This window comes from Calothrix sp. CCY 0018, from assembly GCF_963920925.1.
Taxonomy (GTDB): domain Bacteria; phylum Cyanobacteriota; class Cyanobacteriia; order Cyanobacteriales; family Nostocaceae; genus Rivularia.
On record NZ_CAWUDI010000015.1, the window covers coordinates 1 to 115,343 of the forward strand.

General features: G+C 38.3%; 80 protein-coding genes and 2 pseudogenes (1 of these 82 running past the window's edge). 41 read left to right on the forward strand and 41 right to left on the reverse strand.

The genetic code is table 11. The features are described 5' to 3' along the window. Window positions 1–29: 29 nt before the first annotated feature. The 3 genes from ACM03V_RS12810 to gatB form a co-directional block, all read right to left on the reverse strand. Window positions 30–287, reverse strand: a complete 258-nt coding sequence (locus ACM03V_RS12810) for a toxin-antitoxin system HicB family antitoxin (protein WP_414621169.1) — start codon at window positions 285–287, stop codon at window positions 30–32. 76 nt (window positions 288–363) lie between these two features. Beyond that, complete coding sequence (gene argJ / locus ACM03V_RS12815) at window positions 364–1,677, reverse strand: bifunctional ornithine acetyltransferase/N-acetylglutamate synthase (protein ID WP_414621170.1); 1,314 nt, start codon at window positions 1,675–1,677, stop codon at window positions 364–366. Between the two features lie 1,204 nt (window positions 1,678–2,881). After that, on the reverse strand, window positions 2,882–4,366 hold the full coding sequence (gene gatB, locus ACM03V_RS12820) for an Asp-tRNA(Asn)/Glu-tRNA(Gln) amidotransferase subunit GatB (protein ID WP_414621171.1): 1,485 nt from the start codon (window positions 4,364–4,366) through the stop codon (window positions 2,882–2,884). Window positions 4,367–5,080: 714 nt separating this feature from the next. Here gatB and ACM03V_RS12825 point away from each other — a divergent pair. From ACM03V_RS12825 to ACM03V_RS12840, 4 genes are all read left to right on the forward strand, one after another. Continuing rightward, the gene (locus ACM03V_RS12825) at window positions 5,081–6,148 is read left to right on the forward strand and encodes a two pore domain potassium channel family protein (RefSeq protein WP_414621172.1); all 1,068 of its coding nucleotides are present in this window, start codon (window positions 5,081–5,083) and stop codon (window positions 6,146–6,148) included. Window positions 6,149–6,166: 18 nt separating this feature from the next. After that, a complete protein-coding gene (locus ACM03V_RS12830) occupies window positions 6,167–6,739 on the forward strand; it encodes a DUF421 domain-containing protein (RefSeq protein WP_414621173.1) in 573 nt (190 codons plus the stop codon). 229 nt (window positions 6,740–6,968) lie between these two features. Continuing rightward, a complete protein-coding gene (locus tag ACM03V_RS12835) occupies window positions 6,969–7,925 on the forward strand; it encodes a GNAT family N-acetyltransferase (protein WP_414621174.1) in 957 nt (318 codons plus the stop codon). 446 nt (window positions 7,926–8,371) lie between these two features. Beyond that, window positions 8,372–9,703 (forward strand): tyrosinase family protein, encoded by a 1,332-nt coding sequence (locus ACM03V_RS12840; protein ID WP_414621175.1) that lies wholly within the window; start codon window positions 8,372–8,374, stop codon window positions 9,701–9,703. Between the two features lie 568 nt (window positions 9,704–10,271). Here ACM03V_RS12840 and murD read toward each other — a convergent pair. From murD to ACM03V_RS12865, 5 genes are all read right to left on the reverse strand, one after another. Continuing rightward, window positions 10,272–11,693, reverse strand: a complete 1,422-nt coding sequence (murD, locus tag ACM03V_RS12845; RefSeq protein ID WP_414621176.1) for a UDP-N-acetylmuramoyl-L-alanine--D-glutamate ligase — start codon at window positions 11,691–11,693, stop codon at window positions 10,272–10,274. 80 nt (window positions 11,694–11,773) lie between these two features. Beyond that, window positions 11,774–13,924, reverse strand: a complete 2,151-nt coding sequence (glyS, locus tag ACM03V_RS12850) for a glycine--tRNA ligase subunit beta (protein WP_414621177.1) — start codon at window positions 13,922–13,924, stop codon at window positions 11,774–11,776. Window positions 13,925–14,572: 648 nt separating this feature from the next. Next, entirely contained in the window at window positions 14,573–14,767 is a 195-nt protein-coding gene (locus ACM03V_RS12855) for a hypothetical protein (protein WP_414621178.1), read from the reverse strand. 368 nt (window positions 14,768–15,135) lie between these two features. After that, window positions 15,136–15,369 carry a hypothetical protein gene (locus ACM03V_RS12860; RefSeq protein ID WP_414621179.1) on the reverse strand — a complete coding sequence of 78 codons (234 nt, stop codon included), beginning with the start codon at window positions 15,367–15,369 and terminating at the stop codon, window positions 15,136–15,138. A 699-nt stretch (window positions 15,370–16,068) separates the two neighbouring features. After that, window positions 16,069–16,425 carry a hypothetical protein gene (locus ACM03V_RS12865; RefSeq protein ID WP_414621180.1) on the reverse strand — a complete coding sequence of 119 codons (357 nt, stop codon included), beginning with the start codon at window positions 16,423–16,425 and terminating at the stop codon, window positions 16,069–16,071. A gap of 464 nt (window positions 16,426–16,889) precedes the next feature. Here ACM03V_RS12865 and ACM03V_RS12870 point away from each other — a divergent pair, with 464 nt between their 5' ends. Both ACM03V_RS12870 and ACM03V_RS12875 read left to right on the forward strand, forming a co-directional pair. Further along, a complete protein-coding gene (locus tag ACM03V_RS12870) occupies window positions 16,890–19,415 on the forward strand; it encodes a hypothetical protein (protein WP_414621181.1) in 2,526 nt (841 codons plus the stop codon). Between the two features lie 301 nt (window positions 19,416–19,716). Continuing rightward, the gene (locus ACM03V_RS12875) at window positions 19,717–22,413 is read left to right on the forward strand and encodes a cation-transporting P-type ATPase (protein ID WP_414621182.1); all 2,697 of its coding nucleotides are present in this window, start codon (window positions 19,717–19,719) and stop codon (window positions 22,411–22,413) included. Window positions 22,414–22,444: 31 nt separating this feature from the next. Here ACM03V_RS12875 and ACM03V_RS12880 read toward each other — a convergent pair whose 3' ends face one another. Then, window positions 22,445–22,975 carry a universal stress protein gene (locus tag ACM03V_RS12880; protein WP_414621183.1) on the reverse strand — a complete coding sequence of 177 codons (531 nt, stop codon included), beginning with the start codon at window positions 22,973–22,975 and terminating at the stop codon, window positions 22,445–22,447. Window positions 22,976–23,597: 622 nt separating this feature from the next. Here ACM03V_RS12880 and ACM03V_RS12885 point away from each other — a divergent pair. From ACM03V_RS12885 to hemH, 8 genes are all read left to right on the forward strand, one after another. Next, complete coding sequence (locus ACM03V_RS12885) at window positions 23,598–25,544, forward strand: heavy metal translocating P-type ATPase (protein WP_414621184.1); 1,947 nt, start codon at window positions 23,598–23,600, stop codon at window positions 25,542–25,544. A 673-nt stretch (window positions 25,545–26,217) separates the two neighbouring features. Further along, window positions 26,218–29,736, forward strand: a complete 3,519-nt coding sequence (locus ACM03V_RS12890; protein ID WP_414621185.1) for a substrate-binding domain-containing protein — start codon at window positions 26,218–26,220, stop codon at window positions 29,734–29,736. Window positions 29,737–30,218: 482 nt separating this feature from the next. Then, complete coding sequence (locus ACM03V_RS12895) at window positions 30,219–30,626, forward strand: Hsp20/alpha crystallin family protein (RefSeq protein WP_414621186.1); 408 nt, start codon at window positions 30,219–30,221, stop codon at window positions 30,624–30,626. A gap of 190 nt (window positions 30,627–30,816) precedes the next feature. After that, window positions 30,817–30,990, forward strand: coding sequence for a hypothetical protein (locus ACM03V_RS12900; protein WP_414621187.1), 174 nt, complete (start codon window positions 30,817–30,819; stop codon window positions 30,988–30,990). A 2-nt stretch (window positions 30,991–30,992) separates the two neighbouring features. After that, window positions 30,993–31,463, forward strand: coding sequence for a TspO/MBR family protein (locus ACM03V_RS12905; protein ID WP_414621188.1), 471 nt, complete (start codon window positions 30,993–30,995; stop codon window positions 31,461–31,463). 89 nt (window positions 31,464–31,552) lie between these two features. Continuing rightward, a complete protein-coding gene (locus ACM03V_RS12910; RefSeq protein ID WP_414621189.1) occupies window positions 31,553–32,146 on the forward strand; it encodes a hypothetical protein in 594 nt (197 codons plus the stop codon). A 62-nt stretch (window positions 32,147–32,208) separates the two neighbouring features. Beyond that, a complete protein-coding gene (locus tag ACM03V_RS12915; protein ID WP_414621190.1) occupies window positions 32,209–32,526 on the forward strand; it encodes an alpha/beta hydrolase in 318 nt (105 codons plus the stop codon). Between the two features lie 353 nt (window positions 32,527–32,879). Continuing rightward, window positions 32,880–34,043 carry a ferrochelatase gene (gene hemH / locus ACM03V_RS12920; RefSeq protein WP_414621191.1) on the forward strand — a complete coding sequence of 388 codons (1,164 nt, stop codon included), beginning with the start codon at window positions 32,880–32,882 and terminating at the stop codon, window positions 34,041–34,043. A gap of 560 nt (window positions 34,044–34,603) precedes the next feature. Here hemH and ACM03V_RS12925 read toward each other — a convergent pair. From ACM03V_RS12925 to ACM03V_RS12945, 5 genes are all read right to left on the reverse strand, one after another. After that, a complete protein-coding gene (locus tag ACM03V_RS12925; RefSeq protein WP_414621192.1) occupies window positions 34,604–35,146 on the reverse strand; it encodes a DUF4126 domain-containing protein in 543 nt (180 codons plus the stop codon). Between the two features lie 172 nt (window positions 35,147–35,318). Continuing rightward, window positions 35,319–36,614, reverse strand: coding sequence for an adenylosuccinate lyase (gene purB / locus ACM03V_RS12930; RefSeq protein ID WP_414621282.1), 1,296 nt, complete (start codon window positions 36,612–36,614; stop codon window positions 35,319–35,321). 267 nt (window positions 36,615–36,881) lie between these two features. Beyond that, the gene (locus ACM03V_RS12935) at window positions 36,882–38,339 is read right to left on the reverse strand and encodes a hypothetical protein (protein WP_414621193.1); all 1,458 of its coding nucleotides are present in this window, start codon (window positions 38,337–38,339) and stop codon (window positions 36,882–36,884) included. Window position 38,340: 1 nt separating this feature from the next. After that, window positions 38,341–38,745 carry a hypothetical protein gene (locus ACM03V_RS12940; RefSeq protein WP_414621194.1) on the reverse strand — a complete coding sequence of 135 codons (405 nt, stop codon included), beginning with the start codon at window positions 38,743–38,745 and terminating at the stop codon, window positions 38,341–38,343. Window positions 38,746–39,076: 331 nt separating this feature from the next. Then, on the reverse strand, window positions 39,077–42,661 hold the full coding sequence (locus ACM03V_RS12945) for a tetratricopeptide repeat protein (protein WP_414621195.1): 3,585 nt from the start codon (window positions 42,659–42,661) through the stop codon (window positions 39,077–39,079). 860 nt (window positions 42,662–43,521) lie between these two features. Between ACM03V_RS12945 and ACM03V_RS12950 the strand changes: the two genes are divergently transcribed. Together ACM03V_RS12950 and ACM03V_RS12955 are read left to right on the forward strand one after the other, a co-directional pair. Further along, entirely contained in the window at window positions 43,522–45,030 is a 1,509-nt protein-coding gene (locus ACM03V_RS12950; RefSeq protein WP_414621196.1) for a flavin monoamine oxidase family protein, read from the forward strand. Between the two features lie 353 nt (window positions 45,031–45,383). Further along, window positions 45,384–46,736 (forward strand): cytochrome P450, encoded by a 1,353-nt coding sequence (locus ACM03V_RS12955; protein ID WP_414621197.1) that lies wholly within the window; start codon window positions 45,384–45,386, stop codon window positions 46,734–46,736. Window positions 46,737–46,809: 73 nt separating this feature from the next. Here ACM03V_RS12955 and ACM03V_RS12960 read toward each other — a convergent pair whose 3' ends face one another. The 3 genes from ACM03V_RS12960 to ACM03V_RS12970 all read right to left on the reverse strand — a co-directional run bounded on the left by ACM03V_RS12960 (window position 46,810) and on the right by ACM03V_RS12970 (window position 50,003). Next, window positions 46,810–47,583: a class I SAM-dependent methyltransferase gene (locus tag ACM03V_RS12960; protein ID WP_414621198.1), complete on the reverse strand. Its 774-nt coding sequence runs from the start codon at window positions 47,581–47,583 to the stop codon at window positions 46,810–46,812. Between the two features lie 593 nt (window positions 47,584–48,176). Next, window positions 48,177–48,809: a class I SAM-dependent methyltransferase gene (locus ACM03V_RS12965; RefSeq protein WP_414621199.1), complete on the reverse strand. Its 633-nt coding sequence runs from the start codon at window positions 48,807–48,809 to the stop codon at window positions 48,177–48,179. A gap of 162 nt (window positions 48,810–48,971) precedes the next feature. Continuing rightward, the gene (locus ACM03V_RS12970; protein ID WP_414621200.1) at window positions 48,972–50,003 is read right to left on the reverse strand and encodes a glutathione S-transferase N-terminal domain-containing protein; all 1,032 of its coding nucleotides are present in this window, start codon (window positions 50,001–50,003) and stop codon (window positions 48,972–48,974) included. An 82-nt stretch (window positions 50,004–50,085) separates the two neighbouring features. On the opposite strand from ACM03V_RS12970, the gene ACM03V_RS12975 reads away from it, so the two are divergent. The 4 genes and pseudogenes from ACM03V_RS12975 to ACM03V_RS12990 all read left to right on the forward strand — a co-directional run bounded on the left by ACM03V_RS12975 (window position 50,086) and on the right by ACM03V_RS12990 (window position 57,228). Continuing rightward, window positions 50,086–50,628, forward strand: coding sequence for a TetR/AcrR family transcriptional regulator (locus tag ACM03V_RS12975; protein WP_414621201.1), 543 nt, complete (start codon window positions 50,086–50,088; stop codon window positions 50,626–50,628). A 489-nt stretch (window positions 50,629–51,117) separates the two neighbouring features. After that, the gene (locus ACM03V_RS12980) at window positions 51,118–53,358 is read left to right on the forward strand and encodes an SUMF1/EgtB/PvdO family nonheme iron enzyme (protein ID WP_414621202.1); all 2,241 of its coding nucleotides are present in this window, start codon (window positions 51,118–51,120) and stop codon (window positions 53,356–53,358) included. A gap of 88 nt (window positions 53,359–53,446) precedes the next feature. Next, window positions 53,447–53,548: pseudogene (locus ACM03V_RS12985) on the forward strand (four helix bundle protein); the annotation flags it as partial. A 707-nt stretch (window positions 53,549–54,255) separates the two neighbouring features. Next, the gene (locus tag ACM03V_RS12990; RefSeq protein WP_414621203.1) at window positions 54,256–57,228 is read left to right on the forward strand and encodes a tetratricopeptide repeat protein; all 2,973 of its coding nucleotides are present in this window, start codon (window positions 54,256–54,258) and stop codon (window positions 57,226–57,228) included. Window positions 57,229–57,882: 654 nt separating this feature from the next. Here the strand turns inward: ACM03V_RS12990 and ACM03V_RS12995 are convergent. Further along, a complete protein-coding gene (locus ACM03V_RS12995; RefSeq protein ID WP_414621204.1) occupies window positions 57,883–59,433 on the reverse strand; it encodes an ATP-binding protein in 1,551 nt (516 codons plus the stop codon). Between the two features lie 128 nt (window positions 59,434–59,561). Here ACM03V_RS12995 and ACM03V_RS13000 point away from each other — a divergent pair, with 128 nt between their 5' ends. From ACM03V_RS13000 to ACM03V_RS13035, 8 genes are all read left to right on the forward strand, one after another. Continuing rightward, window positions 59,562–59,987, forward strand: coding sequence for a thermonuclease family protein (locus ACM03V_RS13000; RefSeq protein WP_414621205.1), 426 nt, complete (start codon window positions 59,562–59,564; stop codon window positions 59,985–59,987). Between the two features lie 470 nt (window positions 59,988–60,457). Continuing rightward, window positions 60,458–62,458 (forward strand): NAD-binding protein, encoded by a 2,001-nt coding sequence (locus ACM03V_RS13005; protein ID WP_414621206.1) that lies wholly within the window; start codon window positions 60,458–60,460, stop codon window positions 62,456–62,458. A gap of 274 nt (window positions 62,459–62,732) precedes the next feature. Then, window positions 62,733–63,293 (forward strand): leucine-rich repeat domain-containing protein, encoded by a 561-nt coding sequence (locus ACM03V_RS13010; RefSeq protein WP_414621207.1) that lies wholly within the window; start codon window positions 62,733–62,735, stop codon window positions 63,291–63,293. Window positions 63,294–64,161: 868 nt separating this feature from the next. Then, entirely contained in the window at window positions 64,162–66,336 is a 2,175-nt protein-coding gene (locus ACM03V_RS13015) for a glutamine synthetase III (RefSeq protein WP_414621208.1), read from the forward strand. A 697-nt stretch (window positions 66,337–67,033) separates the two neighbouring features. Then, window positions 67,034–67,288, forward strand: coding sequence for a type II toxin-antitoxin system Phd/YefM family antitoxin (locus ACM03V_RS13020; protein ID WP_414621209.1), 255 nt, complete (start codon window positions 67,034–67,036; stop codon window positions 67,286–67,288). Beyond that, window positions 67,281–67,544, forward strand: coding sequence for a Txe/YoeB family addiction module toxin (locus tag ACM03V_RS13025; RefSeq protein WP_414621210.1), 264 nt, complete (start codon window positions 67,281–67,283; stop codon window positions 67,542–67,544). The genes ACM03V_RS13020 and ACM03V_RS13025 overlap by 8 nt, the downstream gene beginning before the upstream one ends. Before the next feature lie 291 nt (window positions 67,545–67,835). After that, window positions 67,836–69,134 (forward strand): P-loop NTPase fold protein, encoded by a 1,299-nt coding sequence (locus ACM03V_RS13030; protein WP_414621211.1) that lies wholly within the window; start codon window positions 67,836–67,838, stop codon window positions 69,132–69,134. Between the two features lie 29 nt (window positions 69,135–69,163). Next, a complete protein-coding gene (locus ACM03V_RS13035) occupies window positions 69,164–73,744 on the forward strand; it encodes a tetratricopeptide repeat protein (protein ID WP_414621212.1) in 4,581 nt (1,526 codons plus the stop codon). Window positions 73,745–73,908: 164 nt separating this feature from the next. Here ACM03V_RS13035 and ACM03V_RS13040 read toward each other — a convergent pair whose 3' ends face one another. Together ACM03V_RS13040 and ACM03V_RS13045 are read right to left on the reverse strand one after the other, a co-directional pair. Continuing rightward, window positions 73,909–75,738: a glycoside hydrolase family 15 protein gene (locus ACM03V_RS13040; RefSeq protein ID WP_414621213.1), complete on the reverse strand. Its 1,830-nt coding sequence runs from the start codon at window positions 75,736–75,738 to the stop codon at window positions 73,909–73,911. Between the two features lie 281 nt (window positions 75,739–76,019). Then, window positions 76,020–76,592, reverse strand: a complete 573-nt coding sequence (locus ACM03V_RS13045) for a hypothetical protein (RefSeq protein WP_414621214.1) — start codon at window positions 76,590–76,592, stop codon at window positions 76,020–76,022. Window positions 76,593–76,683: 91 nt separating this feature from the next. Between ACM03V_RS13045 and ACM03V_RS13050 the strand changes: the two genes are divergently transcribed. Beyond that, the gene (locus ACM03V_RS13050; RefSeq protein WP_414621215.1) at window positions 76,684–77,004 is read left to right on the forward strand and encodes a winged helix-turn-helix transcriptional regulator; all 321 of its coding nucleotides are present in this window, start codon (window positions 76,684–76,686) and stop codon (window positions 77,002–77,004) included. Between the two features lie 329 nt (window positions 77,005–77,333). On the opposite strand, the gene gntT is transcribed toward ACM03V_RS13050, so the two are convergent. Both gntT and map read right to left on the reverse strand, forming a co-directional pair. Continuing rightward, a complete protein-coding gene (gene gntT, locus ACM03V_RS13055; protein ID WP_414621216.1) occupies window positions 77,334–78,671 on the reverse strand; it encodes a guanitoxin biosynthesis MATE family efflux transporter GntT in 1,338 nt (445 codons plus the stop codon). Window positions 78,672–78,935: 264 nt separating this feature from the next. Further along, entirely contained in the window at window positions 78,936–79,754 is an 819-nt protein-coding gene (gene map, locus ACM03V_RS13060) for a type I methionyl aminopeptidase (protein WP_414621217.1), read from the reverse strand. A 134-nt stretch (window positions 79,755–79,888) separates the two neighbouring features. Here map and ACM03V_RS13065 point away from each other — a divergent pair, with 134 nt between their 5' ends. Next, window positions 79,889–80,074, forward strand: coding sequence for a ribbon-helix-helix domain-containing protein (locus ACM03V_RS13065; RefSeq protein WP_414621218.1), 186 nt, complete (start codon window positions 79,889–79,891; stop codon window positions 80,072–80,074). Window positions 80,075–80,505: 431 nt separating this feature from the next. Here ACM03V_RS13065 and ACM03V_RS13070 read toward each other — a convergent pair whose 3' ends face one another. Continuing rightward, on the reverse strand, window positions 80,506–80,802 hold the full coding sequence (locus tag ACM03V_RS13070) for an isochorismate lyase (RefSeq protein ID WP_414621219.1): 297 nt from the start codon (window positions 80,800–80,802) through the stop codon (window positions 80,506–80,508). A 154-nt stretch (window positions 80,803–80,956) separates the two neighbouring features. Here ACM03V_RS13070 and ACM03V_RS13075 point away from each other — a divergent pair, with 154 nt between their 5' ends. Further along, the gene (locus tag ACM03V_RS13075) at window positions 80,957–82,015 is read left to right on the forward strand and encodes a hypothetical protein (protein WP_414621220.1); all 1,059 of its coding nucleotides are present in this window, start codon (window positions 80,957–80,959) and stop codon (window positions 82,013–82,015) included. A 60-nt stretch (window positions 82,016–82,075) separates the two neighbouring features. Here ACM03V_RS13075 and ACM03V_RS13080 read toward each other — a convergent pair whose 3' ends face one another. Together ACM03V_RS13080 and ACM03V_RS13085 are read right to left on the reverse strand one after the other, a co-directional pair. Next, complete coding sequence (locus tag ACM03V_RS13080; protein ID WP_414621221.1) at window positions 82,076–82,720, reverse strand: hypothetical protein; 645 nt, start codon at window positions 82,718–82,720, stop codon at window positions 82,076–82,078. Between the two features lie 107 nt (window positions 82,721–82,827). Then, window positions 82,828–86,352: a GAF domain-containing protein gene (locus ACM03V_RS13085; RefSeq protein ID WP_414621222.1), complete on the reverse strand. Its 3,525-nt coding sequence runs from the start codon at window positions 86,350–86,352 to the stop codon at window positions 82,828–82,830. 391 nt (window positions 86,353–86,743) lie between these two features. On the opposite strand from ACM03V_RS13085, the gene ACM03V_RS13090 reads away from it, so the two are divergent. Then, entirely contained in the window at window positions 86,744–89,113 is a 2,370-nt protein-coding gene (locus ACM03V_RS13090) for a prolyl oligopeptidase family serine peptidase (RefSeq protein WP_414621223.1), read from the forward strand. Between the two features lie 367 nt (window positions 89,114–89,480). Here ACM03V_RS13090 and ACM03V_RS13095 read toward each other — a convergent pair whose 3' ends face one another. Further along, a complete protein-coding gene (locus tag ACM03V_RS13095) occupies window positions 89,481–89,738 on the reverse strand; it encodes a hypothetical protein (protein ID WP_414621224.1) in 258 nt (85 codons plus the stop codon). 456 nt (window positions 89,739–90,194) lie between these two features. On the opposite strand from ACM03V_RS13095, the gene ACM03V_RS13100 reads away from it, so the two are divergent. Next, window positions 90,195–90,482, forward strand: coding sequence for an RNA recognition motif domain-containing protein (locus ACM03V_RS13100; RefSeq protein WP_414621225.1), 288 nt, complete (start codon window positions 90,195–90,197; stop codon window positions 90,480–90,482). 293 nt (window positions 90,483–90,775) lie between these two features. Here the strand turns inward: ACM03V_RS13100 and ACM03V_RS13105 are convergent, their stop codons facing one another. Further along, a complete protein-coding gene (locus tag ACM03V_RS13105) occupies window positions 90,776–91,144 on the reverse strand; it encodes a pentapeptide repeat-containing protein (RefSeq protein WP_414621226.1) in 369 nt (122 codons plus the stop codon). A 2-nt stretch (window positions 91,145–91,146) separates the two neighbouring features. Further along, complete coding sequence (locus ACM03V_RS13110; protein WP_414621227.1) at window positions 91,147–91,446, reverse strand: hypothetical protein; 300 nt, start codon at window positions 91,444–91,446, stop codon at window positions 91,147–91,149. Window positions 91,447–91,770: 324 nt separating this feature from the next. Between ACM03V_RS13110 and ACM03V_RS13115 the strand changes: the two genes are divergently transcribed. Beyond that, a complete protein-coding gene (locus tag ACM03V_RS13115; protein WP_414621228.1) occupies window positions 91,771–92,412 on the forward strand; it encodes a hypothetical protein in 642 nt (213 codons plus the stop codon). A gap of 102 nt (window positions 92,413–92,514) precedes the next feature. Here the strand turns inward: ACM03V_RS13115 and ACM03V_RS13120 are convergent, their stop codons facing one another. Beyond that, window positions 92,515–93,288 carry a class II glutamine amidotransferase gene (locus ACM03V_RS13120; protein ID WP_414621229.1) on the reverse strand — a complete coding sequence of 258 codons (774 nt, stop codon included), beginning with the start codon at window positions 93,286–93,288 and terminating at the stop codon, window positions 92,515–92,517. Window positions 93,289–93,517: 229 nt separating this feature from the next. On the opposite strand from ACM03V_RS13120, the gene ACM03V_RS13125 reads away from it, so the two are divergent. After that, window positions 93,518–93,676 (forward strand): hypothetical protein, encoded by a 159-nt coding sequence (locus ACM03V_RS13125; protein ID WP_414621230.1) that lies wholly within the window; start codon window positions 93,518–93,520, stop codon window positions 93,674–93,676. A gap of 10 nt (window positions 93,677–93,686) precedes the next feature. Here the strand turns inward: ACM03V_RS13125 and ACM03V_RS13130 are convergent, their stop codons facing one another. Beyond that, window positions 93,687–94,874, reverse strand: coding sequence for an RNA-guided endonuclease InsQ/TnpB family protein (locus ACM03V_RS13130; protein ID WP_414621231.1), 1,188 nt, complete (start codon window positions 94,872–94,874; stop codon window positions 93,687–93,689). 435 nt (window positions 94,875–95,309) lie between these two features. On the opposite strand from ACM03V_RS13130, the gene ACM03V_RS13135 reads away from it, so the two are divergent. Next, entirely contained in the window at window positions 95,310–96,086 is a 777-nt protein-coding gene (locus ACM03V_RS13135; protein WP_414621232.1) for a YdcF family protein, read from the forward strand. Window positions 96,087–96,330: 244 nt separating this feature from the next. Then, entirely contained in the window at window positions 96,331–97,779 is a 1,449-nt protein-coding gene (locus ACM03V_RS13140) for an FAD-binding domain-containing protein (protein WP_414621233.1), read from the forward strand. A gap of 96 nt (window positions 97,780–97,875) precedes the next feature. Here ACM03V_RS13140 and ACM03V_RS13145 read toward each other — a convergent pair whose 3' ends face one another. Next, complete coding sequence (locus tag ACM03V_RS13145; protein ID WP_414621234.1) at window positions 97,876–98,433, reverse strand: peptidoglycan-binding domain-containing protein; 558 nt, start codon at window positions 98,431–98,433, stop codon at window positions 97,876–97,878. Window positions 98,434–98,589: 156 nt separating this feature from the next. Between ACM03V_RS13145 and ACM03V_RS13150 the strand changes: the two are divergent. Continuing rightward, a pseudogene (locus ACM03V_RS13150) lies at window positions 98,590–98,817 on the forward strand (FAD-binding domain-containing protein); the annotation flags it as partial. A 57-nt stretch (window positions 98,818–98,874) separates the two neighbouring features. Here ACM03V_RS13150 and ACM03V_RS13155 read toward each other — a convergent pair. Continuing rightward, a complete protein-coding gene (locus tag ACM03V_RS13155; RefSeq protein WP_414621235.1) occupies window positions 98,875–99,321 on the reverse strand; it encodes a sterol desaturase family protein in 447 nt (148 codons plus the stop codon). A 290-nt stretch (window positions 99,322–99,611) separates the two neighbouring features. Here ACM03V_RS13155 and ACM03V_RS13160 point away from each other — a divergent pair, with 290 nt between their 5' ends. Continuing rightward, on the forward strand, window positions 99,612–103,646 hold the full coding sequence (locus ACM03V_RS13160) for a DUF2157 domain-containing protein (RefSeq protein ID WP_414621236.1): 4,035 nt from the start codon (window positions 99,612–99,614) through the stop codon (window positions 103,644–103,646). Between the two features lie 473 nt (window positions 103,647–104,119). On the opposite strand, the gene ACM03V_RS13165 is transcribed toward ACM03V_RS13160, so the two are convergent. The 4 genes from ACM03V_RS13165 to ACM03V_RS13180 all read right to left on the reverse strand — a co-directional run bounded on the left by ACM03V_RS13165 (window position 104,120) and on the right by ACM03V_RS13180 (window position 108,092). Continuing rightward, complete coding sequence (locus ACM03V_RS13165; protein ID WP_414621237.1) at window positions 104,120–105,244, reverse strand: Gfo/Idh/MocA family protein; 1,125 nt, start codon at window positions 105,242–105,244, stop codon at window positions 104,120–104,122. A 596-nt stretch (window positions 105,245–105,840) separates the two neighbouring features. After that, window positions 105,841–106,029, reverse strand: coding sequence for a 30S ribosomal protein S21 (gene rpsU, locus ACM03V_RS13170; RefSeq protein ID WP_015121075.1), 189 nt, complete (start codon window positions 106,027–106,029; stop codon window positions 105,841–105,843). Window positions 106,030–106,209: 180 nt separating this feature from the next. Next, window positions 106,210–106,488, reverse strand: a complete 279-nt coding sequence (locus ACM03V_RS13175; protein WP_414621238.1) for an RNA recognition motif domain-containing protein — start codon at window positions 106,486–106,488, stop codon at window positions 106,210–106,212. A 341-nt stretch (window positions 106,489–106,829) separates the two neighbouring features. Then, window positions 106,830–108,092 carry an aspartate aminotransferase family protein gene (locus tag ACM03V_RS13180; protein ID WP_414621239.1) on the reverse strand — a complete coding sequence of 421 codons (1,263 nt, stop codon included), beginning with the start codon at window positions 108,090–108,092 and terminating at the stop codon, window positions 106,830–106,832. A 453-nt stretch (window positions 108,093–108,545) separates the two neighbouring features. On the opposite strand from ACM03V_RS13180, the gene msrB (ACM03V_RS13185) reads away from it, so the two are divergent. Continuing rightward, a complete protein-coding gene (gene msrB / locus ACM03V_RS13185) occupies window positions 108,546–108,959 on the forward strand; it encodes a peptide-methionine (R)-S-oxide reductase MsrB (RefSeq protein ID WP_414621240.1) in 414 nt (137 codons plus the stop codon). 232 nt (window positions 108,960–109,191) lie between these two features. On the opposite strand, the gene ACM03V_RS13190 is transcribed toward msrB (ACM03V_RS13185), so the two are convergent. Continuing rightward, window positions 109,192–110,688: a peroxidase family protein gene (locus ACM03V_RS13190; protein ID WP_414621241.1), complete on the reverse strand. Its 1,497-nt coding sequence runs from the start codon at window positions 110,686–110,688 to the stop codon at window positions 109,192–109,194. A gap of 217 nt (window positions 110,689–110,905) precedes the next feature. Continuing rightward, window positions 110,906–111,481, reverse strand: a complete 576-nt coding sequence (locus tag ACM03V_RS13195; protein ID WP_414621242.1) for a Uma2 family endonuclease — start codon at window positions 111,479–111,481, stop codon at window positions 110,906–110,908. 253 nt (window positions 111,482–111,734) lie between these two features. Here ACM03V_RS13195 and msrB (ACM03V_RS13200) point away from each other — a divergent pair, with 253 nt between their 5' ends. After that, window positions 111,735–112,229, forward strand: a complete 495-nt coding sequence (gene msrB, locus ACM03V_RS13200) for a peptide-methionine (R)-S-oxide reductase MsrB (RefSeq protein ID WP_414621243.1) — start codon at window positions 111,735–111,737, stop codon at window positions 112,227–112,229. Between the two features lie 432 nt (window positions 112,230–112,661). On the opposite strand, the gene ACM03V_RS13205 is transcribed toward msrB (ACM03V_RS13200), so the two are convergent. The 3 genes from ACM03V_RS13205 to ACM03V_RS13215 all read right to left on the reverse strand — a co-directional run. Then, window positions 112,662–112,991: a hypothetical protein gene (locus tag ACM03V_RS13205; RefSeq protein WP_414621244.1), complete on the reverse strand. Its 330-nt coding sequence runs from the start codon at window positions 112,989–112,991 to the stop codon at window positions 112,662–112,664. A gap of 88 nt (window positions 112,992–113,079) precedes the next feature. Then, a complete protein-coding gene (locus ACM03V_RS13210) occupies window positions 113,080–115,038 on the reverse strand; it encodes a hypothetical protein (protein WP_414621245.1) in 1,959 nt (652 codons plus the stop codon). Between the two features lie 32 nt (window positions 115,039–115,070). Continuing rightward, window positions 115,071–115,343, reverse strand: partial view of a hypothetical protein gene (locus tag ACM03V_RS13215; protein ID WP_414621246.1) — the 3' portion only. 741 nt of this gene lie beyond the right edge of the window; only the last 273 of its 1,014 coding nucleotides appear in the window; its start codon lies off the right edge, out of view — the gene reads right to left on this strand; its stop codon occupies window positions 115,071–115,073.

The window sequence follows — 115,343 nt, forward strand, 5'->3', positions numbered from 1 at the left end:
GAGAGTTAGACTTTGGGTGCTACCTAAGTTTACTCTGGAAGCAGTTTCTCAGTGTCTTTAGACCTGAGAGTGTCAATCAAAGCATCAAGTTTAGCTAGTATTTTTAAACCTTCCTCTGGATTGCCAGTTGCAGCCATTGCTTTAAATCTTGTATTGGCATCAAATTCTGCTAAAGCTAATGTGGAAAGTTCTTCAATCAGCTTATTAACACTTATGCCTTTAGCTTGAGCAAGCTCTTTCAATCTACTATGCTTTTCGTCTGGTAAACGAATAGTTAAAGTTCCCATTTTTGTTTAACTCCTGATTATTTCTTCTGGTTTGAAATCACCAATTACCAATTACCAATTATCAATTACCAATTACCTAAGTCGTATACTCGGCATTAATTTTCACGTAATCGTAACTCAAGTCGCATCCCCAAGCTTTACCAACACCTGTACCATTCCCAACACAAACTTCAATAATTACCGGATTATCTACCCTTTGAGTTTTGACTGTATTCCTATCAACAGTTAAATCATTACTATTATTAGTAGCGACAAAATCTTTTGGTAAAGAAGATGCTTCCGCTGTTTGTTTCAAATATGCACTCGCAGCTTTTCGATCAAATTCAAGGGGTTGTCCTTTTTCCATTAACAAAAAATCCCCCATCTGAATTCTTAAATCGCTTTGCTCAAAAGGTACTCCCGCACGCCCAGCAGCAGCGGCAATTCTTCCCCAATTTGGATCTCTGCCAAAAATTGCAGATTTCACTAACGACGAGCCAGCAATGGTTTTGGCAATTTGCACGGCTGCTTTTTCATTAGCTGCGCCGCTGACTTGCACTTCTATTAAACAAGTTGCACCTTCACCATCGCGGGCGATCGCCTTTGCTAAATGCTGACATACTGCGGTTAACATTGCTTCCAATTTCTTTGCTTCGGCAGTCATTGCGGTAATCGCTGGGGTGCGGGATTGTCCGTTAGCTAAAGCGATTAAACTATCATTAGTACTGGTATCGCCATCAACGGTAATTGCATTGAAACTCTTGTCAGCAGCGCGACTGAGCATTTCTTGCCACAACCCAGGAGAAACCGCAGCATCGCAAGTGACGAAAGCTAACATAGTCGCCATATTCGGATGTATCATTCCCGAACCTTTGCTGATTCCGCCAATTCTTACAGGTCGATCGTGTATAGTTGTTTCTAGCGCAATCGATTTTGTCACCAAATCTGTAGTAACTATCGCCTTTGCTGCTGCGTCACTACCCGTTTCCGAAAGTGATTCTACCAACTTCGGAATACCTGCTTTAAAAGCATCCATCTTCATTCTTTGTCCGATTACCCCAGTTGAAGCCAGCAGCACCGACTTTGAAGAAATATTAAGCGCTTGCCCCAACATCATCGCAGTTTCAAGGGCATCCAACCAGCCTTGTTTACCCGTAGAAGCGTTAGCCTGTCCGGCATTGCAGAGAATAGCACGGGCACTCTGCGACGATAATAACTGCTGACGACAATAGTCAACACAAGCCGCCGTTACCTGCGACATCGTAAACACACCTGCGGCGATCGCCTCAACATCTGAAAGAATCAGCGCTAAGTCAGCAGCACCCGAAGGCTTTAGCCCAGCAGCGATTCCGGCTGCTTTATATCCTCTAGGTGCCGTAACTCCACCTGCTATTTCCTGCCATTCACTCATGATTTTTCCCCTGTATCCTCTTGGTGCTGCAATAGTAGGGGATTATATCAATTATTAGTTGACACAGGCATGGTAACTTATTAGTTATTAATGGGAATTGGGCATGGGAAGAGTTAAGAGTTAGGAGTTATGAATTTAATTAGCTTTAACCTTTAACCTTACATTCCGTATAAATACCAAAAAAAAAGAGAGCTACTTGGCAGCTCTCCGGATCATCAGGGTGCATCTACTTAACATAGTATATCACTATTAGCCCAGGGGGTTTCACCCCTCAGTTAATTTTAAATTAAGTTTTGATAAAGAAATTATCTGTCTTCTTCACGGTAATTTTATCTATAAGTAGAATAAGCATACAAAAAAGAGAGCCACTTGGGTAGCTCTCCGGATCATCAGGGTGCATCTACTTAACATAGTATATCACTATTTGCCCAGGGGGTGAGACCCCCTTGCGTAGATTTGGATAAAAATTTTATGAAAAAACTGCCGTTAAATATAAACAAACAAAAAAGAGAGCTATTTAAAGTAGCTCTCCGAACATCAGGGTGCATCTGATTATCATATTTTACCATTTATGGCATGAGGGATTATACCCCTTGGTAATTTTTTTTGTTAAATATTCTTTCAAAGTATTATATTCAGGAATAAGAGTAGAGCTAATTTATCCGTTAATAATATCATTACGCCATATGCACGGCGGGATTATACGGTTATTATCTAAATTTTCGCAAAAAAAACGGAGAGCTACTTGGCAGCTCTCCAGATCATCAGGGTGCATCTACTTAACATAATATAGCATCTTGAGGGTGGAGGGTGACACCCCCTATGTTAAATTCATGTAAAGTTTTTGTGAAATAAATTTGAACGATCTATAAGTAAATATCGGTTATTTGCTTCTGCTATATAAAGTATTTACGAATTTATAAGTAGAAATACTGTTTCCTTGAATTAAGTAGGCAGGTTTAATTAAATGTAAAACGTCATTGCGTTCACGTTCACGAAGTATGCCCGAAGGGCTTAGTGTTCCCTACACCGGGAATGGAACGAAGCAATCCCAGTTATTGCGATGAGCCGCACATAAAGGTGATTGCTTCGTCGTTCCTCCTCGCAATGACAGAGCGTGTCATAGTTATTTGTACCCACCTACTTACCAGTAAAAACTTAAATATAGGGAGACGTTGCACTGCAACGTCTCTACATCAGTTTTTTATTCAATCAAGGCTTTGAGTTTTTTGTCTACCAGTTGATTGGTTAATTTTGGATCGGCGCGTTTTCCAGTCTTTTTAAGAACTTGTCCGACGAAAAACCCTTTGACGTTGGTTTTACCGCTGCGATATTTTTCGACTTCTTTGGGATTTCCAGCTATAGCTTCATCGATCAGAGGTTCGAGTACTGCTGGATCTGTAATTAATTTTTCTCCTGCAAAAACATCTTTGGCAGATTTACCTTCAAGCAATTCTGGTAATTTTTCTTTGGCTTTGGCATTGCTAATCTCACCTTTATCAATCAGCTTGACGACATCAGCTAAATTGGTTGGGGTTAAATTAATTTCAGAAATATTCAGTTTTTCCTTGTTGAGATGAGCCGCAATATCTCCCATAATCCAGTTTGCGGCAGTTTTGGAATTTGCTCCTTTTTTTAGGGCAGCTTCAAAATATTCTGCTGTTGCCCGCTCCTCGGTTAAAACTCTGGCATCGTATGCAGAAAGTCCCAATTCGGTTTCATAATAATGACGTTTTTTCGCGGGTAAGTCTGGTAATTCGCTTTCCCAATTCTTTAATTGTGCTTCAGTTACCTCGATTGGAGCTAAATCGGGTTCGGGGAAATAGCGGTAATCTGAAGAACCTTCTTTAATTCGCATACTAATCGTGCGTTGAGAACCTTCTTCCCAAAGCCGAGTTTCTTGAATTATTGCTTCACCAGATTCATTCGCTTCTATTTGACGTTCAATTTCGTATTCAATCGCCTTTTGAATAGCGCTGAACGAGTTCATATTCTTAATTTCGACTTTTGTGCCAAATTCCTTTCGTCCGACGGGACGCACGGAAATATTTACATCGCATCGTAGCGAACCTTCCTGCATATTACCGTCGCTGACACCGAGATAGCGGACAATTCGACGTAATTCTTGAGCGTATTCGGCGGCTTCTTGCCCGGAGCGCAAATCTGGTTCCGAAACGATTTCGATTAACGGGATACCGGCTCGATTGTAGTCTACCAAAGAATAGCTCGATCCACTAAGGCGATCGCTACCGGCGTGAACCAATTTTCCTGCATCTTCTTCCATATGCAGACGAGTAATACCAATCTTTTTGCGAGTTGGATTACCATCATTATCAACTAACTCAATTTCAATATGCCCGTGTTCGGCGATCGGTAAATCGAATTGAGAAATTTGGTAATTCTTAGGTAAATCGGGATAAAAATACTGTTTGCGGTCAAATTTGCTATATTTAGCGATTTGACAATTAAGAGCCAAACCTGTTTTTACGGCATATTCTAATACTTTTTCATTGAGTACCGGCAATACCCCAGGTAAACCCATACAAATTGGATCGATGTTAGTATTAGGCTCAGCACCGAATTCTGTAGAGCTATCCGAGAAAATCTTAGTTTTAGTAGCAAGTTGACAATGGGTTTCTAAACCAATTATCGCCTCGTAATCAGTTTTTACAGTTGTAGCAGCAGTCATAAAATTTCAATATTCAAGCTTAAAATTGCAATCATAAGGTATTGTAGCTGTTTCGAGCCAATAACCGATGGATGTTTACGCTCGTTATTATGGCGAGAATTCCGTCCACTGAGAATTTTTATTTCAAATCTAAATTTCAAATCTAAATTTCAAATCTAAATTTCAAATCTAAATTTCAAATTGTGCGTAGTGGCTAATATTTTGTCATCTAACTTAAAATATCTTTACACTTCACGCACCCATCTTGCTTATTTGAATTGTGTTGATATTTTTACAGCTTCACAGTTATTAAATGAGAGTTATAACCTTTATTCAAACAGTAAACTTTAGGTAGATGCACGGCAGACTTGCTAGCTGTTATTAAATAGACATCTCCGAAAAAGAAAAAGAACTGCATCCAAACCTCTCCCCCACCCCTGAGAGGCTTTAAAACCCCACTTCCCTCATAGGGAAGGGGGGCAGGGGGGTTAGGTTTGCGTATAAAATTAAACTACCTAAATGTTTTCCGGAGATGTCTAATGTATAGTTGTTATTTACGTGCATATTTGATTAATAAATAGTCCATATATTATTGCACTTTAATTGTACTAGGATCGATTAATCTTTTATGCCATAAGAGTTTTATAGAAAGTAAGATGTTTTAATGATGGGTATTAAAATAATATTTTATTATACCTAATGTAAAATGTAAAAACAAATCATATAGTTATAATAATGTCAATTATATTAGTAATTATAGGCATACTAATACTAGGTTATACGACTTTTGATGTATTGGTAACAACCTTAACAGTGGGAGGAGGAGGGCCAATTACCAGTAGAATTTCTAGCGGGATATGGTGGTTAGTATTACAAATTCATCATAGAAAATCTAACCACAGATTGTTGTCAACTACAGGTTTAGTTCTACTAACTGGAATAGCCTTAGCTTGGTATTTCCTCACTTGGGTAGGTTGGACAATAATATTTTGTGCTGAGAATTCTGCCGTTGTGAATGCATCTTCTAAAATACCCGCAGATACTTGGGAAAGAATTTATTATGTAGGCTATACGATATCTACTTTAGGAATTGGAGATTTTCAAGCTCAAGGAAGAATTTGGGAAATAGCTACAGCAATATCATCGGCTAGTGGTTTTTTCTTAGTAACATTAAGTATTGCTTACCTATTACCAATTGTTTCAGCAGCTTCAGAAAAACGTGCTTTTGCTACCTATATTTCTTCATTAGGAGGAACAGCCGACGAGATATTGATTCGAGCTTGGAACGGTCAAGATTTTGGAGAATTATCTTCACATTTAAGTTCATTGACACCAACTTTAACCGAGCAAGGAGAAAAACATTTAGCATATCCAGTATTGCATTATTTCCACAGTGTAGAAAGAGCTAGGTCTTTACCTTTAAGTTTAATTGCCTTAGATGAAGCTCTTACCTTACTACAATATGGAATTCCAGAGAAATATCAACCGGAACCAGCAGTTTTAGGTTCTGCTAGAAGAGCTAGCGCGGCTTTTTTGAAAACTCTAAAATCAGCTTATTTAGAACCAGCGAACTATAACCCACAGCTTCCTTCTTTAGAATTGCTAAGAAATAAAGGTATTCCCACAGTTAGCGACGAAGAATTTTTTGAAAATATTAAGATTATCACTAAACGTAGAAGAATACTTTTAGCATTAGCAGAAAATGATGGTTGGACTTGGGATGCTATTTGTTCTAGTTTAACTACTAATAGAGCTAGTAGTTTAGATGATGAAACAATGATTGATGATGTGATGTTGCATTAAATAAATTGGTAATTGGTAATGTTTGAGGTAATTGGGGACGGGATTAATTATGCTTTAGGGTTGGATGTTAAAGAATTAAATTTGTGGCAGATGGGGTTGAGAGCAGCGGTAATTTATGTTGCTGGATGGATAATGGTAAGGGTAGCGGGGGACCGCCGTTTTATTGGCAAATATGCTGCATTTGACGTTATTTTAAGTATTATTTTTGGTTCTACTTTAAGCCGTACTATTAATGGTTCTGCACCTTTTTTTCCTACTATAGGCGCTGGGTTCGTATTAGTAGGAATGCACTGGTTATTTGCAGGAATATCTTTTCATTTCCCAAAAGTAGAACAATTAATAAAAGGTTCATCTCGCGTATTAATTCGAGATGGTGAAATTAATTATAAAAATATGCAAAAGAGTCATATTAGCGAAAAAGATTTAGAATCATCTTTACGTTCTCAAGCCAAACTTACAGAACCCTCTGAAGTAGAAATTGCGCGTTTAGAAAGTAGCGGGGAAATTAGTATTTTATCGAAAGAAAATCAGCCGCAAGTTATTGAAGTTTCTGTAGATGAAGGGGTAAAGATTGTGAGGATAGAATTGTAGATAGCTGTAGATTGGGTTAGATAGCTGTAGCTGTAGGTTGGGTTAGACGCACATACAATGACGGTTTTTGCGATACATTAAAATTGCGTCGTAACCCAACATCTTTATTCATCCAAAAGATTAATGTTGGGTTACGACACGATTACGATCGATTCTCGTTATTTTCCAAATTTGTTTTCGTGTTTAACCCAACTTACAATACTACTAACAGCACCCTAAAATAAATAGAATGAGGCGTTTAGCCGTGCAAATCAAAATTCGGACTTTGCAAGAAACTGAAATTCCCGAAGCCAATAGAATTTTTAAATTAGCATTTGGTACGTTCATTGGCTTGCCCAACCCATTGGAATTTTACGGTGATGCAGATTTGATTACCCATCGGTGGAAAATAGATCCAAGTGCAGTATTTGCAGCAGAAATTGATCGTAAATTAGTCGGTACTAATATTGCTTGTTGTTGGGGGAGCATAGGATATTTTGGTCCATTAAGCGTCCATCCCGAATATTGGAATCAAGGTGTTGCTCAAAAGTTGATTGCTGCTGTGATGTCAAAATTTGAGCAATGGGATATTAAACAAGCTGTTTTATTTACCTTTGCTGAGAGTTCTAAACATCACGTACTTTACCAAAAATTTGGCTTTTACCCTCGTTTTCTAACTTTTATTATGGCGAAGTCTATTCAAGAAACATCAGAAAAATTAGCATATTCGCAATATTCGCAAATCGAACCAGAATTACGTCGTCAATCTTTAATTGCTTGCTTGGAAATGACTCATGAAATTTATCCTGGTTTAGATGTTTCTTCAGAAATTATATCCGTTTACGAACAAAATTTAGGTGATACGGTTTTGCTCTGGGAAGATAATCAATTAGTTGGATTTGCGGTTTGTCATTGCGGTGCTAATACAGAAGCTGGTAGTAATGACTGTTATATAAAATTTGCTGCGGTAAAACCGGGAATCAAGGTTGCAGAGAATTTTGATAAATTACTAATGTGCTGCGAGAAATTTACTGCGAAACAAAAACTAACTCGCTTAGTTGCAGGAATTAACACCAGTCACGAGCAAGCTTACAAAATCATGTTTTCGCAACAATTTAGGACAGAATTGACAGGTGTCGCGATGCATAAACCAAACTTGGAAAATTACAATCGAGCAGATATTTTTGTTTTAGATAATTGGCGTTAGGATTTAACCTAATATAGGACTTCTAATTGATTGAAAAAAAATAAGTTCGTGAGTAGTTGTAGGTTGGGTTAGACGCACATACAATAACGCTTTTTGCGATACATTAAAATTGCGTCGTAACCCAACATTTTCATTTTTAGCATTCATAATATCTCGATTTGTCCATAAAGTTAATGTTGGGTTACAACACGATATTATCAATTCTACCTATTCTTAAAACTTCTTTTCGTGTCTAACCCATCCTACTATCGACTTTGCCCGTAGTGTTATTTTTTACGTCTGTTTTACCAGACACAAGGTTTAAGCTTCATCAAATCTTTATGCAAAAGTGGCATTACTTAAGTGAAAATACATAAAGCTATTATTTAAGTAATATCTAATTAGATAGATATTAATTAAATAAATAGACAAAAATTAGTCTCTATCTAATTATCAGATATCAGCAAATGAAGCATTTATCAAAAATCCTTACCAAAATAACTGTCGGTGTGGCTGTTGCCTTCAGCATCTCGCAAGCTCCAGCAATAGCTGCCACTTTAGTAAGAAAGAACGTCATTGACTTGACTCCACAGGAAAAATTAGATTTCGTGGATGCGATTAAAACATTAAAAACAATACCTGGCACTAACGATAATCAAGTAAGCATCTATGATGAGTTTGTTGCCATCCATACAGGTGCAATGGCATTTACACCAGAGCAATTGGGTGGTTTAGTTACACTGCCTCAAGATACGCCAGCCACAGGGCCGCAGGCTGGAGTTGATGCAGCTCATGGAAATTCGGCATTTCTACCTTGGCACCGTGAATATTTGAGCCGATTTGAAAAAGCCTTACAGTCAGTCAATCCTAATGTCACTATTCCCTACTGGGATTGGACAGATCCTAGATCGGTTGGTGTGATTTTCCAACCAGACTTTTTAGGCACCAACGGCTCGGGGCAACCAAGAGAGATTCTTGGTAGAGATGAACCATTAGAAGGTGGTCCTTTGCCGTTTGGTAATTTTTCTGCTGCTGATGGCTGGAATGTGATTCCAGATTTACACACTAACGTCGTAACTGGGGAAACTTTGGGAACCTCAATAATCCGCTATTTGCCACCTGACTCTAATCCCCCCGAGCAGCAATTGCCTCTAGATCAAGCACGAATAGATAGACTTCTTCAATCCGATGATTATAATATCTTCCGTCCTGCTTTAGAAGGACGGACTTTCATAGATGAAAACGGCAATGAGCAAATGTGTACATTACCTTGTACTCATAATCTTGTTCATGCATTGGTTGGTAGTGGATTCGTCGAACAACCACCCCAATCTACTGACTTAAATCCACCCCCATTGGTAACAGTGGGCACCATGAACAACGTTCCAGGCTCTCCCAATGACCCAGTTTTCTGGTTGCATCATAGTAACGTAGAACGTCTTTGGGCAGAATGGCAAAACAATGGTCGCCAAGGTAGCGAATTTTATCCTGAAGCAGGTACACAACCTCAAGGACACGATCTTAACGACCGGATGTGGCTTTGGGACGGAGGTGATTCGACACCAGGTTCAATTGCTGATATAGATATAACACCCTATTTACCATCGATTGCACCTGATGATATTGTCAAAGTTTCTGATACTTTGAATCTTAGTAACTATGACTACACTTATGACACCCTTGTAAACAAAGGTCAGGTAACAAAGGTTCCGGAAACTAATTCGACATTCGGTTTATTAGGTTTGGGTGTTTTGGGTGCTATTTATTTACGTCGGCGTAAAGGTTCTTTTAGTGCTTAGGAATCAACTCTAAGATATTGGTTAGTTGTAGGTTGGGTTAGACGCACGAACAATAACGGTTTTTACGATAGATTAAAATTGCATCGTAACCCAACATCTTGATTTTTAGCATTCATAATATCTCGATTTATCCATAAAGTTAATGTTGGGTTACAACACGATATTCAATATTCTCGTTATTTTTCAAATTTGTTTTCGTGTCTAACCCAACCTACAATACTAGGTTCGTAGTAGCGCTGTACTCGCCTCCGAGAAGATGCGCTGTAAACGAAGTTTTCTCGAAGAGTAGTTGTAGTAGTTGTAGGTTGGGTTAGACGCACGAACAATAACGGTTTTTACGATAGATTAAAATTGCATCGTAACCCAACATCTTGATTTTTAGCATTCATAATATCTCGATTTATCCATAAAGTTAATGTTGGGTTACAACACGATATTCAATATTCTCGTTATTTTCCAAATTTGTTTTCGTGTTTAACCCAACCTACAAATTATATACAAATAAAACAATACAAAAAACCCGGCTTTACCAGAAAAACCGGGATTATAAATTCTCAAAAAATAACCATTACTTCAATTCCAAACACCACTTGCGAAAATCATCGCCGCGTACTTCAAAATTGGCGTATTGGTCAAAACTCGCACAGGCTGGCGACAGTAAAACTACTAATGCATCATGCTTCTTCGCTAATTCAAACCCGCGAGCAACGGCTTTTTCCATCGTTCCCATGTCTTCGTAGTTGGAATATCCTTCTTCTTCAAAGCGTTTTGCAAATATCGGTGCTGCATCGCCAATTAATAATACAGAGAAGGCTTTTTCTTTGATTTTTTCTATCCAGGGTTGATCGTTACCAGCTTTGGCAGCACCTCCAGCAATTAATATTACCGGACTTTTTACCGATGCTAAACCAACTTCGGCAGCGTCGTAATTCGTCGCTTTACTATCATTAATAAAGTCAATTTTTTCATAAGTACGAATATGCTCTAAGCGGTGAGGTACCCCAGCAAATTCGCCGATCGCTTGGTGGATTGCTGATTTTTCAATTCCTGCTAACCTTGCTGCTGCAATTGACAACAACAGATTTTGCAAATTGTGTTCTCCTACCATTCGCAAAGCGGAAACTGGCATGATTTTTTGGTCTTCAAATACAGATGAAATATGTTGCGTCTCTACAACCCAACCATCTTCTATGTAAAAACCTTTACCGCCGATTAAATTATTTTTACCTTTAATGCTCGTCCAGTAAGCATCTTGCCAATCGGTTTCACCCACTTTTCTTAAGTATGAGTCATCACCGTTGAAAACCTGCATTTGAGAGCGTTGCAATAATTGCGCTTTGATATTGTAATAATTTTCTACAGTTTTGTGACGCGCTAAATGATCTGGTGTTAATGTAGTCCAGATGCCGATTTTTGGGGAAAGCGAGTTGGAAGATTCGATTTGGTAACTGCTGAGTTCGGCGATTATCCAATCTATGGGAGGATGGAAAGAAGTTTCTTTTTTATCCCCTTGTCTCCTTGTCCCCTTGTCCCCTTCCTCAAGTGCAATCTCAGTAGCGGCAATACCAATGTTACCGCAAATAGGTGCGTGTAAACCCGCAGTCTGAAATATTGCGCCGATTAATGATGTGACGGTAGTTTTACCGTTGGTGCCGGTAATTCCGATCCAGGGAGTAGAACGTAAATTGCGCCATGCAAGTTCCATTTCCCCCACGGTTTCAATTTGTTTTTCCCGCGCTTCTATTAATGCGGGAATATCCCAGGGAACACCGGGACTAACTACGATTAATTTCGGTAATTCGGTATCGTTTAGATTCAGGGAATACTCTAATTTAACAGTGATTCCCTCAGCAGCAAGTTCTTGTTGTTGTTTGAGGAGGTTAGGGGAGGTTTTTGTATCACCAATTTCCACCTCCCAACCCTCTCTATTCAACAATCTCGCCGCAGCAACACCGGATTTTCCCAATCCAATTACATGAGCTTTAGGCATAGACTGTAAGCAGGCCCTGGTTAAGCATGACTATAGTAACGTTTATTGGCATAATTTACACCATGTTTTGTTGATTTTCACTACAGATTTTTTACAATTGCGCCAAAATCAGCTAAAACGCGAGCATGGTTACGAAGTAATCCTAGTAAATACAGACGATTTCGCTTGATATCCGGATTGTCATCCATTACTAACACGCTTTCGGGGCCGTCGAAGAATTTACTAACTGTAGGTGCTATTTCTGTTAATCCTGCTATCAGTTGTTGGTAATTTCGCTGTTGTTGTGCGGCTTGCGTTTGCGGTACTAAGCCAACCACGGCGTTATAAAATGATTCTTCGGATGTTTTTTGGAATAAGTTCTTTTGTACTAAATTGCTGGGGTCGAGTTGTTGGGTATCTAGATCGCCTTGTGCTGCTAATCTTGTGGAACGATTTACCGTTTCGTAGATTTTATCTAAGGTGCCGTTATTGCGAATATCTTGTAAGAACAAAGCGCGATCGCGAACGTCTAGTAAATCCTGCAATGCCCTTTCTGTATACTCTGGGTCATTTTCTCCCAATACCGCATTAACTAAGTCGTAGTCGATCTGTTTCTCATCTTGTAATAAGGTGCGGATGCGCTGTAGGAAGAAATCTTCTAAATCAGCCACTAATTTAGCTTTATCTTTGTTATAAGTATTAGCGAATTTGAGGGCCGTTTCTTCGATTAGCTGCTGTAAATTAATTGCTAAATCGCCATCCCAAGTAATATTAACAATCGCAGTTGCGGCTCTGCGTAACGCGAAAGGATCGGAGGAACCAGTTGGTATCATTCCTAAGCCGAAAATACTTACCAAAGTATCGAGTCGATCGGCAATAGCAACAACTCTACCCGTAACGGTTTGCGGTAAAATATCATCGGCACCTCTGGGTAAATAATGTTCAAAAATCGCATCGGCTACAGCTTCGGGTTCGTTTGACTTAAAAGCGTATTTTTGACCCATAATTCCCTGCAATTCGGGAAATTCATACACCATCGAACTAACTAAATCTGCCTTACATAATAAAGCTGCTCTTTGAATATATTCTTGCTGCTGAGATGATAAATTTAACTGCTTGGAAATTCGTTCGGCAACAGTACAGATTCTATCAACCTTTTTGCGTAAAGAACCCAAATCTTCCTGAAAAGTTACCGATTCCAACTGTGGTAAAAAGCTTTCAAGTGATTGCTTAATATCATTATCGTAAAAATATCTACCGTCAGCCAAACGAGCGCGAATTACCCTTTCATTACCTTTAGCAATGATATCAGCTTTTTCTGGGTTGCCATTAGAAACCGTAATAAAATAAGGAAGTAATTCTTTGCTATTTTCAGCTTTAAATACCGGAAAATACTTTTGGTGAGAAACCATTACCGTAGTAATAACTTCCGGTGGTAACTCCAAAAATTCCGGTTCAAAATTACCGACAACTGCGGTCGGAAATTCGACTAAATTAACAACTTCCTCCAACAAATCGGGGTAAATTTGAGCATAACCATTATGTTTTTTGGCTGCTTCCTGCACCTGTTGAGTAATCGTATTAACTCGCGTTTCTACATCTGCAACCACAGAAGCGAAATTCAAGGTACTAAGATAATCGGTAGCTTGAGATATAGTTACGTTATCGGGATGTAAAACGCGATGTCCCCTGGAAGTATTACCGCTTTTCACCACTTCCGAATTATTCTCAATTTCAATCGGTAAAACTTTGTCATCCAGCAAAGCCACTAACCAGCGAATCGGACGAGAAAACTTTAAATCCCCATCGCTCCACCGCATCAACCGCTTACCTTCTAATTTAAAAATCCAGTTGGGAATAAGTTCGGTAATAATATCGGCAGTTGAACGTCCTTTGATACTTTTCTTAACAAAAACGAAATCACCTTTATCAGTAGGGCGAATTTCCAAAGCAGAAACATCCACACCTTGCTTCTTCGCAAAACCTTCCGCCGCTTTAGTGGGCTTGCCATCCTTGAAAGCAGCCTTCGCGGGTGGCCCCTTTATTTCCTCTTCTCTATCTGCTTGTTGTTGCGGTAAACCTTTGATTAACACCGCTAATCTGCGGGGAGTACCGTAAATTTCCACCGCTTCATTATCGAGAAAATTTTCCTGTAAAGATTCGGGAATTAGCTGCTTCCACTGAGTTATAGCACCGCTCAAAAAGCTTGCAGGTAACTCTTCCGTTCCGACTTCCAATAAAAAATTAGCCATAGTACACGTTGATTATTAAGGAATGTCCTTCACAATTTCAACAGTTTACCGTGGGTTTTGGTTTGGTTGTTGGGATTGGGGGAGAATATATTTTTTTAACGCAAAGGAACGCTAAGGTTAACGCGGAGGAACGCGGAGGAGAGAGATAAAGCAAACGCAAACCATGTCAGCAACTCAGGTCTCAAGACACTGAGCTTCAGGCATAGTTCTGAAACTCTTAGCTGACCAGATTAAGGATTAAATTCCTACGTTTAGAGCAAGTGCTAAAAATCATACCTTGAGATGCGTAGCCAGTTTCAAGCACTATAACTGGAAAATTAAACAGGTGTAACGCCAGTTTTGCCAGTGTTTTCCTTTTGAAGCCGACTCTAAACATTATCGAGGCTAACATTACTTAATTGCGGACTAACCATCCAAAAAAAAAGAAAAATGCCAACGGTGGTTAAAACCACTCGCGGCGTTTTTCCACGAGCGCTTTAAAAAGCGTGAGTTTGCAAACTACCGGGATTTTCTTATGAAGAATTGCGATCGCGGATTACACTCTTTTTCGATTATTGGAGACGCAGCATTCTCAACGAGCCTTTATAAACCCCGTTTCTTGCTGATTGCACAACGAAAAGAAACCGGGTTTCTGGTAGTGCCTCACTCCTAACTCTTAATTTCTAACTCTCCACCTCTTGCTTTATTGCCATTCCCGTTGTTATTACCGTTGTTATTACCGTTGCCGTTCAAGTTATCGCTGAAGTTGACGTTTATATAAAATCTAATATTAATTAAGCTACCTTTTTTGCCGCTAAATAAATAGCCTAAGATTAAGCCCAAAATAAAAGATAATAAAATCATATTATCTGGCTAAATGTATAAGTAAATAAGAAATCAAACTATTTTATTAATTAATTGCTTAACAAACTGTTCAATACAATATAAAAGTATATCTTGCTAATGATAAAAACATCACTTTTTAATAGGACTTATACGAAGCCCCCCTTAAAAAGGGGGGTTGGGGGGATCTTAGAATTGGGAATACCTACTTTTTCGTTGCGGTTGCGTAAGTCCTGTTTAATTCGCTTAGATTATTTTTCATCTGGGAAACTAATAGCTAATTCTACTTTAAATTCTTTTTAAGACAACCATAAAAAAGTGCGTTTAAACGCACTGAAAATTTACCGAGTTAGATTTTTAGACTTAAACTTAGAAACGAAACATTGAGATTAAATATCTTGGCGACTGGCATATATTTCACCCGACGGTAAATTTAGGTCGATAATACATTGGGAAGAAGGACTTTTGTCTGTCAAAAGATATCTTTCTACTATCACTTTTACGCTAAATGCTTTAACTTCCAATGAAACCTTTGCTGGATATCCTGATAAAATAGCCAGAAAAGCTGTACTGTACAGACAAGATAATATAACGAGAACTTTCAGATTCTTAATGATATTCATGTTGATTTCTCCTTATGTTCTAATTTGCCCGAAACTCAGATTATTGAAACAGTTTTTATAATTAGAGATTCGGGCTATTAACTCAACCTAATTTGGATTATCTAAACTCTAAACCTTATCGAAGAGACTCGATCAGTATCGCTGTTCCTCCTAAACAGAGTAGGATTATTCCTAAACGCCAAATACATCCAAACATTATTGGAAAGAACCAGTCTGCAATGTATTCGCTGCCGATAATATTCGATAAACTCGCGGCTAATATAAAGCCAAACACTATAAACGAAAAGTATTTGAACGCTTTTACCATGAGTCTAAACAAGGGGTTAAATTTGTTAGTAGTCATTAGCTTTTTCCTTTTAAGTAATTTTTGAATTGAAAGAATCGAAATACCATGAATAGGTAACAAAAAAGCCGGTAAGTGCAGGGTACACTTCACCGGCTTGTAAACTTCTAGTTTATCGAAGCCATATTTAGTTTTAGATTTTAGATTTTGGATTTATACTAATACTCTACTACATTATTTTTTTTGGGTTCGTAGTAGCGCTTTAGCGCATCCGAATTCCGGAATATGAGGCGAAGACGGCGCTACTACAAACAATGTCTTACCTATCAACATTTATGTGTCCAAGTACTAAAAATGAACGTGAAAATTCAAGAATAACGAAAATATTGAATCCAAAATTTAACATCCAAAATTAATTAATCAGACGAATACCATTGATTCCAAGTTTTAATAACTTGTCGATATGCATTGTCTATTGGTTCTAGTTGTTGGGAATTTAAAGAGTATCGGTAGCTGATATGGCTACCCAAATAAACCACGATTTCGTGATTTTTTTTCTCGCTACTTATGTGGAATTCACCATGTCCTGTTTCACACAATGATTGCATTAACTGTAAATTCAAATGAGAGAATAATGCTGGTAGCATCAGCCCGCTCTGATATCTGATTCGTCTAGTAGATGCTGATAATGCCTCGGAAGGTATTCCCCCAAGATGTAGATACATCTTCATAGGCTCTGCTTCCAAGAATTCCTGTATTTGCGGAAAGCTCATGTTCTAATTCTCCATGAGAATAATAGTTAGTCCCTCAGAGGTATCAATTTTATTGGTTCGTTGCAGGTATTGGTTGTAGTATTAGAGAATCATCTATTTACACCCATTATATATGTCAATCTATCTAATGTGTAAATTATATAAACATTTTTAACCATAAAACCGTAGTCAATGATACAAAATATATCAATAGGCGCATTTTAGTGTAAATTACGAATACAGTTAAAGCCAAAAATTACAAAAAAGATTATTATAGAAGCTTGGGTGTATTTAAAATTTAATTAAAGCTGCTAGTCTGCGTTTGCCGATTGAAAAGTATATTCAGTAAGCACTTCGGCTTAAATACAATACTTTCTTCATGGATTGAGCATCAAGTAGAATGTTTCAATTTATGTATTTGTGTAGAGATATACAAAAAAAAAGTAAATTTAATTTACATTTGAGTGGTGCTTATAAGGAGGAGTATGAGTAAGGAGAAAATCAACGATCAAGAAAAGCTGCGGGAAATGCTGAATTTCTTTTTAGATCAAATGGGAGCGACCCAGGTAGAATTATCTCAGGGGATGGGTGTTAGTCGTCCGTTAATTATAGATTTTCTTAGTAAAAAAAAGGAATCTTTACCCGTCAGCAGTGAGGGTTTGGTTAAACTGTGCGAAAATTTGAACAGACATCGCCCTTCCAAGAGAAAATTGAAGAAAGGCGCTAGCGATGATAAATCAATTCTGTTAAGAGAGAATTTGGGAGAAATCGGTGCTGACGAACTTTTAGAATCTGCTGGTTTTTTACCCGATAAAACAGAAAGTATCCGCGTTACTCCAGAAAGATTTTTTCAAGTTACTCAGATAGTTGCACTACTTGAGTTGTTGGAGTTTGAAGATTTACTTTCCACAACTCAGGAATTTTTATCAATTGCTAGCGATAAGTTAACTATTGCTAGTAAAAAGCTGTTTAATGATGGCGATAATAATGATGACGCTTTAGAAGCATTGATCAAAAAACTTCGCGAGCCTCAGCCTACATTGGGTTTAAAGTTAAAGTTACAGATTATTGAAAAGCTCGATACATCTCGAAAAAATTTTAGGAGTGGTGGTAAAACAAAATTTAGCCGTAAAGAAGCAATTTCTTTGTTTCTCAGTATCCTAATTAAGGAGAAAATAAAAAATGAAGATGATTTGCTGCACGCCAGAATTAAAAAGCTAGAATTTCAGACTTTATCTCGCTCGATTGAGTATGCAGACGAATATAGCGATATTTACTTGAATTTGGCAGAAATTGCTTATGAGGCAGAGCGCAAACTCAAAACTCCTGGAGTTCCCCCCGAAAAACCCGAAAAACCCGGAACAATACAATCTCTTCAACCCGTAATTATGGCGATCGCTACTTGTAATTTCGGCTCGGATAAGCAAGATAGCGAACCTTTGGAATGGATATACACTTCTAGCAACACTATGATAGAAAATGCTATCAGTGCCTGTACTTTAAATCTGGGTTTGAAGGAAGATACTTTATTGACGATTTCTACAAATACTCTTGATAGCAATGTCCATTCTTTAGTTGAAACAACAGTAATTTTAGGAGAAAAGCAGCAATATCAAGGTATTTGGGTTGATAGAGATTCTATGACTGTGATGTTACAAGCTATTGTTTGTGCTGTAAAACAATGGTTTGCGGATAAAAGTAGAATCGGCGAGCTTGATAGTACAACATATATATCAGTTTGTAGAAATCTTTCGGATTTAAGAAAGCGGTTAATTAAAGTTAGAAAAGCTTTTCACAATTTTCAATTCTTAGATAAAGGATGTCAACTATCGCAAATTAAGAAAATTGCTGATGAAGCTAAACAGCATTTAGAAAATATTCCAGATGATGATATTTACTTTACGTATCGCTTAAATTTTTACCGCTGTTACTGTTTGGCAAAGCGATTGGAATTAAGATTATCAAATTTTCAAGGAAATATTATTAATGCTAAATCTTTAATTGCAGAACTTAGTGAAGCACTCGATAATACCGAACAGTTTCAATTACACGTAGATAAAAATGAGCTTTCTCCGATATCCGTTTTAATTCGCTCTGAATTTTATTTGTACGAACTTTCTTGCGGACACAATCCCGACTTTTTTCAAGATAATGGTCGTAATAACTGGTTTGAATTAAACAAATATAAAAACAGCGTTATCAATGTTATCAATACTCGCTCTTGTTACAAAGATGCTGGTTTAGATGTGTATGAATCCTTATCCGAAATTCACGGTAATGCAGCTAGAGTATACTTTTATATTTCCGAAGATAAATCTACTTTAGAACAAGCTGCTCAAAACTTTCTCAAAGCTGCACACTATGCTTTACGTATCGGTTTAATTCAGCGCGTATCTAGATGGATAGCTTTAGCAGGAAGGGTTTGGGTAAGATTAAAAAATAGCGAGTTATCATTACAGGCTTTAAAATTATCGGAAAAACTTGCTAAAACTGACTTAACAACTGGTCACAGTGACAACTTTTGTCAAGCCGTTATCTCGGAAATTAATTTACTACGTGGCGAATATCTACTATTAATTGAAAATAATCAAGTTACAGCATTAGAATCTTTTATTCAAGCCCTCAAAGGTTCGGTATACTTAGGTTTAAATCGTCGCATTTGCGATTCATTATTTAATATATCAAGATGTTCCGAAAATCTAGGAAATATTAGCATCCAGGAAGGATTAAGCAAAGTATTTTCCGAAGAAGAAAAGCCGATCAAATCCAATATCAAGAAACTCAATCCCATGAGCAATCATAATTCCGAAAAAGTCTTAGAATTGCTCTGTAATTTATATGCTAGAAAAGATAGCCCCACTTGGTTCCAAGTACGCAAGGAATTTTCAACCCTCGCAGCCGAAATATGGCAAACCTGGCATCAAGATACATCCGAAAATAATCTAAATACAATACATCCCATCGCCGAGAAGATTAAAAAAGGAGCTTGGCTTTCTCAAGTTGAAGGGTGAGGGGGAGATGGGGGATGGGGAGATGGGGAGAATAAATAATCATTACCAATTACCAACTCCTAACTCCTAACTCCTAATTACTAACTCTTAACTTTCTTTTTGACTACTGTTGAATTAGCATCTGTGTGTACTTAATAATCATAAAGATGAGATACAAAACATTCCCTAAAAACCCCGAATCCTAAATCTAAAATTGCTAATATTTATGAACTCAATGCGTACATTCTATGAATGGAAGATGCGGTATGAGCTAAAATCAATTTATAGGAGTAGGTAAAACCTGGATGGTTTATTGGAAGATATGGTGCAAAATCAACTTAAATCTCCTTCTTACCATGAAATGTCTGTTCTGTCGGCAATTGAATCTTTTCATAGCAATTTAGAAAGGGGCTTAACGGCAGAAGAAGTTGCAATTGGTTACGAAACCTATGGTTGGAATCAACTACCCGTAAAGCCTGGAAAGCCTGCTTTTTTAAGATTTTTATTACAGTTTAATCAACCGCTCCTCTATATTTTATTAGTTGCAGGTGCTGTCAAAGCATTTTTGGGTTCTTGGACTAATGCAGCCGTCATCTGGGGAGTAACTTTCATCAATGCGACAATCGGCTACGTGCAAGAAGCAAAAGCAGAAGGTGCGATCGCCTCTCTTGCAAAAGCTGTTACCACTGAAACTACGGTTCTGCGAGAAGGGCAAACGCTGCGGATACCGTCACAAGATTTAGTACCCGGAGATATCGTACTCTTAGCATCAGGAGATAAAGTTCCAGCAGACTTAAGACTGTTAAAAACTCGCAATTTACAGATTGATGAATCTGCTTTGACGGGGGAATCGGTTCCAGTGGAGAAATCCGTCGAAGCTTTATCAAAGGATACCCCATTAGCGGAACGGATTAATATGTCCTACGCTGGGAGTTTTGTTACCTTTGGGCAGGGTAGGGGGATTGTTGTCGCTACCGCAGATGCAACGGAAGTCGGACAGATTTCTCGATCGATGGAGCAACGGGTTAGCCTCACTACCCCCCTAACCCGAAAGTTTGAAAAATTCAGTCGCACTCTGCTTTATGTAATCTTAACTCTGGCAACCCTAACTTTCGCTATCGGATTGGGACAGGGTGAATCTTGGATTTATATGTTTGAAGCTGCTGTTGCTCTAGCAGTCAGCGCAATTCCAGAAGGATTGCCAGCAGTAGTTACTATCACCTTGGCGATAGGTGTAAACCGCATGGCGCGTCGTCATGCCATTATTCGTAAACTTCCAGCCGTTGAAGCTCTTGGGAGCGCTACCGTTATTTGTTCTGACAAAACCGGAACGCTGACGGAAAATCAAATGACGGTACAGGCTATTTACGCTGGGGGAAAGCATTATTCGGTTAGCGGTAGTGGTTATAGTCCCAAAGGCGATATAGAAACTGAGTTTGAGGATGGCTTGCCGTCAGTCTTAGAGCAATGCCTAATAGCTGGAGTACTTTGCAACGACTCTCAACTAAAGCAAACAGGAGAAAATTGGTCGGTGGTGGGCGACCCTACCGAAGGGGCATTAATCGCGGCTGCGGCGAAAGCGGATTTGAGCCAGTCTGGACTTACAGCTTCAAAGCCACGGCTCGATTCTATACCATTTGAATCTCAGTATCAATACATGGCAACTTTGCATGATGTTCATCCCCGAACAATCTATGTTAAAGGGTCAGTTGAAGCGCTGTTGAGTCGCTGTTCTGTGATGATGAATCTAGAGGGGCAGCCTGTAGCTTTAGAAAAATCACAAATTGAGCAAGCAGTTCAACTAATCACAGAGCAAGGATTGCGAGTACTAGCTTTTGCTCAAAAAGTAGTGGGTTCCCATCAGCATTCCATCGATCATGATGACATTGCAACGGAGTTAGTATTTCTGGGATTGCAAGGCATGATCGATCCACCTCGTCCCGAGGCGATCGCCGCCGTCCACGCCTGTCAGTCAGCCGGAATTCATGTAAAAATGATTACCGGAGACCATGTTTTAACGGCTCGGTCAATTGCTCAACGCATGGGTATCCGAAAGACAGAGCAAGTACTGGCATTTGAGGGAAGGCAATTAGCAAACATGGGCGATCGCCAGCTTGCTCAAGCTGTTGAAGATGGAGACGTGTTTGCTAGAGTAGCTCCGGCTCAAAAGCTGCAATTAGTCGAAGCATTGCAGTCAAAAGGAGAAGTCGTTGCCATGACAGGAGATGGAGTAAATGATGCTCCAGCCTTAAAACAAGCTGATATTGGGATTGCGATGGGTAAAGGTGGAACTGAAGTAGCGCGAGAAGCTGCTGATATGCTTCTCACCGACGATAATTTTGCCTCTATTGAAGCCGCTGTAGAACAAGGACGTACCGTTTATGAAAACCTGAGAAAAGCAATTGCGTTTCTTTTACCAGTCAATGGTGGTGAATCCATGACTATTTTAATTAGCGCTTTGCTAGCAAGAGATTTACCGATTCTCTCAATACAAGTACTTTGGTTAAACATGATTAACTCCCTCACCATGACTGTTCCCCTAGCCTTTGAACCCAAATCAAACGGCTTAATGCAGCAGCCTCCACGCAATCCAAAAGAACCTTTAATTACAGGTAAATTATTACGCCGAATTTTGATAGTTTCGGTATTTAATTGGATTCTGATTTTTGGCATCTTTGAATGGGCAAAATCTACTACAGGAGATATTGCGGTTGCTCGCACGATGGCAATTCAAGCTCTTGTTGCTGCACGTATTATCTATCTCTTAAGCATCAGTCAATTGGGGATTAGCTTGTTCAACTATATAGGTCGAAAATCCACATCCATTACAAATGCACCAATTTTGATTGTGGGTATCGTTGCTGCTGTTGTTTTACAAATCATATTTAGCCAATGGAACGTTATGAACGTACTGTTTCAAACAGCACCGCTAACCTTGAATCAATGGCTAATTTGCTTGCTACCAATGCTACCGATGTTACCGCTGGCAATCTTCGTTAACTTTATCGACCGACCTTAAAACATCCTCTAAGACTAATTTAATTAGCACTTTAATTTTCTACTTCTTGATTTTGTGATACTTCCGTAGTTGAAAAATTCCGTCCTTGAACGGTTAAAACAGAACAAGATGCATGATGCATTACATAATTACTCACGCTACCCAAAAACATTTCACTAAAACCACGATGACCTCGACGACCAATTACAATTAAATCAGCATTCCAACTACGAGAAAAATCGCAAATCCTTTTACTTGCTTCGCCTATATTTAGAGTGAATTCAGCTTTCACACCACAAGAAGTTGCTGATTCACACAAAGAACGCAGCCAATTTTCTTTACCTTGCTTAAACTCTTCCCAGACGTTCAAAGCCTTCTGATGAGCTTCGTTGTGTAATTCTGCATCAAGAATAGTTCGTTGCATAAACAAAGGATCGAAATATGGCTCATTATCATATAGAGATATAACGTGTAGAAACATCAAACTTCCACCCGTTGCTTTTGCCAAAAATACAGCTTCATCTACAACCTGTTCGGTCATATCGGAATCGTCAATCGAAACTAAAATTTTAGTTAATAACATAAGAATTTGATTTATTGAGTTTGTCTTTTAAATGGTTGAAGTTAATTAACCATTAGGATTGTTCGCAAGAACGAAGATGTTCCGATTTTTGATTAACCTTTCATAACTCCCTCTTAGAGCAATACCGATGTTTCCGTACTTTTCCTTTCATAAGTAATTTAAATACGATAAACATTCTTCTCTATTTTGTTAACATGAATATTCATCAAATAGCAACAGCAAGTTTAACTTTAAGTTGCACAAAGGACGAATATATTGTTTGACAATAGCTTGAGAATGTTAATTAAAGCAAACAACAAACCCAGGTAAAACACCTGGGTTTTTCAGTCGAAATCTTTCTGACGTACTTATTATTTATGCAGCATTATATAGTCAGGAATGGTTGCAAGTTTCACAAAACTCGGGTGGTGCGTGACACTATAAGCCTTATTATACAGTTTAACTGCACATCAGCTTACTCGCTACTTGCTACTCCGCGCCTCCTAACTCCTAATTGTATGTCGCTTCGGGACACGCTATGTCCTATCGGACACGCTCCGCTAACACTGTTCACTGACAAATCTTGCATACGCTAGTTTATCAAGATAATATGTGAACATCTGTTCATCTATTAACAAGTAAAATGATGCAAACGAAATCATCGGAGCATGGTTGTTGCGGACACGAACACGGGCACAGTCATGGTAAAGAATTTGACCTGAAGCAGGAAGTTTTGGCTGTAGCGGTGCCTATGGTTTTATTTATTTTGGGTTTGATTTTTTATGATTTTCTGCACAATACAGCTTTTTCGATTGGTGAATATTTAGTGTTTGCTCCTGCTTATCTTCTTAGTGGGTGGACTGTACTCAAAACCGCAGGGCGTAATATATTACAGGGGAGAATCTTTGATGAAAACTTTTTGATGACTATCGCTACTTTAGGTGCGATCGCCATTCATGAAATTCCGGAAGCGGTTGCCGTGATGTTGTTTTTCCGGGTTGGGGAGTTGTTTCAAGATTTTTCGGTGAATCGTTCCCGTAAATCTATCAAGTCTTTGTTGGAAGTACGTCCAGATAAAGCTAATTTAAAGGTTAATGGGGATTTAAAACAAGTTGCTCCGGAAACTGTGGCGATTGGGGATGAGATTTTAGTTAAACCGGGTGAGAAGATTCCTTTAGATGGTGAAATAATTCAAGGAAGTTCGCAAGTTGATACTTCTGCTTTGACGGGGGAATCAGTACCGCGTGGTGTGGAAGTTGGGGAAACTGTACTTGCAGGTACGATTAATAAGTCGGGTGTTTTAACAATTATTGTTACCAAGTTATTTAATGATTCTTCAATTGCTAAGATTCTCGATTTGGTAGAAAATGCCAGCAGTAAGAAAGCCCCGACGGAAAAGTTTATTACTCGTTTTGCTAGATATTACACGCCAGTTGTTGTGTTCTTATCTTTAGCCGTTGCGATATTTCCACCTTTATTTATACCGGGTGAAACTGCGGCACAATGGGTATATCGGGCTTTGGTTTTACTAGTAATTTCTTGTCCTTGCGGTTTAGTTATTAGTATACCTTTGGGTTATTTTGGTGGTGTTGGTGGTGCCGCGAAGAAAGGAATTTTAGTCAAGGGTTCAACTTTTCTTGATGCGCTGACTCAGGTTGAAACCGTTGTATTTGATAAAACCGGGACTTTAACTAAGGGGGTGTTTCGGGTAAATAGAGTGATTCCGACAAGCGGTTTTGAAGAAAAAGAATTATTGAAAATTGCCGCAAAAATAGAATCTCAATCCAACCATCCGGTAGCGAAATCAATTTTATCAGCATACGGCAATGTTGATACATCCGATGTTAGTGAATATCAGGAAATAGCTGGATGTGGTGTTAAAGCAAAAATAGATAACAAAATAGTTATTGCTGGTAACGAGCGTTTGCTGCATCGAGAAAACATCAAACACGATGCCTTTACTTTAGAGGGAACTGTAGTTCATCTAGCTGTAGACGGTTTTTATGCAGGAAGAATTATTATTGCCGACGAAATTAAAGATGATGCCATACAAGCAATTCGGAATTTGAAAAAACTTGGTATCAAACAAATAGCAATGCTGACAGGGGATAATCAAGCCATTGCCAAAACTGTTGCCCAAAACTTAGGGATAAATTCTTATCAAGCAGAGCTACTACCAGAAGATAAAGTAGCAGCGATCGAAACCTTTTTAAGTAAAACTGCTAAAAACAAAAAAGTTGTATTTGTAGGTGATGGAATTAACGACACACCCGTAATTGCCAGAGCCGATATTGGTATAGCGATGGGGGCTTTCGGTTCCGATGCTGCAATTGAAACCGCCGATGTAGTATTAATGACAGATTCACCCGGCAAAGTTGCTGAAGCGATTCAGGTAGGCAAGAAGACTTATCAGATTGTTTGGCAGAACATTATTTTGGCAATGTTAATTAAAGGTTTATTTATTCTGTTGGGAATATTTGGTATCGCAACCCTCTGGGAAGCCGTATTCGCAGATGTTGGAGTTGCATTGTTAGCGATTATCAACGCCAGTCGAGTTTTAAGGAGTAAGGGAGTAGGCAGTAGGCAGTAGGCAGTAGTAATAGCACTTACGCAAAGCCCCCCAAATTAGCGGGGGGTTGGGGGGATCTTAGAGTTGGGAATGCCTACTTTTTGAGTAAGTAAAGAATGATAATAATGTAATGAATTTTTTATTCTCTCATCTCCCAATGCCCAATTACCAATTCCCAATTCAAATTGTTAAAAAACTCCTAATTTGTTATTATCTTCTCACTCAACCCTATTAATTGTTGCTGTAGCTCAGATACCTGGTATTATTTGTTTGCTAATGGTAATTTTACTTTAAGTAAATTTTCCCCATAATCGCTGTATAAACTTTGATTATGTCAAGAATTGCAAACAGTCCAAATCTGTAATCTTATTGAGAGTTTATTATCAAAAATAATTTTGAATTTGAGTATTGAAATATTTCTATAGATAGATTAAATAATGTTTTAATTTATGTGCAGCGAGTAATTTGGGATACTTGAAGAAAATATCAACACGAGTTCATTATTGTTGCTCGTCACGGTAGAGTTGATTCAATCAATGTCTACGAATATCAAATTAAGTATCTGTAAAGGCTTTTTAACAACATAACACGGATATGAAGAAGGCCGCGTCTCCTCCACATATATTCAAACAAGAAAGATGAATTTGATTGAAGCAACAAAAAGTTGTTTCCTCTAATAAATAAATGGGGCATTATGTGGCATAAACAAAAAAACAAAAATCCAATAATCCGCTTGGCTTTATTGTTGGCATTGGCATCAACTCCAATGATGACTAGCTTGTTCAAGTCGGATTATGTACTGGGGCAATCACCTGAAACTCCATCTTTTCCGCTGCCAACTGAGGTGGAGAAAGGAACTACAATCAAGGTAGATGGTTCCACTAGTATGACCAGAGCTAATCAAGCGTTGAAGCAGCGTTTCGAGAAGGAGTATTCCGGTACTAACGTTGAAGTTGCTACTAATGGAACGGATGACGCGCTCAAGGCTTTACAAGATGGCAACATAGATATTGCTGCAATTGGACGCGGTTTAACTCCTGAAGAAGAAGAGCTGGGTTTGGAACAGCAACCCTTGCGTCGGGAAAAAATTGCGATAATTGTAGGTAAGGATAATCCTTTTCAAGGCGATTTAAGCAATCAAAGGTTTACCCAAATTTATCGCGGACAGATCGACAACTGGTCGGAACTTGGCGGCCCTTCAAAGCCAATTCGAGTGATTGATCGCCCCGAATCGAGCGATACTCGCCAAGCTTTTAACAATTATCCGCTTTTCGATGGTAATTTAAACACTGGTTCTACTGCTACTAAATTGGATACCGACGATCCAGCCGAAGTTATCAAGCAGTTGGGTGAGGATGGTATCGGCTTTGTTTTAGCCAATCAGGTGGAGAAACTGGGTGACAACGTGCGCGTTTTGAGTATGCACAAAGTTCCACCAACCGATGCCAGATATCCTTATTCGCAACCGCTGGTTTACGTCTTCAAGAAAAACCCTTCCCAAGCAGTTAAGAATTTTGTTGGTTTCGCCACAGCAGAACCCGGACAGGAAGCTTTAAATGTAGCTAGAGAAGAAGAAGCTGTAGCAGTAGCTGCTGCTGTTGCTGCGGTTCCTGGCAATGCTTTGGATGCTGCGGCAACTCCCGCAAGTACTCAAGCTGCTACTGGAAATGCAACAGCTAATAATGGTGCGGCAACCGAAAATGTTAGTCCTGCGACAAATACTTCTGCTACCGATAGCAGCGGTACGGGAGATCCTACTATATCACGATTACCAAGCAGTACAAGTCTTTCTGAAGCTGGTGAAGGAACAATACCTTGGTGGTGGATTTTACTTCCAGTTGCGGCGATCGGAGCATTAGCGCTGTGGTGGTTGTTGGGAAGACGCAAATCTCAAGAGGATGACACTGTAGCTCGCGGTGTATTGCCGGAAAATTCCCCTCCTCCTTTTACTCCCACTTCTACTACAACTGGCCCGGTTAAAGAACCCGAACCCGTTGTAAATACTCCTATCGAACCAAATGCAGGAGTTAATACAGCACCCGTAGAACCCGCACCTAATACTACATCTGGGATCAATGCAGCCGGAATCGCGGCAGGTGCAGGTATTGCAGGATTGGGAGCAGCAGGTGCCGCAGCGTTATCTAGTGATAATCAAGATACACCTGAAGTTGGCGAAAATAATGTACGGCAACCGGATGTTCCCGATTCAGAATTAAACGCACAACCAACCTACATACAACAACCGGATTCTAACGAGGAATTAGATTCAATAGAAGCACCCGATTTAGAACAACCGGACATTCCCGATACGAGCTTGGATTTAGAAGCACCAGCGGCTGTTGTTAACAGTTCTTATCATTCGTTACCCCGAATTAACACCACAGTTAATTATGTAGAAGCACCGCCAATAACCGAAGATGTAGGCGATAGCACTCCCATTGACAATCGGGTGCAGTCCGATTCTCCTCAAGAAGAATTACCACCAGCTTCTACAAATAGTTGGTTGGGAAATTTTAGTGTTGGTGCTGGTGTAGCTGGTGCTGCTGCAACAGATTTACCAGGCAAGATTAAATCTGGTGCAGAAAAAATTAAATCGCAGTTTGCTGGTAAAGAGACTCCGCAATCCACTGAAGATGAATCTGTACAAATTAATGGAACTGCATATCCTCAGCTACCAGATGTTTGGGATAGCACGCAAGCAGATACGCCAGCAGAAGGCGATACATTAGAAGACAGTAATAATACTGTTGAAAACAACGATACAATTTCACCTTCCGATTTATGGGGACCTCTGGAAACAGCAGAACCCATTACCCAAGAAGAGGAAGAAACATCCTTTGATAATGTAGAACAACCGCAACAAACTTCACCTTCAAGTTTATGGGGAACTCCAGAAACAGAAGTAAGTACTGATGTTGAGGAAGAATCTTTACCATTAGATAGTGCGGTAATTAATCAAGATGTTGATGAATCCGTTTCTGCTAATAACATAGAAGAACAACCACTTCAAGAAACTTCAGCTTCAAGTTTGTGGGGAACACCAGAAACAGAAGAAGTAAGTACTCAAGAGGAACAAGAAGAATCATCATCTTTTCCTGTGGTAGGTGTCGCAGCAGCAGGATTAGCCGCAGGAGCCGCTGCAATTGGTTTGGGTTTGTTCAATCGCGATAATAACGATACGGACGAAAATAACACCGAAAACCAAGATGATACCCAAGCATCAGAAGTTGTAGAAACCAACGAAAACGAACAAGCAGATGCTCAAACAACACCACAAGAGCAACCAACAACTGATGGTTTACCTAATGCTTGGGTAAATCAATCGGATCGACAAACCACTATTCCAGAAGAAAAAGTGGACGAACAAGAGGTTACTCAATTTGGCGCGTCATCTACCTCCGGAGATACTGCATCTACTGGTGGTGCAGCATTAGCAGATGTTGGAGCTTTTACGCTTAGTCAGATGACAAGTGATGACGAAGAATCTCAACAAGCAGGCACTCAACCACAAAACGAAGCTTTAGATCAAATAGCAAACCAAGCCGAAATCGATACACAAATCCGCCTACCTGGACAACACTCAGATCCAGGAGACACCGATTGGGATAGAATTTACGGCATTCACCACAACGGAGCTACGGGAGTACCCGGTGAAAGCAACATACTATTAGCAAATCGCACTCCAAAATGGGCTTATGCTTCTTGGAATATTGCACCTGCCGATCGCGAAGCAATCCAAGAGCGCGGTGCAAATCAATTGGTATTGCGACTGTATGATGTAACTAACGTTGACTTAAGCTATCAAAACGCTAAAATAGTACAACAGTACGAATGCGAAGAATCAGTTAGTCATCGTTATGTAGCCATACCCAATGCCGATAGAGACTACATTACCGAAATTGGTTATCTAACTGTAGATAAAGAATGGTTGTTACTATCGCGATCGCCAATAATTCGGGTATTTAATCGTCCCCACAAAGACTTTTGGTTTGAAGCAGATGCGGAATTAATAATTCACGGTGCAACCGAACCTGGTTCGACAGTAACTATTGACGGACAAAACATTAAAGTCAAGCAAGATGGTACTTTTCATCTCAGGGTTCCCTTTACCGAAAGCTTGATTAACTACTTAATTACCGCAGTAGCACCCAATAGCGAACAAGCGAAAACCATTCATATGCAATTTTCGCAAACGGAAAGGAAAGACACTTAGCAGTTAACAGTTAACTGTTAACAGTTAGGAGTTATTAGTTGAGATTGAATTGCAGGAAATGCTCTGGTAGTTGAAATGCCAGGGCATTTTTGTATATCAGCTTTGAAGTTGATTGATATCATGTCCGGTTGGGTTGAACACTTATGATATCTGTAGGGTGGGGTAATAGGTAATAGGGAATTGATTCCAAAGGCGTTTATAAGGCTAACTAAAAATTATCTAAAAGATAAATCAAAACAAAGTTTTTACCAATTATAATTTCAACTACTTTCGGTTAACCGAAATCAATTTATTCCAACAAACCGAACTTTGTGAAAACTGATAAGTGATAACTGATAACTATTAACTGCACGCTGAAAATTGTTCGGTATTCATCCTCAAAACATTCATAAAAACCGAAATTACCCTGCATTACAATTTGATTACTATAAGAAACAACAAGGCAATAAATAAATTACTAACTCCCAAGAAAAGGTAGAACCATGTCAACATTATTCACCTGGAATCCCTGGCAAGAATTGAACGCTTTACAAAGTCAATTAGATAGAGATTTTGTTAAAGTACCCGCAGCAGAATTACGAGTAGATAAAGAAGCAGTTTATCTAAGATTAGAGCTTCCTGGAATTGAAGCAAAAGACTTAGATATCCAAGTTACAGAAAAAGCCGTTTCTATAATTGCGGAAAGAAAATCCGAATTTACAAACGAAGAAAACGGTATCAAAAGTGAATTCCACTACGGTAAATTCCATCGTGTAATTCCTCTTCCCGCAAGAGTTCAAAATACTAACGTTAGTGCAGACTACAAAGACGGTATTTTGAATTTGACTTTACCCAAAACTGAAGCTGAAAAGCACAAAGTTGTTAAAGTCAGCTTAGGAGATGCTGCTTAATTCTCTAGGTTTGTAGTTGGTGCTATGCCCTGGCGGGCACGCTAGGCTAACAGCGCTTCTTATCGGAGGTGCTGAAGCACAACTACGAACAATTATTTCTTACTAATGAAAGAGAATGATTCTTCCCTAAGATGTACGAAATCTTAGATATTAAATTGTTAAATATAGAATGTGATTACAAGGGGTAAATATGAATAAACCATTGATATCAGTTATAGTATTCGGATTTTTACTATTATTAGTCCTATCTCCTTTCAGCGCACTCGCGGGGTTAATGCTGATATTATTAGTTGCCGCGACTTATAATATAGTGATTAATTTATTCCGAGCATTTATCGGTAGCAGCGAAGCCGATGCGAAATAATTATGAAAGCAAGATGGATAATAATTATTATTTCTACAGCTATTCTGGTAGTTGGTAACTTACTTAGTTCGTTACAAAATACCTGGTTTCAAAATTTAATTCGTCCCGATTGGTTAACTTTTGAATTTTTAATTCCATTTATCTGGATTTTTATTTGGATTTGTACCACGATTTCCGCGATTATCGTTTGGGAAAAAGCTGTAAAACGTGATGCAAAGTTATTTATAATATTGTATGCACTAGTTGCTATTTTAACTGCTGCTTACAGTCCTATAGTTGTTGCATTTAGAAGTTTAATCGGTGGACTGATTGTTGGTGGCTTAGCAACTTTAATTGTTTATATTTTGGCATTTAGCGTCAGGAAAATCTCTACGAAAGCTTCCTTATTACTTTTACCCTATTTATTATGGGGTCCAATTGGTACTTTTATTACTTGGATTTTGATTGATTTGAATTCCGTTACTAAAGTTTAATTTTAGGGCATGGGGAATTGGGCATAGGGCATGGGAAAATATAAATTGCGATGCTTTAAAAAAGCGACTATAGGCGATCGCAATAACCCATGATAATTAAACTTTTTTATATTGCTTTGATAATCCCCCTAATTTTGCAACCCGCTTACGCACAGTTAAAAAACGGTTTCCCAGCACCTTCAAGCGTTCCCAATAGCGAATATCCATATATTCATTCTGATGGAAAGGTGACGTTTCGCATTAAAGCACCATCAGCTAAAAGAGTACAGGTGATGGGACGAGATAATAAGATTCCATTTGGCGAAAAACCGATTGATTTAATTCGCAACGAAGATGGAGTTTGGACGGTAACAATTCCCATAAATCCTGGCTTCCACTACTACCAGTTAATCATTGATGGTACCCCAGTCAACGACCCCGCGAGTAAAACTTATTTTGGCTGGGCACAAGCTACTAGCGGGTTGGAAATCCCCCATCCTCAAGTTGATTTTGACAAGGCTAAAAGAGTACCATCAGGAGAAGTAAGAGAACGTTGGTATCATTCTCAAGTTACCGGGGAATTACGGCGAGTTTTTGTTTACACTCCACCCGATTACAATAGACATCTCCACAAAAGAAAAAGACCCCTCTCCAAACCTCTCCCCCACTGGGGGAGAGGCTTAAAAACCCCCATTCCCTCGTAGGGAAGGGGGGTAGGGGGGTTAGGTATGCATATCATTTGAAACCATAAAAATGTTTTCCGGAGATGTCTAATAACAATATTAAACGCAGATATCCCGTACTTTATCTACAGCATGGTGCGGGAGAAAACGAACGGGCTTGGACGAAGCAAGGTAAAGCTAATTTCCTAATGGATAATATAATTAATTCCCGTCAAGCGGTACCGATGATTGTTGTCATGGATAACGGTTACGCACGCAAACCGGGGGTTAAACTTCCGCCGGATTCTTGGGGAAATGAAGCATTTGGAGAAGTTGTAATTAAAGATTTAATTCCCTTGATTGACAGTCAATATCGGACAATTGGCAACAGGAATAATAAAACACGTTTGGGTAGGAAGTGAAGGGGGACACGAATGGCTGGTTTGGCGGAGGTATTTACGGGATTTTGCTTCTAAGTTGTTTCGGTAATGACTGCTAATTTTTTCTTCCCCCTCTTCCCCCTCTCCCCCCATCTCCCCCTCCCTACCGCTTGGGAATCTGAGTGAATTGTTAAGCCTTGCAAAGTAAAAATAATAAAACCGCGATTCACCAGCAACGCTTAAAGCAGTCACTAGCTTAAATCTCTACGACTCCCCACTCCCTAAAGAAGTAATTGTCACCTCGATATATTCTCCTACTATTAACTTATGTATTTAATGAAGATATATTGTTAACATTAGTAAAAAAGCTGAAAAATTTGGGGACTAATACTGCTATGGGTCGTGTAGGCGTTTTATTACTTAATCTTGGTGGGCCGGATAAACTTGAGGATGTACAGCCGTTCCTTTACAATCTGTTTTCCGATCCGGAAATAATCCGTCTGCCTTTTAGCTGGCTGCAAAAACCTTTAGCCTGGTTTATCTCGACGCGACGAAGTAAAACGTCTGAAGAAAACTACCGTAAAATTGGTGGTGGTTCTCCGTTGCGGCAAATAACTGAAGCTCAGGGAGAAGCTTTAAAGGAACAACTGGCCGAAATTGGGGAAGATGCAGAAATCTACGTTGGAATGCGTTATTGGCATCCTTACACTGAGGAAGCTATTTCTGAAATTCTTGCCGATGGAATTGAGAAATTAGTCATTTTACCTCTTTACCCCCAGTTTTCTATTAGTACCAGCGGTTCTAGCTATCGGCTTCTTGCAAAACTTTGGCAAGAAAATCCCAAGCTTAAGCAGATTGAATATTCGGTAATTGCTTCTTGGTACAAGCAACCGGGTTATCTGCAAGCAATGAGCGAACTGATAGCGCAGGAATTAGATCAGTTGCCGAATCCCGATCAAGGGCACATCTTCTTCAGCGCACATGGAGTCCCCAAAAGCTACGTAGAAGAAGCTGGCGATCCATATCAGCAGGAAATTGAGGAATGCACTCATTTAATTATGCAAACTCTCAATCGTCCAAATCCCCATACTTTAGCTTATCAGAGTCGTGTAGGCCCAGTGGAGTGGCTGCAACCTTATACTGAAGATGCTATCGAAAATTTAGCAGATCAAGGCGTTAAAAATTTAGTAGTCGTACCGATCAGTTTTGTTTCCGAGCATATTGAAACATTAGAAGAAATCGATATTGAATATCGTGAAATAGCCGAAGAAGCAGGAATTAATAATTTCCGTAGGGTTCCAGCGCTCAACGTACATCCGGTATTTATCAAAGCTTTAGCAGATTTGACTATTGATGCATTGAAATCTTGCAGTATTTCATTTGCAGAAGTTAACCAGATGAAGAAAAAAGTAAAAATGTATCCTCAAGAAAGTTGGGAATGGGGTATTACCACTTCCGCAGAAATTTGGAATGGAAGAGTAGCCATGCTTGGTTTTCTGGCTTTGATGATTGAAATACTTACCGGACATGGTTTGTTCCATGCTGTGGGGCTGTTGTAGTCAGTTAGCAGTGAACAAGTTGCGGATTTGAACTTTTTTTAATCTAAAATCTAATGTGGAGCGGGTATTGCTGTTATTTACTCGCTCTGCTTTTTTTTGAAATTGTTCTAAAAAAAATCGGTAGGACTTTAACAAGTCTTACCGATAAGAATACAATATTAAGAGAAGGTTTTTTGTTTTTAAAAGAAAGGGATTAAAATATTTTAGTTTTTTGTTTCGTATAATTTATCTTTTTCTTTGGTTTGCTATATATCAGTGATAACCGATAATTTACTGACAGTGCAAGGGTTAAATGGATATCTCATTAAAGCTTTAATTAATAAGACCTTAATTACCGAACCGTAGTTTAAAAAAATACTTTAAATTAAGGTTTTTAGATATCGGTTGTAACTATTTAATTAACATATTCAGTATTTTCTATTAGTTATATAATTATTTGGATTAAAACTTGATGCATAATGCTCGTATATCTCCCATAGAATTGCAAATACTTTATATAAGCCGTCGATCGCACAGAAACAACTTCAAAAATGTTCAGTAAAATTACTAACTCCTAATTCCTAACTCCCATTTCCCCGATACCAGTCATACCAAAGCTTACCGCTATAAATTGCGAACCATAATAATCCTAAAGCAATCAAACCTCCGGGTGTTGGAGCTAAAAAAGCTAATATTATCAATGCAATGGATAAAGCATCTTGAATAAAGACAAACCATAATGGTAAACCCCGCAGACGAAAAAACCAACCGAGTTGAACTAGCTGGATTACTAAAGCGAATAAAGCTCCAGTTATACCAATCAACCAAGTTGGGGATTCGCTTGCTGAAGCTACAGCTAAACCCATAATTGCGCCGATGACGGGGGAAAATAATATTTCGACTATTTGTAATATTCGTTGTCCCATGAGCTTTTTTGAAGCAGTAAGCTCAATTACCGACCAACTTGTGAGTAAACCCAGTAAAAATGGTGAGGAAATATTAGATAAAACCGGCACTTCCGACCAAAGTTCCTGACCTTGCAAAAGTCCAAAAAGCAATACCGGAAGGGCTATTCGTATCCCAACCGCCGCTGAAGCCGACAGTACAGCTAAGAGTTCTATCATACACGCACCCAGAACAATGAATTACAGACAAAGGTAATCATTTAGACATTAAGTTACGTATTTAGTTTAACCGGAAGGAATGGGAGATGGGGGGATGGGGGGACAAGGGGACAAGGGGAATTATACCTTTAACCTTTAACCTATGCCCCATGCCCAATTCCCTATGCCCAATTTATATTCCTAACCGTTGATAAACTACATCTAGATGCTGTAAATGGTGTTTGGCATCAAAACAGGCTTCGATTTCTGGGGATGATAGTTTTTCTTTAACCCGAGTGTCTTTGGCTATTAAGTCATGAAAATTGCCGTCTTTTTTATTCCATGCTGTATGAGCGCTTTCTTGAACTATTTGATATGCTTCTTCGCGGTTCATTCCTTTGTCAATTAAGGTTAATAAAACTCTTTGACTGAATACTACTCCACCGTAACAGTTCATATTTTTCGCCATGTTTTCGGGGTATACCAACAAATTTTTAACTAAGTTGGTGGCTTCCCTTAGCATAAAATGGGTCAATATACAAGAGTCGGGGAGAATTACTCTTTCTACGGAACTGTGAGAAATATCTCTTTCGTGCCATAATGCGACGTTTTCCAAGGCTGCAACGGCGTTTCCGCGCACGATTCGCGCCATTCCGGTTAATCTTTCGGAACGGATGGGGTTGCGTTTATGGGGCATTGCCGAGGAACCTTTTTGTCCTTTTGAGAAAAATTCTTCTACTTCGAGGACATCTGTTCTTTGTAAGTTGCGGATTTCTACAGCGAAACGTTCTAGGGATGCGGTTGTTAAAGCTAGTTGTTGCAGAAAATCGGCATGGCGATCGCGCGAAATAACTTGGGTGGATGCGGTGTCTGGCTGAAGTCCGAGTTTTTCACAAGCGAGTGCTTCTACACGGGGTTCGATATTGGCGTAGGTTCCCACAGCACCGGAAATTTGACCAACTGCGATGGTTTTGCGTAAAGTATGTAAACGCTGTTGGTTGCGTAAGACTTCGGCTAACCATCCAGCTAATTTAAAACCAAAGGTGATGGGTTCTGCATGGATTCCGTGGGAGCGTCCAATCATTACAGTGTAGCGATGTTCCCTAGCTTGTTCGCGAATAGCTGCAATTAATTCTTCCTGCTTTTGGATAATTAAATCTAAGCTAGCGAGCATTTGTAGCGCTAAAGCGGTATCCAGCACGTCTGAGCTTGTCATTCCTAGATGAATGTAGCGTCCAGCATCACCAACATATTCGTTGACATTTGTCAAGAAAGCAATCACATCGTGGCGGACTTCGGCTTCAATTTCTTGCACTCTTTTAACATCAAAATTCGCCTTTGCTTTAATTTCCCTTACTGCTTCGGCAGGGATATAACCTAAATCGGCTTGTGCTTCACAAACTGCAATTTCTACTTGCAGCCAGGTTTGAAACCTGTAAGAGTCAGTCCAGATATTGCCCATTTCAGGCAGAGTATAGCGTTCAATCAAGGTTCGCGCCACCGAATACAACTAATTCATTGTACAGGTTGTTAATTGTTAATGGTTAGTTGTTAGTGGTTAGTTGTTGGGAGTTAGTTGTTGGGAGTTATAAGTTAAGAGTTAAGTTATACATGATATCAATGCTCACAAATTACTAACTAAATGGGTATGCCAAATTATTTGCGTCATTGCGAGCGACAGCGAAGCAATCCCAGAGTATTGCGATTGCTTCACTTCGTTCGCAATGACAATATACGATTAATTTTGCACCACTACTTATCGACGAAAGAAGCGATAAATTAAAGCTAGTAAGAAAGGTGCGAGAACTATAAAACTCACCATGAAAGCAGGTGATAGCATCACAGAGAAGTCATAACCTTCTGAATATATTTGCTTTGGTTTTGGTAAATATTGTGTAGCTACCGTAGCTGTTAAACCGCTAATTGCGAGTCCTACACCGACGAGAGCAATGGTATTATCAAGTTTGCGATCGCTTTTTGTTTGTTCTAGTTGAATTATTCCTTGCAAGGTATCGCTGAGGTTTTGAACTACGGTTAATCCAGGGGTTAAGTTAGCGTAGTCGGTTTCGGCCTGCTGTAGGTATTTTTTCGCGTATATTTCGCTTTGACTAAATTCTTTGAGACAGTTGAGATTACTTGATTGATGTTCGCGGGTAATTTTTTCTAAGCGGTATTGATAGTTATCTAGATTGATTTTGATGGTGCGGATTTGGTCATCGAGATAGTTCAATTGAATTGTATAATCTGATAAAGATACGAGGGTATTGGTTAAAGTCTTTTGTAATTGAGTTAAATTTAATTTACCTGTATTTAATTGAACTTGTAATTTTCGCGCTTTGTTTATGGAATCCTGGATTTCAATAAATTCTTGTTTGAGATTATTTTTTAAAAGCCTGCTTTGATAGTATGCCCAAACAATTTTATGGCGATAGTGAAATAAACGAATAAAATCTTGATATATAGGTTGAACCAGCTTTCTCATCTCCGAAGCCGAGATATTTTCTGGAAACAGCCAAATTAAAACATGATGGCTTTCAGTTCTAAATTTATCCCAGAAATCTTTACCTGTTAAATTTATTATTTCTGGGTGATACCACAACTCAAAGATTTTCCCTCCGAATAAATCACCTTTACCAATAAAATCTTTATTCCATTTATAGTTACTAGCAATTTGGGTGTATATATCTTCGGCTATATCTTGAATTTCTGTATCTGATTTATTTACTTCTAATTTTCCCCAAGCTAACCAAGTTTGACCAATTGTACCCGATTCGTAAGAATTGAATTGATTGCTTTTATCTTGTTTGTGAGAAATTTGCTTTTGAATTTCTTCCTTATATTTTTGAAAAATCTTGTTATTAATATCTTGCGGCTTATCGTCAGATTTACCATGAGCATCTTTTTTACCCGAATTATCAACTAAAAGAGCGTAGGTATCGCCGAGTTGTCGGGGATAATAAAAGCCATCATCAGGTGAATCAAATTCTCTAAATCTGGTTTCTAATAAATCAATTCCATCAGCTTCACTGTGACGGTGCTTTTTGATTTGAGCGCATTTTTCGTCAAAAGTTGTTTTATCTAAATCACCAAATATTTTCTCACAGAAAGCTTTACAATTAGCATCAATCTTTCCTTCATCATCCCCTAAACCATCCTTTAAATCGTAGAGGAATAAATCAAGTGTTGGAAAAATAAGATTAGTTTGATTTGACATTTCATTTATTGCCAGTAAATCGATTACGAATTCGTTGCAAAATATTCTGAGGTTGTTGAGATTTCTTTGCTGCTGCTACCGAATCTTGATCGTTAAATACATCTCTAGCTGAATTGATAATTTCAGGAGTATTTTGATTCGGGTTTTCCTCTAGGGGTAAATTTTCGATTCCTTTATTTTTCTCCGCTCCAGTTTTTACTAAGGATGTTAATTCTGTTTGGTAAACTACATTTAAAGGTTCATAAGATTTGGCAATAGTATCAAGTTCGGGAATATTTGTCGAGTTAGCAGTTAGTGATGAGCCAAATTGATTTAATTGGTTTTGTATTTCAACTGGTAAGGATTTATCCAGTTGACAAAGGGAATTAAGGAAGGCTTGTAAAACGATTGTGTCTGTTGATTTCATGGGAATTGTTGATTGTATATAGCGGGTTTTAATTGGATGTCATATTGACTGAACCTCACCACGCCACTTGCTACAACGCGGGGAACCCGCGCAAAGCAGTGGCTCCCCTTCCCCTCCCTTGTTAAGGAGAGGGGTGACTTTAGCCAGGGTGTTTGAAAAGTATAATGTTTCACTTCTAATCCCGGAAACCTAACCCCCCTACCCCCCTTCCCTACTAGGGAATGGGGGTTTGAAAGCCTCTCTCCTCGTAGGAGAGAGGTTTGGAGAGAGGTTCCAGCGCATCTTCTTAACTAGGTTGAAGTTATTATATAATTCATTCAAACCAAAATATCTAAATACCAGTAATGATAAAACCTGCCCAATAATAAGGATGCTCAAAAAGTTTGCCTTTGTGATTCTCAATTGATTGTAAATATGCCTTTAATACAATACGCGAACTATTATTTTCTCCTAATTGACTATAACTAAATCTATAAAATGTTTGCAGCTTTCTATAAGTAAGATTTTTTAACCATTTTGTTGCCATAACTAAAGCAATATTTGGTGTTTTACCTTTTCTAATTTGTCTGTAAAAGTAAATCATCAGTAAGCTGGTAGAAATTTCATTTACCGTCCACAGAGAACTGACTACATAAGATACAGCTTGATAAAGAAAAGCACTGACTAAGCCGACATATTCTGCTTCTACAGTTTCATTTCCAGTAATTGCGGTTTCGCAAGCTGAAAGAGAAACTAATTGATAGCCACTTAAGTTAAGGTTGCGGATTTCTGGTAGTGTTAAATCGGGGTTTATTTCGGCATCTGTTGAATTGCGGTTGAGGTAAATAGCTGAATTTTGGGGACGTTTGTTATCATAGCTGCCATGTCCGGAAAAGTGGAAAATATTGTATCCTGCTGCTAAAGCTTGTTGAACGGTGTTTTTGTTGGCTTCATCGTCGGATATATGTTTGGAATTGGTATTTTCAAAGATTCGGGCTATGGTTTCTGATTCAATTTGCGTGTAGGTTAACATCTGCAAACCTTCAGCTTCTCTACCGAAACCGGAGTATTCGACGATTAGTAAATTGGAATTGATAGAATGTTGATGTGAATTTTGGGGTTGAGAATTTAAAGTTAAGCCAATTTGAGCGCTGGGTAGATAATTGATGGTGAAATTATCGGGGAAAAGCGCATGAAGCGGGAAGCGGTGTAAATCGCGATGGGGAATTAAGATAAGATTTTGAATATTAAAGTTTGATTTTTGAATTGATTCAATAATTCGGGGAATATTAAGGATTTCGCTCAGTTGTGTCAGTAATTGTGGTAAATTATCTCGCCAAACTGGATTTGATGACTGTTGTTTCTTCCCTTTTCGATAACTCTCGTATTGCTTATCCCAATTTTTGATCCAAGCTTCTAAATTATCTAGGTTTTGTGTGGGAATAACAATGGGTTTATCTGCACCGGGCTTAATAATAAATGTGGTGAGAGCAAAGGGGCTGATATGCCAGTATATTATTGCTGTATTTGGTTGGGGATTGACTAATTTTTGAATTTCGCTGTAGCTGGGACTAAGGATATATTCTTTTTGATTATCGAGTATCCAGGTAAGGTAGAAATTTTTGTCTCTCTCGGCAGATTCTAAAGCGGGTATAAAGTCACCATTTTCGATTAAAACGTCAACTCGCATTTGTGAGAAACCATAAAATTCGGCTTGTAACTTGCGTTTTTGTAAAGATGATTTATTTGGGGAGTTTAATAAATTTCTGAATACTTCTAATGCTTGTCTTCGGTATTGTTTTGCTTCGTCGTGTTTATTTAAGCCGAATAGAACGCGAATTAAGTTTTTTAATACTTGTAAATGTAATTCGGGGAAGGCTTCTGGTGTTAGGGTGGTTAGAGCTTGTTTATATTCGGATTCTGCTTGCAGCCAGTATTGACGGTAATCTCTTTCTCCTATTCCTTGGTAATAGTGAGCATTACCTATTGCTTGATGTAACTTTCCCCACCCTAAAGATTGGGGGCAATATTTTAAGCCTTCTCGATAGCTGGCTAATCTTCCTTGATAACCGCGTTGGTTTAGGGCTGGGTTTTTTATGGTAAAGGAGTTAGAAGAAGCCAAAAATTGATTAAAACTTATGGATTCTCCTGCTGTAGCACCCCGGTTTCCCCAAGCATCGTGGAAGTCAGGTTTAATTTCAATTGCTTTGTCGTAGGATGCAATGGCTTGTTCAAATCTTCCTAATTCATCCAGCGCATTACCCCGGCTGTACCAAGCTTCGTGGAAGTCAGGTTTAATTTCAACTGCTTTGTCGTAGGATGCAATGGCTTGTTCAAACCTTTTTAATTCATACAACACAGTACCCCGGTTGTGCCAAGCATTGTAGTAGTCAGGTTTAATTTCAACTGCTTTTTCAAAAGATTCAATAGCTTGTTCAAACCTTCTTAATTCATACTGCACAACACCCCGGGTGTACCAAGCATTGTAGTAGTCAGGTTTAATTTCAATTGCTTTGTCGCAAGATTCAATGGCTTGTTCAAACATTCCTAATTCTCTCAGCATAATACTCCGGTTATACCAAGCTTCGTAGTAGTCAGGTTTAATTTCAACTGCTTTATCTAAGGATACTATCGCTTCTTCAAATCTTCCCAATTTATCCAGCAAATAACTCCGGTTATACCAAGCTTCGTAGTAGTCAGGTTTAATTTCAACTGCTTTGTCGTAGGATGCAATGGCTTGATCAAACCTTCCTAATTCATACAGCGCAACACCCCGGTTTCCCCAAGCTTGGTAGTAGTCAGCTTTAATTTCAATTGCTTTATCTAAGGATACTATCGCTTCTTCAAACCTAATTGCTTTTTCAAAAGATGCAATAGCTTGATCAAACCTTCCTAATTCAATCAGCGCAATACCCCGGTTGTACCAAGCTTCGTGGTAGTCAGGTTTAATTTCAACTGCTTTGTCGTAGGATGCAATGGCTTGATTAAATCTTCCTAAATCATACAGCGCAACACCCCGGTTTCCCCAAGCTTCGTGGTAGTCAGGTTTAATTTCAATTGCTTTGTCATAAGATGCGATGGCTTTTTCTAACCTTCCTAACTTACCCAGCGCATTACCCCGACTGTGCCAAGCTTGGTAGTAGTCAGGTTTAATTTCAATTGCTTTGTCAGAAGATGCAATAGCTTGATCAAACCTTCCTAATTCAATCAGCGCAATACCCCGGTTTCCCCAAGCTTCGTGGTAGTCAGGTTTAATTTCAATTGCTTTGTCGTAGGATGCAATGGCTTGTTCAACTCTTCCTAATTCATCCAGCGCAACACCCCGGTTTCCCCAAGCTTCGTGGAAGTCAGGTTTAATTTCAATTGCTTTGTCGTAGGATGCAATGGCTTGTTCAAATCTTCCCAATTCACCCAGTGCAACCCCCCGGTTTACCCAAGCTTCGTAGTAGTCAGGTTTAATTTCAATTGCTTTGTCGTAGGATGCAATGGCTTGTTCAAAATCCCCAGCCTCACACTGCTGAAAACCTCTATCAAACCAAACTTCCGCTTCCCCTACTTCCTCCTCTCCCCCCAACAATTCCCTCCCAATCTCCCCAGCAACCTGACTCAACTCCCCAAAACCAACTTCACTCAACCGCACCATCCGCTCTGCTAACTCACGATTCTTCCCGTCACCAGCCAGCAACCTCTCACCAAAACCCCGCAACCATTCCACCAAATTTGACTCAACAATATTATTTATATCTAAAGAAGCTTTTACGCTTCCACGACTCCAGTCTTCATCATTCAACAACTTGAGAAAAAACGATTCATACTCAGCATCCGACAATTCCTGTGGCTTTGCTTTATCATTAGGCTTTTGAAGCGAAACAACCTGCTTTTTACCAAATAAGCGCTGCCAAAGTTTCTTAAACCACCGCAAAAGTCGGTTAATCATGCTGCTGTAATCTATAACCGTGTTATTACTTAGATAATAGCAAAATTAGTTAAGCAACAATGGTTTTAGCCGATCATTCTTCACCAATTACCAATTACCAATTCCCTTCAAAAAACCGCCCCCCGTCGAATTAAATCATCTTTTATCTGCTGGGAAATTCCTGGATTATTACCGAAGCGGGTATTTTCAACTATCTTGATTTTAGATTGTAGATTTTTTCAAGGGGATTATGCTTTCCAGTCGATATCTGAGATTAATTTTCTTGACAATAACATTAATTTTTCACAACACATACTCTTATTATTGCTTATTTCATCTGGCATTCCGATGTTGGGTTACGACGCATACGCAAATTTATTCGTTAATCATTAACTATCTTTGTGCGTCTAACCCAACCTACGCACTGTTGACTTTAATCGAATTTCTCGGTTTTTCATTCATACAATTTTTCTGTCAGTAATAATCGCAACACAAATCCCTCACCCCGCCTCCGGCACCCCTCTCCCAAGCTTGGGAGAGGGGAAGGGGGAGAGGGCAATATCTTGAACACCAACACGTTTTTTGCATGAATTTTTATGCTTAAAAAATGTACAGAGTCAACAGCCTACCCCTAGCCCCCCTAAAAAAGGGGGGAATTGGAGTTAAAGTCCCCCTTTAAAAGGGGGATTTAGGGGGATCTTCCGAGATGTGTGTACACCTTAGCCTCTCCCCCCCCGATCTTTCTATTTGCTTCTACGAGAAATGCATAAACTCCTGCAACCTGCCTCTATCAAATAACAGAGCGGTTGAAACAAACACAAACTTCACCGCACACATCAAATATTTACTCACATTAATACACATCTAAGAGGAATCTTGTCATGGACACCAAATTTATGCTGCAAATGAGCGAATTAGCTAACACCACTACTAAAAAGCATATCACCGTCTTGGGTGCGGGAGTTGCTGGTTTAGTTGCTGCTTACGAATTAGAAAAAATGGGTCACACGGTTGATATTATAGAAGCTAGCAATCGTATCGGTGGAAGAATTTGGACTCATCGCTTCGGGGAAGAAAAAGACGCTCCTTATGCTGAGTTGGGTGCAATGAGAATTCCTAGCGAACACCAACATACTCTACACTATGTTGAAGAAATGGGATTATCTGACAGACTTTGTAAGTTCGTTACTGTATTTGAAGAACAAAATGCTTTCATCAACGTTGAAGGAAAAATCTTCAAGATGAAAGATGCTCCTAAAATTTTCCAACAGCGTTACCAAGGCATCTTCACTGACGAGCGTTACAGCGAACAAACTAGATTATTTGCAGCTTGGTTAAAAACCATCGTTGATACCATCTCCCCCGGTAATTTACGAGAAAGTTTGGATAACGATCTAAAATCCCATTTGATGGATGAGTTGGAAAGATTGGATTTGGAGCCTTATTTCTTAGAAAACGGTGAAAAAATCGATTTACAAGGTTTTGTAAAAGATAATCCCAGCTTCCGCGCTCGTTGTAGTAAAGCTTTAGATATGTTCCTTGGTGACATTGTAGTTGAAACCAGTCAGGATTTATTGCAAATTAAAGGTGGTACTCAACTTCTGATCGATCGCTTGGTTGAATCTGTAAAAGCAAAAATTACTTGTAATCAACCAGTTGTGGGAATCAAAGTTAAAGATGGCTATACTCAAATCGATTTTTTAGAAAACGGCGAACGTAAAAGTCGTAACTGTGAATATGTTTTGTGTACAATTCCCTTCACCGTCATGAGAAAGATGGAATTAGAAGGATTTGATTCTAGAAAAATTGATTCTATTCACAATACAGTTTACTGCCCAGCGACAAAAGTTGCTTTCCACACCAAAGAAAATTTCTGGGAAAAGCAAGGTATTAAAGGTGGTGCTTCTTTTAGTGGTGCTGGCGTGCGTCAAAGTTATTATCCTTCTGTTAAATTCAATCCAGAACTTGGTAGTGTGATGTTAGCTTCTTACACAATTGGCGATGATGCCGTGAGCTTGGGTAATATGAGTGAAGATCAACGTCATAATTATGTAAAAGATGTTGTGAGTAACGTACATCCGGAATTACAACAAGAAGGAATGATTAAAGATGTTGCTTCCATCGCTTGGGGTAATTACGAATGGAGTGCTGGCGGTTGTACAATACATTGGGATGATTCCAACCACACTGCTAATTATTTAGAAGCTGCAAGAGCGCAAAATAATTTATTCTTCGCTGGCGAACATTGTTCTAAATACCCCGCTTGGATACAAGGTTCGATTGAATCTACTTTAGAAGCTGTTTACGATATTGTTTCTCATGAAGCTCAAGTACCTGTTTCAACTTACTCTTCTACCCTTGTTGCTCAAAAGGAACTTGTTGCAGTGTAAATCAATTATCAATGAATAATTATCAATTATCAGTTATGAAGAATAAGTATTTATTTGAATTAAATTAAATTGAATTAAATTGAATTGAATTAAGAATAGCCGCAACTTGAACAATAAAACTAGTATTCCACCAATTTAGATCCCCCCAACCCCCCTTAAAAAAGGGGGGCTTTGCGTAAGTCCTAATTAAATTGAATTGAATATTGATGTGTATTTTAAAGGTGTCTCCGGTGTTAGGGACATCTTTTTTTATTCCCAATGCCCAATGCCCAATGCCCCATTCCCTATTCAAAATGCATAAATTCTTGCACTTCATTACCATAAAAGAATAATTTACCAGTAGGGGAAATTTGATGTCGAGTCAATTACCGAATTGCATTACCACTCCAGGTTGGTGGCAGTTAATGAATTGGATAGCCGATCCAATTGAATTTCAAAAGAAATATAGCCGGAAGTATGGAGATATTTTTACCATCCAGTTATCTGGAATCGGTTCTTCTGTAATTATCGCTCATCCCAACGCTATTCAAGAACTTTTTAGTCAAGATTCTAAATTTGATATCGGTAGAGCCAACGAACTTGCTGAACCTTTGATTGGTAAAAACTCTTTGATGATGATGGATGGATCTCGCCATCGTCGGGAACGAAAATTGTTAATGCCTGCATTTCATGGGGAGAAAATCCAAGTTTACGCTCAACAAATTATCGATATTACCGAAAATATAGCCGGTAAATGGCAAGTGGGTGATTCTTTTATTGTCCGCTCTACGATGCAGAAAGTAAGTTTGGAGATAATTTTACAGGTTGTTTTTGGTTTAAGTCAAGGGAAACGCTACGAACAACTCAAACCTTTACTTACCGATTGGCTCGATATGACTGATTCTCCCTTGCGATCGAGTATGCTGTTTCTCAAATTCTTACAAAAAGATTGGGGAAATTGGACTCCTTGGGGAAAGATGAGACACAGACAAAGGCAAGTTTACGATTTACTCCAAGCTGAAATTGAAGAGAGAAGAATAAATTTAGAAACAACAGATAATACAGGTAATGATGTTCTGAGTTTAATGATGGCAGTACGGGATGAAGATGGTCAAGCAATGACCGATGCGGAATTAACAGATGAACTTTTAACTATCTTATTTGCCGGTCATGAAACTACTGCTACAACTTTATCATGGGCTTTTTATCAAATTTATCAAAATCCAGATGTTCTTGAAAAATTGCAGTTAGAACTAAAAGGTTTAGGAGAAAATCCCAACCCCTTAGAAATTGCTAAACTTCCCTACCTATCAGCAGTCTGTCAAGAAACCCTGCGAATGTACCCGGTGCTTCCGGTGCTTTTCCCACGCATCGCACTTTCACCAATCAAAATTGGCGGAATTGAATTTGATGCCGAAACAACCTTTATGCCGAGTGTCTATTTAGTACATTACCGAGAAGATTTGTATCCCAATCCCCAACAGTTTCAACCACAACGTTTTCTGGAACGACAATATTCCTCCTGCGAATACTTTCCCTTTGGTGGTGGAAGTCGCAGATGTTTGGGATATACCTTAGCTCAATTAGAAATGAAACTAGTTATCGCAACAGTTATATCTAAATATCAACTTGCTTCTTTAGATGAGCAACCAGTGAAAATACAGCGTCGTGGTTTTACCCTTGCTCCCACTGGTGGAGTCAATATGGTGATGAAAGGGAAGAGGTAATTGGTAATTGGTAATTGGTTTTTGGTGATTATATCAAATGCTTTTTAATTACCTATGCCCAATGCCCAATGCCCTATTTACTTTGAATAAAACGATAGCCAACATCATATTGCTTCTGCTTTCTTAAATAACCATATTCGTTATCCCATTTTCCCGTTTGCAAATCTGCTTGCAAGCGCAATACTCCCTGCTCAACTTCATTAATATCAATAGAAGCAAAAGAAGAAATCCCATTGCGAATATTTATATCTAAATACAATTCCGGTCTTGCCCAACCTACAGCAAAGGAATCTGACAAATTATGCGGCACCCGAAAAGGAATTACATTGACGCTGTTTTCAGTTACCGATTGAATTTCATTACTTAACTTCGATATTGAGATAAAAGTAGATTCAACATCTTCAATTAACGAAGGAAAATATTTAGTTAACCAAAAGCCTGAAATCATTGCTGGGTCGTAAGTAAACACAATGATCTTACCGTTACCAACAACTCTACAAACTTCACGCAATGCTTGTTGATAATCTTGGAAATGGTGTAAAGCAAGCATGATTATCGCTGCTTCTGCTGCGCGATCGCACAATGGCAAATTCTCCGCATATCCATCAATCCATTTAATTGCTGGATGCGATAAAGCCTGATTTCTCATCGTCTCTGAAGGCTCAACCGCAATCACTTCATATCCATACTCCGCTAGAAAAAACGCATAAGAACCAGTTCCAGCACCAATATCCACAATTTTTGAAGCCTGCGTTGACTCCAAAAGGTCTAATAGTTTCCTCGCTATACGCGAATCACTTTTCCGAGTTTTACCGTAGTTTTTGCCAATCTTGTCGTAAAGTGCCATTCATCAATCCCAATTTTTGAACCTAAATGCAGCACTGCACTTAATAATTAGATCCAAGCTGCAAAAAATCGCTTTTTTCTATAGATTTTTAGTCAACCCCTAATTATCTCATAAAAAGCCACCATATTCTTAAATAAAAATCGAAAATCATCATCTGATAAATAAAACTTGTTTAAAACTAAAAATTCATTAAACTTCTGTATTCATATTCCGTTACAAACTCGTTACCTTCCTTCATATAAAAATTTTTATTGACCAAATTCTCAATTAGCTCACGAGATTACAAGACTTTGCGCCAAAATGTGATATTATTATGCTGAGGGAAGCACTTTAACCACTTTTCAATTTATCAAGTAAATAGCCCCTTAATAAGCAGCAGTTAACTTGATTTTTGTAGTACAAAACCTCATAATCGTATTACATAGTTCAAAAATACTATATAAAAACCTTGATGTTCGCATGAAGCAATATTAATTTTGCTGTAATCAAAAATACCAATTCAGGCTAAATGAAATACTGATATTGACAATAAACACCTTTTGTCTTATGTCTTTGTTTGTAGTAAGCGATTAATCGCTTTCTCATTGCAGATTTTATGTTGATGACTCAAAACGATATTCAATTCTTAAACGCTGAGGAAATCTATTGTTCTTCTCAGAATAACTATTGCGCTGAATCTCTTCTAATCCCAACTTGAGAAAATAATCGATTTCTTCCAAAGATAAAGGATATGGTGGCCCGCTTGGTTCTTCAGGAGTATCGCGAGTCACCGTGACAACTAATAACGTTCCTTCTTCGGCAACGAATTGAGCAATAGCTGCCATTACTTGCTCGCGAACTTGTAAAGGTAAAGATTGAATTGTTCTTGCTTCAAAAACAAAGTTAAAATTTCGCTGCCATTTTTTAGTTAAATTTGCATCGAATAAATCCGCAACAACGTAGTTAACAGAAGAATCGGGAAACCTTTGTTTGCACCAATCTATTGCAGTAGGAGAAATATCAAAAGCCGTCACGTCAAATCCTTTCTCTGCTAAGATTTCCGCATCGTCTCCTAATCCACATCCGACAACTAAAGCTTTTATTTTTGAACTTAAATTTTTGCCAAATTGTGGATGTTGATTTAACCAATCTTTGAGATAGGCATTCGCTGTCATATTTGCCCAAGGAACTTGCTTTGAATCTCCTTTGGCTTTTATATATATGTTGTCGAACCAGTTTTGAGTCATTTTAGATTTTAGATTTTAACTCTTTTGGATTTTGGGTTTTAATCTGGCGGTTGAAACCGCGTCTACACAGGCAAAGTCCACCTTCGTGGACTAAACTAATTAATTTATATAACCCGCGCAGGCGGGTTTTGCTTGTGTAGCAGTACCTGGTGCCAGATACTTTCAAAATTTGTTTATCCCAGGCATTTCAATAAAATTGGGCAGTTTTTTAACGCGATCGCACCATTGGTTTATGGCAGGATATTTATCTAACATCACACCACCTTCGGGAGCTAAAGCAATATAGGGAAAACAAGCGATATCGGCAATGGTAGGACGATTCAAAGCTAACCATTCATTTTTAGTTAAATGTTGTTCGATAAGATTTAGAATTGATTCTGCTTTTTTCTGTGCTGCATCAACGTTAATTCCACCAAACTTTGTACCTAACCTTGCATCAGCAGGGCCACGAGCAATTTCGTTTGCTGCTGTTAATAACCATTGAGTTACTTGTGCCATTCCCGCAGCATCGCTAGGAAACCAAGCTTCTCCACCATGTTTTTTAGCTTTTTTAGCTAAGTAAACTAAGATTGCTTGGGAATCTCTCAAAACTAAGTCGTCATCTTCTAATACCGGAACTTGTCCCAAAGGATTTAATTTGAGAAATTCTGGCGATTTGTGTTCTCCAGCCATTAAATCAACTGGGATAAGTTCGTAGTTGATATCCAGCAAGGATAAAAATAAACGTACTTTGTAGCAGTTTCCGGAAAGCTCTAAATCATATAGTTTCATATTCAAAATCTCTTGATTATCTTGTTTTACAGCAGAAGGATAAATTTGGTCGAATTCTAATACGTTGCCATCTGGATCTCGAATAAAACAAACTCGACGACGTTCTCCAAGATATTTTGGCCCTTCGGTAACTTTAATATTTTCTTGCTCTAATTTTTTTAACAATGCATCCAAATCATCTACAATAAAAGCTGGATGAGTAATTCCTGGATACTTGATAGCTTCATCCATGAGAATATTTTTATGACGTTTTACCCCATTGAATATCAGATTAAGATAAACACCACCATCTGTAACTAACTCGCTGGCTTGCTCTTTAGGAAAATACTTCTCTTCAATAAATCCCAGTTTTTCGTAAAATTCTAAAGCTTCAACGCGATCGCTGACACGAATCCCTATATGCTCGTAACCAATTATTTTCATTTACTGTACCGAACGTTCCGTACATAATTACTGTACCGAACAATCGGTACAATGTAAATATGGCGAATAAGTATACGTAAAAATGTCGAAAGAAGAAGCGATTATCAAATTAATTCCAGCATTTAGGAAGTATGGCTATGAAGGAGCAACGCTGACATTGCTTTCAAAAGCGAGTGGTTTAGGTAAAGCAAGCCTTTATCACTATTTCCCTGGTGGTAAATCAGAAATGGCTGCTGCTGTATTTGAATATATTGGGATTTATTTTGGTGAATTGGTGCTGAAGACTTTGCAGGGGGAAGAGAAACCTGCTGTGAAAATTCAAGCTGCTTGCGATAGTTTGCGAGAGTTTTACGATTCTGGGAGAAACTCTTGTTTTTTAGCGATTATGTCTTTTGGTGAAGCGGATAAATTGTTTCATGACAAAGTAAAAGCAAGATTGGAATTGATGGTTGAAAGTTTGGCTGAAGTGTTGGTGGATGCAGGGATTGAAAAGGAGATTGCCCAAATGAGGAGTCTTGATGCGATCGCGACTATTCAAGGTGCGTTGGTTTTGGTGAGAATTTTAGATGATACAGAGCCTTTTGAGAGAGTTATTGAGGGGTTGGTGGGGAGGTTGTTGGGTTGATTTGTGGTTGGTGAATCGTAGCAATTTCTCCAACCGATTTCTCTCCATCAGTTAAAAAGCTTGTAATTACTGTCAGTGCTGGTGTTTTGGAAGCGATCGCTATAATAAAATCAGTATCACGCTTGGAAAAATCAACAATAATGATGCTACCGCGTCAGGCTATGTTAAGCGCGGACACGCTTTCCTAAAGGAAAGGTAAGTCCTGTCTAAAAGGAGTTTTTATTTCTTGAGTATCTATGTACAATACTTAAATAAAACTCTCTACTGCATAAGTAGCAACTTGGGTCATCTATTATAAATATATAAGTAGGTTAGCGTAATTAAACATAACTATGTTTTGTCATTGCGTTCACGAAGTGTTCCCTTTTAGGGAATGGAGGCACGACGAAGCAATCACAACCGTTTCGAGCTTTTTACTTTTCGTTACATAGTTGGTTTTATTACTGCCGACTTACTTAGATATAGTACTAAATATAAAAACCTTCTACGATGAGCGCTGAAACTCCCGTTAAAACAATCTTGGTATTATCAGCGAATCCTAGAGGTACAAGACCTTTGCGCTTGGATGAAGAGATTCGTGAAATTGAGCAGGGGTTACAAAGGTCGAAAAAAAGGGAAAGTTTTGCGTTCAAGTCAGGACAAGCAGTGCGTGACTTTGATATTCATCGCTCTATTTTAGATCACGACCCCCAGATTATTCATTTTTCTGGGCATGGTACGGGGGAACAAGGTTTAGTATTTGAAGATAATATTGGACAACAGAAGTTAGTAGATGCAGAAGCATTAGCTGGATTGTTTGAACTATTTGCATTGCAGATAGAGTGTGTAGTACTTAATGCTTGCTATTCCAAGATTCAAGCCAAGGCGATCGCCCAACATATTGATTATGTTATCGGCATGAGCAAGGAAATTGGAGATGCAGCCGCGATTAAATTTGCGGTGGGATTCTATGATGCTCTGGGTGCGGGAAGAGATGTGGAATTTTCATATAAGCTTGGTTGTAGAGTCATCCGCATGGCAGGAATTCCAGAGCATTTGACACCTCAATTATTTAGAAAAAAAGATTATTCTGGAGAAAATATAGATACAACTCCTTTACCCACTTCACCCCCACAGGATGCTCGCAATACAACCGTTATTTCTCCACCTGCATCAGCAACTACTCCCCTTGTACCTAGACAAGAAGAACCCAATATTGCTCAATATCGTCAGAAAGTTGAAGAATTTGCTTCTGATGGGGTGATTTCTGATATTGAATCCCTTATATTAAATCATTTACAAAACCAGCTAAGATTAACGGATGAGCAAGCGCGTGGAGTTCGAGAGGAAGTATTAGAACCCTACGAAATTTACAAGCAACAATTTGAAAAGAAAGTAGCTGAACAAGGATACCCACTGAGGGAAAAAGCTCAAGCAGAATTAAAAAAGTTGCAAAACTACTACAAAATTAAAGACGAATATATAAATTTAGTAAACCAAGAAGCCGAAAAGCAAGAAGCTGAAAAATTACGAGGACAAGAAGAAAGTCGAAGAATACAAGCACAACAAGAACACGAAAATAACCTACGTCGTTATGAGCAGGAATTGTCTAAAGCATTAAAAGCTGGATATCCGCTAAATGAATTTGTTCGCAATGGATTAAAAAACTTCCAGCAATCTTTAGGACTTACTAATGAAGATGTTGCACCGATTGAACAACGATTGCTCGCACCAAAGCAAACCGAATACGAACGTCAGCAGCAGGAAGTAGAAAGATTAAGGCAACAAAAGCTAGAGCAGCAAAGATTAGAATATCAAAGACAACAAGCAGAATTACAAAGACAGCGAGAACCAAAATCCCCTTCAATTATTCAAACCCAACCATTTGAATTCGAGACAGCCACTTTAACGGTAAAAACCATAACCGAAAAACGTCCTCGGCTATTTGGATTTTTAGAAGACACCTCAACATCAACCTCCTGCGATATTACCCGCAGTCGGGGACGAGCCGAATCTTTCAAAGAAGATTTAGGTAATGGTGTATTCCTAGAAATGGTGGAAATCCCTGGTGGTAGTTTCCTTATGGGTTCCCCAGAAAATGAGTTAGAACGAAGTGACTATGAAAGTCCGCAGCACAAAGTTAATATTAAACCCTTTTTCATGGGTAAGTTTCCAGTTACGCAAGAACAGTATCAAGCAATCATGGGTGAAAATCCCTCACACTTCCAAGGAAAAAATAAACCTGTTGAACGTGTAAGGTGGGATAATGCAGTAGACTTTTGTGGTAGAATATCCAAGAGGACTGGAAAAACCTATCGCTTACCTAGTGAAGCTGAGTGGGAATATGCTTGTCGGGCTGGAACGAGAACTCCATTTCACTTCGGCGAAACTATTACTACTGACCTAGCGAACTATGATGGTAATTATACCTATGGTTCTGGACCCAAGGGTAAGTATTTAGAGCAAACCACAGATGTTGGTAGTTTCCCTGCTAATACCTTTGGGCTGTACGATATACATGGAAATGTCTGGGAATGGTGTCAAGATAGTTGGCATAAAAACTATCAAGGAGCGCCAAATAACGGTAGCGCTTGGAATGATAATGAGAATAATTATCGTCTGCTGCGTGGCGGTTCGTGGCGCCACCTTCCGAGGATCTGCCGTAGTGCGTTTCGCGCTTGGTACGAGCGCGGTAACTCCGACGTCAACTTCGGGTTTCGGGTTGTCGTTGCTTGCTCCAGGGCTTCTTAGCCCTTTGCACTTTAACCCTATTGCCCTTTACACTTCTTTCTTTTTCCCTTAGCCCCGCGCGAAGCGCGATTTTTTTTTGAGGTGCTGGATGGATGATTTATCTATTATACAAAAAACCTACGATTTAATCAAGTGGTATATACCAATATTAAATCGTCTTCCCAGAAAGCATAAATTTACTTTGGGAGAGTGAATGATAGTGAGACTGTATGATTTTTTAGATAACCTAATAATAGCACGATATGCCTTCATTATTTGTGTCATTGCGAGCGACAGCGAAGCAATCTCAACACTTTGGGATTGCGTCGTTTCACTCGCAATGACAAATAAGTAGATGAACAAAAATATTTACCGTCATTACGAGCGAAGCGAAGTAATCCTAGCCCTTGCGATTGCGTCGTTTCACTCCGTTCCACTCGCAATGACAAATATACAATTAATTTTGCCTGAATACTTATCAAACTCGTTTGCTTCTAGATTTTAAGTTAATCAATATCAAACGTTATGAATGCGTCACACACTAGTGACTCTGTAAATTTTTTAAGCATAAAAATTCATGCGAAAAACGTGTTGGTGTTCAAGATATTGCCCTCTCCCCCTTCCCCTCTCCCAAGTTTGGGAGAGGGGTGCCCTTCAGGGCGGGGTGAGGGAGAAAGATTATGGTTGCTACCGGCATAAAACTTGTACTCACGAAGCACGCGGAAATTTTATCAAAGTCAACAGCCTAGTCACACACCCTACAAGAATAAATCTCCCCCATCCCCCCAATGCCCATTGCCCAATCTTTCCCCAAAACCCGCTATCATATAGGCGTTAACTAATTACCAACAGACAAGGGATAGAGTTGTGAAAGTCAATAAGGTAAAGATATTTGCTCTGGTATCGTTTAGCAATATTATGCTTTCAACCCTTTTGATGTCTGTTGGGGTTGCTGGTGCGAAACCTGCTTCTAATTATATTGTTGCTGCTGACTCTTCACGTTATGCAGAAAAAGCAAAGAAAAACCTAACCCCCCAGCCCCCTTCCCTACTAGGGAATGGGGAGAATTTAAAGCCTCTCCCCGATGCCGAGAGAGGTTTGGAGAGAGGTGATTATATAATTGCTCAAGCTTCGACGGAACAGCAAATTGAACAGTTGGAAAGACAGCAGCAAACTACTAATCAATATATAAATCAAACTACTTTCTTATTTAATACGCTTCTCGCTACGTTAGTTGTATTAATGATTGGGGTGATTATTTCTATATTTTTGTTAAGACGTGCGGTGTTTCGGGAAGTTACGAATTTGGTAACTGCTCGTTTTAAGGAGTTGGGGGATTTAGAAGCTAAAATTGCAACTGCTAATAATAAGGTACAAAAACTAATTGAGTCAGCGGAAGATTCTGTTGATGAATTAAACCAAGAAGCCAAAATTCTCAGTGAAGATATTGGAAGTAAGCAACAAGGTTTATCGGTGTTGGTTTCCGATTTATCTGCGTCGAAGCAACAGGCTTTGTCGGAAATTGAATCGCAAATTGCTGTTTTTAAGCAGGCTTTAAATAAGTTAGATACGGAATTTACTGGAAAGCTCTCGGAAGTGCAAGGGAATGCTCAGCAGCAAGGTAATGCGATTATTCAAAATTTGGAAAGGTTAAGTGCTGAATTTTTACCGCAGATGCAGGGGTTGCAATCGGATGTTTTGCAGCAGAAGGATAATGTTGTGGAAACTCTCAAGCACTCGCAGGTTGATTTTGTTAGCGATTTAAAGCAACTTCAATCAGCGGCAGAGCAGCAACGGGATTTGATTTTGGTTTCTCTACAAAGTCTTTCTGCTGAATTTAAACCTAAATTAAATGTACTTGAAGCCGATTTACAACAACATAAGGATTTAGCGGTAGAAAATATCAAGCAGTCGCAAACCGATTTTAAAACTGAATTACAGCAGCTTCAATCGGCGACTCAAGCTCAGCAACAGCAGATTTTACAGAATTTACAGCAGCAAGAAGCGAATTTTGCTCCTCAACTGTCGGCGATTCTGACTCACGTACAATCTCAAAAAGATGCGATTATCGAGAATTTGAAACTTTCCGAAAATCAGTTTGCATCTCAGGTTTCTCAATTACATACCGATTTACAAACGCAAAAAGACGGTACTTTACAAAGATTTGCGGGTACGGAATCCGAATTCGTCACTCAACTTTCCCAACTCCAACAAGATGCTCAACTTTATAAAGATGCTATTTTACAGAATTTACAAAAATTAGAAGCCGATTTTGCACCGCAGCTTGAAGATATTGAAGCCGATGCTAGAGAAAAAGCTGGACATTATAAGGATGAAACGCTGCAAAATCTGGAAAAATTGCGCGACGAAATTAACGTTGAGCTAAAACAAGCTCAAGACTTGATTCAACAGCAAGTTAATTCCACTCAAAATAATGTAGTTAATTTAGAAACTTCCGTTGCTGCTAAATTGAAGGAATCGCAATCGGGTATTCAAGAGCAGAGACAGCAAACTCTGCAAAATTTATCCCAACTGGAAACCGATTTAACCGCGAAATTCGCTGTTTTACAATCTGAAGTACAAATTCGCAAGGATTCCGCTTATGAATTGTTGCAAAATCTGGAAAAAGAAGCCAACAACAAAATTTCAACTTCTACCACCGGAATTGAATCGCAGCAAAATCAAACTTTAGAAAGCTTACAGAAATTAGAAAAAACCGCTCAGGAGCAACTTGCGGCTTTACAATCGGAAATTACCGCTCGTAAAGATTCCAGTTTGGATAAGTTGGATAAATTGGAATCTACTTTAAGCGAGCAATTAAAGTTAGTGCAATCAGATGCGGAAGTTGAGAAGCAGCAGATATTACAAAAACTATCCGAAATTACACCCAGCGAAATCGCTTCCTCTGCCGTTGGCGAAATCTTGCAGAAGCTAGAGAAAGTAGTTGAACCGATAGAAAAACTAAAATCAAATCATCCTCAATTATTTATTAACCTTGACGAATTTGTTACTCAGGGTGATGAATTATTTGCAGCCGGGAATTACCAAGAAGCAATCGAAGCTTATAATAAAGCCTTAGAAGTGCAGCCAGAAAACGATAAAATCTGGTATCACAAGGGTTTAGCGCTGTGGGAATTGAAGCAGTATGAGGATGCGATCGCAACATTTGATAAAGTATTAGAAATCAATCCTTCCCACGCCGATAGCTGGTACCATCGCGGTTTAGCGTTGATGGAAATCAAGCGTTATGAAGCTGCAATTTCTGCTTTTGGTAAAGTTGTCAAAAAGCAGCCAGATAATGAAAAGCTGTGGTTTGTGTTGGGAATGTGTTTGGGAAGAATTAAGCGTTACGAAGATGCGATCGCAGGTTTCGATCGAGCGTTGAAAATTAAACCCGATTACTATCAAGCCTGGGTTGATAAAGGTGTAATTCTAGGTAAATTGCAGCGTCACGAAGATGCATTTCAAGCCTTTGATAAAGCCGTGGAAGTTGAGCCAAGTAACGCTACAGCTTGGATGAATCGCGGTATGGCTTTGGAAATGTTGGAGCGTTACGATGATGCGGTAACTTCCTTTGATAAAGCAATTGAATTTAATCCTACCCCCAAAGCTTATGATAAACGGGGTTATGTTTTAATTGAATTAGAAAGGGATGAAGAAGCATTGACTAGCTTTGATAAAGCTTTAGAAATTGATGAAAACTACGCCAGTGCCTTTTACAATAAAGCGATTTGTTATAGCTATCAAGGTAAAGTTGATCAAGCAGTTGAAACCTTGAAAAAAGCGATTGAATTAAACGAACAGTATAAAGAAAATGCTGTAAACGATCCAGATTTTGAAGCGATTGCCGAAGATGAGAAGTTTAAACAGTTAACAGTTAACAGATTGTAGGTTGGGTTAGGTGCTTTTATAAATATGATTTTCAACCAAGGAATTAGAAATTGCACCGTAACCCAACATTTCCTGTGGTTGTTTCAACAGAGTAAATGTTGGGTTACGACACGATTCAAAGTTATCGTTTTAAATTGAATTAGTTTTAGTGTCTAACCCAACCTACGAACTAACATTATTTGAATTGTTTTAAATTACTGATGTTGGGTTACGACACGATTCAAAGTTATCGTTTTAAATCAAATCAATTTCGTGTCTAACCCAACCTACGAACTTAAGCTTACAAGATAACAGCAATGTAGGTTGGGTTAGGTGCTTCGATCCATATGACTTTCAAACCAGGAATTAAAAATTGCACCGTAACCCAACATTATAATAGGTTGTTTCAAGTAAGTAAGTTGGGTTACGACACGATTCAAAGTTATCGTTTTAAATCAAATCAATTTCGTGTCTAACCCAACCTACGGACTGAGCAATTATCTGTGGTTGTTTTAATTACTGATGTTGGGTTACGACACGATTAAGAGTTATAGTTTTCAATCAAATTAATTTGCGTGTCTAACCCAACCTACGAACTGACTTTTCAATTCGCGTGAAGTTATACAATGAAAGAATAGCTTCTAAATGCTGCGTTCAGCTTAGCCTTTATCTTTTTCAAGCCCGAATCACAGTAATAGCTCGTTGATTTTCAGTATTAACAATTTCCGTTGATAAACGTTCCTCAATTGGCAAAGCATTTTTACGTCTATCAAATATAAATAACCAACCTTCATCTAATCCTAAACGAGCTAAATAGGATTCTAACTGCTCAATTCCATCATTTTGGGGGTCGCGTTTCTTTTCGCGCCATACTTTTAATTCTATTCCCAAAGTGACACTTCTGTAGCGCAAACATAAATCCATTCTGTCACTACCAATTGCATATTCCCTTTCCAAGGTTCCACCACCGTTGACAACGCGATGTAAGAAAGCCATTAATACGATATGGGGTGCAATTTCATGGTAGCTAGCACTTCTTAATAATGGTTCTCCGTGCTGTCGCCAAAATTTGATAAAAGCCTCTAATAAAGCATCTTTATTTAATTCACCTTCAGGAGTCAACCAACTAGGACTGATAAGAGGTAAACTATCTTGAGTTCCTAGAACTAAAACACGGGGGATTACTTCACGGTAAATCGGGTTAGCAATTACTAATCCTCCGGCTGGATCGCGTCGCAATAATCCCAAGTCGATTAAATATTGTCGATCATCGTTGGAAGTATCACCTAATGCCTGTCCGGATAATATTGGTTCGATAATGTTTTTAACTCGTTGTTCTCTGAGTTTTTCTGCAAGGGAATCGAGATGAGTATCTTGACGAGCAATTAATATTTCCTTTGCTTGTAAAATATGCTCTTTTGTAATAGGAATATTCCTATCCTTAACCATTTTTTCTACAACTTCTTTAGCTAATGCATTTACTAACCAAGGTTGTCCCTGAGTTAAATCAAATGCTGTTGCTGTCGCTTCCAGTGTAAAAATTTGTCCTGTTTCTTCTGTATGTTGCTGATATAGTTCTTCTACTTCTGCTGCGTTGAAATTTCTTAGAGTAATAGAACTAACTTTAATATTAAAAGGACTCGCTGTATTTAATCTATCGCTTCCACCAGAAGCAACTTTGTAATCCCTCACATCTCGTAAACCAATCAATCCTACAGAAGAAGGAAAATTTTCTGGACGGATAGGATAACCATCCCGTAATTGTCGCAATACAGAAATTAAAGTATCGTTTTGTAAGGAATCAATTTCATCAATAAATAATACTAAAGGTCGTGGTATATGCTCTGTCCAAGCCTTCAAACTAGCTTGGATTCTTTGTCCTGATTCTTCATAAACCCAAGCAGAAGGTTGTAAATCTTTGGGTAAGCGCACTGAAATTAAATTTCGCCAAGAACCTAAAATTGCTAATTCTGCTGCACTGGGGTCATTGTTAAAAGCACTTCCCACTTCTACCGATACCATAACAGCTGCATAGCGTCCGCTTTTGGTTAATTGTTTAGCTAGTGCTAGCATTGCGGTTGTTTTACCCGTTTGTCGCGGTGCGTGAACGACAAAATAACTTTCTTGTTTGATGAGGGTTTCTAAGTCAGGTAAGCGACTTGTAGCTGGGAGCATATAGTGCTTATCTGATTTACATGGGCCAGCAGTATTGAACCAGCGAGACATTTAATTTTCACCAGTTAGCGGACACTTTGAGTTTAGACGATTTTTGGGAACTATAAATTTAATTTCCCCAAATACGCAGTGATTAAAGTAACATAGAATTACTTATATTCTTTTTTAAAATAAAAACGATGGATTTAACTCAATTGATGTTAATACTGGCAACGGTAGTAGGTGTGGTAGATGGGGAAACGATTCGCGCGAAGAATAGTCAAGGAGAAGCCGCAACTATCAAACTTGCTTGCATTCATATACCGACTCGAAAATCCCGTAGAGAGCAAGCGAATCAAAGATTGCAGCAGCTTTTACCGAAAGGTAATCCCGTGGTTATTCGGTTTGCAGATACATACAAAGAATCGCAAATTGTTGGGGAAGTCTTTTCAAATAATCAATCGATAAATCTGCAAATGGTGAAAGAAGGTAAAGCTGTTGTAGATAAATTATCTGTAGAACAAAATTGTTATGAAAGTAGAGTTCAATTTTTGGTAGCAGAAGCCAATGCTAAACAACGAGGTTTGGGTTTGTGGGAGAAATCTAGATATGTGATGAATCAGTAATCAGTTACCAGTTAGCAGTTAGCTTAGTTAGTAGTAGACATCTCCGAAAAAGAAAAACACCCCTCTCCAAACCTCTCCCCCACAGGGAGAGAGGCTTTAAAACCCCACTTCCCTCCTAGGGAAGGGGGGTAGGGGGGTTAGGTTTGCGTATAAAATGAAACTACCTAAATGTTTTCCGGAGATGTCTAGTGGGACTAATTGTATAAAATAGCAAATGAAATATAGAACCTCACCCTCGCTTTACCTGTGGTAAATCTTTCCCTCTCCTTAGCAAGGAGAGGGTAGGGTGAGGTTTTAAAATAATTACATTAATATTTTCGGTAATTACTGACAAAGGAACTGTATATTTATTTCATACTACTAAATACATATTTAATTGTTCGTAGAAAACTGCAATAGATAACATATTTTTTATACTTTACATTCTTAATAATTAATCCCAAAATTAATTTAGTAACAGAGATTTCATTATGGGAGAACATAAATCGGCTACAAATGAGCGTTTTTTAGTTTGTGGCTTGGGAGGATTGGGGCAGCATTGTGTGGTTGCGCTAAAACAATTTGGAGTGGAGGTTGTCGGAATTGAGCTAGTAAAGCCGAAAAGTTGGAGAATTCCTGGTGTAGATAAGTTGCTCGATGATTTAATTATCGGTGATTGTCGTCAAAATAGCGTTTTTGAACGTGCGAAAATCGAACATTGTCGTGCCGTGCTGATTGTCACCAGCGACGAACTTATTAATGCAGAAACTGCCATCGCTGTAAGACAACTTAACAAAAACGCTCGTTTGGTGGTACGTTCTACAAAGGAAAATTTGAATCAACTTTTGGAAGAGCAGTTAACCAATTTTGTGGCTTTCGATCCGATTCATTTATCAGCAGCATCCTTTGCTCTGGCAGCTTTGGGGGGAGATTCGCTAGGATTTTTTAATTTAAACGGTAATTGGTTGGGAATATTTCAGCATACAGTTTGTCATGGAGATAAATTTTATCGCCGTCAGCTATTTGAGATCAATTCTGGCTCTCGGGAACTGCTTTGTTATTTACCCAGGAGCGATTATACTTTTTATTGCTTTTACGATTGGGATTCTGAAACAGTAATTAAAGAAGGTTCGACTCTTATATATGTCGAACAATTTGAAAGATTGCTGTCAAATCAGCAAAAAAATTCCGGTAATACTGTTCGTAAGAAAAAGCGTATATGGCAAAATCCCAGCGATATTATCAATAAAATTCAAATCAGAAAAAAGTTTTTAGAATACTGGGATTCGGCTTCGCAAATTCGCCGCGTGGTAATTGTTTCTGGTGTAGTTACTGTAGCTTTATCAATTATAGGAACTATACTATTTTACTTTTTAGTTGGAGATTCTACAACTGTAAATCCTTTTTATCTGACAATTAGTTTACTATTAGGTGGATATGCAGATTTCTTATATAGCGTACAGCCAAATGCTCTAATTTTGCAATTTTTAGCCTTAGCATTAGCAATAGCTGGAACTGCTTTTGTTGGTGTATTATACGCTTTAGCTACTGAAAAACTTTTATCAACGAAATTTCTATTTTATAAAAGACGCACTCAAGTTCCGGAAGAAAACCATATAGTAATTATTGGGATTAAAAGAGTTGGAAGTAAGGTTGCAAAATTATTACAGGAATTCAATCAATCTGTAGTAGCAGTTGCCTTAGAAGACGATTTTGATAACAATCATTTCCCGAATATACCTTTATTTACAGGTGATTTAAACGAGTCTTTAAGTAAAGTAAATCTTGCTACAGCCAAAAGCGTAATTGCTACAAGCGAAGACGAAATGTTAAATGTAGAAATGGGGTTAAAAGCTCGCAAAATTAATCCCGAAAGTAGCTTAATCATTCGTACCTTCGGACAGCGTTTAAGTGAAAATTTAGCACAAATTCTACCTAAAGCTCAAATAATATCAGCCTACGCAGTAGCAGCAGAAGCATTTGCAGGTGCCGCATTTGGTGAAAACATTCTTGATTTATTCCGTCTCCACAATCAAACAGTCTTAGTCACCGAATATCAATTTACTGAAGTTGACACTTTAAATGGTTTAATGCTTTCCGAAATTGCTTATGGTTACGGAGTCGTACCAATTCTATATCAAATTCACCCGCTTCCGGCGGAATTAATGCCCAAAGAATACAGAAAAATAGAACCAGGTATCTGCTTAACTGTACTAGCAACCATCGACGGATTGAAAAGAATGGAACAAGGGAGAATTGGTATTTATCCCAAGAATTGGCAAATAGTAATTGAAAGCGCAATCACAGAAGAAGCTAAATTTGAAGGTGCAAATCAAATTGCCAAGATTTCTAACTATCCCCTCGATAAATCTAGAGAATTAATCAATAATTTACCTCAAATTCTACCAGTACCTTTATATAAACTCCAAGCACAACGTTTAATCAGAGTTTTGCAACAGCATCAGGTGATGGCAAGCTTGAAAAAGATTTGAGTAGTTAGGAGATGAGAGTTAGGAGTAAAGTAGGTTAGCGTTGAAAATTGTAGTTATAATTAGAGACTAGGGACTAATAATTAGCCACTATAGCGATAAAGCTTTGAAGCTCATTGATATTTTATTATATAGCTATATTTTTTTCTAACCACTCAATTATATTCGCTTTAATGTTAAGTTCAGTTGACTTTAATAAAAAGTATTAAGTATAGCTTGATTATTACAAATGTGCTGAGTTTAATAATTTTATTGATAATTAAAGCAGCACAATTGAATGAAATTGATACATTTATCTTGTATTGCACTAATTGGGATAGCTATAGTAAATTTTATACCAACTACAGCAATTTCCACGCAGGAGCATAAACAATCTATTCAGAATTTTAGTAGCTTGTGTAAACAGAAACATATTTTAAGTAAAGAAACTAGATATACAGTTCAAGTTTTACTACAAAAAGCTGGTACACAAGATTGCGATCGCGCTCAGCAACAACTCAATAAACGGCAGATACTTGACTTATCTGCCCATAAAATCAGCGACTTGTCACCGCTTGCCAAGTTAACTAATTTGAAGGAACTTTATCTTTCTTATAATCAAATTAGCGACTTGTCACCGCTTGCCCACTTAACTAACTTAAATTTTCTTTTCCTTGAGTCAAATCAAATCGGTGATTTATCTGCGCTTTCGCAATTAACTAATTTGACTTGGCTTTTTGTTGGGGGAAATCCTATTAGGAACAAAATCTGTCCCGTGAAGCCGGAATCTATATGCGAATTTGAGAAAGATCGTGAGGAGGAAATATTAGAGCCTGAAGATTCGGAAATATTTGCGTAACTCTCATAATTGTGATAGAAACTTAAGAGAATTAATGGTCTCAAACCAAGAAAATACTTTATATAAGAGTTTTGTTTCTTCAGCAGGTGATGGCTAGTTTAACAGGACTTACGCAAACCCAAATTTCAATATTTGGGTTTGCGTAAGTTGCGTATTAAAACCATTTGCGATCGCATTTACCGTAGTTTTGATTTGTTGACACTCCCCATCAATAAATTGAAGGGGATTCTTGCTTCATCCGTCCGCCCTAGAAATCTAAATACAAGTATTTAAATCTCCCCGGAAAGGATACGTCCACAAGCTTACACGGACTGCCCGACCGCGTTTGGAATGGTTTATTGAATTTTTTGCTTTGACTCCCATATTTGTGAGCCACTGCGGTGGACGGGTTTCCCGGCATAAAGCAAGTGGCGTACAAGATTTTGGGCTTATTGCCCCCAGGGTTCCGGATCGGGGTCTGTCCGCGCTTACCTACTAGGCTTTTTAAATGTGCGCTTTACCGCTTTAATCAATATATCGTAAAGTCCAATGAGACTGGCGAATAAATTCCAAGGGCGCACTACACCCCCATAATTAAAAATTAGGGGCACTGTGCGCGGTTCCGGTAGAAAGAAACCGTGAGTAGCTAAATGTAAAATACGCCGGTGTTTTTAATTGTTTGATAGCGGTTTCTTTGATTTGGTAGCTTTTTTACCTACGATAATATTTGTCCGCCGGAAAATTTTTTTTTATTTGTCTACCATATAGCTGAAGTTGCTGCGTGCGAGCCAAATTTCAAATTAGCAATGTTATTAAGTTACATCTTCGAGAATTGTGACCAAGTACGATCAATTTAACTAGATACTGGCTCCTCATTAAAATAACTCTTATGACATACGAATCTCGCGCTCAAGCAATCAACCAAATCACCGAGCGCGAACCAATTTCCGTCGATCCTCCTAGTCGTCTTGAAGATATTTGGGCGGTAGATGTTTTTAGCCTCAGCAAAATGAAGCAATGTCTGCCCAAAGCTGTATTTAAGTCGCTGAAAATAACTATTGAAGCGGGCGAAGAGCTTGATGCTTCTATTGCCGATACGGTGGCATCGGCAATGAAAAACTGGGCTATTTCTAAAGGTGCGTCCTACTATGCCCACGTTTTTTATCCTATGACTAATGCCACCGCAGAAAAACACGATGGGTTTATCTCTACTCAAAGTGATGGTACGGCGATCGCCGAACTTGCTGGCAAGCTTTTAGTTCAGGGCGAACCCGATGGTTCATCTTTTCCTAATGGCGGCATTCGCTCTACTTTTAAAGCAAGGGGCTATACGGCTTGGGATGTGACCAGTCCTGCCTACCTGATGGAAACCGACAACGGGGTAACTCTTTGCATCCCCACCGTTTTTGTTTCTTGGACGGGTGAAGCCTTAGATAAAAAGACTCCTTTGTTGCGCTCGCTCGCGGCAATGAACAAATCGGCTAATCGGGTATTAAAGCTGTTGGGGAACAGCAATATTGGGACCGTCAACTCTAGCTGTGGTGCGGAACAAGAATACTTTCTAGTTGACGCGCATTTTGTGTGGAGTCGTCCCGATTTATTATTAGCGGGCAGAACTTTGTTTGGCAAACCTCCTGCTAAGGGTCAGCAGTTTGACGACCACTACTTTGGGGCAATTCCCGAACGAGTTCAGGTCTTTATGCAGGATGTGGAACAGAAAATGTACCGCTTGGGCATTCCTGCCAAGACCAGACATAACGAAGTAGCCCCCGGTCAGTTTGAAATTGCGCCTATTTTTGAAGCGGCAAACGTAGCCTCCGACCACCAGCAGTTGACTATGACTTTGCTACGTCAGACTGCTAAAAAGCACGGCTTTGTCTGTTTGTTGCACGAAAAACCCTTTGCTGGCATTAACGGTTCCGGTAAGCACGTTAACTGGTCTGTCGGTAACTCAACTCAGGGAAATCTACTCGATCCTGGTGACTCTCCCCACCAAAACATCCAGTTTTTGATTTTCTGTGCGGCCGTAATTCGCGGCGTACATCAGCATGGAACTTTGCTGCGGGCGGTAATTGCTAGTGCCGGTAACGACCATCGCTTGGGTGCGAACGAAGCGCCTCCCGCGATTATGTCGGTTTATTTGGGTTCTCAGCTAGAGGAACTATTTAATAATATTGCTAAGGGAGAACTGAACGACCAATATAGTCGCAGCGGCATAATGAACCTTGGGGTAGATACTCTGCCAACGTTGGCAAAAGATGCGAACGATCGAAACCGTACATCTCCCTTTGCTTTTACTGGCAACCGTTTCGAGTTTCGGGCAGTCGGTTCGAGTCAGTCGGTTTCAGGCCCCCTAATTGCGCTCAACACCATGCTAGCCGATTCTTTAAGCGCGATCGGCGATTTGCTAGAAGCAGAATTGGGCAAAGGAATAGAAATTGAAGATGCAGTAGTTACTGTTATTCAAAAAATAATGGGCAAACACGGTGCGGTTATCTTTGGTGGCGATGGCTACTCGGAAGAATGGCACAAAATGGCTGTGGAAGAAAGAGGTTTGGCTAATTTACCCACCACTGCTGATGCTTTACCCGTACTAAAAGAGGAAAATACCAAAGAACTGTTTGAGAGAACTGGAGTTCTTTCATCCGCCGATTTGGAAAGCCGCTTTGAAGTCTATGCCGAGCAGTATATTCTCTCGATTGAAATGGAAGTTAAGTTAGTCACCGATATGGCTAAGACAGTAGTGTATCCTGCGGCAATGCGCCACTTAGATAATATTGCTACTACCGTCACAAATCTAGAACAAATGGGCATTCATCTCAATCGAGACCATATTAACGGCGTTGCCTATTTGACTAACTCTTTGACCGACAAGATAGATAAGCTACAATCGGCGACCGCCAAGTCGGATTTTGGCACTACTGAAGAACATATGCAGTATTACGCTACTACTCTATGTCCTTTGATGAAAGATGTTCGGGCTGACGTTGATGCTCTAGAAGCGGAAGTTGCCCTGGATCTGTGGCCCCTACCAACTTATCAAGAAATGCTGTTTATCAAGTAGTCTGATCTCGCAATATATGCTTGTTTTTTTGCAATTTTAAATCTATTCTAAGGTCGCCGCCAAACGCGACCTTTTTTTTGCGTTTGCTGATAAACAAGAGAAAAATTGTATAAAAAAGTACTTGCTTACCTATGATTGAGTATATTTTTGTTCGAGATATAGATTGCTGATATTAGCTACTTTGTGATGAATAAAGCGATGCCAAATTATTAGACATCTCCGAAAAAGAAAAAAGACCTCTCTCCCCGTGGGAGAGAGGCTTTAAAACCCCACTTCCCTGATAGGGCAGGGGGGTTAGGTATGCGTATAAAATTAAACTATCTAAATGTTTTTCGGAGATGTCTATTTTAGGTTAGTAAAGTTTGATTGACGTGAAATCTTGCACCATTGTTGTTAAGCCCATATGCCCACCTTGAAATCAATTTCAAGGCTAATATACTAAGTACGTTAAAACGCACTAAAAGCCTTACCCAGTCGTCTTTAGACGACTTTATATATGAGCCTGGGAATTTATTCCAAGGCGGTTGTTGCAAATGGTGCAAGATGTGAAATTGACTGGACAATACTCCCATGCCCAATCCCCCATTCCCAATCCCGCAATAGTTAGCCACTTTATCAAAGAGAGCGATCAATCCGGATTGCTAAATATATTTTGGATTGCTATACTTGTACAACAAACAGTACAAGTGTGAACTAGATGAAAGTAGTGTCTTTTAGCGAAGCAAGAAGTAATCTCAAGACTGTTTTAGATCGAGTTGTGCAAGATGCCGACTATACTATCATCACTAGACGGGATGCGGAAGATACCGTAGTGATGTCGCTAGAGTCATTTAATAGCTTGATAGAGACGGTTCATTTACTTAAATCTCCCGCCAATGCCGCTCATTTAGAGCGCTCTATTGCTCAGTTTAAGCAGGGTAAAGTAGTAGAGCGAAATTTGTTGGATGACTAGATTAGCATGGACGGATGAAGCTTGGAACGATTATCTATATTGGCAAGGGCAAGACAAGAAAACATTAAAACGAATTAACAAATTAATTAAGGCAACAATGCGATTACCGTTTGAGGGAATCGGAAAACCAGAACCACTCAGAGAGAACCTAGCTGGTTTTTGGTCGCGCCGAATAGATGATGCGAATCGGTTAGTATATGTAGTGGATGACGAGCATTTAACGATTATTTCTTGTCGATACCACTATAACGAGTAACCTATTTATTTTGTTAAATTACCAATGCCCTATCCCCCCCTTCGGGTATCTCCTCCGGAGACGCAATACCTACGGTACGCTCCGCTAGGCGCTAACACCACTTCTCTCGTACTGCGGGAAGACGACCCACGAGAGTGGCTCCGGAAACCGACACCCCCAACTAGACTCACCGCCGTGAGGTGAGCTAAATTTTGGGTTTTACGTAAGTATTATTACAATATGTTAAGCTTTTTTTGGCAATAAATTGGTAATATTACTGAAAATAAACTGTTAATCCAATTTATTGTCAGTATGAGTGATACCAAATTTTGGAAAACTGCTTATCAGCTATTCAAGCCAGAAAAAGCTCTTGCGACACCTGAAGACCTGACAAATTTCTACGTACAAAGAGATAACAGTCCAGTAGATAATTTAGTCAGTTTGCTGGCAATGGAGGATGATCCAGCAAAATTTTTACTCGCTGGTCATCGTGGTGGTGGCAAAACTACTGAGTTACGGCGATTACAACAAAATTTAGCTGATGATTACACTGTTATTTGGATTGATACGCAAACTGCTTTAGATAGATATAATATTGGCTATGCGGAAGTTATAGTTCTTATTGGTTTAGAAATTGCTAGTCAAGCAATTCAATCCAATTGGTTATCTAATAATAAAGATGAATTATTAGAGGCTTTGCAAGATAGCCTTAAAACTGTAGTCTATCAAAATAAAGCAAGTGATGCTGATGGTGTACAACTACCAGAATTTCTTACAAAATTAGGGTTGGTTCTTAAGCGCGGTTTAACAAGAGAAGTTACTAAAACAGTTAATGTTCGTCCTTTATTAAGCGAAATTATTGTTAAAGTTAACGATATTATTGAGGCTGCGGAAAAAGAACGAAAACAAAAGTTACTGATAATTGTTGATGGTTTGGATAGACATGACCAAGTAACTGCCTTAGAGATGTTTTCTAGCCCGCTATTAATAGAGTTAAACTCTCATATTATCTATTCTATTCCTATATCTTTACGATATTCTCCCAGTTTTCGTCAGCCGATGGAAAGCTTTCAAAAATGTTTGGATTTAAATAATCCTCCCGTATTTGAATGCGATGATAATTTATGCCCTACTAATAATCCTAATAAGGAGGGCAGAGAAATTTTAATTCATCTTATTAAAAAACGTCTTGTCAGCTTAGGTGATAGCCATAAGGGTTTATTTAATCCCGATGCTTTAGAATTAATTTGTGAAAAAAGTGGTGGTGTAATGCGAGATTTAGTTAGACTTGCACGTACTACCTGTGAAATTGGATTACGAAAAAAAACGAATTTTGTCGATTTAGAAACTGCACGTGAAGCAGTACAAGAAGTACGTAGAGAATATAATTTAAGTGACTACCACTATTCCGAACTGGATGAAATACATAAAACAGGGAAATTAACTACTAAAACTCATAAGTTACCTAATAAAGGTGAGTTTATTATTTGTGACGAACTTTTACAAAATAAGTTAGTCTTAGGTTATTACAACTCAATGCAGCAATCTTGGTTTGATATTAATCCTATCTTGCTCAAAGATTTACAGCGTTGGCAAGTCAAAAGTTTTTAGACAATATTAGTTAGAAATAAATATAAATTATGTTATCTCAGGAATCTAATTATTCTCTAACTGAAAATGATAAAAATGAATTAGATAAGTTACGTAATCTATTAGAGCTTTCTAGCGGTACAACAATAGTATTTGCGGTAACACCAGAGGTTAGTCCACAGCATACAGTAGCCAAAACTCTGCATGAATATTTAGAAACTGCTGATGAAAGTTTTGATGTTTATAACTTTTTTTATAGCGAAGACTCCTTTCATAATTTTCTATATAGCTTAGACGATAACAAGCAGGTAAATAGCGAAACTAAACGCAAACTGGTTATGGCATTTGGAATTGACCAATTACCTACACCGCGCTTAGTTAAAGAAATGAAGCAATTGAATTTGGGTAGGGAAGAACTATTTGGGAGAAACTTAGTATTAATTTTATGGCTGAATAAAAATAAGTTTTTAGATGAATTTCGTCAGCGTGCGCCAGATTTTTGGGATTGGCGAGAAAAGGTAGTTGAATTTGAAACACGTAATCCTTTACTTTATCCCTATTTAGAATGGCTAATTGCTGAGAATTCGTATCTTAAAATGAGCGGCATAATGCAGGTGAATCGTCAAGTTGATATCTTTCTTGACCAAGTTTATGTTTCCCTGCAAGCACAATGGCGAAAACATATTACGGAAACCTCTGAAGATAGTCTACGAACTATTCAGACAGTTAGTATTTCGCAATCTCAAACTGATAATTTTGATGAGATGGGTATGGTTCAAGATGACTTGGATGAAACCTACGGTTACGAAACACTTCTGGAAGATTCAATACCTGTTGCTAGCACCAAAACTGTTACGCAAAAAATTACATTATCCCAAGCAGTACGAGAAAATTCTTATAGTGTAATTTTAGGCGCTCCAGGTGCGGGGAAGACTACTCTTCTACGTTATTTAGCATTACATTTTGCAAAAGCCAAAAGAGATAATCGGGAAATAGTAGTTGTTGGGGAAGAGAAAGAAGAACTAGGTAAAAATTTGTTACCAGTTTTCTTTCGTATTGCAGACTTTTCAGAGCAACTCAAACAACAGCCAGATTTAACCTTGCTTGAATATCTGCGGCAATTCTACCGTCAATGGGAGGCTCATTTTCAGCCAGACGAAGAAATAGGAACTCACGAAGAAGTCGCGGAGTTTCTTTTACTTAGAATGCGTCAAGGGCAATGCTTGATGTTGCTCGATGGCTTAGATGAGGTATTTGACCAGCAAAATCGCAAGCAGATTGTAAAATGTATTAATCAGTTTGTAGATGAATTTCCTAACAATAAATTTGTAATTACCAGCCGTATCGCAGGCTATAGCGATGTGCAATTAAGCAGTCGATTTGCAGAATTTACCATTGAAGACATGGATAGCGAGCAGGTAGAACGATTCCTGTATCGCTGGTGTCATACAGTTGAAAAAGCGCAACAGCCAGATGCTAGTGAAGAGCAATGGCAAAGGAAAGCAGATAAGCAAGTACAAGATATTTTACAGTCTACTGAAGACAACGAGGGCGTAAAGCGTTTAACAACAAACCCCCTACTATTAACAATTTTGGCGCTCATTCACCGAAATGGCGATCGCCTTCCCAACCGTCGAGTTAAACTCTATGAGTTAGCGGTGCAAACTTTGACAGAAGATTGGCAACTCAGCAAGAAATTGCCAGATGCACCAAAAGTAATGTTAAAGGAAACGGAAGTAGTAGAACTTTTAGCACCCTTAGCATACTGGATGCATGAAGAAAAACCTTCTGGTGTAGTTAGTCAGGAAGAAGTAGAGCAAAATTTAGCTTTAAAACTCGCAGAAATAAATGATGACGATCCAGAATCCGAATCCGTGCGTCAAGCTGTAGGAGAATTTCTGCGAAAAGTGCGGGAAACCACGGGTTTATTTGTGGAAAAAACACCTGGGTTTTATGGTTTTATGCACCTGACGTTTGAAGAATATTTTGTAGCTCGTTATATTGCGGATAATGACCAAAGTGATATTTTACAACTAATCAATAATCATCTACATGAGCCGCGCTGGGATGAACCAATTTTATTAGCTTTGGGATATTACGGAGTTCATTTTCCCAGACAGGTTAAGAAATTAGTAGAAAAGCTGTTTAATAATTTGGAAGATTACCAACCAGCTTTACAAAATGGTGAGATACGAATTAAAAATTCCTCATCTGACAATCCAGTTATTTCTTACTTCAAAGAGCAAGATGAGTCAGAAAATAATTCTCAAGAAGTAGATTTTCAATTGAAGGATTTGCTGTTTGGAGGACAGGTGATTGCAGAAATTGAAGTTAATAGTGTTTTTCGTAAAAAACTTATTCGTAAATTAGTCATTACTTGTCTTGGTATAGATGCTGATAACTTTGGAGATGATACGACTAAGCAATTATTAAGATTATTGCGTAAAATAGAACAGTTTTATCAAAAAAATGAAGTCTTAGATTTATTAAAAGAATCTGCTAATGACTCAACATTATCTGAAGAAATTCGTATTGCAGCAAAAATAGCGATTCTTTATGTTGCTTGTAGCAACTCAGCAGGATTGGTTGATTATGTGAAAGAATTTGTTAATGAATTAGAACCCTTCTTATTTTTTTGTACTATTTTTTATGTTCAAACTTTAGGTCAAGACATAACAGATGCTCTCGAAGCTAGCCGACAGTACAATTTAGCTGAAAAAGGATGTCAAACAGCATTAACTTTTCTTAGAGGAGTATCTTATATTCGTAAAGATAAATATGATTTAGCTATATCTATTTTAGAAGAAACTAATAAGCAGTCTAATAAGAGTCTTAGACCATTTATTGATTGGGGATTAGCATTTTGCTATCAAAAAAACAAAGAATATGAAAAAGCTAATGAGTATTATAATAATGCAAAAATATCTAATGACTTTATAAATAGCGCTTATTTCTGGTTTTCCTGGGGTAAATGTCAATTAGATTACAGAAAATATGAAGAATCACTAAAATATTATCAAAAATCACTATTTATTATAAAAGAATTGGGTAACTTAAACTATGAAGCACCTGTTATAAATATTATTGGTCATTTATATCAAGATTGGGGTAAATACGAGCAAGCTATTGATTACTATCAACAAAGCCGTGAACTTTATCAGCAATTAAGTAAAAATAGTAATGTCGCTAGTCTGTGGTATAGTCTAGCTAATTGTTATCGCTTATGGAGCAAATATGAGCAAGCTGTTGAATGTCAAATTGAGTGTTTAACAATTCGTCAACAGTTAAATGATCAAGTTAATATTGCTGATGCATACTATCAGCTAGGAAGGATTTATAAAGACTGGGAGCAATACCAACAAGCTATTAATTACTATCAAGAAAGTAAAGATATTTATCAACAATTGGGTCGAAATAAAAGTGTTATTAACCACTGGTCTCGTCTGAGTGAATGCTATCTTTCATGGGGTAAATATGAGCAAGCTGTTGAATGTCAAAATCAGTGCTTAACAATTAGCCAACAGATAAACGACCAAGCCGGTATTGCATTCGCATACTTTCAACTTGCAAGAATTTATCAAGATTGGGATAAATACGAACAAGCTATTGAATGTCAAAATAAAGATTTAGAAATTAGTCAAAAATTAGATAACCAAACTAGTATTGCTAGTGCCTACTACCAACTGGGAACAATTTATCAAGATTGGAATAAATACGAAAAAGCTGTTAATTGCTATCAAAAAAGTAAAGATATTTATCAACAATTAGGTAAGGATATAAATGTTGCTAGCCAGTTTAACAACATAGCATATTGCTATCGCTTATGGGACAAATACGAACAAGCTATTGATTACTATCAACAAAGCAAAGATATTTATCAACAATTAAGTCGTGATAAAGATATAGCTAGCCAATGGTGTTTGCTAGCCAACTGCTATCGAGATTCAAAAGACTATAAAAAAGCAATTGAGTATTACCAACAAAGTCTCGTTTTGTACCAAAAGTTAGATCAATATCAAAGCATAGCTAAGCGTTATCAGCAAATTGCTGACTCTCAAATATCATTAGCAAAAAATATTTCAAATCAAACAGAAATATCTGAATTACTAACACAAGCTGAAGAAAACATAAATCAAGCCATAAAAATAGATATTAAACGTGAATATAAGAAAAACCTCGCTTACGACTATGTAGTTGTCAGCTTGCTCTGTTCGGAGTATTTGCGCTTAACACCTAATGACTCGTTAAGACAAGAAAAAATTACCTTATTTGAAGAATATTATCGTAAGAGTTTTACCCATTTTGATGAACTAGGGCAAGCAATTAAAAAATCAGGACAAGCTCTCGATATTGCTCGCGCTTATTTAGAAGTGGAAGCTCTAGAAAATCTTGAAAAAAGCGAAGAAATAGCCAAGGAATCTTTGCAAATCTTTCAAGAGTATAATCGCCGAAAACTAGAAGCTAAAGCACGTAAATTACTGGGTGAAATTTATCAGAAACGCGCTCACAAAAATCAGCCAGATGCGGAGTCTATTGCTACCCAATTTTTATCACAGAGTCTGCAAATTTATCAAGATTTGGACTTGCAAGAAAAAGCGTTAGAGGTAGAGCAAATTCTGTATTCTAATTAATTTTAAGGAAACATAATCATTACCTAAATTAAAATTACCTCTATTTCTATCTTGCCGCGATTTTTTTTAATTGACTTGAGAATTGGGAATTAAAATTTCTACCCCCTCTCCCCCCTCTCCCCCCTCTACCCCCTCTCTCTTCTTTCCATTACCAATTCCCAATCCTAAATCGAACGATCCAAATTATAAGCAGCACTAATTAATGCTAAATGCGTAAAAGCTTGGGGAAAGTTTCCTAGTGCTTCGCCGCTTGTACCAGTTTCTTCTGCATACAATCCTAAATGGTTGGCGTAACTCAACATTTCTTCAAATATCAATCTTGCTTTATTTAACTTTTCGGAATCTCTGCCTCTTCCGGCACGAGTTAAGGCTTCTACTAACCAAAACGTACACAAGTTAAAACTTCCTTCTTCACCATCTAAGCCGTCGCTGTAATCAAGAGTATTGTAACGATATACCAAACTGTTGGATAAAAGCCCGCCTTCTTGTGGCGATCGCATGATTGCATCGAGTGTTTTGAGCATTCTGGGGTCGGTTGGTGACATAAAAAATACCAGGGGCATGATGAGATTGCTGGCATCTAAGGTATCGCTGCCATAATACTGCACAAAGGCTTGTTTATCTTCGCACCATCCGTTTTCCATGATATCAAGGTATATTCGATCGCGAACTTCAAGCCATTTTTCGCGATTTGCGGGGAAGGAGCGTTTTTCTGCTAAACGTAAACCTCTATCTACTGCTACCCAACACATTAATTTTGAATATACAAAGTCTTCTTTTTGATCTCTGGTTTCCCAAATACCGTGGTCTTGTTTTTGCCAGTTGTCGCAAACCCATTCAATATATTTACTCAAATTAACCCAAGTATCGTAAGATACCGGCGTTCCATACTTATTAAATAGATACACCGCATCCATCAACTCGCCATAAATATCAAGTTGGATTTGATCGTAAGCACCGTTACCAATACGAACGGGAGAAGAACCCTTGTATCCTTCTAAATGGTCTAAAGTTTCTTCTTTAAGATTTTTTCTCCCATCAATACCGTACACTATTTGCAATTGTGAATCTTCTTCCAAATGCGACGGACAAAGCGATATAATCCAATCGATAAAATTACCCGCTTCCTCCGTAAATCCAAGCCGCATCAAACCATAAAGGGTAAAAGCAGAATCGCGAATCCAGCTATAGCGATAATCCCAGTTACGCTCGCCACCCAAAGCTTCGGGTAAACCGCAAGTTGGTGCTGCTATAATTGCTCCGGTAGGTTCGTAGGTAAGCAACTTTAGCATTAACGCCGAACGCTCTACCATTCCTCGCCATCTACCTTTATAGGTACATTTAGAAATCCAGCGCCGCCAGTATTCTATAGTATGTTCAAACATCTGCGTAGTTTCTTCTGGGTTCAACGGTAAACCGCAACCTTGCTCGCATTCAACTTCTCGCAATATAAATACCGCAGATTCTCCCTCTTTTAAACTGAATTCAGTAAAAACTCCGTTGTCATCCTGCTTTAGAGGGATATCAGTCACTAATCCTAAATTTAACTCGGCAGATTTGAAAATAACCCCACCTTCAGTAAGCTTTGTTTCATGCTTATCGCGAGCGTAATTAAAAGCAGGCTGACACTCCATGCGAAACTTCATACTATTCCGCACGCAAGTTACTTTCCTCACTAACCAGTGATAACCTTTTTCATCAGCAGATAAACCTACAGGCATAAAATCAATAACTTCCCCAACACCGCAATCTGCAAGGAAGCGCGTGACTAAAACATTAGTTTCGGGCCAGTAAAATTGTTTATGATTATCTTTACAAAGTGTAGGGGAAATGCTGAAATGTCCGCCCTTTTTTTCGTCGAGGATACCACAGAAAACGCTTGGTGAATCATGTCTGGGGTAGCAAAACCAATCGATTGAACCATTCTTCCCCACCAAAGCAGTGGTATACATATTGCCGATAATGCCGTAATCTTCGATTGGTTGATAACCCATAAAATAATTGCTAATTTGTAATTTGTAATTTGTAATTGATTAAGTAGTTCGACGTGAATAAATATAGTTGTAATTTGTCATTGCGACGAGGTAAGAGGAAGCAATCTCAACCGTTTCGTACTTTTTACATTTTGTTACATGGTTGGTTTTATTTGTGCCAACTTACTTATTAAATTTGAAAAACAACAGCCAGAATTGATTTTAAGTAGTTAACGATAAAAACACTTCTTCCTATTGATTTTATTTAACTTAACCAAAGATAGATTATAACTGCTAACTGCTCACTGTTCGCTGTTTTCACCCGAAATTTTCATCGCTTCATCAAGTGTTGCTTCGGGATCTTTTTGTTTAGCACCTTTGATATAATTAAGCTTTAATTCTTCTAATAAATCAGAAATCAACGGTTGTAATTCTTGTTGAAGCTGCTTGTCTTGAAGTTGTTTGCGTAAAGCGACTCGAAAATTCTGAGTTAAATTCTCGAATAGTAAACGCCCTTCGGTATCGGCATAGGAAGAAGCTAAAATTTCATAAGTAGCTTCAGCGATATAATCGGCTAATTGTTCGCTTAATTCTGCGGGAATCATATTCATCCCCGGTATATTTTGCAATACTTGATAAAAATCCGATTCTTTCAAAGCACCTTTGAGACTGTGTTGTAAAAACACTTCTACATCTGGCTGAATTTCCGGTAAAACTCTGTAGATAACTAATTTTAGTACGCGATCGGTAATTGCATCAAAATTATCAACTTCACCAACTTTTAGATAATCTTTTGGTTGGAATAAAGAACTTACTGCATTTCCAGTTTCGATTGCTTCTTGAGTTTGATTAATTAACCGTACCATTAAAAACATTGATACGCGATTAGCTAAATAAGCAATGGGTTCGTAAGTAACTTGTTCTAAAATCCGTTCGGTATTAATATAGCTCGATCTATGTAATCCATTGGCAACACTACTTAATCAGCTATCAGGGCAATGGACGCTTTATATTTTATGTGTCCTGTATGCAAGTGGTTCTCTGCGCTTTGGGAAATTGAGAACCAAAGTTGATGGAATTTCAACTAAGGTTTTAACAGAACGATTGAGGATGTTAGAAGCAATCGGAATGATTCACCGGCACTATGAGCCAACAATTCCCCCAAAAGTTACCTATAGCTTGACTAATCGCGGAAAGGAATTATCCGGAACGCTTGAAGATTTGTGCGAACTTGCTTCCCGGTGGTATGGAACTGAAGAAACAGGTAGTAGTACTTCGTCACATTAATTATGAGGGGTACTAATTCAGTCCTATTCATAGGACTTTTGCTATTAGACAGGGACTTACAGTCCCTGGCGGGTTAGATACACACCCAGCAAAATTAATGTGGTGGAGTACAGTGGTGCGTTTGATTAAATCTGATGGGTTTTTACCGTAACCCGACTGGGGTTGCAAACCCCACTCTAATAGCTAAAGTCATATAAATATGACTAGGGAATAAGCTATCAAAATTAATGTGGTTGAGTACTAGTAGCGATCTGTCCCATTAATTACGATCGTGCGTTGCAATTTATTTCCAATGCCCAATCCCCCATCCCTAATTCTCAACTAAATCACTACTCACTCTGCATCCGGGGAATCTGTACCCCTAGAGCCACCATTAACACTGCCATATAAGATGTCAGCGACAACCACAGCAAATGATTATTCTGAAAATACCAAGCTATTCCAGCTACGGGAGTAAACCCCAATCCCAAAGCAATCAATGCAGAATTACGCAGTCTTTTTCCTTCTTTTAATCCAACTGCATAGCCTTCAAACATGAAAGCAACAGCACCACAAGTTAACAGCGGTAACAGCCAATCCCTATAATTAACAACCGATTGACTGATATCTGTATGACTGGTTAGTAAACCAAAAATCGTTTGTGGAAATAAAATTGTTACCAAAGCGAATATAGATGCAATTAACACGCCGGTGAATATAGATACTTGCAATAACGGTATCATCTGTTCGGTTTCTTTTTTACCTTTGAAATTACTAATCAAAGATTGAGTAGTTAAACCGATACCGTTAACCGTAAACTGACTTAACAGCACAATTTGCAGCAGCAATCCGTTTTCTGCAATCACCTCATTTCCCATCGCTGCGCTGAGATTGGTAAAAATAGAATAAGCGGTAATCATAGCTAGATAGCGAATGAGAATATTGCTTTTAAGTACTACACTCGCTTTGAGAGCTTGCCAATCAAAAATATCTTTAAATACGGGTAGTGCTTTCTTTTGTAAACTAAAACCGACTCCAATCAGCGCCACAAACAATGCTAAATAATGACTCAAAGCCGTAGCCAATCCCGCTCCCGTGCTTGCCCAGCCCCATTTAATAATCGTGAAATAATCTAAAACCACATTAGAAGCATTGCCTACAAAAGAAATCAGCAATACTAAAAAGTTCATCTCCCTTCCCAGAAACCAACCAATCAGCACAAAATTAAGTAAAACCGCAGGTGCAGCCCAAATGCGAGCATTAAAATAATCTATACCGAAAACTTCAACATCGGGAGAGCCAGCTAAAATCGTAAAACCAAACTTTTGGATAGGGTATTGCAGAATTAGGATAAAAAGGGCGATCGCCAAAGCAATTAAACTACTCCGCAATAAAGCCAAAACTATCCCCTGCTCATCATTTTCTCCCACAGCTTGAGCGGTAATAGCATTAGTACCGTTTCTAAAAAACTTCAAAATTCTGTAGAGATAATCAAACAAAATGCTCGCTAAAATTACCCCTGCCAAATGACGAATATCAGCCAAATGCCCAAGGAAAGCAGTATCAACTATTCCAGATAAAGGCACCATCATATTCGAGATAATACTTACAGATGCCAATCGGTAGAAACGAGGTAAAAAGCTGCTGTAGCGAGATGGAAGCCTGAAGGATAAATTTGATGAACCCATAAAAAAGGTGTTTTTTGTTGATAGCTTTGAACGGTGATGGGATGCATTTTTTGCAGAAGCTCAAAGCAATAAACGTCTACTTCAATTAATCTATGCTGAATTGAAATAGATAAAAGTTACAAATTGGCCATAAAAAGAAATAGAAATAAAAACCTAACCCCCAACCCCTTCCCTACCAGGGAAGGGGAGCAATAATTAAAGCCTCTCTCCTATTAGGAGAGAGGTTTGGAGAGAGGTTAACAAAATGTAGTGCATCCTCAAAATTCAAGGCAAAGTCAAAATTTCCACACCATCATCGGTAACTGCAACAGTATGCTCAAACTGGGCCGATAATTTCCCATCTTTGGTAATTACAGTCCAACCATCTTTGAGAAACTTGAGATCGTAACTTCCTTCATTTAACATCGGCTCAATGGTAAAAACCATTCCCTTGCGTAACTTCAAACCCGTACCTCGTTTACCATAATGAGGAACTTGAGGTTCTGTATGAAACTGCCTACCAACACCATGTCCAACCATATCTCTTACTACTGAGTAGCCATTACCTTCAGCATATTCCTGAATCGCAGCACCAATATCGCCAATTTTTCCACCGGGCTTAACTTCAGCAATTCCCCGCATCATTGACTCTCTAGTAACTTCCACTAGCTTCTTTGCCTTATCCGATACCTCACCAACAAAAAATGTTCTAGAAGTATCGCCATGATAGCCATCTAAAATTGGAGTCACATCAATATTTATAATGTCTCCTTCCTTAAGAACTTGCTTTAAGCTAGGGATTCCGTGACAAACAACTTCATTAACGCTAGTACAAACGTGACCTGGATAAGGGCGATGATTGGGAGGAGCATAACCTATAGTCGCGCTTATTGCACCATTTGCTTTCATAAAACGCGCCGCTTCATCATCTAAATCCTTCGTGCTGACTCCCGGTTGCACCATCGGTTCGAGATGATCGAGGAGACTTGCAGCCAGCTTCCCGACAACGCGCATTTTATCTAACTCCCTAGATGAAAGCAAGACAAGGGCATTCCTATTTTGTTTCTTATTTCCACCTATTGAAAGTAAGTTTTGATTGTTCATATTTAATATCTAAAATTTACGTTTTACGTTTTTACGTTTAGAGATGCTATGCTATGCTAGCACAGCAAGGACTAGCATATTGCTTGTATGCTGGGTGTAATAAATATTAAACATAAACATAAAACTAATTTAATATGGGCGGTAAAACAAATTTAGATAGAGTAGTTACTTATATTCCTCCCGAATGGAAGAAAGAACTAGAAGAATGGGGAGAAGCAGACGAGCGTTCTGTTTCCTGGTTAGTTGCGAAATTGATTGATAAAGCTTTGCAAGAACGTCGAGAGCAGCAAGATTCAGCAAAAGTGGTAAATATGCGCTGAGGGGATTTTGGATTTTGGATTTTAAACAGGATTTATGCAAATAATATCAGGACTTACGCAAAGCCCCCCAATAAATCGGGGGGTTGGGGGGATTTTAAATGTCTGGAACACTGTATCTTCCGTTATTGCTGCGTAAGTCCTAAATATATTTCTTCTGATTGTAGAGTGTGTTAGGGGATTGAAAATCATGGAAAAACGTGTTTGCCCCCAATCATAAATCCCTCTCCCCCAACCCCTCTCCCAAGCTTGGGAGAGGGGAGCCGGAGGCGGGGTGAGGGCTACGCTTGTGTGGCATAGAAGTTGTATGAACAAAAACTGTGAAAATCCTATCAAAGTCAACAGCCTAGTCACGCATTATCTGTAATTTGCGATCGCATCGTATCTCGAAGTTGCTCAAAAATGCTTTTTTGCTCGCGACGGGGGTTTAACACCTATTTAGATTTTTTCCAATACTTCATTTCTTCTTCTATAAAATGATTGACTAAATCTCGGTACATTTTTTCAATTGCATTACCGTTTAATCCTTCTTCCTCTGCCCAAACCCGACGTTGCTTTAACATTGCTTGAAAACGTTCGGGTGCTTTAACGGAAGTTTCGCTAGTTTTAAATTTAGAAGCAGCTTTGACATAAGCAAAACGCTTGCCAATTAATTCAATAAGTTGACGATCTAGCTTGTCTATTTCGGCTCGAATGTCCGACATATTTTTACAATCATCGGGTGTGTTCATAAGCTTGGAAATTATAATTACAAACCGTTAATTGTAAGGTATTTTACGAAACAAATAGAGTTTAAAACCTCGCCCTTAACAAAAGGTTAATTGAAACTTTTACACCCTCAGAAGCATCGATGCAAACAGTTGATCGTTTGAGGAAACAAGAGCCATGCGTCGATCGCCATTATTTCTATCAAGATTTATACTTAGTCTCTGGATTGTACTTGTTAGTGCTTTTTTATTCCTGTTGCTGTCTAATGCACCTGGTGCAGTGGATACGCCTTTTGCTAGCATATCAATTAAGGCTGAGTCTAGCATTATTCACTTACCTAATCGAATCTTTGCCTGTACAGAAGCAAAGCAGCAGTTTCAGTGTCAGGCAAAAATTCAAGCTCGCTCGTTAGATTTGATTTGGGAAAAAGGACGCGATTACAAATATAACCTCAGCAATTGTCGTGCTTCGTACAATGGGCAATCTGTTGGCTGCCAAGAAAAGGGGATAAATTTAGCACCAAAACTTTCACCGATATACGAAATTACAAATTTGGGATTGAGTTCTCAACAGTACCAAGCAATTAGACAAAAATACTGGGGTATAAATGCCTTGATGAAATTAGGTGAAAGTCAGCTAGTATTGATTGGTGCTAGGCTATCTTTAGCGGCAGGTGTTAGCGCAGCCTTCTTTACATGGCTGCATCCGGGTGCATTAAGTAAAGGTTTTGCTAGCATTGCCTGTGGATTCGGAATATATCACTTAGTTTGGGGTTTTCTTGGTGGTGTAAGGTTTGACGTTGTTACGCCCTATGGATTTACTCCCGATACTTGGATTCAAGTAGTAAATGGAACTGCGATCTTCGCGGCTATTTTAACTATTATTACTACTGCTCTACTGCTTTGGCAAAGAGTGAATCGCTTAAGCAAAATTTTATTCATCATCATCAGTAGTGTGGGAGTGTTCAATCTCTGCTTGCTATCTGTGAGTATTAATTTTGGCACTTTATCTGACTTCTTTGGTTTAGCTGAAACCTTTTCACAACAGAGGTATGCGTTGATGTGGCTTGTAAAAGCTATTTCGGTTATTCTTGCAATTGCTGCTGCAATCTTGCTTTGGTTGCACACTAGTCAATCTATCAAAAAATTTCTTTGCTTAGTTAGTGGTTTTGGTACGGTGGCTTTTGCTTATCATTTCTCCTTGTTTATTCTTTTATTGTTGGGGTATGCAGATTAAGGAAAGTGTCGCGTTTTTCAAGGTATCCATAAATTAATAGTAAGGTTTAAAGCCTCGCCCTTAAGGAATTGTTATGCTGTCATTAGTTGAAACATTTCGTTCAACAATTCCGACTAAAGTAAGCATTAATGGTTCTAAATCATCAGGTAGGGAATAAATTTTTATATCTTCCGTAATACGTTTAGCTTCAACATCTAGTAAACCAAAACGCCAAACATCTCCAATGGTTACGGCTCCATACTGAAATGGCTGTTCTTCTATTAGAGATAAAGCGATTAATTCTACAGCCATTTGCGTAAATCCTCTAGTTAGATCATCTTTTTTTGCTTCTACTACTAAAAGACTTTGACTAGCACGCAATAAATAATCGAAATTCCCTTTCAACCATTTAGTTACTGTTAGCGGGTACTCAATACGTAACTGACAATCGCAATAATAAGTAGCAACTTCTAATAATATTGGTGCCACAAGGGTTTCTCGACGAGCAGTTTCACTGGTTAAACTAACACGGGGTAGGGTTCGTTCGATACGGTCTTTTAAATCTGCAATTCTATCGAGGGGTTTTTGAGTCTTGGGTAAGGATAATTTAGCCCTAACCAAGTTATATCCAAACTCAGCTAAAATTTCTTCTGGCTCATAAGTCATCTCAAAATACGAGCGGAATGTGTATTCTTTATCTTCCTGGAGAATTTTTGATTTTGACATGGTTTTATCGTGCTTTTAAATCGCAATTTACTACTTTAGCGTACAGCACTTGGTCTATTATTCTTATAGAATTGACATCCCTCTCGTCCAAACCTATTTAATTTTTTTCAAATACCAGACTTTATCGGCAACTCAATCGCAAATTCCGTACCTTGCCCTACCTGAGAAGAACATTGGATTTGACCGTGATGTTTTTCAACTATAATTTGATAGCAAATAGATAATCCTAATCCAGTACCTTTACCTACTTCTTTTGTAGTAAAAAATGGATCAAAAATATTTTCTTTTACTTTTTCGGGTATTCCAGAGCCGTTATCAGCGATTTTAATTACGACTTTACCATCAATTACTTCGGTACTAATTTCAATATTAAGAGCTACTTTGGGGAATTTTGATGATGCCGTAAATTTTTGTTCTAATGCATCAATGCTGTTACTGATAATATTCATAAAAACTTGATTTAGCTGAGCCGGAAAGCATTCTATTGATGGTAATTCATGATACTTTTTGATAACCGTAATTCCTGGATATTCGCCATTTGGTTTTAATCGATTTCCTAAGATAAGTAAAGTGCTATCTAATCCTTCGTGAATATTTACTGCTTTTAAATCAGCTTCATCTTTACGAGAGAAATTACGCAGCGACAGCACAATTTCACGAATACGCTCTGCTCCTATTTTCATTGAGTTAAGCGTTTTTGGTAAGTCGGAAATAATAAAATCTAAATCGATTTCCTCAATTTGCTTTTGAATATCTGCTGGTAATTCAGAAAGATGTTGGTGACAAAGAACTACTGTTTTGAGCAAATCTTCAGCGTACTGGGTTACATAAGTTAAATTACCAAAAATAAAGCTGACAGGATTATTTATCTCATGGGCAACTCCAGCTATTAACTGTCCCAAACCTGCCATTTTTTCACCTTGAATCAATTGGGCTTGAGTTTGCTTTAATTCTTGTAAGGCTTGAGCAAGTTTTGTGGCTTGAGTTTTGGTTTTTTCTAGTAATTCTGCTTGCTGAATCGCGATTCCTAATTGCGTACCAACTTGTGCGAGTAAGTTGACTTCTTCATCTTTCCAGTAGCGGGGTTGTGAGTTTTGATAAGCTACTAATAGTCCCCATAATTTATCACCTTGGGAAATAGGAACAAAAGTTTCATTGCGGGGTAAATGATCGTCATCATCGTCATCATCTGAAAATGTTGGCTGCACAAGTGGCTGTGTATTAATAACAGGTTTCCAATCGTCTTTAAATGAATCTGCGACAAATTTACCTCTCCAATTGGAATTAAAGCGGTAAATTGCGACTCGTTCGACTTCTAATAATTCTCGTACTGCTTGAGTAGTAGTTTTAAAAATAGTTTTAATATCAAGTGACTGGCGAATTTTATCAACCGTTGTAGCCAGAAGTTTTTGTCTTTCCATCGCTTTTTCTCTTTCGGTGGCTTCTGCTAACTGTACCGCTTGCATCTGAACTTGTTTTAAATACAAATCCTGTTTTAAAGCAATACTAAGCTGTTCGGCAATTTGGCTGATAAATTCAACTTCTGAGGATTGCCAGTTACGAGGATTATCACATTGATGAATACATAATAAACCCCATAATTCACCTTCTTTTAACAAGGGAGCAACGACATTAGCCCGCACTTGGAACTGTTCTAAAATTTTGAGATAGCAATGCTTAAATTCCTCTTGATGAATATCGGCGATCGCGTTGACTCTACCTTGTTGATAAAGTGGGGCAAATTTTTCGCTAAAGCAATGATCGTAAACCTTATTTGCAACGGCTGAAGTCCAACCTTCAGCTACATCTTCGTAAATAAATTCTCCTTCCCATTCAGTTCCAGGATCGAAATGAAACACCCCGACTCGATCGACTTTGAGCAGTTGACGTACTTGAGTAATGGTAGTTTTGAAGATTGTTTCTAAATCTAGTGATTCGCGAATTCGGGTAATTATACCAGTTAATGCTTTTTGCTGTTCTGCTTGATACTGAGCTTCTAATAAAGTTTGATTGTGCTGTAGAGCAACTCCTAAATTATCAGCAATCTGCCGGATAAATTCAATTTCTTCTTGTAGCCAATTACGAGGATTAGCGCATTGATGCACGCACAATAAACCCCATAAATCCTCTCCCTTAAGTAAAGGAACAACCAAATTAGCACGAACTTGAAATTGACTTAAAATTGAGGAATGACAATCGCTTAACCCTTCTGCATAAATATCTGCAACTGCTTGTACCCTACCTTGTTGATAGTGAACTGCAAATTTGTCGCCAAAAGTATGATCGTAAACTTTAGCTGAAACAGCAGAATCCCAATTAGAAGCAACACTTTCCCAAACAAATTCTCCTTGCCAATTTTGTTCGGGGTTGAATTTAAACACTGCTACTCTGTCCGCTTTGAGCATTTGCTGAACTTCAGTAACAGTTGTTTGAAAGATAGTATCTAAATCCAAAGATTGCCGAATCCGGGTAATTACCCCAGTTAATGTTTTTTGCTGCTTTGCTTGATTTCTAGCTTTAAATAATAATTCCTGCTGTCTTAAGGCTATACCAATTTGCGCTCCAGTCTGGGTAATTATTTCCAGTTCATTTTCAACCCAGATTCTAGGTGCGGAATTTTGATAAGCAGCAATTATCCCCCAAAGTTTTTCTCCTTGAAAAATCGGAGCAGTTACAAAACTTTTCGCTTCAATTTGTTCTAATAAATTTATCTGAGACTGTGTTAACTCAGCTTGATCAATATCATTAATGGTAAATGTCTCATTGCGAGCGTAACCTCCACCTTGAGTTTCTTGTAAATGGGTATCATTAATTGTATGAAAGTCAACTAAGGGAGTCCATCCTTCCGCAAAAGATTCAGCGACAAAATTACCGCTCCAATCTGAATTAAAACGAAAAATAGCAACGCGCTCGGCTTGGATTAATTCTCGTAGTTCTTGAGTTGTTGTTTGAAAGATAGATTCAATATCTAATGTTCTACGAATTTTATTAACAATTTGAGTAATTATCTTGTCACGTTGAGCCGCTTGAGTTAGTTTTATCCTTTTTAATTCTAATCTTTTAAGATAATCAGCTTGTTGAATAGCAACAGTGAAATGTTCGCCAATTAACCGTATAAATTCAATTTCCGATTCTTTCCAATTACGAGTATCACTGCATTGATGCACGCAAAGTAAACCCCAGAAAACATTTTCTTGTAACAATGGAACAACGAGATTAGCACGAACTTGAAATTGACCTAATATATCAGCATGACAATCGCTCAAACCTGCATTATATATATCCGCAACTGCTTGCACCCTACCTTGTTGGTAATGAGCCGCAAATTCATCCCCAAAACAATAATCGTGAACTTTCTTTTTAATTACGGAATCCCAACCAGATGCAACATCTTCTGAAACAAACTCCCCTTCCCTATCATTTTCAAGATCAAATTGAAATACAGCTACTCTGTCAGCTTTTAGTAATTCACGCACTTGAGTTGCAGTAGTTTGAAAAATAGTTTGCAAATCTAACGGTTGTCGAATTAGCTTAATTAGATTAAAGAGTACTTTTTGCTGTTCTAATTGCTCTTGAATTTGAGCATTTAAAATATTTGACTGCTTCTCTGGTCTTTTTGATTTAGATGTCATAATCTTTGATATTAATAAATTTATATATAGATAGATTTATTGATAAGCAAATTTCATAAAATAGACAAACATCTATTGTGTGCTATATGTAACATATCAAATTTTAGTATACAGTAATTTTCGCAAATTTTTATTGTTATATTATCCGTTTTTTTACTTAAATTAGTCAGCTATCAATATTTTTTTTACTCGAAAATAGTTAATTAATTGTTGCTTCCAACAAGAAGATATAAAAGTATTCTTAAATATTTTTTCGATGGCAGTAGAAAAAACTTGATGATTGTAAGGTAATCCCAGCCATTTCTAAATTGCGTACCATCACTCAAATAACTACCATTTGTGCAACTTTTGCTAATGTTCTACGATTACATAAGTACTCACGCACAACTAAATGAACAATTCTACCGAGCAAATTTGGCAAACTCCCCCTCAACCCATCAATCAAATCCTGGAAGCAGCACCTCCACCGCAAATCCGTATTTCTCCTGACAGACAGTGGATGGTGGAGCTTATTCAGTCGCAGTTAGTTCCCATTGCTTTACTTGCCGAAGTTGAAGTTGCTGTAGCAGGCTTCCGTTTGAATCCGCAAACCAACGGCCCCGCTCGTCACAATACTTACTACAGTATGAGGATTAAAGCGGTAGATTCTCCCGAACATACCAGAACAATAGAACTACCAGAAAATCCTCGCATTGGCTTTGTTAAATGGTCAGACGACAGTCAAAAGCTCGCGTTTACTCTTACTCAAGAAACAGGTTTAGAACTGTGGATTTTGCACGTTGCAGATGGAACTATTCAACGTTTAACCGAACCCGTACTTAATGCTGCTTATGGAACTCCCTACCACTGGCTTGATGATGAAACGTTAATTTGTAAATTTGTTTCTCAAGCTCGCGGTGAAGTACCTACTAAATCTAACGTTCCCAACGGCCCCTTAATTCAAGAAAACTTGGGTAGTAAAAAGCCTACTCGTACCTATACAAATTTGCTCCAAAATGCTCACGACGAAGCATTATTTGCATATTATTTAACTTCAACTTTAGAAAAAATTACTCTTGAAGGAAACCGCACTCAATTAATTTCACCTTGTTTAATTAGCCAAGCAATACCTTCTCCTGACAGCAAATTTATTTTAATTTCTACCATACAGAAACCGTTTTCTTATCAAGTTCCTGCCGCACGTTTTCCCAAACAAATATATATAATTGATAACAATGGCAACCAAATTTATCAAGTTGCAAATTTACCCCTTGATGAAGAACGTTCGATCAAATTTGATGCAGTACGAAAAGGCAGAAGACGGACATCGTGGCGCAGTGATGCAAAAGCTACACTAACTTGGGTAGAAGCACTAGATGAAGGCGACCCCAGTATAGAAGTTTCCCATCGCGATGCTTTATTTATCCTGGAAGCACCTTTCACCGTCACACCAACCCAATTATGGAAGTCGGAATATCGCTTTAACTCGATAGTTTGGGGAAAAGCAGATACGGCGCTAGTATATGAAAAATGGTACGATACTCGTCATTCGAGAACTTGGCGAATTTATCCTAATAATCCAGAAATACCGCCACAATTACTATTCGATCGCAGCTTTGAAGATAAATACAATGCACCAGGAACACCCATAACAAAACTGGGAGACTTCAGTTACAAAGTTCTACGCTTCGCACCTGACGGTCAAAGTATATACCTCAGCGGACGCGGTGCATCTCCCGATGGTGTATATCCGTTTTTAGATAGTTTGAATTTAGAAACTCAAGAAACTCAAAGGTTGTGGCAATGTGAAGATCCTTATTACGAGCAAATATTTGCCGTACTCGATGATGAAGCGCAAAACTTAATTACTGTGCGTCAGTCTCAGACAGAACCACCCAACCTGATGCGAGTTTCTCGGAATGATAATCAAGAAAAGATACTTACAGATTATCAAGATCCGGCACCACAACTAGCAGGAATTCATAAAGAATTAGTCCAGTATCAAAGAGCGGATGGAGTACAGCTATCGGCAAAACTATATCTACCTCCCGATTATAACGTTGAACGAGATGGTCCCTTACCGACGATATTGTGGGTGTATCCCGAAGAATTCAAAGACAAAGAATTTGCCGGACAAATAACTACAGCCGAAAACACTTTCAGCCGTCCCATTCGCGCTTCTATATTATTTTTGTTAACCCAAGGATATGCCGTACTTTCTGGAGCCACTTTACCAATAATCGGTGAAGGCGATCGCGAACCCAACGATACTTATGTAGAACAATTAATTGCCGGAGCGCAAGCCGCAGTAGATTATCTAGTAGAGCGTGGAATTGCTGACAGAAAACATATTGGTATCGGCGGTCACTCCTACGGAGCATTTACCACCGCAAATTTACTAGCACATACCGACTTATTTTGTATGGGAATTGCCAGAAGTGGAGCTTATAACCGCACCCTGACACCATTTGGTTTTCAAGGAGAACAGCGTAACTTTTGGGAAGCGCAAGAAACTTACATAAATATGTCACCCTTTACCCATGCATCTAAAATAAAAGCTCCATTATTACTGATTCATGGTGAAAACGATAGCAACGCAGGAACATATCCCTTACAAACCAAACGTTTATACGAAGCACTCAAAGGATTGGGTGCAACCGTGCGCTGGGTTGAATTACCAACAGAAGCACACGGTTATCGTTCCCAAGAAGCAGTCGCTCACGTACTTTGGGAAATGGTTAATTGGTGCGATAAGTATTTACAGTTAGGAGTTAGGAGTTAGGCTTTTTAGATAAGTAATTTGCTAGAACTAAGCGCAACTATGCAACGGAGTAGTAGCTCACGTGCTTTGGGAAATGGTTAATTGGTGCGATAAGTATTTGAAAAATATATCTGTTTAAAACAATATTCAGACAATTAGATTTTTCCAAAATCTAAAATCCGTCGATACTTGGTTTGGGGCAACGCCACTTCTCTGCTACTGCGAGAACCTGGGCAATGCAGTGGCTCCGGAAACCTACACCCACAACGCCAGTTCCTCTACTTGGGGAGACCCAAAGACCGGACTGGCTCAACTTAAAGCAAAACAAAAGCATCCGTTGTTAAAATCTAAAATCTAAAATCCAAAATCTAAAATCCGAGCAGGAATTTTAAGTTTCGTTGACAGTTTCCACCGCCATACTAGGCTCTTGTTCCTTATATTTCTCGGTCAATTCGAGTAAAGCTTCCGGTTTAAATGTAATTGTTCCAGAGCTTGAATGGCGATAACGATCGCCAACGAATACCGATAGCACGATGTTAGTTAGCTCGGGATTAGAGACGTACTTCACTGTACAAACCTGCATCTTATTATTGAAATAGGCAATAATGCGATCGCCAGGTCGAATATCTAAGGCTTGAATTTTCATACATACTATGGTAACACTTTAACGGATAGAAACAGAAATTATTATTTACGATTTAATTGTTCGTCTTGGTCTAAAATATCTTTCAAATATCTTCAAGTTCCTCTGCTGGCTTATATTGTGGCAGTTTTCTTTCTTCAAATTATTGCAGCCAAAGGCTAAAGTAACAACGGTTCCTTGTTTACCTCAGCGCCAACTTTTATAAGACTTACAGCCCTACTTTTTAAGGGAAACCGAGTATTTCCAGATATAGTATTTATTTTGCGACTAAAGAATTTTGCAAGTTTGATCGGATTCGCGATCGTGCAGAAAGAATGTTATAATTAAACCTGAGAACCAAAAGATTAACGATTAAGTTGATATTCAGTATCAAAGGTTTTTCCATAAAGTATTGAGCTATTTCTTTTCCAATAATCTTGTCTCTCTAAACACAACAATCATTGAGAAGACAATCAAAATATGTCAATTTACGTCGGTAATTTATCTTACGAAGTTAGTCAAGAAGGCTTAAGTGAAGTCTTTGCCGAGTATGGAGCTGTTAAACGGGTTCACATTCCTACCGATCGCGAAACAGGTCGCGTCCGAGGCTTTGCTTTTGTCGAAATGGAATCCGAAGCCGATGAAGACAAAGCTATTGAAGCTTTAGATGGAGCAGAATGGATGGAGCGCAGTCTAAAGGTCAACAAAGCTATACCTCGTGAAGACAGAAGCTCATCCGGTGGTGGTCGTCGAAACAACCGCTTCTAAAACTTCAAAGTTAAATAAGTTAAATAAATAAAAAATAACGCTTCTGGGAATCAAGCAGATTAATTCTACATCGTCTTCCTAGAGGCGTTTTTTTGTATAAACATAGGAGAAAGATACAACTCTTATTAAATTTTTTTAATTTTGGATTACAAATCTGAAATAGGAGTTAAAAGTTAGAAGTTAGAAGTTAGAAGTTAGAAGTTAGAAGTTAGAACTTAGAAATTAGAAGTTATTGATAACTGTATGACGCTACCGCGTCACGCTGAGCCGCACTACGTGAACGCTAATATTGATTAAAACTTCTGCATTTTATTACTAATTGGGTCAAAATCCGGAGTGAAGCGAGTGCTGTCATCGTAGCAAGCTCTGTCAAGATTAGCTCCATAAATTTTAGTGTACTTAAGCTTGGCTCCCCGGAGATTGGCATCTTTGAGATTTGCACCGCTCAAGTTAGCTCGGATCAAATTAGCATTCGCGAAGTTAGCACCTCCTAAATTAGCACCCCATAATTTGGCTTTTGCTAAATTAGCATCTGTTAAATCGGCTGCAAACAAATTGATACCAACTAAGTTAGCTTCAATTAACTTAGCTTTAACTAAATTTACTCCTGAAAAATCTCTTTCCCCCGCATCGTAACGTCGCTGTAATTCTTGAGCATCCATATTTATTTAACCTTTGCGAGTAATTTTGAAGCTATTTGCTCCCATTCTTCATCTAAACTTACTTTAGATTCTGGTTTACCGCTGCGATTGTACCAGTAGCGAGCATTAATCAAATCGCCTTCCCTACGATGCAAGTATGCGTGAACCCAAGCGCTATCAGTATCGCTAGCATCTCCCAAAAAATCATGAGCTTCATCCCAGCCAATTTTTCTATCGATCCATAAACCTTGTAGCGACAAAGGTAAGGAAGCAGGACATTTATCCAATGTTTCTATTAATTCTTTAAATTCTTCTAAAGTCATTTTGCCAGAAAAATTATTAATTATCTAAATTTAAGATATAAGTTAATTATTTCTCTTCTTTTATCAAAAGGCTTGTATCTTAGGGTATAAATTAGCGATTCGATGAAATATATAAGTAATCATCTTAACTTGATATAGCTGCGGGGGTAACTATAATTACTCTACTAAGTTTACATATATTAACTTTATTTTTGTTAGTTGATAAACTATAGATAGATTGACAGGGGGAACAGGTAAAAATATATTTGTTTCATTCGTAGCTAGTTAAAGTAAATTTTTTACAAATTTTGTTGTTAAAAAGCCGATAAATTTGGAGATAATTAAATGATTGTAAATAAAATTAAAGGCTTATGGATGATTTTTACTGCTTTTATCCCGATTGTTTGGATAATGATTTTTCTGAATATACTTTTTGACGTAAACCATTTAGCACACAGTTCTGTAAATACAATCAACAGCACTTTTTCAGGAATGACGGCTACATTTGGTAATTCTGCCAATTCCCTAAATAATTCTATGGAGCCAATTCGCAATTTAGAAAAGTCTTTATCAGAAGTTTCCCAGAGAGTTAATAATATTCCGGTAAATATTCAAACACCCGATATTAAATTTCCGGATGCAAGATTACCTTTTGAATTACCTACTATTCCTAGTTTTGATATTTTAATACCCGGACTAACAGATGTAAAAAATATATTAGTTAATAACTTTGATATACTGGGCAAATTTAATGAAGCAATTGGCAGCATTTCCAACTTTGAGCAAAATCAAGCATATTATCAAGAAATTATTTTAGGAATACAAAACTCAATCCAAGAACTGCAAACTATCGCCATCAAAGTAATAATTTTAGCTGTTGTCGGAGCAATAGTTATTATTCCCTTCTTGATTCGACTATTTATTACTCCTTATATAAAATGGACGCATCATAGAATTACAACAGGATGGAAGTTAATTCGTAATTAAAGGTTAAAGCTCAAAGATTAAAGGTTAGATTTTTGTAATTTTTAAATCCTAACTTCTAACTCCCAACTCATCACTCCCAATCCAAAATCCAAAATCCACAATCTAAAATTCCTTAACGGGTTCCCCATCGAGAAATGTGAGTAACTCTCCCGGCTGAATTTGCGTCCAAACTTCATTATCTGTGAGGGGTGTAGTCGCGATGACAGCAACTCGATCGCCTTGTTGAGTTAATTCGTTAAAATCCACCGTCACATCTTCATCGATTAAATGAGCTTTCTCGAAGGGTGCTTTGCGGACAATGTAACAAAGTTTGGTTGAACTATAAGCAAAAAAGTGTTCGCCATCAGTTAATAGATAATTAAATATTCCATGTTTGCCTATTCTGTTAGTGATTCTTTTGATAACTGTGAGTAATGACTCTAAAGGTGGTTTCACCATTGGAAACTGCTGTCTCAAACTTTCTAAAATCAAGCAGAAAGCCTTCTCACTGTCAGTATTACCTACTGGTTGGTAAAAATCCATAAATGGTAATTCAAAATCTTTCAAATCGCCATTATGAGCAAAAACCCAATGCCTACCCCATAATTCCCTACGGAAAGGATGACAGTTTTCTAAAACAATTTCACCTTGAGTTGCTTTACGAATATGCGCGATCGCATGAGTCGAATGAATCGGATAGCGTCTGACAAAATCCGCAATTTGAGAATTAACGGAAGATTTAGCATCCATAAAAATCCGACAACCCTTCCCCTCAAAGAAAGCGATACCCCAACCATCTTTATGATCGTCAGTTTTACCCCCCCTAGCCGAAAAGCCTTCAAAGGAAAAGCAAATATCAGTGGGAGTGTTGCAGTTCATTCCTAGAAGTTGACACATTTATCGGTTATTCAGTTAACAATTATCAATTATCAATTATCACTCAATAGTTAACAGTTAGCAGTTAACAGTTAGTAGTTACGAGCGAGGAATGATGGGAATACTGCTCGGTTTAGGAATGACACAAAATTTTAGATTCCCGAAACCCTCGCTAATTTGGGCGCTTTAGATTGTAATCTTATAACTGTTCCCCATCCGCCATTAGCAATTACCAATTACCAAATAAAAAATGATTGACGAAGGTTATATAAAATATCAGTGTAACTGGCTAAATTCAGAACCAGTAAGTTTCGATGAGATAGCAGAACTCAACCAATGGCGTTTAAAGCTTTATGAATTGGGTTTAATTGGTGAATTTGACATCCTCACCGGACTAAAGCCACGGTGATTCCTAAGACTCACGACTTAGGTTTCTGTTTCCTTCCCTTACGGGTTTTTTGCAACTGCCTTTTAACCTTAAGGTTATAAGGTCTTATGTTCGCTCCACAGACTGAAACTGCGAGTCCCGCAGCCAAAATATTCTTACTTGCGTTGATGTCCCGGTCGTGGTGCGCTCCGCATTTGGGGCAATCCCACTCTCGTACATTTAATGGCAATTTATCAACGATATGTCCACAACTACTACATCGCTTAGAACTCGGAAACCATCGGTCAATTACAATCAATGTGCGACCATACCAGTCGCACTTATATTTAAGTTGCCTGACCAATTCCCCCCAGCTAGCATCACTGATGGCAAGGGAGAGTTTTCGGTTCTTCATCATGTTCTTCACAGCCAAGTCTTCTACGGCGATGGTTTGGTTTTCTCCCACCAACCGAGTTGTCAACTTATGGAGGAAATCATATCTAGCGTCACTAATTTGAGCATGGACTTTAGCAACTTTAAGTCGGGATTTATGGCGATTATTAGATCCTTTCTGCTTGCGACTCAAAGATTTTTGGGCAATACGCAGTTTGTTCCGTTTTGCCTTAAAACTTTTAGAGCTTGCAACTTTCTGCCCCGTACTTAAAGCTACCAGGCTAGTGATGCCCAAATCCACCCCAATGCTATTAGGAGATTCTGGCAATGGTTCAATTTCAATATCCACTAACAACGAAACACTCCATCGTCCAGAAGACGAGAGTTTTACGTTAACAGTGGAGGGTATGGCATTGTCGGGAATAGCTCGACTCCATCGGATATCCAAAGCTTCAGAACTTTTAGCCAAGAACAATTTACCATCACGCCATTTAAAAGCCGATTTGGTAAATTCCGCACTACCTCCGTTTCGCTTCTTTCTAAAATTTGGGTATCTCGCCCTGCCTGCAAAGAAGTTGCTGAAAGCGGTTTGCAAGTGTCTCAGTCCTTGCTGCAACGGCACACAGCTAACATCATTAAGAAAGCTAAATTCGTCCTGCTTTTTCCAATCTGTCAACAGACTAGAAGTTTGAGCGTAACCTACGCGCTCTTGTCGTTCATACCATGCTTCAGTCCTTGCTGCGAGAGCGCGGTTATAGACCAATCGAGTACATCCCATCGTTTTCCGAAGCAAGGTTTCTTGCTCAGGAGTCGGATAAAAACGGTACTTGAAAGATTTTTGTGTCATTCTCACATTCTACCATTTTCTTTGTGAGATGTTAATCTTTAATATAAATCCGTTCTATAAGAACAGGGTTTCAGACCCCCAGGAGATTTGATGAAGAAGGTATTATTTCGTTTGGGAAAAACTTACAAGAAGCAGGAAATATACTTTTAGATAGATATAAGCAGTTGATTGTTGCAAAACTAATGTAAATGTATCTCAAGTTACATAATTCCGGACATAATTAAACAAGATTTTCCGGGCAAAATAAGCTTTATTTAATTAATTTTGATCCAGAATTAGTAGTTTAAATTATCAACCATTAAATCAATTCCCTGTATAAACTGTATCTCCCTGAAAATAGTTGTAGGAAGGCTTTGAAACAAACGAGCATCTCCGCAGAAAAGTGGTTTAATATGGCAGAAAAGAGCATTCATATTTCTTAACAAAAAAAATCCAATGCTTGATCCTTCTTTATGTCATCGTCCTATTAGCCAGTGGCTTGAAATTAAATCCGCGATCGCCACTTGGCTAATGACTCCAATTCTCGTAGTATTGCCACTGTTATTTTTGATTTTCCTACCTTGGATTGTTCCCAGATTTCGTTGGAAACGCTTGTGGAGTGGATTCGGAACGTTATTATTAGTAACTTATTTTAGCGCTCAATTTCCTTTAACTACCGCTGTAGCAAATAAAGGTTTAGTTGCATTTATACCTCCAGATAGAGGTCAAACCGCAGATGCTATTGTTATTTTAGGACGCGGAGAAGCTTTTAGAAATTCCAGAGTTAAGGTTGCTGCAAATCTTTGGGAATCGCAAAGAGCGCCTTTGATTTTCGCTAGTGGCTCTGGTGATGGAACCGAAATAGTAAATAAATTAGAACGTATTGGTATTCCTTCAGAAGCACTCAACGAAGAACACTGTTCTCAAACTACTAAAGAAAATGCTTTATTTACAGCTTCCGTGCTACAGCCTCAAGGAATTAACCGCATTATTTTAGTCACAGATCCTCCTCATATGTTGCGATCGCTCTTAACATTTCGCAACGTCGGTTTTGAAGTGATTCCGCACAAAAGCCCCGTTCCCCATTTAACTCAAAGCAGAAAAGCAATGATGATGATTTATGAGTATATGGGCTTAGTTAAATACGGCTTGAATGGAGAATTAGCTCCTCAAAACATGGCTCAACAACAGCAGCCGCAAATTGTAGGGCAAAGGTTAGAGGTTAAAGGTTAAAGGTAATTTTGGATTTTGGATTTTGGATTTTGGATTGATGAATAAATTAATCCTAAAGTTTAACTAGTCAATTAATATTTATTTTCGGGGTTGCTGTAACAAACAGCGGCCTTATTTTATTTTCTGTATTAAAACTTGATGCTCCCAATGCCCAATCCCCAATGCCCTATTCCCAAATTCCAAAAGATGCTATTGTATTTGATTGTCTACACTTTAGTACAATAGAACTATTTAATTCAGATATATGTCCGATTTAATTTTGTTTTGGCATCGTCGCGATTTACGGATTGCTGATAATACTGGAATAGCGGCTGCATTAGAAAAAACTCGTAAGGTGGTGGGTGTTTTCTGTCTCGATCCTAATATTCTCAAGGGGGATGATGTTGCAGCAGTTAGGGTAACTTATATGATTGGCTGTTTGCAGAAACTTCAAGAAAGATACGCCCAATTGGGTAGTCAATTATTGATACTTTGGGATGATCCACTGCAAGCAATTCCTAAATTAGCTGGTGCTTTAAATTGTAAAGCCGTATTTTGGAATTGGGATGTGGAACCATATTCTCAACAGCGAGATGCAGGCGTTATCGATGCGCTTAGGGAACAAGGAATTGAATATTTAGAAAAGAATTGGGATCAATTATTAAAAGCACCAGAAGAAATACGTACTGGTTCCGATACTCCTTACACCGTTTATACTCCTTTTTGGAAAAATTGGATTAGTAAACCAAAAGGTTCTCCGGTGGAAATTGCCGATAAATTTGAGGGTTTGACAGCGGAAGAAGAAGAAACGGCAATCAAAGCGGGAGCAGTTGAATTACCGACGGCCTCATATTTAGGATTTAACTGGGATGGAGAATTAATTATTGAACCTGGGGAAGAAGCAGCGCTGCTGAGGTTGGAAGAATTTTGTTATAGCAATATTAATGAGTATCAGGAACAAAGAAACTTTCCGGCAATAGATGGTACATCAAGATTAAGTGCAGCTTTGAAATTTGGTGCGATCGGCATTCGTACCGTATGGAAAGCCACCGAAGACGCTCTAGAAAATAGCCGCAGCGACGAGTTAGAAAATAATATTCGTACTTGGCAAAAAGAAATAGCATGGAGGGAATTTTATCAACACGCAATGTATAATTTTCCGGAATTAGCATCTGGTGCATATCGGGATGCTTTCAAAAACTTTCCTTGGGAAAATAACGATGAACATTTTCAAGCTTGGTGTGAAGGAAAAACCGGATATCCGATTGTTGATGCTGCAATGCGACAACTAAATGAAATGGGCTGGATGCATAACCGCTGTCGGATGATTGTTGCCAGTTTCCTTACCAAAGACTTATTAATTAATCCTCAATTAGGCGAAAAATACTTTATGCAAAGATTAATTGATGGGGATTTATCATCTAATAATGGTGGTTGGCAGTGGAGTGCTTCCAGTGGAATGGACCCCAAACCAGTAAGGATTTTTAACCCTGCATCTCAAGCCCAAAAATTTGACTTTGAAGGCGAATATATTCGGCAATGGGTACCAGAATTAAGTTCGATGGATGCTGAGTATTTAGTAACAGGAAAAATTACACCTTTAGAACGTCAAGCTGTTGGTTATCCCGAACCAATTGTGGAGCATAAAAAACAGCAGAAACTGTTTAAGGAAATGTATAAAAATGAGAAACAGAAAATTGAAACGTTAGGTTAATCATAATTAAGGCATCTGGACAAAATTGTGTCAGATGTCGAAAAATCTTTATCTCCCTCTGCCTTCCTTTGCGCTTCCCTCCGCGCCCCTTTGCGTTTAATCTTCAGGTAATTGGATTATAGGAGAACCACTTTCTTCAGAAAAACGTTCTATATCAAAACCTTCAAGATGACCTTCAAATCGATTGAATCTTACTCGAACTTCATGATAACCAACCGCCGCAGAAATACCTCCTGATGGATCGCATTCCACGCGCATTAGAGTTTGCTCCCTGCCATATAGTTTATTAACATAAAAACTGCGGGTACAACCAAAACCACTAATAAACCTTTCTAAAGCTAGCTGATTTAGTGCAGCTACACCAATGGGACTATCAATCAAGGATTTAATTTCCTCGATTTCTTCTGACTCATTCATCCGTCGCCATTGATTTCGCACTAAGATATTTATCTGAGACCATGTACTTGGACCAACGATTCCGTCAGCAGTTAATCCACGAGCCTGTTGAAAATCAATTACAGCTTGCTTTGTTATTGGTCCAAAATTACCATCACTTGCGCCAGAATAATAATTAAGCTGTTTTAATGCGTCTTGTAATCTAAACACATCTGGACCTGTTGAGCCTTGTTGTAGTGTTACGAAAGTATTTGGCATCAGATTTTTCCCAAGTAGTATGATGTTATTTGCTACAAATACAATAGCCGGATTCCCGAAAACTTCAGTAGTTCTACTACCTAATTTTTGATGAATAAAAAAATTTTCCCCATATTTATTGCATTTAGCTTGTTCGGCTTTTTACCTCAAAAAGCTAATGCTGCATCTCAAGCCCAAAAATTTGACTTTGAAGGTGAATATATTCGGCAATGGGTACCAGAATTGAGTTCAATGGATACCGAATATTTAGTAACAGGAAAAATTACACCTTTAGAACGTCAAGCTGTTGGTTATCCCGAACCAATTGTGGAGCATAAAAAACAGCAGAAACTGTTTAAGGAAATGTATAAAAATGAGAAACAGAAAATTGAAACGTTAGGTTAAATAGAATTTAAATATAATTAAGGCATCTGGACAAATTATGCCAGATGCCAAAAAAGATTAATCTCTTTCCGATTTCTCTTTAAAATACTTTGGATGAATTAAAAGCAAACCGAAAGAAACCGCATCTTCTTTTTGATTGTGCTTATGGTGAGCTTGATGAGCTTCCCGCAAGGCAACAAATAATTTATTCTTTAATTTGTATTTATGTCTAATACGTCTGTGAATCAATACATCATGCAATATAAAAAATACGAATCCATATAACCCTATACCAACACCAATCCAAAAGCCCGGTTGAAAATTATCTATATAAGTATCAATTAAAACCATCGCGATTGAACCAAAGATAACTGAAAAGCAATCATTCAGTTCAAGAAATGTTTCATTTTTATGATGGTGGGTTTTATGTATGCTCCACAACACTCCATGCATCACATATTTATGGAAAATCCAGCCAAATAATTCAAACCCTACAAAACCTATAATTATAAACGGTAGCACCATTAAATTTAATAAATATTTTACAACTGTTCAATACTAAATATCGGTAAGTTCAACAGTTATTAAAAAGATAGCATCAATTTGAACAAACGATTAACTGCTTTTGAAACCATTTATAGAATTGGAAGCGGATACATTATCCCGCTGGGTGCCTCCAAAAAAATGCAAATTGTGTGACAATTATGGATCTGCATAAATATTTGATTCAACCCGCGAAGTGTCATAAACAACTTACACGAAGGTATACATCTACGGAATGATGTATATATTGTTTTACGAGGGTGAGTTACATTATGTCATCCAACTTTAATCGCCCGCTTAGTTTTGAAGTCAGGCTTCCTTCCGATCATCCGCATTTATTACAAGGGCTTGATGAATGGTTGCGTTTGAATTTGATATCCGACGCTCAAGTTAAACAGGTTTGCTGGGAATATCTTACTTGTAGCGTAATTCTACAGCCTCAATTTGCACCCCAAAGGCAAACCCAGACGGTTGCTGCCGAACCTCGTAAACCTGCGGAGAAACCGAAAGTAGCTGCTACACCAAGCTTAGTCAGTACCATGTGGCGATCGCTTATTGCAGAATTCAGCGTTCGTTGGCTGCTCTTTTTGGGAATGTTCACAGTAGTAGTTTCCTCTGGTGCGCTGGCTGCAAGTCAGTGGGAAAGATTTACGCCTCTGTTACAATATGGGGTTTTATTCGCTTATACCTTAAGTTTCTTTGGGCTAAGTTTCTGGACTGCTATACAAGCAAATTTACAGTTGACGAGTGGCGCTTTGCATATTGTCACAATGCTACTGATTCCCATCAACTTTTGGGCAATGGATGGCTTAGGTTTGTGGCGGAATCCCATAAGCTTGGTTTTAGTTGGTATTGCTGCAATTATCTTAACGGGAATAACTGCATTACTCTCCAAGCAGTCAATATTTGCCGGAAATGTTCCAGTTAGTAAGTTAAATTTTAAATTAACTCTGATAAATATTCTCGGATTAAGTTACCTGCATTGTGGTTGGAAGTTTTCCGGATTCCCCTTAATTGCAGTTTATTTAGCTTTTATTGGAACAGCTATAATTACCGTTTTTCAAAATCTTCAAGCTTCTAAGAAAGAGGGGGTAGAAAAAAATAAACTAGATCAATTCTCTTGGGGTAAAAATGTACCTGCTGCCGTAATTATTTACTCCTCAATAATATTGTTATTACGAGCAATTATTGGTGCTGGAATAAATGTTGCTCAACTAGGTTTAGCTATTGGTATTTGCGGCTGGTTGATAGCTTGGCTAGCTCAACGGGAAGCCAAGGAGACAAAGAAACAAAAAGAAATTTCTCCCCCCATCTCCCCATCCCCATCTCTCCCCCTTCGGGTTCGCCACTTCGCTCAACCGAGGGAGACGACCCACGCGAGTGGACTCACCACCTTCCCAGGGCAAACTATTGGCGGCATCTTACTATTCCTCGGTTGGTTTGTAACAGTTTGGAGTAATCCTTTACAAGCCATTGCTGTTAGCGGTTTGGGTTTGTGGTTTTTCCACAGTCGCTTAAATTTATATAGTTTAAGAAGAGATTTAACAGCTTTCTTTGCGATTGGCTTGCAATCAACTTGGTTAGGTTGGCGATTATTACCCGATGAATTTCAATCTTCAATTATTACAACTGCTACTCAATTTACTAATTCTCAAAATAATCCTTGGGCATTATTGAGTATAGGGCTTTTCCCCTATATCATTTTTATGTTGGCGTTTACAGATAATTTGAGAAGCAGAGAGAACACTATAAATAAACTCGATTTAGCAAGCTTTGGCGAAATATTAACCCTTATTTTAGGACTTGCTTTAACCGTAATCGCATTAGAAAATCCTGCATTACGCTCCCTCAACTTACTGTTATCTACAATTACCCTCTTCATCGTCACCCACCAACACTTTCACAAAATACCTTCTCCCTCCTCCCTACTTCCCCTCATTTACCTAACTCACATCACCGCAATACTTACCCTTTTTTCCTGGATAAATTTATTTTTCCCCAGTCTTTCACAACAAATTTGGGCAGTTGTTTGTTTGGTTGTAATGGTAGCGGAGTGGTTATTTAGCGTTGGTGATGGAATATGGAAAGAGACTGCATCGTATATAGGTTTGGCGCTTGCGGGTTTGAGTTACTTGCTGTTGTTGACGAATTTAGAATCGCCTGGGAATGGTATTTATATAAATCAATATATAAATCAATCAAGTTGGGGATTGACTTGGTTAGTCACGCCCGTAACCCTTACAGCTATTGCTAGTCGTAGTAGGGAAGGAAAAGAAAATAAGCAAAAAATTAGTGTTTTGGCGATTATATTTGCTCAATTCTTAACTTTAACGCTACCGGGAACTAGATTAATAAGTTTAGCTGTTGGTACAGCAGTGATGTTTGTTAATGCAAGATACTTAAAACATCAAAAATTTGCGGTAATTACGGTAGGTTTATGTTTAAGTTTCATTGCTGCTGCGGTATGGGAAAGTTTTTCTTTAACCTACGCAGGTTGGTTTGTATTGACTGCGGTTATTACTCTGTGTTTGTGGCTAATTCGCAAATTGTTGCAGCGAGGAAATGAATTAGCAATTATATATGCAGTCGCTACAGATTTTTGGGCAAGTACGCTTTGCGGTTGCGAGTTGTTATTTTTAAGCTTCCATGCAATTTCGATTTACTGGTTTGCTGAATCTAATATCTTATTATGTGCAATTTCCGGCGTTATTCTTTTAGCAGCTTTATCTTTTCGCCATTTCTACGAATTCACAAACTGGACATTTTACGGTATCGGGTGGGCTGTGGAATTGTTGCAATTGTACCTGATTGAGATATTAGAGTTTGGGGTATATCAAGTTACCAATGATGGCTCACCCCAACTCATTTATCTTGCTGTTGGGAATATTGGTTTAGGTTTGATTACGCAAATTTTAGGAAAATTGTTGCAAAGTAAGCACTATTCTGGAAAACTTCCCAACCGCTGGCGCATTCTACCATTGTTATATGCGGGTTTCGGGGTGTTGCTGCGCTATAACACTTTTGATAACTGGACTGGTTTATTGACGCTGGCTGTTGCTTGGATTGTAATTAGTATTGGAAGACGCAATAAAGAATTAAAGCCGCTGCTGTATTTAGGACTTATCGGGGTATCAATAGCTGCATACGAACTGTTATTCTATCAACTTAAGCAAGCTAGTGGTGGTGCAGTTGGTGATGGTTGGATTATTTTAGCTACCCTAGCTACAGGTATTGCCTATGCTTATCGTTCATTATCGAGCTGGTTAACAAGTTATTTAAAGCTAAGTTACCAAGAATTAAAGATGTTTGCCCATTTTCACTGGGCTTTGGGTAGCGTGTTATTAATAGCGACAATGGGTAATCCTGTAGAAGCCTATAAATTGGCATTAGCAACGGGATTATTATTAAGTCGCTACGCAATATTTGAAGGAAGACAAGGAAGAAATAGCGAGGAATTACCATCGCAACCAAATTCGAGAAAGATTGTAGAAGCAGATATTTGGGTTTATATCGGTTTAATCCAAATTGCTTGTTTCAGATACTTTATACCACCAGCTTCGATAGTCAGCGTTTTCTTACAGCAAATACGTCCTTGGATAGCAGGAGTTTCCTGCATAATCGGTTATTTCGTCTACATTTTACCGTGGGAGCGTTGGGGCTGGCGTAAAAAACCTTGGCAAATAACAGCATATATTCTGCCGTTATTTTATTTATGGGAAACCAGAATACAAATTTATTCTATTTCCTTATTACTTGTAGCCGGATACTATATTTTCATCGCTAAGATTACAACAAAATTCCGCTTTACCTATATCAGTTTAGGATTAGTAAATTGGGTTTTGTATCGTTGGTTTATCGATTTAAATTTAACCGATGCTTTGTGGTATATTTCCTCAATCGGCTTATCGTTACTATATATTGCTCAATTTGATTCGCAACTCAAACTACCGCAAAACAAAGCATATCGTCACGGGTTAAGAATATTAGCTAGCTCCATGATTTGTGGATATGCGACTCTATTCCATCAAAATACATTTTTAATCCCAGGAATCTTTAGTTTGATTGCGATATTCGCGGGATTAGCATTAAGAATACGTGCCTTTTTGTATATTGGCACGGCATCATTTTTAATTACAGCTTTCTATCATTTAGTAATCTTTACCCTGGATTATCCTTTCCTCAAATGGGTAGTAGGTTTACTAGTGGGAATTACATTGATTTTCATTGCAGCCAACTTTGAAAGTCGCCGTCAACAGTTAAATGTCCTGATTCGCAATATTAATAGTGAATTTAAAGAATGGGAGTGAATCAATTATCAATTATGTCAACGATCAATTATCGCTTTGGAATTAATTTAACAGCGGTTTTTGGTTGACTACAATACAAATTTTACTTACGCAAAGCTCCCCTTAAAAAGGGGGGTTGGGGGGATTTTAATGTCTAGAAGATTACACTTTCCCTTGTCACTGCCTAAGTCTTGTCCTTAAGCAGATGAGTGTATTATAAGAGCGCTAAATTACTATAGCAATCCTAAATGAATTGTAAGAAATTTTAAATATAATCTGGCGCTTTACCTTTTTGATTAATTTTCCATAGTTTGGAATCGTTATTTATATAAGTAGATTTATCGGTTTTTACTTAAATAATTACTATTTAAATCCCCTAAGTTATAAATACGCAAATTACAGCCAAACTAAGTATTATTACGCATAAAAAATAAAGACGCTGTATTACAACGTCTCTACATCAAGACTTATATTCAGTTGTTCACTGTTCCCTATTACCCATTCCCCTGCATATCTTTAGCATTTACAAAATTGTCTGGTGTATCAATACCGGGAAGCTGAATTACTTGCTCAATAGTTGGTCTTTTTTCTACTTTAAATTCACCTAGTTTTACCGGCTTTCCTGATTGTGCTGATTCAAGAATCGCACGCATAATACGAACATCTGCTAAACCTTCTTTTCCGCAAGGTTCGGGTTGTTTATTATTTAATACGCAATCGGAAAAATATTGAATTTCTGCACCAAATTGATCTCCTGCTGAAAATGACTGCTCTTGTTTTTCGCCGTCTACAGTAATTTCTTGTTTTAAATCGCCTGCATAGGTATAAGCGCTATCCATCCGCAAGTCCCCTTTTGTTCCTACTAATCGTAAAGTTGCAGTAGAAGATGCACCAAAGCTACTTGTAAAATTAGCTAGTCTTTCTTTGGGAAAACGCATGACAACGCTTGTCATTTCATCGACTTTTTCAAAGCGTTTTTCACCGTTATTAGCAATGAAAGCAAATACTTCTGTAGGTTCATCTTGGAATAAATAACGCGCTGCATTAATACAGTAAATGCCCATATCATAAAACGAACCACCACCGTTTTCAAGCGGCTCCGTCAATCTGATATTTCCTTCCTCAACCTGTTGAGAAAATACAGAATCAAAAAAGCGGGGTTCGCCGATTTGTCCCGATTGAGCTATTTTTACTGCTTCCATGTTTGCTTTATCAAAATGCAAACGATAAGCAATCATTAATTTGACATTGTTTTCTTTTGCAGCATTAATCATCTGCTCGCATTCATCCTCTGTTACCGCCATCGGTTTTTCGCAGAGAATGTGTACTCCCGCTTTAGCCGCTCTGACTGTATGTTCGAGATGCAGATGATTTGGGGAGCCGATATATACTGCATCAATATTTTCTTTTTTCAAACATTCTTCGTATTGTTCGTAGGTGTAAGCAGGAACGTCATACTTTTTACCTAGTTCTTCCTGTTTAGTTTCATCACCAGAAATTAATGCTGCTAATTCAGAATTGTTAGTATTAGGAAATGCTGGTAAAACGTCTTCTTGAACAATCCAACCTAAGCTTACAACTGCATAGCGTAATTTATTTTTACCATTTTGTGATGCCATAGTGTTTACCTATTTTTAGAAACTATTTATATCAATCGTTTCAATCTAAACACTTGAGCTTGTTACATCCATCTTCCCATTGATTGAAAACAGTTCGAGCATAGTTTCTGTCTACAGAGGAAGCGTAAAAACACAGTTAATGATATAAGTAAAGTTTTTTATAACTAATTAGAGCTTGCTGTAAAAAGTTTGTAGCTTGAATCAAGAATAGGGAACTCTTAACAGGCAATATGTGAAATCTCAAGATAAATCAAAATTTTCTGCTGCTTGGTTTTTTGGAATATTTTGCTTAATGCCTGTTATATTTATGACTTATATGTATATCGAAAGAAATTTGTCAGATACTAAGAAGCGATCTATTCTGCTTCCACAGCCTAAGCTTCAAAATAATATCCCTACTTGTGCTGCGGGAACGTCTTCTTTAAACAACTAAAACTGTAAAGCAAAAAGGGAAGACAATTACCAATGAACAATTAACAATTATTAATTTTTATTGATAATTGATTATTGATGACTGATAATTGACCTACCACAATGCTCAACTAACTAATTCTTGCAAAAACCAAGAAAATTTTAGACAATTTTGTTTATTGTCTTTAGTACTTAAAGCGTCTCTTGCGCTGCTTGGATCTGGCGATCGCCTTGCGCTTATGTTTTTGTAGAGGCGTTTCAAAATGGCGATGTTTCTTGATATCGGGCATGATACCAGCTTTAGAAACTTCGCGCTTGAATCTACGCAATGCTGATTCGATTCCTTCGTTTTCGCCTACAACTATTTGGGTCATTCTTTCTCCTAATTTAAAGTAACGCTGTCGGGTATGACAATTAATGCTCAAGTGTCAAGATTAGCATTAACTGCGAGCAAAAAAAGGGCAAACTCTAATTGTATGCCCTTTATACTCAAAAGTTAAATAATGTTTCAATCGAGTAAGGTAACGTCTATTATATCGTTCGACATCACTCACTTACCACCTACCACCACCACCGGAAGCGCTTCTTTCTGGCTTTGGCTTGGCTTTATTTACTCGTAGACTCCGCCCCATCCATTCAGCACCATCAAGGGATTCTATTGCTGTAGCTTCTTCTGCATCAGATCCCATTTCAATAAACGCAAAACCTCTAATACGCCCTGCTTCACGATCCATTGGTAAATAAATACTTTTTACTTCTCCATATTCGAGGAAGATTTGCTTTAGCTCATCTTCTACAACCTCATAAGAGAGATTGCCTACGTAAATCGACATACAACGTCTCCAGAATTAACAATTTGATGAGATTTACATCCGGAGAAGTCTGCAATACAGGCAGCAAACAAACTGAACCACCGAACTCAATCTTATGCCTTATACCATAACATAAATAGCACGGCTCTGTTGCGTCTATATAGTCCCTTTGTCATCAGCATTTGAACCGAAAAAATTCCGCTTTATAAAGGAAAATGCACGCATATCAATACCCGCCACAATTATTAAATGATAATTTAGATTTTCACCAAATTCATTTCAGATTTTGCGGAAAGTTTGGGAAAACAATAACTTCTCTCCCACAACTTTCTACAAAACCTCTAACCTTTAACCTTTGACCTCTAACCTACAACCTGCTTCATAACTCGATCAACAATCTGCAACGCAGCATCTACTTGGGCTTCCGTAACAATTAACGGTGGAACGAAACGAATAACCTTCTTCCCTGCTGGAACTAACAGTAAGCCTTCTTCCATCGCAGCTTTGACTACATCAATAGCATTTAACTCAATATCTGCCTGCAATTCCATTCCATTAATTAAACCCCAACCGCGTACTTCGGCAATATGTTCGGGATATTTTGCAGCAATATTTTGTAAGCCTTGGCGCAATTGTTCGCCTCTTTGGGTTACATTTTCTAAAATATTCTCTTTCTCTAAAGTATGACAGACGGCGATCGCCACGGCGCAAGCAAATGGATTCCCGCCAAAGGTGCTAGCGTGTTCTCCTGCTTCAAGTACGTTACAGAATTTCTTTGCCATCATCGCACCAATGGGGATACCACCACCTAAACCTTTGGCGCTGGTGAAAATATCCGGTTCAACTCCAAGGTATTCGTAACCCCACAATTTACCAGTTCGTCCCATTCCCACCTGTACTTCATCGAAAATTAATAAAATACCAGTTTCATCGCAAATCGAACGTAGCTTTTGAAAATATTTTACATCTCCAGGACGAACGCCGCCTTCTCCTTGTAACGGTTCTAACAAGATAGCACTGACACCATAATCACCTTCATCCAACTCGCTAATTGCTTCTTCTACGGCATTAATATCGTTATAAGGTACGTAATGGAATCCCGGCACTAAAGGTTTGAAGTTTTTTTGATACTTCGGTTGTCCTGTTGCGGTAATTGTAGCTAAAGTGCGTCCGTGGAAACTATCTTTTGCCGTTAAAATAATTGGTTTATCGATATCTAAAACGCTATGAGCGTATTTTCGCGCCAATTTGATCGCCGCTTCGTTTGCTTCGGCACCGGAATTACAGAAAAAGACTTTATCGGCACAGGAATTATCAACTATCCAACGCGCCAATTCTCCCTGTTCGGGAATGTAATATAAATTTGAAACGTGGTGTATTGTTTGAATTTGTCGGGTAACTGCCTCTATCAATGCGGGATGGGCGTGTCCCAAGGTACAGGTAGCAATTCCGGCAACAAAATCTAAATATTCTTTTCCTGCTGTATCCCACAAACGGCATCCAGCACCTTTTTCTAAGGCTATAGGGAAACGTCCGTAAGTGGACATGACAACTTCATCAAAGCTTTCTTTATTAAAAGGGGTAGATGACTGGTTGGCTTGTTGAACAAGAGTCTCAATGCTCACAGCTTAACTCCTGATAATTAGTATATTTACAGAATTTTAATCGATTAGGGAAATGAGAATGGTTACATAAAAGCAACTACACCCATTTTACCAAGATAGCAAAAACCTTCTTAATGCAAAATGCAATAAGTCTATATTGTAATGTGAATTACTTTTTTTGGAAATAGATTGCAAGGGGATAGGAGATTAGTATTAGGTTGCGCTAATCACCCGCAGCCTAGAAGGCTGGGGCTACAGTTACAAAGCCCACGCAGGTGGGCTGATTTAAGCGCATCTTTATACAGAAACGGTATTAGAAGCAACATACATTCAACTTCAAATCTAAAATCTAAAATCTAAAATCAAATAACTCCTAACTCTTCCCCCTCTCCCTTACTTAAGATAGTGTTATGTAACGAATTATTGCGGTTAAATATAGTTATATAGGCTATTGATTTCGGAATTTCAGTAATTATGACAACTTCAAGTAGTGAATTCAAAGTTAGTAAATCTGAGGAAGAGTGGAAGCAAGAACTGACACCAGAACAGTTTAAGGTGTTGCGGAAGCATGGTACTGAAGCTGCTGGTACAAGTTCTTTGGATAAAAATTATGACCAAGGAACTTACGTATGTGCTGCTTGTGGTCAACCTCTATTTAGTTCGGAAACTAAGTTCAATAGCGGTACTGGCTGGCCTAGTTTCTACGCACCAATGGATGATGCAGTTGAGACTTCGGTTGATAAAAAGTTATTTATGACTAGAACTGAAGTTCATTGCAGTAACTGCGGTGGGCATTTAGGTCATGTATTTGGTGATGGCCCGAAGCCTACCGGGCAACGCTACTGTATGAATGGTGTTTCGTTAGAGTTTAAGCCGGAAGAAGGTTAATTATGGGACTTACGCACGGGTAACGTAACTATAGTCATTGCGATGTAAGGAAGCAATCTCAAACGCCCTTATAATCGTAGCGAGTGCGTAAGTCCCGAATTATTACTTAATTCTGCGGTAATTGGGGTTAACTTTCGATAGCGAAATGTTGTGTTATCCCATTAAATATAGAGACGTGAAATTTCACGTCTCTACAAATGAATTTGTCACAATCAATAGTTGCTTTGTTTTCCTAACCAATAGCTACAGGTGAAGAAATATTAGCAGTGCGTTCGCCAATTGGATTAATGTCGCCAACAAAGTTTAATAAGTCGCTCATGGTAAAAGTTCCAGGGATTTGAGCGGGTAATGTTGGCTGCCAAGCTGGATTACAAGTTAAGAAAGAACTGCTATCAGCTTTGAGAAGTCCGACGAATACTTCGGCTAAAATACGACTTCCTACTTCTCCCAAACGATTTCCCTGTTGTTGAATTTGGGCTTCTTTAAGGATGTAGTACCACAGTGGAGATTCTATGTGAAAATTGTGTTTTTCAGCGACTATTCCATCTGCTCCGGTAGATATTTCTGCTTTAGTCAAAGGCTTAAATCTCATAAACCTAGCTACACTTTGACCAGATGGTAAACCCAGACTGCGACTTCTAAGTAAGTTTCTCACGGCGAGGGAACGAGGTTCTGGAATATTGGGTATCATCTTCAGAGGTTCAACTAAGAATGGATCTAGTTTGCGACTAAAGTTAACTGGCACATTCGCATCTATTTCATAGAACCTTCTCCAATCGATAATCCAGTCGCTAGGGATAGGAACTAAGTCGCCTGATTCAGCAGTGAATTGAAACAGTAGTTGTAAAGTTGCAGAAGTAACTCCACCATCACGAGGAGTGAAAACCCGATTGAAGTCGTAATCAGCACGCACCATACTGTGACCGAGACGGTAAGCAGCAACTGAAAATTCTACGGGAATAAATGGTTCTTCTCTAAATCTAAAGAAGCGTCTACCTTTGTTTAATGCCGCCTCTAACTGTGCTAAATCGATAATTCTAGTTAAAAAGTCGTTTAATACAATCCATTGATAGTGCCAAATCACTAACTCTCTAGCCTGTTCAAAAACAGACTTATCGGTGGAATTTATCGGCTGGATACTACCATCTTTAATACCCTTAACTACCTGATTATGAAACTTGAGAAAAGCTAAGTGTGTTTGAGCAACAATCAAATTTTCATCGTTGCGGGGATCTCCAATGATAGCGAGTTTGCTGGAAGCACGAGGAAGATCGTTGGGTAATTCTGTAGGAATAGAACTATCTCCACCTCCCGGTTCGCTATTTGTTTTCCCAATCAAAAATAAATCGTTGTCACTCACTTGATATAGATATCTTTGAGTTTTCGGGCCACCACCATAAACGCTATCTAAATCTAATCGTGGAGTGCGAAAATTTCTCACCGCTAATGGATCGACTAAAATTTCCTGTAAAGCGGTAGTATCAAAAGTAATATCGTGGTCGATAAACTGACCTAAATAGGTATAGCCTGCGGGTACATTTTGATTATCACCCTCAGTAGAATTAGAATCAGCATCATTCATTGCATCACCCAACTCAGTCAAACTTTCTGCCGAGGGTGTAAAAGGACGCAACTGAGGAAACATTCTTCCGAATTTACCAGTTTGTGCAAATTCACCTAAAGGTTGATTTTCACCAGTACGAGAACTAAATCCATGAAGTCTAGACATAATAATTACCTTTTATCGAGTTTAATTGGTGATATTTAACAACTATTCAAATAACGCTTTAGTCGCGCATATATTCAGTATGTTACAAACTTACTTCATGATGCAGTACCCGGAAGGGTGATATTTTATATGTATCAAATATTATTTAATTTAATAGATAAAAACTATACGGTAACAGGAAACTCAGCGCTCCTCTGGGTTACTTTGCGTCAAAAAATTACCAAATTTCAGCTAAATCCAAAACAAATCCCGTTAATATATCTTCACCCGATAAAGAAACGGGATTATCTAATATTTCAACATCAAAACCTTGTCTGTATACTTCTACTTTGCGATTTTTGCGGTCAATTAACCAGCCCAATTTTGCCCCGTTTTTAATATATTCCTGCATCTTTTCTCGCAACGGTTTCATATTGTCGGAAGCAGAACGCAATTCTACAACAAAATCGGGACATATAGGAGCAAAACCCTTTTTTTCTTCCGCTGTCAGTGCTTCCCAACGTTCTAATTTTATCCAAGATGCATCCGGGGAAAGTATTGCACCATTAGGTAAATGAAATCCCGTAGATGAATTAAAAGCTATTCCTAACTTAGTTTGACGATTCCAAATCCATAGTTGTGCAGTGATATTCGCATTTTTTGCTCCTGCTTCACCTCCAAATAAAGGCTTTATTCTCAATTCCCCTTCTTCAGTTCGTTCTAATCTTACATCGCGGTTGGCAGCTGCTAGTTTTTTGAATTGTGCGTGAGTGACTTTGAAGGCTTGGGGGATGGTAACGGTAGGGTTGAGCATAAGTTGAGGTTGGAATTATCAGTTATTTATATGGTGTCACAAGCTAAAGATTATGGTTTATAATGCAAATTTTTTAAGACTTACGCAGCGGCAACAAAAAACGTAGTTTTCTAAACATTTAATTTTCTCTCCCAACCCAACTTTCAAAAAAAGGGGTGCTTTGCATAATTCTTATCTGATTTTAATCATTTAATAAGCAAAGACTCAGCGATAGTGCTTACACTGGTAATAAGGTTAACTCTCAAAAAAAGTTATGAAAAGAAGATATTTTTTAGAAGCTGGAGGAGTAATATTAGGTACGGCATGGTTATCGCAATATTTAATTGGTAAGTCACAAGTTATAGCAACTGCTTCTAATGAGTTTGAAATTACTAAAACTGAAGAAGAATGGCGCGAAATTTTGACACCCGAACAGTTTTATGTATTGCGTAAACATGGAACCGAACGCGCTCGCAGCAGTTCCCTCGATAAACAATATGCTCAGGGTACTTATATATGTGCTGGCTGTGACTTACCGCTGTTTAAATCTGAAACTAAATTTAATAGCGGTACGGGTTGGCCGAGTTTTTATGCTTTCATTCCAGGGGCAATTGGTACATCGGCGGATAATTCGTTTTTAATGAGCCGTACTGAAGTTCATTGTCATCGCTGCGGCGGACATTTAGGTCATGTATTTAACGATGGCCCCAAACCTACTGGTAAGCGTTACTGTATGAATGGGGTGGCGTTGAAATTTATTGAAAGTTGAATGTATTAACATTTTGCCCCATTGTCGTTAAGCCTAAATACCCGTTTTAAAATCAATTGATGCGGCTAATAAACTAAGTAGGTTAAAACTGATATCTTGCACCATTCTCAATTAGCTTTCACAAACGCCTTGGAATAAATTCCCAGGCTCACATACGAAGTCGTCTAAAGACGACTGAATAATGCTTTTAGTGCGCTTTAGCGTAATTTTTATATTAACCTTGAAATCAATTTTAAGGCGGGAATTCGGGTTTAACGACAATGGTGCAAGATGTCAGTTAAAACGCACTCGATACCATGCTCAGTCTGATTTATCAGACTTTGTATATAAGCGTGGGAATTGATTCCAAGGCTGTGTTGAGAATGGTGCAAGATGTGAAATTAACTAAGCTACTTTAAAAGCGATCGCAAGCAAACAAACCAGGCTTACTTATTACTGCAAACCATCGTTAGGAAAATTAATAATTGGATTTGCTTCCTCTAATTGTTCGATTCTATTATTAACTATATTGTTCTTAAGAATACCTTCACGCTTATAACGTTCTGGATTAACTAAAATTTTTGTTTCTCTTTCTATCTTCCGTTTTCCTTCTTCAAAGAATCTCTCAGATGCTGTTGGTGAATACAAACCATTTAATAGAGATTGATTAGGCATTGGTGGATTACTTTCGGCTAAAGCTGTACCCATAGCGCCAATAATTACTGATGCAAAGGTTCCATAGATACAAAAGAAAGAAGCAAGTTGTAGAGTATTGATTTTCATGTTGTCCCTACCTAAAAAGGGATTGCTAACTATCTCTATTATAGACGTTTGATTTGTTCCCCGTTCCCCGCTCCCTGTTCCCTCCCAATCAAGCAATCAACAACCGCGCTCTATCGGCTTGCTCCTGCACCGTTTCTTTTAACCATTCGCTAATCGATTTACCTAATTTAATCGCAATTGTTGGATCTTTTGTTAATGTTTCGTAAATTTTCTGTTGCAATTCTGGTTTTTTCTTAACCGCTAAATCGTTGATTCTACTATCAGAAACAAATTTACGCACCCAACCGGGAATATCTGTTTCCTTAACCAATGACTCACCGGCGAAGTAAGCAACTATTCCGATAATGGGAGCAATAATTCCGGCAAATATTATTACGTGGAATAAACTGGCGATAACAACACCAACTATAATTGCAACAAGGTGTCCGACAAATACGGAAAGTCCGCTTAAATCGTCAAATGAAATGGATGTGGGAACTTTGCCGGTATGATCTCCCAAATCAATTGTTTTGCTACCAAAAGTGCCCAAAGGTAAACCATATTTACTACAGATAGAGTCAGTTTTTTCTCTAACTTCATCCTGCACATTTCCCAACCATGCTAATAAGCATTTAGTGACTTTACCATTACCTTCGCTTTCTGTAAGCCAACTTTTAGCTCGTTTTTCAATTTCCAATTCTAAAGCTTTTAACGTGATAATTTCTCGATTTCGCCAAGATTGAACGCAAGGTTTAACTACTTCTTCTACCAAACCGTTGGCTAATTCTTCTGATAATTTATCTAAAAATGCGGGAACGTGATTTCCAACAATTCCCGTCAATTCGTTATCTAAAAATTTACTAATTTCATCCATAAAACCGGATGTACGAATATACACTCTTCCCCAACGCGCCAATCCCCTGGCAATGCATAATTCGGGTTCGCCATCGCGTTTACAAGGTAATTTAGGAAATATTTCTTGAGACATTTCCAAAACAAAACCCATTTTGGAAGCGCTACCAGTTAATAGAATTGCACTTGGTATAATATTTTGTTCGTCTAATTTGCCTTTGACTACTTTTAACTGACTTCCAAAATCATCGCGCCAGCTTTTATTATCTAATTGCTGTAAAGGTTGATTGAGAATTTCGTTAATTATTTTCCCGTTTACTAAAGGTGAAAATTTGAACTTGCGCTGAATATCTTCGCTACCAACGTTAACAAAATCATCTTGATAGCTATCTTGATAATTAAAATATTCTTCTTTCGCTTTACGACAGCGAAGCTCGCAACGATTTCGATATATAGGACTTTGTTTGAGAATTGTTTCTAATTTATCGATTTCTTCTAAAGTCCAAATTTCTTCTTCGTTAAGGTATTTTTCTAAATGTACAATATCTTGGCGTTTCTCTCGATATTGTCTGTGTAATTCTAGAGTTTTCTTAAGAATTTCTTTCTCAATTAAAGAAGCACCTAAATCATGACCAAAATCAATGGGAGTATCTGCCATCCCCTTAACTAAGGTATAATCAGTTGTGGAAGAACCGATATCAATGACTAATACAGATTTTTCTAATTCTTGAATTGTAAAAATACCGCTTTCTTTGGCGTGCATTAAAGCAGCCCGTGACTCTTTTACCACCGTCGCATTCGGTACGGTTTCAGAAAGTATTTGTTTGTAGCTTTGAATTTCTTCTATCCACCATCCCGATGGGCAACCGATAAAAAAGTAATTTGTATCTGAAGTTTGAATTTGATTTGTGTCAATTAAATGTTGATAAATCGCGTTGACAAATTCTTCAATCGTCTTCTGATAAGATAAATCCTGAAATTTTCTAGTTTTAAAAGCGATTTCCAAAAGAGTTGCATCTGCAAGCTGACAAGCCATTTCACCGATGATGATTCCCCGCTGGGGATGATGCGCTATCGCAGTTATTTGGCTTTTACGGTTATTGATTAATAAACTTTGAGGATTTGTTTCTTGATTATCCGCACGTACCCAAGTTAGCGCTGTTTCTCCGTGCCCTAAATCAAAGCCAATTATTCTAGTGTTATGGTAATCTTGCATTTGCTTATATTATCTCCTAATTCTTTATACTATTAATTAGATGCAGGTTCAATAACGCTTCCCGGTAACAGCACTTTTTCATCTTTAACAAAAGCGTGTTTTAGCGTGACGTAATCGGTAATATTTGGATCGATACTTGGTTCAAAATAGAACATATCCCAAGCTTTATTTGCTTCTAAAGAAGGTTGATAAACTTTAGCTTCAATTCCATAATTTCTTAAAATTGTGATTGCTTGTTCGATGCGTCTGCGTACAGAAATTGGTAGTTGAGTTTCTTCATCAAGCGCATCAGCCATTAATTCTTG

What these genes read in the sequence shown, in the direction of transcription:
- ACM03V_RS13080 (WP_414621221.1), bottom strand. Translation starts at nt 82,720, where the DNA reads ATGTCAAAATCAAAAATTCTCCAGGAAGATAAAGAATACACATTCCGC.
- ACM03V_RS13010 (WP_414621207.1), top strand. Translation starts at nt 62,733, where the DNA reads ATGAAATTGATACATTTATCTTGTATTGCACTAATTGGGATAGCTATA.
- ACM03V_RS13175 (WP_414621238.1), bottom strand. Translation starts at nt 106,488, where the DNA reads ATGTCGATTTACGTAGGCAATCTCTCTTATGAGGTTGTAGAAGATGAG.
- ACM03V_RS12955 (WP_414621197.1), top strand. Translation starts at nt 45,384, where the DNA reads ATGTCGAGTCAATTACCGAATTGCATTACCACTCCAGGTTGGTGGCAG.
- ACM03V_RS12830 (WP_414621173.1), top strand. Translation starts at nt 6,167, where the DNA reads ATGTTTGAGGTAATTGGGGACGGGATTAATTATGCTTTAGGGTTGGAT.
- ACM03V_RS13090 (WP_414621223.1), top strand. Translation starts at nt 86,744, where the DNA reads ATGAACAATTCTACCGAGCAAATTTGGCAAACTCCCCCTCAACCCATC.
- ACM03V_RS13100 (WP_414621225.1), top strand. Translation starts at nt 90,195, where the DNA reads ATGTCAATTTACGTCGGTAATTTATCTTACGAAGTTAGTCAAGAAGGC.
- ACM03V_RS12875 (WP_414621182.1), top strand. Translation starts at nt 19,717, where the DNA reads ATGGTGCAAAATCAACTTAAATCTCCTTCTTACCATGAAATGTCTGTT.
- ACM03V_RS12975 (WP_414621201.1), top strand. Translation starts at nt 50,086, where the DNA reads ATGTCGAAAGAAGAAGCGATTATCAAATTAATTCCAGCATTTAGGAAG.
- glyS (WP_414621177.1), bottom strand. Translation starts at nt 13,924, where the DNA reads ATGGCTAATTTTTTATTGGAAGTCGGAACGGAAGAGTTACCTGCAAGC.
- gatB (WP_414621171.1), bottom strand. Translation starts at nt 4,366, where the DNA reads ATGACTGCTGCTACAACTGTAAAAACTGATTACGAGGCGATAATTGGT.
- ACM03V_RS13195 (WP_414621242.1), bottom strand. Translation starts at nt 111,481, where the DNA reads ATGCTCAACCCTACCGTTACCATCCCCCAAGCCTTCAAAGTCACTCAC.
- ACM03V_RS13155 (WP_414621235.1), bottom strand. Translation starts at nt 99,321, where the DNA reads ATGGTGCTACCGTTTATAATTATAGGTTTTGTAGGGTTTGAATTATTT.
- ACM03V_RS12980 (WP_414621202.1), top strand. Translation starts at nt 51,118, where the DNA reads ATGAGCGCTGAAACTCCCGTTAAAACAATCTTGGTATTATCAGCGAAT.
- msrB (WP_414621240.1), top strand. Translation starts at nt 108,546, where the DNA reads ATGACAACTTCAAGTAGTGAATTCAAAGTTAGTAAATCTGAGGAAGAG.
- ACM03V_RS12945 (WP_414621195.1), bottom strand. Translation starts at nt 42,661, where the DNA reads ATGATTAACCGACTTTTGCGGTGGTTTAAGAAACTTTGGCAGCGCTTA.
- ACM03V_RS12900 (WP_414621187.1), top strand. Translation starts at nt 30,817, where the DNA reads ATGAATAAACCATTGATATCAGTTATAGTATTCGGATTTTTACTATTA.
- ACM03V_RS13075 (WP_414621220.1), top strand. Translation starts at nt 80,957, where the DNA reads ATGCGTCGATCGCCATTATTTCTATCAAGATTTATACTTAGTCTCTGG.
- ACM03V_RS13140 (WP_414621233.1), top strand. Translation starts at nt 96,331, where the DNA reads ATGTCCGATTTAATTTTGTTTTGGCATCGTCGCGATTTACGGATTGCT.
- ACM03V_RS13110 (WP_414621227.1), bottom strand. Translation starts at nt 91,446, where the DNA reads ATGACTTTAGAAGAATTTAAAGAATTAATAGAAACATTGGATAAATGT.
- ACM03V_RS13125 (WP_414621230.1), top strand. Translation starts at nt 93,518, where the DNA reads ATGATTGACGAAGGTTATATAAAATATCAGTGTAACTGGCTAAATTCA.
- hemH (WP_414621191.1), top strand. Translation starts at nt 32,880, where the DNA reads ATGGGTCGTGTAGGCGTTTTATTACTTAATCTTGGTGGGCCGGATAAA.
- argJ (WP_414621170.1), bottom strand. Translation starts at nt 1,677, where the DNA reads ATGAGTGAATGGCAGGAAATAGCAGGTGGAGTTACGGCACCTAGAGGA.
- murD (WP_414621176.1), bottom strand. Translation starts at nt 11,693, where the DNA reads ATGCCTAAAGCTCATGTAATTGGATTGGGAAAATCCGGTGTTGCTGCG.
- ACM03V_RS12965 (WP_414621199.1), bottom strand. Translation starts at nt 48,809, where the DNA reads ATGACTCAAAACTGGTTCGACAACATATATATAAAAGCCAAAGGAGAT.
- ACM03V_RS13005 (WP_414621206.1), top strand. Translation starts at nt 60,458, where the DNA reads ATGGGAGAACATAAATCGGCTACAAATGAGCGTTTTTTAGTTTGTGGC.
- ACM03V_RS12935 (WP_414621193.1), bottom strand. Translation starts at nt 38,339, where the DNA reads ATGTCAAATCAAACTAATCTTATTTTTCCAACACTTGATTTATTCCTC.
- ACM03V_RS13115 (WP_414621228.1), top strand. Translation starts at nt 91,771, where the DNA reads ATGATTGTAAATAAAATTAAAGGCTTATGGATGATTTTTACTGCTTTT.
- ACM03V_RS13095 (WP_414621224.1), bottom strand. Translation starts at nt 89,738, where the DNA reads ATGAAAATTCAAGCCTTAGATATTCGACCTGGCGATCGCATTATTGCC.
- ACM03V_RS13030 (WP_414621211.1), top strand. Translation starts at nt 67,836, where the DNA reads ATGAGTGATACCAAATTTTGGAAAACTGCTTATCAGCTATTCAAGCCA.
- ACM03V_RS13065 (WP_414621218.1), top strand. Translation starts at nt 79,889, where the DNA reads ATGGGCGGTAAAACAAATTTAGATAGAGTAGTTACTTATATTCCTCCC.
- rpsU (WP_015121075.1), bottom strand. Translation starts at nt 106,029, where the DNA reads ATGACCCAAATAGTTGTAGGCGAAAACGAAGGAATCGAATCAGCATTG.
- ACM03V_RS12885 (WP_414621184.1), top strand. Translation starts at nt 23,598, where the DNA reads ATGATGCAAACGAAATCATCGGAGCATGGTTGTTGCGGACACGAACAC.
- ACM03V_RS12855 (WP_414621178.1), bottom strand. Translation starts at nt 14,767, where the DNA reads ATGATTTTATTATCTTTTATTTTGGGCTTAATCTTAGGCTATTTATTT.
- ACM03V_RS13040 (WP_414621213.1), bottom strand. Translation starts at nt 75,738, where the DNA reads ATGGGTTATCAACCAATCGAAGATTACGGCATTATCGGCAATATGTAT.
- ACM03V_RS12890 (WP_414621185.1), top strand. Translation starts at nt 26,218, where the DNA reads ATGTGGCATAAACAAAAAAACAAAAATCCAATAATCCGCTTGGCTTTA.
- ACM03V_RS13205 (WP_414621244.1), bottom strand. Translation starts at nt 112,991, where the DNA reads ATGAAAATCAATACTCTACAACTTGCTTCTTTCTTTTGTATCTATGGA.
- ACM03V_RS13020 (WP_414621209.1), top strand. Translation starts at nt 67,034, where the DNA reads ATGAAAGTAGTGTCTTTTAGCGAAGCAAGAAGTAATCTCAAGACTGTT.
- ACM03V_RS12865 (WP_414621180.1), bottom strand. Translation starts at nt 16,425, where the DNA reads ATGAGCTTTCCGCAAATACAGGAATTCTTGGAAGCAGAGCCTATGAAG.
- ACM03V_RS13165 (WP_414621237.1), bottom strand. Translation starts at nt 105,244, where the DNA reads ATGGCATCACAAAATGGTAAAAATAAATTACGCTATGCAGTTGTAAGC.
- ACM03V_RS13070 (WP_414621219.1), bottom strand. Translation starts at nt 80,802, where the DNA reads ATGAACACACCCGATGATTGTAAAAATATGTCGGACATTCGAGCCGAA.
- ACM03V_RS12915 (WP_414621190.1), top strand. Translation starts at nt 32,209, where the DNA reads ATGTCTAATAACAATATTAAACGCAGATATCCCGTACTTTATCTACAG.
- ACM03V_RS13015 (WP_414621208.1), top strand. Translation starts at nt 64,162, where the DNA reads ATGACATACGAATCTCGCGCTCAAGCAATCAACCAAATCACCGAGCGC.
- ACM03V_RS12870 (WP_414621181.1), top strand. Translation starts at nt 16,890, where the DNA reads ATGAGTAAGGAGAAAATCAACGATCAAGAAAAGCTGCGGGAAATGCTG.
- ACM03V_RS12995 (WP_414621204.1), bottom strand. Translation starts at nt 59,433, where the DNA reads ATGTCTCGCTGGTTCAATACTGCTGGCCCATGTAAATCAGATAAGCAC.
- ACM03V_RS12835 (WP_414621174.1), top strand. Translation starts at nt 6,969, where the DNA reads ATGAGGCGTTTAGCCGTGCAAATCAAAATTCGGACTTTGCAAGAAACT.
- msrB (WP_414621243.1), top strand. Translation starts at nt 111,735, where the DNA reads ATGAAAAGAAGATATTTTTTAGAAGCTGGAGGAGTAATATTAGGTACG.
- ACM03V_RS13025 (WP_414621210.1), top strand. Translation starts at nt 67,281, where the DNA reads ATGACTAGATTAGCATGGACGGATGAAGCTTGGAACGATTATCTATAT.
- ACM03V_RS12895 (WP_414621186.1), top strand. Translation starts at nt 30,219, where the DNA reads ATGTCAACATTATTCACCTGGAATCCCTGGCAAGAATTGAACGCTTTA.
- ACM03V_RS12860 (WP_414621179.1), bottom strand. Translation starts at nt 15,369, where the DNA reads ATGAATATCATTAAGAATCTGAAAGTTCTCGTTATATTATCTTGTCTG.
- ACM03V_RS13145 (WP_414621234.1), bottom strand. Translation starts at nt 98,433, where the DNA reads ATGCCAAATACTTTCGTAACACTACAACAAGGCTCAACAGGTCCAGAT.
- ACM03V_RS13130 (WP_414621231.1), bottom strand. Translation starts at nt 94,874, where the DNA reads ATGACACAAAAATCTTTCAAGTACCGTTTTTATCCGACTCCTGAGCAA.
- ACM03V_RS12940 (WP_414621194.1), bottom strand. Translation starts at nt 38,745, where the DNA reads ATGAAATCAACAGACACAATCGTTTTACAAGCCTTCCTTAATTCCCTT.
- ACM03V_RS13105 (WP_414621226.1), bottom strand. Translation starts at nt 91,144, where the DNA reads ATGGATGCTCAAGAATTACAGCGACGTTACGATGCGGGGGAAAGAGAT.
- gntT (WP_414621216.1), bottom strand. Translation starts at nt 78,671, where the DNA reads ATGGGTTCATCAAATTTATCCTTCAGGCTTCCATCTCGCTACAGCAGC.
- ACM03V_RS12905 (WP_414621188.1), top strand. Translation starts at nt 30,993, where the DNA reads ATGAAAGCAAGATGGATAATAATTATTATTTCTACAGCTATTCTGGTA.
- map (WP_414621217.1), bottom strand. Translation starts at nt 79,754, where the DNA reads ATGAACAATCAAAACTTACTTTCAATAGGTGGAAATAAGAAACAAAAT.
- ACM03V_RS12950 (WP_414621196.1), top strand. Translation starts at nt 43,522, where the DNA reads ATGGACACCAAATTTATGCTGCAAATGAGCGAATTAGCTAACACCACT.
- ACM03V_RS12990 (WP_414621203.1), top strand. Translation starts at nt 54,256, where the DNA reads ATGCTTTCAACCCTTTTGATGTCTGTTGGGGTTGCTGGTGCGAAACCT.
- ACM03V_RS13135 (WP_414621232.1), top strand. Translation starts at nt 95,310, where the DNA reads ATGCTTGATCCTTCTTTATGTCATCGTCCTATTAGCCAGTGGCTTGAA.
- ACM03V_RS12840 (WP_414621175.1), top strand. Translation starts at nt 8,372, where the DNA reads ATGAAGCATTTATCAAAAATCCTTACCAAAATAACTGTCGGTGTGGCT.
- ACM03V_RS12970 (WP_414621200.1), bottom strand. Translation starts at nt 50,003, where the DNA reads ATGAAAATAATTGGTTACGAGCATATAGGGATTCGTGTCAGCGATCGC.
- ACM03V_RS12810 (WP_414621169.1), bottom strand. Translation starts at nt 287, where the DNA reads ATGGGAACTTTAACTATTCGTTTACCAGACGAAAAGCATAGTAGATTG.
- ACM03V_RS13045 (WP_414621214.1), bottom strand. Translation starts at nt 76,592, where the DNA reads ATGTTTTTAATGGTACGGTTAATTAATCAAACTCAAGAAGCAATCGAA.
- ACM03V_RS12960 (WP_414621198.1), bottom strand. Translation starts at nt 47,583, where the DNA reads ATGGCACTTTACGACAAGATTGGCAAAAACTACGGTAAAACTCGGAAA.
- ACM03V_RS13190 (WP_414621241.1), bottom strand. Translation starts at nt 110,688, where the DNA reads ATGTCTAGACTTCATGGATTTAGTTCTCGTACTGGTGAAAATCAACCT.
- ACM03V_RS13120 (WP_414621229.1), bottom strand. Translation starts at nt 93,288, where the DNA reads ATGTGTCAACTTCTAGGAATGAACTGCAACACTCCCACTGATATTTGC.
- ACM03V_RS12910 (WP_414621189.1), top strand. Translation starts at nt 31,553, where the DNA reads ATGATAATTAAACTTTTTTATATTGCTTTGATAATCCCCCTAATTTTG.
- ACM03V_RS13210 (WP_414621245.1), bottom strand. Translation starts at nt 115,038, where the DNA reads ATGCAAGATTACCATAACACTAGAATAATTGGCTTTGATTTAGGGCAC.
- ACM03V_RS13000 (WP_414621205.1), top strand. Translation starts at nt 59,562, where the DNA reads ATGGATTTAACTCAATTGATGTTAATACTGGCAACGGTAGTAGGTGTG.
- ACM03V_RS13085 (WP_414621222.1), bottom strand. Translation starts at nt 86,352, where the DNA reads ATGACATCTAAATCAAAAAGACCAGAGAAGCAGTCAAATATTTTAAAT.
- ACM03V_RS12825 (WP_414621172.1), top strand. Translation starts at nt 5,081, where the DNA reads ATGTCAATTATATTAGTAATTATAGGCATACTAATACTAGGTTATACG.
- ACM03V_RS13160 (WP_414621236.1), top strand. Translation starts at nt 99,612, where the DNA reads ATGTCATCCAACTTTAATCGCCCGCTTAGTTTTGAAGTCAGGCTTCCT.
- ACM03V_RS13035 (WP_414621212.1), top strand. Translation starts at nt 69,164, where the DNA reads ATGTTATCTCAGGAATCTAATTATTCTCTAACTGAAAATGATAAAAAT.
- ACM03V_RS12925 (WP_414621192.1), bottom strand. Translation starts at nt 35,146, where the DNA reads ATGATAGAACTCTTAGCTGTACTGTCGGCTTCAGCGGCGGTTGGGATA.
- ACM03V_RS12880 (WP_414621183.1), bottom strand. Translation starts at nt 22,975, where the DNA reads ATGTTATTAACTAAAATTTTAGTTTCGATTGACGATTCCGATATGACC.